The 113,874-nt window shown below is 72.2% G+C and carries 109 protein-coding genes and 1 riboswitch (2 of these 110 running past the window's edge); of the genes, 48 read left to right on the top strand and 61 right to left on the bottom strand.

The genetic code is table 11. From position 1 onward, the window contains the following. Window positions 1-1,498, bottom strand: the 5' portion of a protein-coding gene (gene ligD, locus N912_RS66725) for a non-homologous end-joining DNA ligase (protein ID WP_156993102.1). The gene continues 497 nt to the left of window position 1, outside the view; 1,498 of the gene's 1,995 nt are visible here — the first part of the coding sequence; it begins with the start codon at window positions 1,496-1,498; its stop codon lies off the left edge, out of view. 122 nt (window positions 1,499-1,620) lie between these two features. Between ligD and N912_RS0101960 the strand changes: the two genes are divergently transcribed. Continuing rightward, entirely contained in the window at window positions 1,621-1,812 is a 192-nt protein-coding gene (locus N912_RS0101960; protein WP_245645152.1) for a (2Fe-2S)-binding protein, read from the top strand. Window positions 1,813-1,942: 130 nt separating this feature from the next. Next, window positions 1,943-2,428 (top strand): bacterioferritin, encoded by a 486-nt coding sequence (gene bfr, locus N912_RS0101955; protein WP_028921097.1) that lies wholly within the window; start codon window positions 1,943-1,945, stop codon window positions 2,426-2,428. Between the two features lie 31 nt (window positions 2,429-2,459). Here bfr and N912_RS0101950 read toward each other — a convergent pair whose 3' ends face one another. The 6 genes from N912_RS0101950 to N912_RS48895 form a co-directional block, all read right to left on the bottom strand. Beyond that, window positions 2,460-3,446: an ABC transporter permease gene (locus tag N912_RS0101950; RefSeq protein ID WP_245645217.1), complete on the bottom strand. Its 987-nt coding sequence runs from the start codon at window positions 3,444-3,446 to the stop codon at window positions 2,460-2,462. A 5-nt stretch (window positions 3,447-3,451) separates the two neighbouring features. Continuing rightward, a complete protein-coding gene (locus tag N912_RS0101945; RefSeq protein ID WP_028921095.1) occupies window positions 3,452-4,435 on the bottom strand; it encodes an ABC transporter permease in 984 nt (327 codons plus the stop codon). Beyond that, complete coding sequence (locus N912_RS0101940; RefSeq protein WP_037062650.1) at window positions 4,428-5,990, bottom strand: sugar ABC transporter ATP-binding protein; 1,563 nt, start codon at window positions 5,988-5,990, stop codon at window positions 4,428-4,430. Before N912_RS0101940 ends, N912_RS0101945 begins: the two co-directional genes overlap by 8 nt. After that, window positions 5,990-7,033 (bottom strand): ABC transporter substrate-binding protein, encoded by a 1,044-nt coding sequence (locus N912_RS0101935; protein WP_425415261.1) that lies wholly within the window; start codon window positions 7,031-7,033, stop codon window positions 5,990-5,992. The genes N912_RS0101940 and N912_RS0101935 overlap by 1 nt, the downstream gene beginning before the upstream one ends. A gap of 216 nt (window positions 7,034-7,249) precedes the next feature. Beyond that, window positions 7,250-8,077, bottom strand: a complete 828-nt coding sequence (locus tag N912_RS48900) for a DeoR/GlpR family DNA-binding transcription regulator (protein ID WP_051579455.1) — start codon at window positions 8,075-8,077, stop codon at window positions 7,250-7,252. Between the two features lie 912 nt (window positions 8,078-8,989). Further along, window positions 8,990-9,466 (bottom strand): MarR family transcriptional regulator, encoded by a 477-nt coding sequence (locus N912_RS48895; protein ID WP_051579454.1) that lies wholly within the window; start codon window positions 9,464-9,466, stop codon window positions 8,990-8,992. A gap of 111 nt (window positions 9,467-9,577) precedes the next feature. Here N912_RS48895 and N912_RS0101920 point away from each other — a divergent pair, with 111 nt between their 5' ends. Beyond that, window positions 9,578-10,753, top strand: a complete 1,176-nt coding sequence (locus N912_RS0101920) for an MFS transporter (protein ID WP_028921092.1) — start codon at window positions 9,578-9,580, stop codon at window positions 10,751-10,753. 7 nt (window positions 10,754-10,760) lie between these two features. Next, a complete protein-coding gene (locus N912_RS48890) occupies window positions 10,761-11,156 on the top strand; it encodes a DnaJ family domain-containing protein (RefSeq protein WP_037063261.1) in 396 nt (131 codons plus the stop codon). On the opposite strand, the gene N912_RS0101910 is transcribed toward N912_RS48890, so the two are convergent. Continuing rightward, complete coding sequence (locus N912_RS0101910) at window positions 11,153-11,740, bottom strand: ClpP family protease (protein WP_028921091.1); 588 nt, start codon at window positions 11,738-11,740, stop codon at window positions 11,153-11,155. The genes N912_RS48890 and N912_RS0101910 overlap by 4 nt on opposite strands. Window positions 11,741-12,101: 361 nt before the next feature. Between N912_RS0101910 and N912_RS0101905 the strand changes: the two genes are divergently transcribed. The 5 genes from N912_RS0101905 to N912_RS0101885 all read left to right on the top strand — a co-directional run bounded on the left by N912_RS0101905 (window position 12,102) and on the right by N912_RS0101885 (window position 15,087). Beyond that, complete coding sequence (locus N912_RS0101905; protein WP_028921090.1) at window positions 12,102-12,452, top strand: PadR family transcriptional regulator; 351 nt, start codon at window positions 12,102-12,104, stop codon at window positions 12,450-12,452. Window positions 12,453-12,638: 186 nt separating this feature from the next. Then, the gene (locus N912_RS0101900) at window positions 12,639-12,935 is read left to right on the top strand and encodes a hypothetical protein (protein WP_028921089.1); all 297 of its coding nucleotides are present in this window, start codon (window positions 12,639-12,641) and stop codon (window positions 12,933-12,935) included. 100 nt (window positions 12,936-13,035) lie between these two features. Next, window positions 13,036-13,827, top strand: a complete 792-nt coding sequence (locus N912_RS0101895; RefSeq protein WP_028921088.1) for a DUF427 domain-containing protein — start codon at window positions 13,036-13,038, stop codon at window positions 13,825-13,827. Window positions 13,828-13,862: 35 nt separating this feature from the next. After that, the gene (locus N912_RS0101890; RefSeq protein WP_028921087.1) at window positions 13,863-14,615 is read left to right on the top strand and encodes an SDR family NAD(P)-dependent oxidoreductase; all 753 of its coding nucleotides are present in this window, start codon (window positions 13,863-13,865) and stop codon (window positions 14,613-14,615) included. 106 nt (window positions 14,616-14,721) lie between these two features. Beyond that, a complete protein-coding gene (locus tag N912_RS0101885; RefSeq protein WP_028921086.1) occupies window positions 14,722-15,087 on the top strand; it encodes a MerR family transcriptional regulator in 366 nt (121 codons plus the stop codon). A gap of 3 nt (window positions 15,088-15,090) precedes the next feature. On the opposite strand, the gene coaA is transcribed toward N912_RS0101885, so the two are convergent. The 3 genes from coaA to N912_RS48885 form a co-directional block, all read right to left on the bottom strand. Then, window positions 15,091-16,083 carry a type I pantothenate kinase gene (gene coaA / locus N912_RS0101880; RefSeq protein ID WP_028921085.1) on the bottom strand — a complete coding sequence of 331 codons (993 nt, stop codon included), beginning with the start codon at window positions 16,081-16,083 and terminating at the stop codon, window positions 15,091-15,093. Further along, window positions 16,080-16,811, bottom strand: a complete 732-nt coding sequence (locus tag N912_RS0101875) for an SDR family oxidoreductase (RefSeq protein WP_028921084.1) — start codon at window positions 16,809-16,811, stop codon at window positions 16,080-16,082. The genes coaA and N912_RS0101875 overlap by 4 nt, the downstream gene beginning before the upstream one ends. 65 nt (window positions 16,812-16,876) lie before the next feature. Continuing rightward, window positions 16,877-18,106 carry an MFS transporter gene (locus N912_RS48885; RefSeq protein WP_051579452.1) on the bottom strand — a complete coding sequence of 410 codons (1,230 nt, stop codon included), beginning with the start codon at window positions 18,104-18,106 and terminating at the stop codon, window positions 16,877-16,879. A gap of 65 nt (window positions 18,107-18,171) precedes the next feature. Here N912_RS48885 and N912_RS0101865 point away from each other — a divergent pair, with 65 nt between their 5' ends. Next, the gene (locus tag N912_RS0101865; RefSeq protein ID WP_028921083.1) at window positions 18,172-18,924 is read left to right on the top strand and encodes an ArsR/SmtB family transcription factor; all 753 of its coding nucleotides are present in this window, start codon (window positions 18,172-18,174) and stop codon (window positions 18,922-18,924) included. On the opposite strand, the gene N912_RS0101860 is transcribed toward N912_RS0101865, so the two are convergent. From N912_RS0101860 to N912_RS0101850, 3 genes are all read right to left on the bottom strand, one after another. After that, the gene (locus tag N912_RS0101860) at window positions 18,921-19,301 is read right to left on the bottom strand and encodes a hypothetical protein (RefSeq protein WP_028921082.1); all 381 of its coding nucleotides are present in this window, start codon (window positions 19,299-19,301) and stop codon (window positions 18,921-18,923) included. The two genes, N912_RS0101865 and N912_RS0101860, sit on opposite strands and share 4 nt — an antisense overlap. Continuing rightward, a complete protein-coding gene (locus N912_RS0101855; RefSeq protein WP_028921081.1) occupies window positions 19,298-19,543 on the bottom strand; it encodes a ribbon-helix-helix domain-containing protein in 246 nt (81 codons plus the stop codon). Before N912_RS0101855 ends, N912_RS0101860 begins: the two co-directional genes overlap by 4 nt. Before the next feature lie 82 nt (window positions 19,544-19,625). Then, on the bottom strand, window positions 19,626-20,192 hold the full coding sequence (locus N912_RS0101850; RefSeq protein WP_028921080.1) for a hypothetical protein: 567 nt from the start codon (window positions 20,190-20,192) through the stop codon (window positions 19,626-19,628). Window positions 20,193-20,335: 143 nt separating this feature from the next. Here N912_RS0101850 and N912_RS0101845 point away from each other — a divergent pair, with 143 nt between their 5' ends. Together N912_RS0101845 and N912_RS0101840 are read left to right on the top strand one after the other, a co-directional pair. Next, window positions 20,336-21,541 (top strand): sensor histidine kinase, encoded by a 1,206-nt coding sequence (locus tag N912_RS0101845; RefSeq protein WP_064745131.1) that lies wholly within the window; start codon window positions 20,336-20,338, stop codon window positions 21,539-21,541. Then, entirely contained in the window at window positions 21,538-22,197 is a 660-nt protein-coding gene (locus N912_RS0101840; RefSeq protein ID WP_028921078.1) for a response regulator, read from the top strand. The genes N912_RS0101845 and N912_RS0101840 overlap by 4 nt, the downstream gene beginning before the upstream one ends. Window positions 22,198-22,336: 139 nt before the next feature. Here N912_RS0101840 and N912_RS0101835 read toward each other — a convergent pair whose 3' ends face one another. Then, window positions 22,337-23,323 (bottom strand): helix-turn-helix transcriptional regulator, encoded by a 987-nt coding sequence (locus N912_RS0101835; protein WP_028921077.1) that lies wholly within the window; start codon window positions 23,321-23,323, stop codon window positions 22,337-22,339. Window positions 23,324-23,383: 60 nt separating this feature from the next. Between N912_RS0101835 and N912_RS48880 the strand changes: the two genes are divergently transcribed. The 6 genes from N912_RS48880 to N912_RS0101805 all read left to right on the top strand — a co-directional run bounded on the left by N912_RS48880 (window position 23,384) and on the right by N912_RS0101805 (window position 28,950). Further along, window positions 23,384-23,974, top strand: coding sequence for a DinB family protein (locus tag N912_RS48880; RefSeq protein ID WP_051579451.1), 591 nt, complete (start codon window positions 23,384-23,386; stop codon window positions 23,972-23,974). Between the two features lie 148 nt (window positions 23,975-24,122). Continuing rightward, the gene (locus N912_RS0101825; RefSeq protein ID WP_211261109.1) at window positions 24,123-25,466 is read left to right on the top strand and encodes a hemolysin family protein; all 1,344 of its coding nucleotides are present in this window, start codon (window positions 24,123-24,125) and stop codon (window positions 25,464-25,466) included. Then, window positions 25,463-26,509 (top strand): hemolysin family protein, encoded by a 1,047-nt coding sequence (locus tag N912_RS0101820; protein WP_028921075.1) that lies wholly within the window; start codon window positions 25,463-25,465, stop codon window positions 26,507-26,509. Before N912_RS0101825 ends, N912_RS0101820 begins: the two co-directional genes overlap by 4 nt. 10 nt (window positions 26,510-26,519) lie before the next feature. After that, complete coding sequence (locus N912_RS0101815; RefSeq protein WP_028921074.1) at window positions 26,520-27,395, top strand: hypothetical protein; 876 nt, start codon at window positions 26,520-26,522, stop codon at window positions 27,393-27,395. 129 nt (window positions 27,396-27,524) lie between these two features. After that, window positions 27,525-28,430, top strand: a complete 906-nt coding sequence (locus N912_RS0101810; RefSeq protein WP_051579450.1) for a helix-turn-helix domain-containing protein — start codon at window positions 27,525-27,527, stop codon at window positions 28,428-28,430. A gap of 289 nt (window positions 28,431-28,719) precedes the next feature. Continuing rightward, a complete protein-coding gene (locus N912_RS0101805) occupies window positions 28,720-28,950 on the top strand; it encodes a DUF397 domain-containing protein (protein WP_037062646.1) in 231 nt (76 codons plus the stop codon). 78 nt (window positions 28,951-29,028) lie between these two features. Here the strand turns inward: N912_RS0101805 and trpS are convergent, their stop codons facing one another. From trpS to clsA, 10 genes are all read right to left on the bottom strand, one after another. Next, entirely contained in the window at window positions 29,029-30,015 is a 987-nt protein-coding gene (gene trpS / locus N912_RS0101800; RefSeq protein WP_028921071.1) for a tryptophan--tRNA ligase, read from the bottom strand. 696 nt (window positions 30,016-30,711) lie between these two features. Beyond that, window positions 30,712-31,380 (bottom strand): RibD family protein, encoded by a 669-nt coding sequence (locus N912_RS0101790; protein WP_028921070.1) that lies wholly within the window; start codon window positions 31,378-31,380, stop codon window positions 30,712-30,714. Between the two features lie 10 nt (window positions 31,381-31,390). Continuing rightward, the gene (gene gcvP, locus N912_RS0101785) at window positions 31,391-34,258 is read right to left on the bottom strand and encodes an aminomethyl-transferring glycine dehydrogenase (protein WP_028921069.1); all 2,868 of its coding nucleotides are present in this window, start codon (window positions 34,256-34,258) and stop codon (window positions 31,391-31,393) included. 33 nt (window positions 34,259-34,291) lie between these two features. Next, a riboswitch (glycine riboswitch) is annotated at window positions 34,292-34,410 on the bottom strand. Between the two features lie 114 nt (window positions 34,411-34,524). Continuing rightward, window positions 34,525-35,244 carry an MBL fold metallo-hydrolase gene (locus N912_RS0101780; RefSeq protein ID WP_028921068.1) on the bottom strand — a complete coding sequence of 240 codons (720 nt, stop codon included), beginning with the start codon at window positions 35,242-35,244 and terminating at the stop codon, window positions 34,525-34,527. A 65-nt stretch (window positions 35,245-35,309) separates the two neighbouring features. Then, window positions 35,310-35,894 carry a MerR family transcriptional regulator gene (locus N912_RS0101775; protein WP_028921067.1) on the bottom strand — a complete coding sequence of 195 codons (585 nt, stop codon included), beginning with the start codon at window positions 35,892-35,894 and terminating at the stop codon, window positions 35,310-35,312. A 65-nt stretch (window positions 35,895-35,959) separates the two neighbouring features. Further along, window positions 35,960-36,433 carry a bifunctional nuclease family protein gene (locus N912_RS0101770; RefSeq protein WP_028921066.1) on the bottom strand — a complete coding sequence of 158 codons (474 nt, stop codon included), beginning with the start codon at window positions 36,431-36,433 and terminating at the stop codon, window positions 35,960-35,962. Window positions 36,434-36,593: 160 nt separating this feature from the next. Beyond that, window positions 36,594-37,316: a transcriptional regulator FtsR gene (gene ftsR, locus N912_RS0101765; RefSeq protein ID WP_037062643.1), complete on the bottom strand. Its 723-nt coding sequence runs from the start codon at window positions 37,314-37,316 to the stop codon at window positions 36,594-36,596. Continuing rightward, a complete protein-coding gene (gene garA / locus N912_RS0101760) occupies window positions 37,313-37,780 on the bottom strand; it encodes a glycogen accumulation regulator GarA (RefSeq protein WP_028921064.1) in 468 nt (155 codons plus the stop codon). Before garA ends, ftsR begins: the two co-directional genes overlap by 4 nt. A 91-nt stretch (window positions 37,781-37,871) precedes the next feature. Then, the gene (gene gcvH / locus N912_RS0101755) at window positions 37,872-38,255 is read right to left on the bottom strand and encodes a glycine cleavage system protein GcvH (protein WP_028921063.1); all 384 of its coding nucleotides are present in this window, start codon (window positions 38,253-38,255) and stop codon (window positions 37,872-37,874) included. 9 nt (window positions 38,256-38,264) lie between these two features. Beyond that, window positions 38,265-38,942, bottom strand: coding sequence for a cardiolipin synthase ClsA (clsA, locus tag N912_RS48875; protein WP_084210519.1), 678 nt, complete (start codon window positions 38,940-38,942; stop codon window positions 38,265-38,267). Between clsA and N912_RS0101745 the strand changes: the two genes are divergently transcribed. Genes N912_RS0101745 through N912_RS0101735 form a run of 3 tightly spaced genes read left to right on the top strand, consistent with a single transcriptional unit; the run spans window position 38,941 to window position 42,509 of the window. After that, complete coding sequence (locus N912_RS0101745; protein ID WP_028921062.1) at window positions 38,941-39,468, top strand: OsmC family protein; 528 nt, start codon at window positions 38,941-38,943, stop codon at window positions 39,466-39,468. The genes clsA and N912_RS0101745 overlap by 2 nt on opposite strands. Window positions 39,469-39,500: 32 nt before the next feature. Beyond that, window positions 39,501-40,877: an FAD-binding oxidoreductase gene (locus N912_RS0101740; protein ID WP_028921061.1), complete on the top strand. Its 1,377-nt coding sequence runs from the start codon at window positions 39,501-39,503 to the stop codon at window positions 40,875-40,877. A 60-nt stretch (window positions 40,878-40,937) separates the two neighbouring features. Then, window positions 40,938-42,509, top strand: a complete 1,572-nt coding sequence (locus tag N912_RS0101735; protein ID WP_028921060.1) for an acetolactate synthase large subunit — start codon at window positions 40,938-40,940, stop codon at window positions 42,507-42,509. A 6-nt stretch (window positions 42,510-42,515) separates the two neighbouring features. Here the strand turns inward: N912_RS0101735 and N912_RS48870 are convergent, their stop codons facing one another. Then, complete coding sequence (locus N912_RS48870) at window positions 42,516-44,867, bottom strand: glycoside hydrolase family 65 protein (protein WP_051579449.1); 2,352 nt, start codon at window positions 44,865-44,867, stop codon at window positions 42,516-42,518. A 175-nt stretch (window positions 44,868-45,042) separates the two neighbouring features. Between N912_RS48870 and N912_RS0101720 the strand changes: the two genes are divergently transcribed. From N912_RS0101720 to N912_RS0101675, 10 genes are all read left to right on the top strand, one after another. Continuing rightward, window positions 45,043-46,509 carry an NAD-dependent succinate-semialdehyde dehydrogenase gene (locus tag N912_RS0101720; protein WP_028921059.1) on the top strand — a complete coding sequence of 489 codons (1,467 nt, stop codon included), beginning with the start codon at window positions 45,043-45,045 and terminating at the stop codon, window positions 46,507-46,509. A gap of 285 nt (window positions 46,510-46,794) precedes the next feature. Next, window positions 46,795-47,673 carry an MEDS domain-containing protein gene (locus N912_RS48865; protein ID WP_051579448.1) on the top strand — a complete coding sequence of 293 codons (879 nt, stop codon included), beginning with the start codon at window positions 46,795-46,797 and terminating at the stop codon, window positions 47,671-47,673. A 7-nt stretch (window positions 47,674-47,680) separates the two neighbouring features. Next, window positions 47,681-48,640, top strand: a complete 960-nt coding sequence (locus N912_RS59890; protein WP_051579447.1) for an anti-sigma factor RsbA family regulatory protein — start codon at window positions 47,681-47,683, stop codon at window positions 48,638-48,640. 253 nt (window positions 48,641-48,893) lie between these two features. Then, entirely contained in the window at window positions 48,894-49,733 is an 840-nt protein-coding gene (locus N912_RS59885) for an AfsR/SARP family transcriptional regulator (protein ID WP_169747794.1), read from the top strand. Window positions 49,734-49,851: 118 nt separating this feature from the next. Further along, window positions 49,852-50,070, top strand: coding sequence for a hypothetical protein (locus N912_RS0101700; RefSeq protein WP_028921058.1), 219 nt, complete (start codon window positions 49,852-49,854; stop codon window positions 50,068-50,070). A gap of 68 nt (window positions 50,071-50,138) precedes the next feature. Beyond that, entirely contained in the window at window positions 50,139-51,689 is a 1,551-nt protein-coding gene (locus tag N912_RS48850) for an adenylate/guanylate cyclase domain-containing protein (RefSeq protein WP_051579445.1), read from the top strand. A 121-nt stretch (window positions 51,690-51,810) separates the two neighbouring features. Further along, a complete protein-coding gene (locus N912_RS0101690; RefSeq protein ID WP_028921057.1) occupies window positions 51,811-54,312 on the top strand; it encodes a DEAD/DEAH box helicase in 2,502 nt (833 codons plus the stop codon). 11 nt (window positions 54,313-54,323) lie between these two features. Then, window positions 54,324-55,274 (top strand): glycoside hydrolase family 113 protein, encoded by a 951-nt coding sequence (locus tag N912_RS0101685; RefSeq protein WP_028921056.1) that lies wholly within the window; start codon window positions 54,324-54,326, stop codon window positions 55,272-55,274. 80 nt (window positions 55,275-55,354) lie between these two features. Further along, entirely contained in the window at window positions 55,355-56,239 is an 885-nt protein-coding gene (locus tag N912_RS0101680; RefSeq protein WP_342670823.1) for an MBL fold metallo-hydrolase, read from the top strand. A 10-nt stretch (window positions 56,240-56,249) separates the two neighbouring features. Continuing rightward, window positions 56,250-57,281, top strand: a complete 1,032-nt coding sequence (locus tag N912_RS0101675; protein ID WP_028921054.1) for a zinc-binding dehydrogenase — start codon at window positions 56,250-56,252, stop codon at window positions 57,279-57,281. Window positions 57,282-57,326: 45 nt separating this feature from the next. On the opposite strand, the gene N912_RS0101670 is transcribed toward N912_RS0101675, so the two are convergent. The 4 genes from N912_RS0101670 to N912_RS0101655 form a co-directional block, all read right to left on the bottom strand. Next, window positions 57,327-59,711, bottom strand: coding sequence for a xanthine dehydrogenase family protein molybdopterin-binding subunit (locus N912_RS0101670; RefSeq protein WP_028921053.1), 2,385 nt, complete (start codon window positions 59,709-59,711; stop codon window positions 57,327-57,329). A gap of 53 nt (window positions 59,712-59,764) precedes the next feature. Then, entirely contained in the window at window positions 59,765-60,379 is a 615-nt protein-coding gene (locus N912_RS59880) for a hypothetical protein (RefSeq protein WP_051579444.1), read from the bottom strand. Window positions 60,380-60,389: 10 nt separating this feature from the next. Then, complete coding sequence (locus N912_RS59875; protein WP_051579443.1) at window positions 60,390-61,190, bottom strand: hypothetical protein; 801 nt, start codon at window positions 61,188-61,190, stop codon at window positions 60,390-60,392. Between the two features lie 180 nt (window positions 61,191-61,370). Continuing rightward, window positions 61,371-62,222, bottom strand: coding sequence for a hypothetical protein (locus N912_RS0101655; RefSeq protein WP_028921052.1), 852 nt, complete (start codon window positions 62,220-62,222; stop codon window positions 61,371-61,373). 80 nt (window positions 62,223-62,302) lie between these two features. Here N912_RS0101655 and N912_RS0101650 point away from each other — a divergent pair, with 80 nt between their 5' ends. After that, entirely contained in the window at window positions 62,303-63,805 is a 1,503-nt protein-coding gene (locus N912_RS0101650; protein ID WP_028921051.1) for an acyl-CoA synthetase, read from the top strand. A 43-nt stretch (window positions 63,806-63,848) separates the two neighbouring features. Here the strand turns inward: N912_RS0101650 and N912_RS0101645 are convergent, their stop codons facing one another. Genes N912_RS0101645 through N912_RS0101630 form a run of 4 tightly spaced genes read right to left on the bottom strand, consistent with a single transcriptional unit; the run spans window position 63,849 to window position 68,251 of the window. Beyond that, window positions 63,849-64,565 (bottom strand): SDR family oxidoreductase, encoded by a 717-nt coding sequence (locus N912_RS0101645; RefSeq protein ID WP_037062640.1) that lies wholly within the window; start codon window positions 64,563-64,565, stop codon window positions 63,849-63,851. Between the two features lie 10 nt (window positions 64,566-64,575). Then, window positions 64,576-65,625: a dipeptidase gene (locus N912_RS48835; protein WP_064745130.1), complete on the bottom strand. Its 1,050-nt coding sequence runs from the start codon at window positions 65,623-65,625 to the stop codon at window positions 64,576-64,578. After that, complete coding sequence (locus tag N912_RS0101635; protein ID WP_028921049.1) at window positions 65,622-67,175, bottom strand: hydantoinase/oxoprolinase N-terminal domain-containing protein; 1,554 nt, start codon at window positions 67,173-67,175, stop codon at window positions 65,622-65,624. Before N912_RS0101635 ends, N912_RS48835 begins: the two co-directional genes overlap by 4 nt. Then, a complete protein-coding gene (locus tag N912_RS0101630; protein WP_028921048.1) occupies window positions 67,175-68,251 on the bottom strand; it encodes an S-methyl thiohydantoin desulfurase family protein in 1,077 nt (358 codons plus the stop codon). Before N912_RS0101630 ends, N912_RS0101635 begins: the two co-directional genes overlap by 1 nt. A 182-nt stretch (window positions 68,252-68,433) precedes the next feature. Between N912_RS0101630 and N912_RS0101625 the strand changes: the two genes are divergently transcribed. The 8 genes from N912_RS0101625 to N912_RS0101590 all read left to right on the top strand — a co-directional run bounded on the left by N912_RS0101625 (window position 68,434) and on the right by N912_RS0101590 (window position 77,996). Beyond that, the gene (locus N912_RS0101625) at window positions 68,434-69,765 is read left to right on the top strand and encodes an MFS transporter (protein WP_211261108.1); all 1,332 of its coding nucleotides are present in this window, start codon (window positions 68,434-68,436) and stop codon (window positions 69,763-69,765) included. Then, window positions 69,762-71,087: a hydantoinase/oxoprolinase N-terminal domain-containing protein gene (locus N912_RS0101620; protein WP_028921046.1), complete on the top strand. Its 1,326-nt coding sequence runs from the start codon at window positions 69,762-69,764 to the stop codon at window positions 71,085-71,087. Before N912_RS0101625 ends, N912_RS0101620 begins: the two co-directional genes overlap by 4 nt. Then, window positions 71,084-72,136 carry an S-methyl thiohydantoin desulfurase family protein gene (locus N912_RS48830; RefSeq protein WP_051579442.1) on the top strand — a complete coding sequence of 351 codons (1,053 nt, stop codon included), beginning with the start codon at window positions 71,084-71,086 and terminating at the stop codon, window positions 72,134-72,136. The genes N912_RS0101620 and N912_RS48830 overlap by 4 nt, the downstream gene beginning before the upstream one ends. Next, window positions 72,133-73,623, top strand: coding sequence for a helix-turn-helix domain-containing protein (locus N912_RS0101610; protein WP_028921045.1), 1,491 nt, complete (start codon window positions 72,133-72,135; stop codon window positions 73,621-73,623). Before N912_RS48830 ends, N912_RS0101610 begins: the two co-directional genes overlap by 4 nt. Window positions 73,624-73,650: 27 nt before the next feature. Next, on the top strand, window positions 73,651-74,523 hold the full coding sequence (locus N912_RS0101605; protein ID WP_028921044.1) for an RNA polymerase sigma-70 factor: 873 nt from the start codon (window positions 73,651-73,653) through the stop codon (window positions 74,521-74,523). An 87-nt stretch (window positions 74,524-74,610) separates the two neighbouring features. Next, a complete protein-coding gene (locus N912_RS0101600) occupies window positions 74,611-76,203 on the top strand; it encodes an acetate--CoA ligase (protein ID WP_211261107.1) in 1,593 nt (530 codons plus the stop codon). Between the two features lie 108 nt (window positions 76,204-76,311). Further along, a complete protein-coding gene (locus N912_RS0101595; protein WP_342670822.1) occupies window positions 76,312-77,160 on the top strand; it encodes an alpha/beta fold hydrolase in 849 nt (282 codons plus the stop codon). Between the two features lie 2 nt (window positions 77,161-77,162). Further along, window positions 77,163-77,996, top strand: a complete 834-nt coding sequence (locus N912_RS0101590; RefSeq protein ID WP_028921041.1) for a GNAT family N-acetyltransferase — start codon at window positions 77,163-77,165, stop codon at window positions 77,994-77,996. Between the two features lie 11 nt (window positions 77,997-78,007). Here N912_RS0101590 and N912_RS0101585 read toward each other — a convergent pair whose 3' ends face one another. Continuing rightward, window positions 78,008-79,351: an aminotransferase-like domain-containing protein gene (locus tag N912_RS0101585; RefSeq protein WP_028921040.1), complete on the bottom strand. Its 1,344-nt coding sequence runs from the start codon at window positions 79,349-79,351 to the stop codon at window positions 78,008-78,010. 96 nt (window positions 79,352-79,447) lie between these two features. Here N912_RS0101585 and N912_RS0101580 point away from each other — a divergent pair, with 96 nt between their 5' ends. Together N912_RS0101580 and N912_RS0101565 are read left to right on the top strand one after the other, a co-directional pair. After that, complete coding sequence (locus N912_RS0101580) at window positions 79,448-80,284, top strand: alpha/beta fold hydrolase (RefSeq protein WP_028921039.1); 837 nt, start codon at window positions 79,448-79,450, stop codon at window positions 80,282-80,284. Window positions 80,285-80,832: 548 nt separating this feature from the next. Continuing rightward, window positions 80,833-81,099 (top strand): hypothetical protein, encoded by a 267-nt coding sequence (locus N912_RS0101565; protein WP_028921038.1) that lies wholly within the window; start codon window positions 80,833-80,835, stop codon window positions 81,097-81,099. Here N912_RS0101565 and N912_RS48825 read toward each other — a convergent pair. The 3 genes from N912_RS48825 to N912_RS0101550 all read right to left on the bottom strand — a co-directional run bounded on the left by N912_RS48825 (window position 81,088) and on the right by N912_RS0101550 (window position 85,092). Then, window positions 81,088-82,914 (bottom strand): bifunctional homocysteine S-methyltransferase/methylenetetrahydrofolate reductase, encoded by a 1,827-nt coding sequence (locus tag N912_RS48825; protein WP_037062636.1) that lies wholly within the window; start codon window positions 82,912-82,914, stop codon window positions 81,088-81,090. The genes N912_RS0101565 and N912_RS48825 overlap by 12 nt on opposite strands. Then, complete coding sequence (locus tag N912_RS0101555) at window positions 82,911-84,314, bottom strand: PucR family transcriptional regulator (protein ID WP_028921037.1); 1,404 nt, start codon at window positions 84,312-84,314, stop codon at window positions 82,911-82,913. Before N912_RS0101555 ends, N912_RS48825 begins: the two co-directional genes overlap by 4 nt. Window positions 84,315-84,888: 574 nt before the next feature. Next, window positions 84,889-85,092, bottom strand: coding sequence for a cold-shock protein (locus N912_RS0101550; protein WP_028921036.1), 204 nt, complete (start codon window positions 85,090-85,092; stop codon window positions 84,889-84,891). 310 nt (window positions 85,093-85,402) lie between these two features. On the opposite strand from N912_RS0101550, the gene N912_RS0101545 reads away from it, so the two are divergent. Continuing rightward, window positions 85,403-86,212 carry an MBL fold metallo-hydrolase gene (locus N912_RS0101545; RefSeq protein ID WP_028921035.1) on the top strand — a complete coding sequence of 270 codons (810 nt, stop codon included), beginning with the start codon at window positions 85,403-85,405 and terminating at the stop codon, window positions 86,210-86,212. A gap of 21 nt (window positions 86,213-86,233) precedes the next feature. Here the strand turns inward: N912_RS0101545 and N912_RS0101540 are convergent, their stop codons facing one another. Together N912_RS0101540 and N912_RS0101535 are read right to left on the bottom strand one after the other, a co-directional pair. Then, the gene (locus N912_RS0101540; protein WP_028921034.1) at window positions 86,234-86,587 is read right to left on the bottom strand and encodes a VOC family protein; all 354 of its coding nucleotides are present in this window, start codon (window positions 86,585-86,587) and stop codon (window positions 86,234-86,236) included. Window positions 86,588-86,645: 58 nt separating this feature from the next. Beyond that, window positions 86,646-87,398: an IclR family transcriptional regulator gene (locus N912_RS0101535; protein WP_028921033.1), complete on the bottom strand. Its 753-nt coding sequence runs from the start codon at window positions 87,396-87,398 to the stop codon at window positions 86,646-86,648. Between the two features lie 98 nt (window positions 87,399-87,496). Here N912_RS0101535 and N912_RS48820 point away from each other — a divergent pair, with 98 nt between their 5' ends. The 3 genes from N912_RS48820 (at window position 87,497) to N912_RS0101520 (ending at window position 91,062) form a co-directional block, all read left to right on the top strand. Then, window positions 87,497-88,828, top strand: a complete 1,332-nt coding sequence (locus tag N912_RS48820) for an MFS transporter (RefSeq protein WP_051579441.1) — start codon at window positions 87,497-87,499, stop codon at window positions 88,826-88,828. Continuing rightward, window positions 88,825-90,075 (top strand): flavin-dependent oxidoreductase, encoded by a 1,251-nt coding sequence (locus N912_RS0101525; RefSeq protein ID WP_028921032.1) that lies wholly within the window; start codon window positions 88,825-88,827, stop codon window positions 90,073-90,075. The genes N912_RS48820 and N912_RS0101525 overlap by 4 nt, the downstream gene beginning before the upstream one ends. Before the next feature lie 87 nt (window positions 90,076-90,162). Then, entirely contained in the window at window positions 90,163-91,062 is a 900-nt protein-coding gene (locus N912_RS0101520) for a hypothetical protein (protein ID WP_037062633.1), read from the top strand. A 47-nt stretch (window positions 91,063-91,109) separates the two neighbouring features. On the opposite strand, the gene N912_RS0101515 is transcribed toward N912_RS0101520, so the two are convergent. The 6 genes from N912_RS0101515 to N912_RS48810 form a co-directional block, all read right to left on the bottom strand. After that, window positions 91,110-91,493, bottom strand: coding sequence for a RidA family protein (locus N912_RS0101515; RefSeq protein ID WP_211261106.1), 384 nt, complete (start codon window positions 91,491-91,493; stop codon window positions 91,110-91,112). A gap of 9 nt (window positions 91,494-91,502) precedes the next feature. After that, the gene (locus N912_RS0101510) at window positions 91,503-92,948 is read right to left on the bottom strand and encodes an aldehyde dehydrogenase family protein (protein ID WP_028921029.1); all 1,446 of its coding nucleotides are present in this window, start codon (window positions 92,946-92,948) and stop codon (window positions 91,503-91,505) included. Between the two features lie 2 nt (window positions 92,949-92,950). Beyond that, window positions 92,951-94,417, bottom strand: coding sequence for an APC family permease (locus N912_RS0101505; RefSeq protein WP_028921028.1), 1,467 nt, complete (start codon window positions 94,415-94,417; stop codon window positions 92,951-92,953). Between the two features lie 160 nt (window positions 94,418-94,577). Next, window positions 94,578-95,393, bottom strand: coding sequence for a maleylpyruvate isomerase N-terminal domain-containing protein (locus N912_RS48815; protein ID WP_037062631.1), 816 nt, complete (start codon window positions 95,391-95,393; stop codon window positions 94,578-94,580). Next, window positions 95,390-95,734 (bottom strand): TfoX/Sxy family protein, encoded by a 345-nt coding sequence (locus N912_RS0101490; RefSeq protein ID WP_028921027.1) that lies wholly within the window; start codon window positions 95,732-95,734, stop codon window positions 95,390-95,392. Before N912_RS0101490 ends, N912_RS48815 begins: the two co-directional genes overlap by 4 nt. Next, entirely contained in the window at window positions 95,734-96,648 is a 915-nt protein-coding gene (locus N912_RS48810) for an alpha/beta fold hydrolase (protein WP_037062629.1), read from the bottom strand. Before N912_RS48810 ends, N912_RS0101490 begins: the two co-directional genes overlap by 1 nt. Before the next feature lie 66 nt (window positions 96,649-96,714). Between N912_RS48810 and N912_RS0101480 the strand changes: the two genes are divergently transcribed. Beyond that, window positions 96,715-97,350 (top strand): winged helix-turn-helix transcriptional regulator, encoded by a 636-nt coding sequence (locus tag N912_RS0101480; protein WP_028921026.1) that lies wholly within the window; start codon window positions 96,715-96,717, stop codon window positions 97,348-97,350. Window position 97,351: 1 nt separating this feature from the next. Here N912_RS0101480 and N912_RS0101475 read toward each other — a convergent pair whose 3' ends face one another. The 5 genes from N912_RS0101475 to N912_RS0101450 all read right to left on the bottom strand — a co-directional run bounded on the left by N912_RS0101475 (window position 97,352) and on the right by N912_RS0101450 (window position 103,109). Beyond that, on the bottom strand, window positions 97,352-97,759 hold the full coding sequence (locus N912_RS0101475) for a cupin domain-containing protein (RefSeq protein ID WP_028921025.1): 408 nt from the start codon (window positions 97,757-97,759) through the stop codon (window positions 97,352-97,354). Window positions 97,760-97,876: 117 nt separating this feature from the next. Then, entirely contained in the window at window positions 97,877-100,102 is a 2,226-nt protein-coding gene (katG, locus tag N912_RS0101470; RefSeq protein ID WP_028921024.1) for a catalase/peroxidase HPI, read from the bottom strand. A gap of 19 nt (window positions 100,103-100,121) precedes the next feature. Continuing rightward, window positions 100,122-100,556: a Fur family transcriptional regulator gene (locus N912_RS0101465; protein WP_028921023.1), complete on the bottom strand. Its 435-nt coding sequence runs from the start codon at window positions 100,554-100,556 to the stop codon at window positions 100,122-100,124. A gap of 28 nt (window positions 100,557-100,584) precedes the next feature. Next, window positions 100,585-101,892, bottom strand: coding sequence for an MFS transporter (locus N912_RS48805; protein WP_051579439.1), 1,308 nt, complete (start codon window positions 101,890-101,892; stop codon window positions 100,585-100,587). A gap of 551 nt (window positions 101,893-102,443) precedes the next feature. Continuing rightward, entirely contained in the window at window positions 102,444-103,109 is a 666-nt protein-coding gene (locus N912_RS0101450; RefSeq protein ID WP_028921022.1) for a winged helix-turn-helix transcriptional regulator, read from the bottom strand. 138 nt (window positions 103,110-103,247) lie between these two features. Between N912_RS0101450 and N912_RS0101445 the strand changes: the two genes are divergently transcribed. After that, the gene (locus N912_RS0101445) at window positions 103,248-103,655 is read left to right on the top strand and encodes a tautomerase family protein (protein WP_028921021.1); all 408 of its coding nucleotides are present in this window, start codon (window positions 103,248-103,250) and stop codon (window positions 103,653-103,655) included. 68 nt (window positions 103,656-103,723) lie between these two features. Here N912_RS0101445 and N912_RS48800 read toward each other — a convergent pair whose 3' ends face one another. From N912_RS48800 to N912_RS0101390, 10 genes are all read right to left on the bottom strand, one after another. Beyond that, entirely contained in the window at window positions 103,724-104,506 is a 783-nt protein-coding gene (locus tag N912_RS48800; RefSeq protein WP_051579438.1) for an IclR family transcriptional regulator, read from the bottom strand. Window positions 104,507-104,618: 112 nt separating this feature from the next. Continuing rightward, entirely contained in the window at window positions 104,619-105,569 is a 951-nt protein-coding gene (locus tag N912_RS0101435) for a quinone oxidoreductase family protein (RefSeq protein WP_028921020.1), read from the bottom strand. Beyond that, the gene (locus N912_RS0101430; RefSeq protein WP_028921019.1) at window positions 105,569-106,438 is read right to left on the bottom strand and encodes an alpha/beta fold hydrolase; all 870 of its coding nucleotides are present in this window, start codon (window positions 106,436-106,438) and stop codon (window positions 105,569-105,571) included. Before N912_RS0101430 ends, N912_RS0101435 begins: the two co-directional genes overlap by 1 nt. A 109-nt stretch (window positions 106,439-106,547) precedes the next feature. Then, the gene (locus tag N912_RS0101420; protein WP_028921018.1) at window positions 106,548-107,411 is read right to left on the bottom strand and encodes an alpha/beta fold hydrolase; all 864 of its coding nucleotides are present in this window, start codon (window positions 107,409-107,411) and stop codon (window positions 106,548-106,550) included. A 14-nt stretch (window positions 107,412-107,425) separates the two neighbouring features. Then, entirely contained in the window at window positions 107,426-108,697 is a 1,272-nt protein-coding gene (locus N912_RS48795) for a M20 family metallopeptidase (protein ID WP_037062625.1), read from the bottom strand. Further along, window positions 108,694-109,638 carry a DODA-type extradiol aromatic ring-opening family dioxygenase gene (locus tag N912_RS0101410; RefSeq protein WP_028921017.1) on the bottom strand — a complete coding sequence of 315 codons (945 nt, stop codon included), beginning with the start codon at window positions 109,636-109,638 and terminating at the stop codon, window positions 108,694-108,696. The genes N912_RS48795 and N912_RS0101410 overlap by 4 nt, the downstream gene beginning before the upstream one ends. After that, window positions 109,635-110,870 (bottom strand): aromatic ring-hydroxylating dioxygenase subunit alpha, encoded by a 1,236-nt coding sequence (locus N912_RS48790; protein ID WP_051579437.1) that lies wholly within the window; start codon window positions 110,868-110,870, stop codon window positions 109,635-109,637. The genes N912_RS0101410 and N912_RS48790 overlap by 4 nt, the downstream gene beginning before the upstream one ends. A gap of 41 nt (window positions 110,871-110,911) precedes the next feature. After that, window positions 110,912-112,117: a cysteine desulfurase family protein gene (locus tag N912_RS0101400; protein WP_028921016.1), complete on the bottom strand. Its 1,206-nt coding sequence runs from the start codon at window positions 112,115-112,117 to the stop codon at window positions 110,912-110,914. After that, window positions 112,114-113,265, bottom strand: a complete 1,152-nt coding sequence (locus N912_RS0101395) for a serpin family protein (protein WP_245645150.1) — start codon at window positions 113,263-113,265, stop codon at window positions 112,114-112,116. Before N912_RS0101395 ends, N912_RS0101400 begins: the two co-directional genes overlap by 4 nt. Beyond that, window positions 113,262-113,874, bottom strand: the 3' portion of a protein-coding gene (locus N912_RS0101390) for an enoyl-CoA hydratase/isomerase family protein (protein ID WP_064745128.1). Its footprint extends 161 nt past the window's final position; the window shows 613 of its 774 coding nt (coding positions 162-774); its start codon lies off the right edge, out of view; the stop codon is at window positions 113,262-113,264. The genes N912_RS0101395 and N912_RS0101390 overlap by 4 nt, the downstream gene beginning before the upstream one ends.

Genomic DNA, 113,874 nt, shown 5'->3' with positions numbered 1-113,874 from the left:
CGAACACCAGCAGGTCGGGGGCGTGCCGGGCGCCCCGCGCGCCGACCGTCCACTGCGGCACGTGCAGCTCCAGGGCCGCCAGGTTGGCAGCCCAGGCGAGCCCGGCCGCGTCGTCGATCAACGGGTAGTCCAGCGCGTCGGCGCCGGTCGAGCTGCCCGGGCTGGCCAGCCGGACGGTGCGCACCCAGTTCGGCACGTGCCGCGACACGTTCTTCTCGAAGAAGGACGGCGAGTCCACCCCGTCCGGCCAGCGGCGCATGGTGACCGCACGGTTGGCCAGGTGCGGCAGCATCACCTCGGCGACCGCCAGGTAGTAGTCCATCACGTCGCGCTTGCGGAACCCGACCAGCGGGTAGATCACCTTGTCCGGGTTGGCCAGCCGGACCCGGCGCCCGGCCACCTCGACGCTGGAGACCGTGCGCGACTCCGCCCGCCGCGACGGCGCGGGCGGCTGTCGCGACGGCGCCGGCTCGGGCGGGCTCGCCCCGGTGGCGATCTCGATCCAGTCCGGCCCCCGCTGTCCCGGCCGGTACGGCGAGTCGGCGCGCTTGGCCACCACCGACGGCAGCCCCTGCTCGGCGGCCGCCGCGAGCACGGCGGCCCCGCCCCCGGGGTAGGAGGGCACCAGCCGCCAGTGCGGGCCGGTCAGCGGCAGCGACTCGGCCAGCGCGCGCCGCTCCCGGTACGGCAGCTCCAGGCGGTCCCGGCCGTCCAGGTGCAGCAGGTCGGTGATCCACAGGCCCGGGGGAGTGCCGCCGATCTCGCCGTCCAGCAGCACCGAGGTGGCGCCCAGGACGCCGCCCAGCCCGGCCAGCTCGGGATGCCGGTCGGGCAGCGGCGCGCCGTCCGGTTCGAGCAGCTCGACGCGCCCGCCCTCGATCCTGGCCAGCACCCGGGTGCCGCCGAACCGCACCTCGAAGCACCAGCCGTCGTCGTCGGCCGGCAACGTGCCCGGTGTGGCGAGCATGGGGGAGAGCTCGCGGGGGAGCGGCTGCCAGTCGGCGTCCGAGGGCGGATCACCCCGGCGCAGCAGCCACTCGTTGGGTCCGCGCCCCCGGCGCAGCAGGATGTAGCGCCCGCGCGCCCGCTGGCCGTGCAGCACGAACTGCACCTCGGCGTCGTTCCACTTGAGCGTGTCGTAGTGGCCCCGGTCCCAGATCGTCATCCGGCCGGCGCCGTACTCACCGGCCGGGATCTCGCCGGAGAACTCGGCGTACTCCATCGGATGGTCCTCGGTGCGCACCGCCAGCCGGATGGTGCCCGGGTCGGGCGGCAGCCCCTTCGGCACCGCCCACGACGCCAGCACGCCGTCGCGCTCCAGCCGCAGGTCCCAGTGCAGGCTCCTGGCATGGTGTTCCTGGATCACGAACACGGTCCCGGCGGCGCCGCTCGCGGCCTCGGGATCCTCGGCCGGCACGGGCTCGGGGGTGCGCCGCGGGTCGCGCTTGCGCCGGTACTCGTCCAGCGGCACGCCTCTCCCCTTCCCGTCGGTTTTCACGTCGGCACGGTGTGTTCAGTCTGCCCAATCCGCCGGGGCTCTTGCGGGTGGCGGGTTACGCATGCTTTCCTTAGGCTTGCCTCACCAAACATCAACAAGGGGTCGAGCGGTTGTTCGTCTGCATGTGCACGGCGGTCACGGAGCGGGAGGTCCGTGCGTGCGTTCGCGCCGGTGCCCGGACCGTCGACGAGGTCGGGGAACGGTCACTGGCCGGCACCGGGTGCGGCGGATGCCACGAGCACATTGAAATGATCTTGATGGATGCGGAAGCCTTGGACGCGCCCGGGTTGCACGCCCTCCCACAGTCCGCCTGAACCGGTTATCGTTCGCTTCCCTTACGTTCCCACAAGCTTTCCTAACTCCCCGTGATCGTGTCCTAATACGCAGAGTCACGTGTATGGTCGCCCCGTTGTTCAGAAAGATCGACAAGGGGGAGAGCCAGCCATGCGTGGCGATGACGAGGTCATTGCGCTGCTCAACGAACAGCTGACCAGCGAGCTGACCGCGATCAACCAGTACTTCCTGCACTCCAAGATGCAGGCCAACTGGGGTTTCACCGAGCTCGCCGAGCACACCCGCCGCGAGTCCATCGAGGAGATGCAACACGCGGAGAAGATCACCGACCGCATCCTGTTCCTGGAGGGACTGCCGAACTACCAGCGGCTGTTCTCGCTGCGGGTCGGGCAGACGATCCGCGAGCAGTTCACCTCGGACCTCGCGATCGAGCTGGAGGTGGTGGAACGGCTGAAGCCCGGCATCGCGATGTGCCGGGAGAAGGGCGACATCACCAGCGCCAACCTGTTCGAGAAGATCCTGGCCGACGAGGAGGAGCACATCGACTACCTCGAGACCAACCTGGAGCTGATGGACAAGCTCGGCGAGCAGCTGTTCCTGGCCCAGCTGGTCGAGCGGCCGCCCACGAACGGCTGAAGTTCGAAGAAGGCTGTCGCGCCGCGGCCGCTTACCGGCGGCGGCGTGACAGCAACGCCTGCGTCACGATCACGACCACCAGGAACCCGCCGGAGACCACCGTCTGGATGGACGAGTTCTCCAGCCCGGGAATGTGGTTGATCAGGTTCTGGATCACCGCGAGCAGCGCGACGCCGGCCGCCGTGCCCAGCACCGAGCCCGACCCGCCGGCCAGCAGGGTGCCGCCGATGACCACGGCGGCGATCGCGTCCAGCTCGGCGCCGACCCCGACGATGGTCACCCCGGACGCGGCCTGGGCGGCGGCCAGCGTGCCCGCGAGCGAGGCGAGCACGCCGGAGAGCACGTAGACGGCGACCTTGGTGCGCGCCACCGGCAGGCCCATCAGGGTGGCCGCCGACTCCGAGCCGCCGATCGCGAACAGCCGCTGGCCGAACCCGGTCCGCCCGAGCATCAGCCCGCCCGCCGCGAACAGCACGACAGCGATCCAGGTCGGCACCGCGAGCCCGAGCAGCCGCCCCTGGCCCCACCAGAGGAACGCCGAGCCGGGCGGCACCAGGTAGGTGTCCGCGCCCTCGTCGGTGAGGAACAGCAGCAGGCCGCGGGCGAACAGCAGGCCGGCCAGGGTGGCGATGAACGGCGCCAGCCGGAACCGGGTGATCAGCACGCCGTGCACCGCGCCGATCACCGCGCCCACCGCGAGCGGCACCGCGAACGCCGGCAGCAGGCCCCAGCGCGACGCGTACGCGGCCAGCACGCCGCCGAGCGCGAACACCGAGCCCACCGACAGGTCGATGCCGCCGGTGATGATCACGAACGTCATGCCGAGGGCGACCAGCGCCGGGAACGCCGCCTGCAGCGCAAGGTAGCCGAGGTTCTCCCTGGTCAGGAAGGTGTCGAAGGTCAGCCCGCCGACGGCGAGCACGGCGGCCAGCACCACCAGCGCGCCCCGGCGCTGTAAGAAGGTGCTGATCCGGTCGCCCCGCCGGGCCTCGTCGGGGGCCACCGCATGGTCGATCAGGGTGCTCACCTGGTCACCGCCTGCGCGCGCTGCACCGCGACCGCCGCGACGATGATCGCCGCCTGGGACATCTGGGCCACCGAGGACGGCACGTTGTTCCTGATCAGCGTGGCGATGATCAGCTGCATCAGGATCGCGCCGGCCACCGTGCCGACGACCCTGATCCGGCCGCCGGTCAGCGGGGTGCCGCCGACCACCACCGCCGTGATCGCGGACAGCTCGATGAGCAGCCCGATGTTGGACGGGTCGGACGCGGTGAGCTGCCCGGTGGCGAGCACGCCGGCGAACGCGGCGAGCAGCCCGGAAAGGAGGTAGACCACCAGCAGCACCCGGGTGACCGGCAGCCCGGCGAACTCGGCGGCCGTCCGGTTGCCGCCGATGGCCACCAGCCGGCGCCCGAACGTGGTCCGGCCGACCAGCAGGGCGACGACCACGACCAGCGCGAACGCGGCGAGCACGACGTTCGGCACGGACAGCGTGGAGCCGCCGCCGAGCTCGAGCAGCCCGGGCTCGGTGATCGGAGTGGAGCGGCCCTGCGCGATGACCAGCGCCAGCCCCCGGCCGCCGACCAGCAGCGCCAGCGTGGCCACGATCGGCTGCACCCCGACGAAGGCCACCAGGCCGCCGTTGAGCAGCCCGGCCGCCGCGCCGATCACCAGCGCCGCGACCAGGCCGCCACCCACCCCGTAGCCCAGGTACAGCGGGAGGACGGCGGCGGCCAGCGCCATCACCGACCCGACGGACAGGTCGATGCCCTCGGTGCCGATGACCAGCGCCATGCCCAGCGCGATGATCAACACGGGGGAGACCTGGACGAGCTGGGTGCGCAGGTTTTCCAGGGTGGCGAAGTGCGGGGTGAACGCCAGGTTGAACAGCACCAGCGCGGCCAGCGCGACGTACACGCCGTAGTCGCGGGCCAGCCCGAGTGCCCTGGCGCGGTCCATGCCGGCCAGCCGCGCCGGCGGGGTCGCGTTCAGCGAGCTATCCACCGGTCGCCTCGTGCGCGATCGCCGCCATCACGCCCGACACGCTCACCTCGGCGCCGGACAGCTCCGCGACCGAGGCGCCGTCGCGCAGCACCACCACCCGCTGCGCGCCCTCGACCAGCTCCTCCAGGTCGGAGGACACCAGCACGATGCCCAGCCCGTCGCGGGCCAGCTCGTCGATCAACATCTGCACCTCGGCCTTCGCCCCGACGTCGATGCCCCGGGTGGGCTCGTCGAGCAGCAGCACGCGCGGGCTCATCGCCAGCCAGCGGGCCAGCATGACCTTCTGCTGGTTCCCGCCGGACAGCTCGGAGACCGGCTGGTCCGGGCCGGCGGCCTTGATCCGCAGCCGGTCCATGAACGTGCGCACCACCCGGTCCTGGCGGGCGGGGGAGACGATGCCGAACCTGGACAGCCGGGGGAGCGCGGCGAGCAGGATGTTCTCCCGCACCGAGAGGTTGGGGACGATCCCCTCCGCCTTGCGGTCCTCGGGCACGAGCACCAGCCCGGCCCGGATCGCGGCGGCCGCGCCGGAGCGCAGCGGGCGGCCGTCGACGGTGACGGCGCCGCCGTCGTGCGGGGCCACTCCGGCCAGCGCGGTCATCGTCTCGCTGCGCCCGGAGCCGAGCAGCCCGGCCAGGCCCACCACCTCGCCGGCGTGCACGTCGACGTCCACCCCGGCGAGCACCCCGCGCCGGCGCAGGCCCCGGGCGCGCAGCACCGGCTCCTCGGCACCGTCCTCGGCACCGTGGTCGGTGGTGAACGCGGTGGTGCCGCCCTCACGAACGCTCGCCGGATCGCGGCCGAGCATGGCCGAGACCAGCTCCAGCCTGCTCAGCCCGGCCAGCGGCCCACTGTGTACCACGGCCCCGTCGCGCAACACGGTGACCGTCTCGCACAGCTCGTACAGCTCGGCCAGCCGGTGGCTCACGAACACGATCGCGATGCCGCGTTCGCGCAGGCCGCGGACGGTGTCGAACAGGGTGGCCACCTCGCGCGGCTCCAGCGAGGAGGTCGGCTCGTCCATGATGACCACGCGGGCGTCCGAGGACACAGCCCTGGCCAGCGCCACCATCTGCTGGGTTCCCAGGCCCAGCGAGCCGAGCCGGCGGCGGGGGTCGACCCGGATGCCCAGGCCGCCCAGCAGCTCCCGCGCCCGCCGGTGCATCGAGCGCCGGTCCACCAGCCCGGCCCGGCGCGGCTCGCGGCCGAGGAACAGGTTGGCCGCCACGCTCATGCTGCCGACCAGGTTGACCTCCTGGTAGATGGTGGCGATGCCGGCCCGCTGGGCGTCGATCGGCGCCGCGAACCGCACCGGGCGCCCGGCGTAGCGGATCTCGCCGGTGTCCGGCCGGTACACCCCGGTGAGCAGCTTGATCAGGGTGGACTTGCCGGCGCCGTTCTCACCGACCAGCGCGTGCACCTCACCGGCCCGCACGCCGAAGTCGACACCGCGCAGCGCGACCACGCCACCGAAGGACTTGCCGAGGCCGCCGGCCGCGAGCACGGACTCGCCGGCCGTGAGCACGGGCTCGGCCGCTGGGCTGGGCTCGGGCATCAGTAGGCGGTCTGCAGACCCTGCTGGGCGTTGCTCGAGTCGTAGGCGTGGTCCGAGATGATGATCTTCTGGGGGACCGGGTTGTCGGTGTAGAAGCGCTGCAGGGCGTCGAACACGATCGGGCCGAAGCGCGGGTTGCTCTCGATGACGCCGGCGATCTCGCCGTTCGCCACGCCCTGCACCGCCTCCCGGGTGCCGTCCACGGTCACGATCTTGACGTCCTGGCCGGGCTTCTTGCCGGCCGCCTTGAGCGCGACCACCGCACCCAGCGCCATCTCGTCGTTCTCCGCGTAGATCGCGTTGATGCCGGGGTTGGCCTGGATGAGCTGCTCGGTGACGGTCTTGCCCTTCTCCCGCTGGAACTCGCCGGTCTGCTCGGCGACGACCTTGAGGCCGGGGGAGTTGGAGGTGATGTAGTCCTTGAAACCCTGCGTACGCTCGGTAGTCACGTTGTTACCCGAGGTGCCCAGCAGGATCGCCACGTTCGCGTTGCCGCCGGTCGCCTTGGCCATCGCCTCGCCGGCGCGCTTTCCCTGGTCGACGAAATCCGACACGATCGTCGTCAAATAGTCCTTGCAGACCGCCGCGGTGGCCAGCGCGCGGTCGATGGCGATCACCGGCACGCCCTTGGCGCGCGCGGCGGCCAGCGCGGGTTCGAGCCCGGTGGAGTTCAGCGGCGCGACGACCAGCGCCTGCACGCCCTGGCTGAGCAGGGACTGTATATCGGCGATCTGCTTGGGCAACTGCGACTGGGCGTTGGTGGTCTCCAGGGTGATGCCGCGCTTGGCCGCCTCGTCCTTGAGCGACTGGGTCTCGGTGATGCGGAACGGGTTGGCTTCCTTCTCCGACTGGGAGAAACCAATCTTCAGCTTGGTCAGCTCGCCGGGCGCGACGCCGTAGGCCTGCCGGGTACAGCCGGGGCCGGCCGACTCGGTGCCCTTGATCTGCTGCTGGCCGGCGCCGGAGGAGGGCGCCCCGCCGGTGCCCCCGCCCTGCGGGTTGGCACAGCCGGCGAGGACCAGCGGGACCAGGGCGGACAACACAGCTGTCCGACAAAACACTGCCCGACGAACCGCTGCCCGACGAACCGCGACAGTGCGGACCATGGGAGGACCTCCTCGAAGAATTTCGACCCCCTACGCGGACGGCCGCGCGCCACACTGTGACCGACCCGGACCGATGTCGTCAATCACGGATCGGAAAGTGAACAGAATCGATCGGTGATTCGAGCGTATCGGTCACAACGTTGCAGGCCTCGGTCAAACGGCCTGGTCCGCCTCGCTCATCGACTGATCGGGCGTTCGGTCGCCCAGCGGCGGCGCCACATGCACGTGCACGCCGAGCTCGGTCAGCCGGGCCAGCTCGTCGGCGTCCGCGCCGTCGTCGGTGTAGAGATGGTCGATGCGCTCGGCCGGCACCGTCTGGACCACGGCCTCGACGCCTATCTTGGTGCGGTCGGCCAGCACCGCGACCCTGGCCGCCGTGGACACCAGCGCGCGGTCCATGCTGGCCACCGAGATGTTGGGAGTGGACAGACCACGCGCGGCGGTCAGGCCGTTGCCCGAAATGAACGCGGTGGTCACTCTCATGCCGGCGAGCATCTGCTCGGCGGCCGGCCCGATCGTGGCCAGTATCGACCCGCGCAGCGCGCCACCGGCGAGCACCACCTCGATGTGCCGCGACCTGGCCAGCGCCTGCGCCACCAGCAGCGAGTTGGTGACGACTGTCAGCTCGGCGAACGAGGCCAGCCGCCGGGCCAGTGCCTGGGTGGTGGTGCCGGCACCGAGCACCACCGCGTCGCCGTCCGAGACCAGCTCCACGGCCGCCGCCGCGATCGCCGCCTTCTCCTCGGCGGCCTGCCGGGTCTTCTCGGTGTAGGTGGGCTCGTGGGACGCGCCGGCCGGCCCGGTCGCGGCCACCGCACCGCCGTGGCGGCGGCTCAGCAGGCCGGCCGACTCCAGGTAGCGCAGGTCGCGGCGCACGGTGACGTCGCTGGCGCGTACGGCGGCGGCGAGCTCGCGCAGCGACACGGCACCTTGGTTGCGGACCAGTTCGAGGACGAGCTGACGCCGTTCAGCAGCGAACATGACCGCACACCCTAGACCGCTCGAACTCGATCGGTACAGGCACGACCGATCAAGAACGATCGCTCGGCCGGGGGACGAGGGGGAGAGGTGTATACACGGCCGGTCCTCGTCCCGTTTCGACCCGGTGATAGAAACCGGCATCCCGAGCGGTATCCACGGTATGGCATGCCTAAGTAGGTTAAGAGAGTTTGAAACACGGACGGGTGGCGTGATGGTAAACGCGATTGACCTAATCCGGTTCGGGAGGGGTGTCGGTCATATACAAACCGTCCACAGGGCTTGTGGACAACATTGCACACCCCTGTTTCGCTCCACGGAACGGCAAACCGAACGAGCGCTCGGTCTATTCACGATTGCATATTTCAAGCGGATATTACTTCCACCGGTGTTGTCTTACTTTCTTTAAAACGATCTTGCAGGGGTAGTTTTAGTCAACAATCCGGATAAATGAAGGTATTGATGACGTACGCCCATGGCGGGCGCTGAGGCTCGGGCCGCACACAACGGCCAACCATGCGCACGGCCGACGCGCATGCGACGACGCGATGCATCCACAGGCGGGCTCGCGCCGGGCACGGTCGTACTACCCGGGCATGCCGACGCTCCTGGCGGGCTCCTCACTACCCCGCCCCGCTCTCGAGCGATTTCAGCGGGTCTCCCCAGGCCGGTCTGGTTCGAGCCGATAATCTACATTATGTCAAGTAAGCTGGAGACGGTCGCCGCCCCAACCCCGATCGAGGCTCCCCTCTCCCCCTACCGACGGCCCCGACCGGCCCTGACCTCGATCGTTACGCCGTGCGGGCCGAACCGTTCGCACCGGTGGCCGGCCGGTCGGCCCGCCGTGCACCGCCACCATGCACGCGCGGCCCCCGCACCCCGCCGGCCACCGTTTCGCCTCGACCGCCGTCCGCCTCATCGCTGTTCCTTGCCGTCGCCCGGGCACGGCCGCAGCCCCGAGGCGTTCTCGGTCAGGCGCGTCAGGAAGTCGGCGATCAGTTCGAGCTGGTCATCGGAGTACCTCGCGACGACGTCGGCCGTGCGCGTCCGCTCGGCCGCGCCGTGGATCGGGTACGGCTCCACGCAGAGCGACACGATGACCGCGCGTCGGTCCCTGGCCGCGCGGTCGCGCCGCACCTGGCCGGCCCGTTCCAGCCGGTCGAGCACGCCGGTCACGGTGCCCGAGCTCACCCCCGCCAGCTGCCCCAGCCGCCCGGGCGCGAGCGGCCCGTGCAGCTCCAGCAGGTGCAGGAACACCCCCTCGCAGGTGTTCAGCGTCAGCTCCGCGCAGTCCCTGGCGTGCTGGTAGCGCGACAGCGCACCCACCGCGACCTGCCGCCGCAGCGCGGAGTCGATCACCTTCAGCAGCCGTGCCCTGCCATCGCTTGCCATCGGACCACGCCATCCCTACTATCTCGTCCAGACGAGATACATGTGCAGCCAAGATACTCGCCCGCACAACATACTTGTCGCGGCTAGTTTACAAGCGTCAGGAGGACGCCAGTGCCATTCGTCGTACTTTCCCTGATGTTGTGCGTCTTCGGCGTCACCACGGGCGAGTTCGTCATCGCCGGCATTCTCCCGGAAGTCGCCCAGGACCTGGCCGTCTCCATACCCACCGCCGGCTTGCTGGTCTCCGCCTACGCCATGGGAATGATCGTCGGCGGCCCGGTGTTGACCGCGCTCACGGCTCGGTTCGCGCGCAAACAACTGATCGTCGTGCTCCTCACGGTCGTGGTGGTCGGCAACCTGGCGTCCGCGCTCGCCCCGACCTACGCCGTTCTCTTCGCGGCACGAATCGTCACCTCGCTGGTGACATCCACCTTCTTCGCCTACGCGATCGTCATCGCCACCGCAACGGCCGAACCGGGCAAACAGGCATCGACGGTGTCCAAGCTCGCGTTCGGGATGAACCTGTCGATGATTCTCGGCGCGCCGATCGGCACCTTCATCGGCACCAGCTTCGGGTGGCGTTACACCTTTGTCGCCATTGCCGCGTGCTGCGCGCTCGGGCTGGCCATGGTTCTCCGGTCGGTGCCCGGCGGCCCGCGCGCCGAGCCCGGCACGTCGGCGCTCGCCGAGCTGCGGGTGTTCCAGCGCCGCGATGTTCGGCTGGCGATAGCGGTGACCGCGATCGGCAACATCGGGCTGTTGACGGTGTTCACCTACTTCGCGCCGCTGCTCACCTCGGTCAGCGGGTTCGCTCCCGACGCGGTGGCCGTGCTGCTGCTGGTCTACGGCTGCGGGGCCACCGTCGGCAACTTCGTGGGCGGCTGGTTGTCCGACCGGGCGCCGATGCGGTCGCAGGTCGGCCTGCTCGCCGTCCTAGCGGCGGCGTTCGTGTTGTTCTGGCTGGTCAGCGCGGGCACTGTGTCCACGGTGGCGCTGGTCTTCGCCGTCGGCGCGCTGGGGTTCGCGGTCATCCCCGGCATGCAGGCGCGAATCCTGACCACCGCCGCCTCGGCCCCCACCTTAGCCATCGCGGTGAACGCGTCCGCGTACCAGCTCGCGGCGGCCCTTGCCGCATGGCTCGGTGGCCGCGTGATCGACGCCGGTTTCGGAACCGCATCCATCTATCTGGTCAGCGCCGCCGTCACCGTCGCTGGAATCGGTGTCAGCTGTTATGCGTGGACGCGGGACGGTCGAGTCGTCGAGGCGGCCCGCGGGCCCCTGTCATGATGGAGGCATGAACGGGTGGTCACGATATGAGTCGGTCGTCGACCAGCAGATCCGGTTGGCACAGGAACGCGGCGATTTCGACGATCTTCCGGGAAAAGGGAAACCGCTGCCGGGGCTGGACGGTCCCGATGACGAGCTCTGGTGGGTGCGCGGCTACCTGCGTCGTGAGGGCCTGTCCGGCGATGCGCTGCTGCCGCCCTCGCTGCAACTGCGCAAGGAGGTCGAACGGCTGCCGGAGACCGTCCGGGAGCTCCGGTCCGAGCGGGCGGTCCGAGACGTCGTGAGCGAGCTCAACCGCCGGATCGCCGACTGGCTGCGCACGCCGTCGGGACCCGCCGTGCCGCTGCGCCCGGTGGACGCCGACGAGGTGGTGGCCCGTTGGCGCGCGGGTGACGAGCGCTAACGCGAGCCGTTCGGGCGCCGGACCGCCCGGGTGATCACCTCGTCGACGAAGCCGTACTCGAGCGCCTCCTGGGCGGTGAACCAGCGGTCCCTGTCGAAGTCGGCGGTGATCCGCTCGACCGGTTGGCCGGTGTGCTCGGCGATCAGCTCGGCCAGCTCCCGCTTGTGCTTGCGGAACTGTTCGGCCTGGATGGCGATGTCCGACTCGGTGCCGCCGACCCCCGCGGACGGCTGGTGCATCAGGATCTGGCAGTGCGGCAGCGCGTACCGCTTGCCCGGCGTCCCCGCGGACAGCAGGAACTGTCCCATCGAGGCGGCCAGGCCCATCCCGTGCGTCGCCACGTCGCACTCGATGAACCGCATCGTGTCGAAGATGACCATGCCGGCGGGCACGGACCCGCCCGGGGAGTTGATGTACAGCGAGATGTCGGCGGTCGGGTCCTCGGCGGAGAGCAACAGCATCTGCCCGGCGATCCGGTTGGCGATGGCGTCATCCACCTGCTCCCCCAACACGATGATCCGCTGCCGCAGCAACCGCTCGTACACCGAGTCGGCCAATGTCGCCGATACCGCGTCGGCCCGCATCTCCGGAGACTCCGATACCGCGCTCAGCTCGTGCCACATCATCTCTCGCCGCCCCACTTCTCGAAATCCGGACAGCGATCGACACTAGCGCCCCAAGGTTCTTTGTCCACGGCCGAAGAGGCTTTTTCGCTTGCGGCGAAAAAACGTCCGCCGCTTTCGAACATTTGCTAAGAATAAGTTGGCGCGGTCTGCCCGAATACCAGAAGGTTGGTCCACGACGGCATCCAGGCATGACCCAGGTCGGTGACGCACATACTCACCCTTTCGAGTGACCATGGGCCTTGACTGTATCGATCCTCCGTTCACAATTCTCCCAAGGGCGTCACCGCGCGTACATCGATCGGCCTAGAGGAAGGGCGACATGCGGGCCGAAGCACTGAAGGGGCACCTGGATGCGCTCCTGCTCGCCGCGCTGGAGCCCGGGCCGGCCCATGGGTTCGGTGTGATGGCCGAGCTGCGGCGGCGCACCGGCGGGTCGGTGGACCTGGAGGGCGGCACGCTCTACCCCGCGCTGCGCCGGCTCGAGGAGGCCGGCCTGATCAGCGGCGCCTGGACCACCGCCAGCGGCCGGCGGCGGCGCGAGTACCGGCTGACCGAGCCCGGCCGCCACGCCCTCGCCGAGGAGCGCGGCAGGTGGCGCCACTTCGTGGCCACCCTCACGGCGGCCCTTGATCCGGCCCGGGCCGGCGGCGGCTGCCGGACCCCGGTGTGACGGTGTCCACTGTGGTCACAACGGGTGTGAAACACGCGGTACCTGGGTAAACCCACTGCACGACCTGGACTCGGGCAGGAGCCGAGTGTGGCGGTCGCGGTCGCCCGCTCGGCATGGAGTTGAATGGTCGGCGGTCCGGCCCGCCGCTCCCCCGGTCGGCAGCGGCCGAGGTGAGCGGAGGTTTTCGTGTCGTACGACGTGATGAGCGTGTACACCCTGACCATGGGTGACGAGGAGGGAGCCACCACGGTCAGCGTGCACACCTCGGCCGACGACGCCTGGCGCGCGCTGGACCGCGAGGTCCGCGCCCGGTGCGGGCTGCGCCCCCGGCCCCGGCGGGTGGTGGACCCGGAGGCCGCGACCAGGCTCGCGGACGCCTGGCGCGCGGGGGACGTCGAGACCCGGTTCTGGCAGATCTGCCCGCACCAGCTCCCGCTGATGGTGCCGGCGACCGCCGGGCCGGTGGTCCCGGTACGGCACTGACGAGGTTTCCTCCCCGAACAAGGGAATAGCCGCGCCGGCGGCGTCGTCGGGAATGGCTGGGGCCGTCACGGGGAACCGCAGCCGACGACAGGAGCACGCCATGGCGCTGACCTGGGCACCCGGCCCACTGGCCGGGACCGGATCGGACAGGACGAACTACCAGATCGACGGGCCCAAGCATCGTTTGTTGATGCACCCGTTCCCGCGCCGGGTCCGCGCGGAGTTCGGCGGGCAGACCGTGCTGGACACCCGCGCCGGAGTACTGCTGCACGAGACCGGCCTGCTGCCCCAGCTGTACGTGCCCGAGGCCGACCTGCGCGCCGACCTGCTCGAACCCACCGACCACCACACCCACTGCCCGTTCAAGGGCGACGCCTCCTACCGCTCGCTGCGGGTCGGCGACCGGGTCGCGGAGAACGCCGTGTGGGCCTATCCGGACCCGAAGCCCGAGGCCTCCTGGCTGGAGGGGTACGCCGCGCTGTACTGGTCCTCGGTGGACCGCTGGCTCGACGAGGACGACGAGACGGTCGGGCACCTGCCCGACCCGTTCCACCGCGTCGACATCCGCGCCACCGGCCAGCGGGTCCGGGTCCGCGCCGGTGACCTGGTGATCGCCGAGTCCGCCCGGGCGCTGGTGTTGTCCGAGACCAGCCTGCCCAACCGCTACTACCTGCCGGCCGAGGACGTCCGGGAGGACCTGCTGATCCCGAGCGACACCCGCACGGTGTGCCCGTACAAGGGGTGGGCGAGCTACTGGTCGCTGCGCGCGGACGGTCACGAGATCGACGATGTGGCCTGGGGCTACCAGGATCCGCTGCCGGAGTCGCTGCGGATCGCCGGGTACCGCAGCTTCCTGCACGACCAGCTCACCGTGGACGTCTCCGACGCTTGACCTTGACGCCCGCGTCAAGGTTTAGCGTCGCGCCCATGAGCAATGAGCTGAGGGGCAGGGCGGTCATCGTCACCGGCGCCGGGAGCGGCATCGGGCGGGTGACCGCCCACCGGTTCGCCGACGAGGGCGCGGACGTGCTGGTGGTCGGCCGCTCGGAGGATCGTCTGAAGGAAACGGCCGACGGGCGGGCGAACATCCACGTCTGCGCCGCCGACGTCGCCGCGCCGGACGGGCCGGCGGACATCGTCGAGGCGGCGGCGAGGACGTTCGGCCGGATCGACGTGCTGGTGAACAACGCGGCGATCATCCGGCCGGCCCCGCTGGGCGAGATCGACAGGGCGGGTGCCGAGGAGCAGCTCAACACGAACCTGGTCGGGCCGCTGTTCCTGGCCCAGCGGGCGCTGCCGCTGCTGGTCGAGGCGCGCGGCACGGTGATCAACGTGACGTCCATGGAGGCATACCGGGGGTGGCCGAACAACTCGGTGTACGGAGCCACCAAGGTCGCCCTGGACTTCCTCACCCGCACCTGGGCGGTGGAGCTCGGCTCGGCCGGCGTCCGGGTGGTGTCGGTGGCCCCCGGCGTGACCAAGACGCCGGTCCTGATCCACGCCGGGCTCACCGCCGAACAGATCGAGGCGAGCAAGGATGCGTTCCTGGCCCGGATCCCGCTCGGGCGGCTGGCCGAACCGGAGGAGATCGCGTGGTGGATCGTGCAGATGGCGCGCCCCGAGGCCGGCTACGTCAGCGGCGCGGTGCTCCGGGTGGACGGCGGGGTCAACGTCGCATGAGCCCACGACGCGACGTACCCACAGGCCGAATGCGAATGCGGCGCACGCCGAGCGCAGCGAGGCTGGGTGACACGGCATGAGCGTGAGTGCGCCTAGTCTCGAACGCATGCGGATCGGTGAGCTGGCGCGAGCGGCCGGCACCACGCCCCGGGCCATCCGGTACTACGAGCAGCAGGGCCTGCTGGCCGCCGACCGGGCCGCCAACGGCTACCGCACCTACTCCCCCGTCGCCGTGGCGCAGGTGCGCAACATCCGCCGGCTGCTCTCCCTCGGGTTCACCACCGACGAGGTGCACACGTTCCTGCCCTGCCTGGACCGGGACCTCGACGGTGGAGTGTTCTGCGAGGCCAGCACGGACGCGCTGCTGAACAAGATCGCGTTGCTGGACGGCGAGATCTCCGCGCTGACCGCCATGCGCGAGAAGCTCACGGCCGCGCTGCACGGCGTGACCGACAAAGCCGCCGCGAGCTGACGCTCAGAGTTTGCGCAGCCGGATCCGGGTCACCGCGTGGTCGCGGCCCTTGGTCAGCACCAGGGTGGCCCTGCCCCGGGTGGGCGCGATGTTGTGCCGCAGGTTCGGGCCGTTGATCTCGTCCCAGAGCTGCTCCGCGCGCCGGATGGCGGCCGGGGTGTCCAGGTCGGCGTAGCGGCGGAAGTACGAGGCGGGGTCGCGGAACGCCGTCTCGCGCAGCCGCAGGAACCTATCGATGTACCAGCTCCGCACGTCCTCGGCCAGCGCGTCGACGTACACCGAGAAGTCGATGAAGTCGCTCACCGCCAGGCTGCTGCCCCGGCCCTCCCGGCTGGGCGGCGCCGGCTGCAGCACGTTCAGCCCCTCCAGCAGCAGGATGTCCGGCCGGCGCACCGCCGCCGTCCGGTCCGGGACGATGTCGTAGGTCAGGTGCGAGTACACCGGCGCGCGGACCTCGTCCTTGCCGCCCTTCACCTCGGTGACGAAACGCAGCAGCGCGCGCCTGTCGTACGACTCGGGAAAACCCTTGCGGGTCATCAGCCCGCGCCGCTCCAGCTCGGCGTTCGGGTGCAGGAAGCCGTCGGTGGTGATCAGCTCGACGCGGGGGTGGTGCGGCCAGCGGGCCAGCAGGGTGCGCAGCAGCCGCGCGGTGGTGGACTTGCCCACCGAGACCGACCCGGCGATGCCGATCACGAACGGGGTGCGGGCCGGCTGGTGGCCGAGGAAGGTCCGGTAGGCCCGGTACAGCCGCCCGCCCTCCTGGACGTGCAGGTTGAGCAGCCGGGACAGCGGCAGGTACACCTCGCGGACCTCGGCCAGGTCGACCTCGTCGCCGAGGCTGCGGATCTGTTCCAGCTCGTCGGCGGTCAGCGGCAGCGCGATCGACTCCCCCAGCCGCGACCAGGACGCGCGGTCGAAGTCCACGTACGGCGACGGCGAGGAGCGCACGCCGTTGGACGGGGCGGCGGCGACCCGGTCCGAGGTGAGCCGGCTCATTGCTTGATCGACATGACGGCGTACTCCACCACGTTCACCCCGGCCGGGGTGCCCAGCACGTGCACCACGGCGTCCGCTATCGCTTCCGGCGGCAGGCCGTCGGCGCCCTGGCGGGCTCGGAACGCGTCGGTCTCGGGGTCGTCCGAGCCGGCGGCCAGGTCGGTGTCGACCAGGCCGGGGGCCACGGTGGTGACCCGGATGCCGTCGGACGCGAGCTGCAGGCGCAGCGCCTCGCCGAGCGCGTGCACCGCGAACTTCGTGGCCGCGTAGACGCCGGTGCTCGCCCTCGGCACCCGGCGCCCGGACATCGAGGAGATGTTCACCACCGCCGGCGCCGACCCGGCCCGCAGGTGCGGCACCGCCGCCTTGGTGACGGCCAGCAGGCCCAGCACGTTGACCTCGAACATGGCGCGCCAGGACGCCGGGTCGGTGTCGGCCACCGGGCCGGCCGCGAAAAGCCCGGCGGAGTTGACCACGGCGTCCAGGCCGCCGAGCCGCCGCGCGGCCTCGTCCACCGCGCCCGGCACCGCCGCCTCGTCGGTGATGTCGCAGGCCACCGCCACGGCGCCGGCACCGAGCCGATCCGTGAGGGCGGCCAGTCGATCGAGCCGGCGCGCCAGCAGCGCCACCCGGCCACCGGCGGCGACCACCGCGCCGGCCACCGCCTCACCGATCCCCGACGACGCCCCGGTCACCAGCACCCGCCGGCCGCCCACTGCGCCCTCCATGGCGGAAACCTACCTCCGCGCCAGCGGCTCGGCAGCGCACCGAGGCGGTACTCACACGGTCGCGCTCAGTCCTCGACCGCGGCGACCGCCGAGGGAGCCTCGGTCACCCTCGCGGAGAGGGCGAGCGCGACCAGCCACAGCGCCGCGCCGACCACCGCGAGGTATCCCAGCCGGCGGCCGAACTGGACAGCGGCGGCCGGCGCACCGGCGACCGCGCCGAACACCGCCACCCCGAGCGCGGTGCCGCACTGCCGGGCGGTGTTGTTGACCCCGGCGGCCAGCCCGGACCAGGCCGGCGGCAGCGCGCGCACCGCCGAGGCCACCACCGGCGCGGTGAACAGCCCACCGCCGACGCCCAGCCCGAGCATGGCGGGCAGCACCGCCAGGTGGCTCGCGGACGGCCCGAGCAGCGCCAGCCCCGCCGCGCCGGCCGCGGCCACCGAGGCGCCGGCGACCAGCACCGGCCTCGGCCCGAACCGCCCGGCCAGCCGCCCGGCGACCGGCGCCAGCACGGCGATCGGGACGAACAGCGGCAGCAACGCCAGCCCGGCGGCGAGCGGGCTCAGGTGCCGGACCCCCTGCAGGTAGAGGGTCAGCACGAACAGTGCGCCGTTGATCACGAAGTTCATCAGCAGCGCGGCGAGGTTCGGGCCGACGAACGTTCCCCTGGTGACCAGCGCGAGCGGCGGCAGGGCCGGGCCCCGCCCCGAACGCCGGCCGGCCTTGGCCACCAGCAGCGGCACCGCGACCAGCGCCCCGGCCACCACCGGGATGTTGATGTCGAACACCAGCCGCCAGCCGCCCGCGGTGACCAGCAGGCCGCCCAGCAGCGGCCCGGCGGGCAGCGCCAGCGACGACACGCCCGCCCAGATCCCCAGCGCGCGAGCCTGCGCGGCCCGGTCCGGGTAGGCGTGGGTGATCACCGCCAGGCTGCCGGGCAGCAGCAGCGCCGCCCCCGCGCCCTGGCCCGCCCTGGCCACGACCAGCGCATCCAGGCTCGGGGCCAGCCCGCACGCGGCCGAGGCCACCCCGAACAACGCCAGCCCGATCATCACCACCCGCCGGTGGCCGATCCGGTCACCGAGGGTGCCGCCGGCCAGCAACAGCCCGGCGATCGCGAACGCGTACCCGTCCACCACCCAGGGCAGCCCCGCCGCGCCGGTGCCGAACCCGGCGCCGATGGACGGCAACGCCACGTTCACCACCGTGACGTCGAGCAGCACCAGGAACATGCCCACGCACATCACCGTGAGCACCGCCGCCGGCCGGGCGGTCAACCCCTCTTCGCGTCCCATGCCCCCCAGGGTGGCCCGCGAACACTTCCACGGCGGTCGAAGCGTCGTGGGCGCAGAATGGTGAGGTGACCGGAGGAGAACCCGCGCTGTCCGCCCTGGCCGCGCTGCTCGCCGAGCCGGCCAGGGCGAAGATGCTGCTCGCGCTGACCGACGGGCGCGCGCTGGCCGCGTCCGTGCTCGCCGACGAGGCAGGCGTGTCCGCCCCGACCGCCAGCGCGCACCTGGCCAAGCTGCGCGACGGCGGCCTGATCCGGGTCGAGCGCTCCGGGCGGCACCGCTACCACCGGCTGGCCAGCCCGCAGGTGGCGACCGCGCTCGAAGGGCTGGCCGCGCTCGCCCCCGCCGAGCCGATCAGGTCGCTGCGCCAGCACACCCGCGCGGCGGCGCTGCGGGGCGCCCGCAGCTGCTACGACCACCTGGCCGGACGGCTCGGCGTGGCCGTCACCTCGGCGCTGCTCGACCGGGGTGCCCTGGTCGCCACCGACGGCGTCCAGGACACCGGGCGGCGCCCCGGCGACCCGCTGTCCGCGCAGCTGCCGACCCACCCGTACCGGCTCGGCGAGCACGCCGCCGAGGTCGTCGGGCTGCTCGGGGTGGACAAGGACGTGCTGTCCGACAACGGCGCCCGCCGGCCGCTGCTGCGGTTCTGCCTGGACTGGAGCGAACAGCGCCACCACCTGAGCGGGCGCCTCGGCGCGGCCGTGCTCACCGCGATGCTCGACCAGGACTGGCTGGCCCGCACCCGGCGGCGGCGCGCGCTCGAACTCACCGAGGTCGGCGCGCGGGAGCTACGAGACCGGCTCGACCTGGACCTCTAGGGGATCTCCTCGGCGGGCACCTCGACGTTGAACTCCTTGTACCGCCCGGCGTCGGTGGTCACCAGCGGCCAGCCGCGGCGCTGCGCGCAGGCCACGGCGTGCGCGGCCTCCAGGTCGCCCGGCTCCAGCTGGCCCATCGCGCGGGCGCGGTCGGCGTCCAGGTCGTCGATCACCGTGTTCGGCAGCCGGAGCAGCACCTCCAGCACCGGGTGGTACTTGTCGTCGAGCTGCGACCAGGCGGCGGCCACCGCGGCGGACGGCAGCACCAGCACCATGTGCTCCTCGACCACCGTCCACACCAGCGCGGCGGCATAGACCGACCGCTGTGAGGCGAAGGCCATCACGGCGGATGCGTCGAGGACGCGCCCGCCGATCACGCGACTTGCTGGTCCGCCGGGGGAAGGCCCAGATCGCGCCGCACCGCGTCCAGTGCTTCTTGCGGCGGTCTTCCCCCGAGGACACGCTCTAGCTCGACCAACGCCTGGTTGCGCTCCAGCTGGCCACGGAGCGCGTCGGCGACGAAGGCGGACAGGCTCGCGGCGGCGCCACTGCGCACCGCAATTCGAGCATTGGCCACCAGCTCTGGTGGCAGGGTGACCGTTATACGCTCGGATCCCATAGCGCGGAGGCTACCGGAGATCGGAACGCCCGCTTCAGTCGGTACTCGCGTGAGTGATGAGACTTCCGCGGCCGGTTCTCAGCTAGCGCGCCGGCCGGGCTCTCTCCCGCACGGTGACCCACACCGGCCAGCCGACCAGCCAGATCACCAGCACCACCGTCATCCGGCTCATCGCGGTCCAGAGCGCCTCGGTGCGTGCCGCGTCGCCGACCACCGCCACCAGCACGAGCGTGATCACGCCCGCGATCACCCAGGCCACCGCGAACCGGCCCCACTCCCGCCACTCGTAGCGCACCCGCGCCGGGCCGGAGCGCGGCGGCCGCCACGGCGGCGGGCCGTCGGCGAAGCGGTGCGCCACCCGCTGGTCGGCCCAGCGCACCATGCTGTGCCCGAACATGACGGTGACGCCGAGGTACGCGGCGGCCAGCCCGTGACCGAGCCCGGCCGTCGCGCCGGCGCGCAGGTTGAGCACGGTGGCCACCAGGATCACCACGTCGATCAACGGCAGGCTCAGCAGCAGGACGGTGGACAGCGGCCGGTTGCGCAGTGCGTAGCGGACTACCAGCGCGACGGCGAGCACCACCCAGAACCCGACCTCGCCGGCGACGATCACGGCGAGCACCGGGTTCTGCGACATCAGCGTGAACACCCCGACAGGGTCACCGCCGCGCCCGGTTTCCGGCGTCGGCGGACGGCACCATATTCGGGTCATCATTTCGGAGGACCCGCCGACCCTGTTGGTCCGGCCGCCGGAGGACGAGGACCGTCCGCCCGCTGTGCTGTGATGGAGCGGTGTCCCGGTCGGAGTGGCTCACCCGGCGGCTGAGAGAACCGTCGTGGCAGGACCCGCTGTTCGCGGCCGGGCTGTTCGGCGTCGGCGCGCTGCTCTACCTGAGCAAGCTGTACACGCTGTACTCCCCGTCCGGAGACGTGCCGGCCTGGCGGCTGGGCCTGCTGGCGGCGGCGTGCGCCCCGCTGCTGCTGCGCCGGCGCCGGCCGGTGCTCGCGCTCGCCCTCGCGGCCGGGCCGATCACCGCGGACGTGGTGTTCGGGTTCAACCTGGCCACCGCCTTCGTCCTTGGCGACCTGCTGTTCTGCGTCACGCTGTACGGCTCGAAGCGGGTCAGCCGGGTGATGGTGGTGCTCGCGGTGGCCACCCCGGCGGTCACGCTGCTGGTCGCGCTGGCGGTGGCGGCGGAGTGGCGGCTGGCCGTGCTGCTCACCCTGCAGGTGGTCGCGCTGCTGCTGATCCCGGTGGGCTGGGGCCGCGACGTGCGCCAGCACCGCGAGATCGCCACCGCCGAGCGGACCAGGGCCGCCCAGCTGGCCCGGATCGGCGAGCTGGACCGGGCGGCCGCGATCGCCGAGGAGCGCTCCCGGATGGCCCGCGACCTGCACGACGTGGTCGCCGGGCACCTGTCCGCGATCGCGCTGCAGTCCGAGGCGGTGCTGTCCATGGCCGACCGCGACCCGGCCACCGTGCGCACGGTGCTCGGCTCGGTGCGGGAGAACAGCGTGGCCGCCCTGGTCGAGATGCGCGCGATGATCGACCTGCTGCGCGCCGGCCGGGACGAGGCTGACCCGCCGGTCGCGCCGGCCCGGCTGGTCGACCTGGACCGGCTGCTGGAGTCGGCGCGCGCGGGCGGGCTGCGGGTCGAACCGACCGGCCCGCTCCCACCCGAGCCGCTGCCCTCGGTGATCGACCTGACCGCGTACCGGATCGTGCAGGAGGCGCTGACCAACGCCGTCAAGCACGCCGAGGGGGCGCGGGCGTGGGTGAGCGTGCGCCGGGACGGGCCGTCCCTGCTGGTCGAGGTGATCAACGAGCTGCCCGGCCCCGCGGTGGCCGGCACCGGCATCGGGCTGGCCAGCATGACCGAACGGGCCGAGGCGGTGGGTGGTTCGCTGTCCGCCGGCCCCGGGGCGCCGGGCTGGCGGGTGCGGGCGGAGCTGCCGGCGGACGGCCTCGGCGGCCCTGGACAGGGGGTACGAACGTGACGATCAAGGTGCTGGTGGCCGACGACCACGGCGCGGTCCGGGCCGGGCTGGTGCTCATCCTGAGCGGTGCCGAGGACATCGAGGTGGTCGGCGAGGCGGCGGACGGCGCCACGGCCGTGCGGATGGCCCGCGCGCTGCGCCCGGACGTGGTGCTGATGGACGTGCGGATGCCCGGCACCGACGGCATCGAGGCCACCCGCCAGCTGGTCGGCGACGGCGTGTGCGAGGTGCTGGTGCTCACCACGTTCGACCTGGACGACTACGTGTACGCCGCGATGCGCGCCGGCGCGGGTGGCTTCCTGCTCAAGTCGGTGGAGGCGCCGAGGCTGGTGGAGGCGATCCGGCAGGTGGCCGCCGGGGACGGGGTGCTGGAGCCCAGGGTCACCCGCCGGATGATGGCCGCGTTCGCGGCCGCCGCCACGCCGGCCCCGCCGCCCCCGCCGGCCGGCCTCGACGAGCTGACCGAGCGGGAGCACGAGGTCCTGGCCTGCCTCGGCGAGGGCCTGTCCAACGCGCAGATCGCCCGCCGCCTCTACATCGGCGAGACCACCGTCAAGACCCACGTGTCCCGGGTCCTCACCAAGCTCGACCTGCGCTCACGCGTCCAGGCCGCAATCCTCGCCCAAGAACACGGCCTCCTCCCCGACCACCGCTGAAAAACCCTCCGCGAGTCGGGCGTCCTGGCACACCGAGTCGGGCGTTCTGGCACACCGGCCGTTGCGACGACGCGCGGCCACGGATGTGCTCAAACGCGCGACTCAGTGTGCTGAGACGCCCGACTCGCGGGTGGGTGGGTCAGTCGGGCGCGTAGCGGGCGGCCAGGGCTCGTGCGGTGGCCGCCATGCGGGCACGTAGGTCCGGCGGGGTGAGCACCTCGATCTCGGCGCCGAGCCGCAGGAACGCCGACTCGGCGTGCCGGTGCGACTCGATGGGCAGCGTCGCGGTGACCCAGCCGTGCTCGTCCGGCTCGGTGGCGGACTCGTGCATCGCGCGCGCCTCCACCGAGCCGACCAGCAGCGGCAGCAGCTCGCGACCCCGGGGCGAGAGGCGGACGGTGGCGGTGCCCCGCCAGAGCGCGGCGCGCAGCTCCTCGGAACGGCCCCGCCAGAACGCCGCCAGGTCGAAGCCGTCCGGGCGCCGCGCCGGCCGGGCCACGTCGCGCAGCGCCAGCACCCGGGCCACCCGGTAGGTCCGAGGTTCGCTCTCGCCGTCCGACACACGGGTCGCGACCAGGTACCAGACCCCCGCCTTGAGCACCAGCCCGAGCGGGTTCAGCTCCCGGTCGACCTCGTCGCGCCCCCACCGGCGGTACCGCACCGCGATCCGCCGCTCCCGCCACACCGCCGCCGCGATCTCGGACAGGAACGGCGTGTCCTCCGCGTCCCGGAACCAGCCCGGGGCGTCCAGGTGAAACCGCCGCGCCACCGTCGACGCCCGCTCGCGCAGCTCCGGTGGGAGCGCGGCGGACAGCTTGAGCTGCGCGGCGGCCAGCGCCCCGCCCAGGCCCAGCTCGGCGGCCGGGCCGGGCACGCCGGCCAGGAACAGGCTCTCCGCCTCGTCCGAGGTGAGCCCGGTCAGGCGGGTGCGGTAGCCGTCCAGCAGCCGGTAGCCGCCGTCGGGCCCGCGGTCGGCGTAGATCGGGACGCCGGCCGCGCCGAGCGACTCCACGTCCCGGTACACGGTGCGCACCGAGACCTCCAGCTCGGCGGCCAGCGCCGGCGCGGTCATCCGGCCCCGGTTCTGCAGCAACAGCAGCAGGGACAACAGCCGGCTGGCGCGCACCCGGCCATTCTGCCGGATACCTGACAGAAGATGTCAGCTCCCGCGTCGAAGCTGACCGCCATGAGCATCCCCGAACAGCTGTTCTTCGCCCTGGCCGTGCAGGCCCTCAGCGCGGTCACCGACCGGATCGACGACAACCAGTGGGACCTGCCCGCCGACACCGGCATGTCCCGGGGCACCGTGCGCGAGCTGGTGGTGGCGCACGCGCGGGACGCCCAGTGGGTCGGCCACGTGCTGGCCGGGCGCACCATCGAGGACGGCAACAAGATCTTCCCCGACCAGCCGCTCGGCGACGACCTCAAGTCCGGCTGGCGGGACATCGCGGACCGCGCCGTGGCCGACGCCCAGGCGCTCGACGACCCCGACAAGATCGTGCACCTGTCGTTCAGCGGCGGCGAGTACGGCGAGTTCACCGCGCGCGACTACCTCCAGCAGGGCATCGCCTACCACGGCCTGCAGGCCTGGGACCTGGCCCGGGTGCTCAAGGTGGACGACACGCTGCCCGCCGACCTGGTGGCCGGCATGACCGAGGTCCTCGCGCCGGTCGCCGACCAGTGGCGCGAGCTGGGCGTCTTCGGCCCGGCGGTGTCGGTCCCGGACGACGCCTCCGACCAGGACAAGCTCCTCGCCCTCACCGGCCGCCAACCCTGACCGGATCGCCCGGAAGGTGGACCGGCCCGCGCACGTAGAATGGCTTGCACTCCAAGGAGGTTTGCGTTCTCGTGCCCACGGCAGGTCCCGGCGAACCGGGATGCAGTAGTCGGCCGGGCGGTTGGCCCGGCTTCCCATGTGACGGTGCGTGGTGAGCACCCTCTGGTCGATACTCGGTGTGCTCGCCGTGCTGGCGCTGACCTTCGGCGCCGCCGTGTTCGTCGCCGCCGAGTTCTCCCTCACCACGCTCGAGCGCAGCCAGATCGACGCGCACGTGAACGCGGTCGGCGACCGGCGCGCGCGCCAGGTCCAGGCCGCGCACCGGACGCTGTCGTTCCAGCTCTCCGGCGCGCAGCTCGGCATCACGCTGACCACCCTGGCCACCGGCTACATCGCCGAGCCGGCGCTGGCCGAGCTGATCCGCCCGCCGCTGCAAACCGCCGGGCTGCCCGCGTCGCTGGCCCCGGCCGTCGCGCTGACCATCGCGATGGCACTCGCCACCGCGCTGTCGGTGATCTTCGGTGAGCTGGTGCCGAAGAACCTGGCGATCGCGAAGCCGCTGCCCACCGCGCGGGCCGTGGCCGGCGTGCAGACCGGGTTCAGCCAGGTCTTCCGGTGGTTGATCAACTGGCTGAACTCGTCGGCCAACTGGATAGTGCAGCACCTCGGCGTGCAGCCGGCCGAGGAGCTGCGCTCGGCCCGCTCCCCCGACGAGCTGCGCTCGCTGGTCTCCAGCAGCGCCGAGCACGGCACCCTCGACCGGGGCACCGCCACGCTGCTGAGCAGGGCGATCAGGTTCACCGACCGGGTCGCCGAGGACCTGATGACGCCGAGGGTGCAGGTCAGCGCGCTGCCCACGACCGCGACCGTCCCGGAGCTGGTGACCACCTCGGTGCGCACCGGGTTCTCCCGGTTCCCGGTCTACGGCCGCGACCTGGACGAGGTGCACGGCGTGGTGCACGTCAAGCAGGCGTTCGCGGTGCCGGTGGCCGACCGCGCCGGCACCACGATGGCCGAGCTGGTCCGGCCGGTGCTGACGGTGCCGGAGTCGCTGGACGGCGACGCGCTGCTGGGCCGGCTGCGCGAGTCGGACTCGCAGCTGGGCGTCGTGGTGGACGAGTACGGCGGCACCGCCGGGATCGTCACGCTGGAGGACCTGATCGAGGAGATCGTCGGGGACGTGCGCGACGAGCACGACCCGGAAGGCCCCGCGCCGATCCGGCCGCTCGGCCAGGACAGCTGGTTGGTCTCCGGGCTGCTGCGCGCGGACGAGCTGACCGAGGCGACCGGTTTCGTCCCGCCCGAGGGCGACTACGAGACGCTGGCCGGGCTGGTGCTGGAGCGCCTCGGGCGGATCCCGGACGTGGGTGACGACCTGGACGTGGACGGCTGGCGGCTGACGGTGATGGCCCGCGAGCGCAACCGGATCGCCGAGCTGCGGCTCTCGCGCTCCGGGGTCGACGCCGGAGTCGGTACGGAGGACGGCCGGTGAGCGAGCTCGTCGGGTTGCTCGTCTCGGTGCTGCTGCTGGCCGGCAACGCGTTCTTCGTCGGCGCCGAGTTCGCGATCATCACCGCCCGCAAGGACCGGCTCACCGCGCTGGCCGACGCCGGCAGCGCCAGCGCGCGCGCCACGCTGCGGGCCGGCGAGCAGCTGCCGCTGCTGATCGCGGGCGCCCAGCTGGGCATCACGCTGTGCTCGCTGGGGCTGGGCCGGCTCGCCGAGCCCGCCGTGGCCGGCCTGCTGGAGCGGCCGTTCGAGCTGCTCTCGGTACCACCGCAGGTGTTGCACCCGATCGCGTTCACCATCGGCCTCGGCCTGGTGGCGATGCTGCACACGGTGGTCGGCGAGATGGTCCCGAAGAACCTGGCCATCGCCGGGCCGGAGCGGGTGGCGCTCATCCTGGTGCCCGCGCACCACGCGTTCTGCCGGGCGGCGCGCCCGGTGCTCACCCTGTTCACCGCGACCGCGACCGCCGTGCTCAAGCTCGTCCACGTCACCCCCCGCAACGAGTTCGACAGCGCGTACACCCGCGACGAGCTGGCCGAGATGATCTCCGACTCGCGCCGGGAGGGCCTGCTCGACGAGCAGGAGAGCAGCCGGATCACCTCGACCCTCGGCTCGGCGGGGCGGACCGTGGCCGACGTCGTGGTGCCGCTGGAGCGGGTGGTCACGCTGCCGGTGGGGCCGACCGTCGGGGACATCGCGGACTCGGTGGCCCGGTTCGGGGTGTCCCGGTTCCCGCTGCGCGACGACACCGGCCGGCTGGTCGGCTACCTGCACGTGAAGGACGTGCTGGACCTGGCCGACGACCCGGCCGCCGTGGTGCCGGCCGCCCGGGTGCGCGGCCTGCCGGAGATCCCGTGCGACGCCCGGCTGGACGACGCGCTGGCCGCGCTGCGCCGCTCGCAGTCCCACCTGGCCCGGGTGGTGGCCAACCGGGGCGGCGAGACCGTCGGCGTGGTGTCCATGGACGACCTGGTGCAGTACTACGTGGGCGCGGTCCGCCCGACCGCGAGCTCGGCGGCCGACTAGCGTCGCGCGCGTGCGGGTGTGGGAGGAGTCGACGTGGCGGGCCCGGCAGCGGGCGCACCGCGAGCGGGTCGCGCGCTGGACCGGGCCGCACCGGGAGCGCCGGCGGCTGGGCCAGGACCACCCGGTGCTGGACTTCCTGTTCACCTACTACAGCCACCGCCCCGCCCGCCTGGAGCGCTGGCATCCCGGGCCGGGCGTCGCGCTGGCCGGTGACGCCGAGGAGTTCCTGCGCTGGCCGGGCTACCGGCGGACGCCCGAGGGCGTGCTGTTCGACCCCGCCGGGCTGCCCGCCGCCCGGCGGGAGAGCGCGCGGTTCGTGCTGCGGCTGCTGCGCGCCACCGCCGCCCGCGCGCCCCGGCTGGGCTGCTTCGGGTTGCACGAATGGGCGATGGTCTACCGCGATGTTCCGCGCCACCGGCGGCTGCCGTTGCGGCTCGGCGCGGCGGGCACCGACGAGGTGGTGGAGGCACTGCCGCTGCGCTGCACCCACCACGACGCGTTCCGCTTCTTCACCCCGCCCGCCCGGCCGCGCAACGAGACGGCCCCGACCAGGCACGGCCAGGTCGACGCCGAACAGCCCGGCTGCCTGCACGCCACCATGGACCTCTACAAATGGTGTTACAAGCTGGCGCCGGCCACGCCCTCGGAGCTCGTCGCGGACTGCTTCGAGCTGGCCGTCGAGGTCCGCGAGCTGGACATGCGCGCCAGCCCGTACGACCTATCGGCGCTGGGCTACGCGGCTGTCCCGATCGAGACCCCCGCCGGGCGCGCCGAGTATGCCCGGGCGCAGGCCGCATTCGCCGCGCGCGCCGAGCCGTTGCGCGATCGACTCATTGAGGTCGCGGCGCAAGTGGTCTACGGTGCTGTCAACATCACACCGGATTGACGGCCGTCGACGGCGCCGCACCGATCGGCGAGCGGTCGTTTCGGTAGGGCGTTGTGATGGACGTCGCCTGTTACAGTGCGATGTCAGCGGTTTTTTCGATGCTCGGAGTCCCGGCGCGGGAGTGGGTTTATGGGCGCGGTTCAGCGAGACGAGAACCTGTTGGGGTCTGCCGTCCAGGCGCCGCCAACCGGCGGGCCGACGGTCCTGCGGATCGTGCTGGGCACCCAGCTGCGCAGGCTCCGTGAGGCCAAGGGCATCTCGCGCCAGACCGCCGGCTACACCATCCGCGCCTCCGACGCCAAGATCAGCCGCCTCGAGCTGGGCCGGGTCGGCTACAAGCAGCGCGACGTTGCGGACCTGCTGACCCTGTACGGCGTCGTGGACGAGCAGGAGCGCGAGGCCTTCTTCACCCTGGCCCGCCAGGCCAGCTCGCCGGGCTGGTGGCACAAGTACAGCGACGTGATGCCCAGCTGGTTCGAGCTGTACCTCGGGCTCGAGCAGGCCGCGTCGGTGATCCGGACCTACCAGGTGCAGTTCGTGCCCGGCCTGTTCCAGACCCCCGAGTACGTCCGCGCCGTCGCCATGCTCGGCCACCCGGGCGCCGCCGCCAACGACATCGACCTGCGCGTCGAGCTGCGCATGGCCCGCCAGGAGATCCTGACCAGGTCCGAGCCGCCCCGCGTCTGGGCGGTGGTCGACGAGGCCGCGTTGCGGCGGCCGGTCGGCGGCTCGCAGGTGATGCGCGGCCAGCTGGAGCGGTTGATCGAGATGACCGAGCTGCCAAACATCACCCTGCAGGCCATCACCTTCCAGGCCGGTGGGCACGCGGCGGCCGGCGGGCCGTTCAGCATCGTCCGGTTCTCCGACCCTGACATCCACGACATCGCCTACCTGGAGCAGCTCACCAGCGCGCTGTACCTGGACAAGCGGGTCGACGTCGACAACTACCTGATGGTCATGGACCGGCTGTGCGCCGAGGCCGCCTCGCCGTCCGAGACCCGCCAGCTCCTGGAGTCGATCCTCAAGGAGACCTGAGCCAGCTCCCGCCCCTGAGGGCACGGCGCGCACGCGCCGTGCCCTTTCGTCTATTCACCGGCCCTGTCGACTAGGTCGCCGCTGGCCGGGCACCTGAACAGGTGCGCCTCGGTGCCGTTTATCGGCCGTTCCTCTCCCCTCTGAACCCTGCCCAACCGGGTTCCCACCGTCCGACGAACCGGTCCCGCCGTTCACAGACAGTGCACCTGCACCGTCAGATGCACTTGCAGGTTTACGTGCAGGACGACATATGGTGTTCCGGTATTTCCATTTGGAGAGGTGTTGAGAGATGTCCCAGGCCCATGGCGACCAGTTGGCGGTACGGTCGGCAGGCTGGCGCAAGAGCAGCCACAGCAACCCCAGCGGCGACTGTGTCGAGGTCGCGGCCCTGCCGGACGGTCGGGTAGGAATGCGCAACTCGCGCCATCGCTCAGGGGCCGTGCTGATCTTCACGGGCGCCGAGATGGCCGCGCTCGTACGGGGCATCAAGGATGACGAGTTCGGCAGCCTGAGCTCGTAGTGCGCGGCAACCCGGGCGGTGGCCGGCCGTGCGCGGTCGGCCACCGCCCGGCGTCGGGGGCAGTGTCAGACATGAGGGTCAGGCGGGCAGCAGGCCGATCGCCGACCTCGCCCGGCACACCTTGTCGGCGGCCCGCTCCCTGGCTCGTTTCGCTCCGGCCCGCAGCACCGCCCGGACGTGATCCGGGTCCGAGGCGAGGCGGAGGTAACGCGTCCGGATCGGCGAGAGGGTGTCCACCACGGCATCGGCGACCGCCCGTTTCAGCTCGCCGTAGCCGTCGAACCGGGCGGCCAGGTCGGCCGGCCGGGCTCCGGTGCAGCCGGCCAGGATGTCGAGCAGGTTGGCCACACCGGGCGATCGGTCCGGGTCGTAGGCCACCGCGCTGCCGGCGTCCGTGACCGCGCGCATGATCTTGCGCCGCAGCGCGTCGGGCTGGTCGAGCAGGCGTAGCGCGCCGGCCGCCGACGAGGCCGACTTGCTCATCTTCCGGGCCGGAGAGGACAGGTCCATCACGCGCGCGGCGACCGCCGGGTGCACCGCGCGGGGCACGGTGAAGGTGGCGCCGTAGTGCGTGTTGAACCGGACGGCGACGTCACGGGCCAGCTCCACGTGCTGGCGCTGGTCCTCGCCGACGGGCACCTCGTCGGTGTCGTAGAGCAGGATGTCGGCCGCCATCAGGATCGGGTAGGTCAGCAGCGACGTCCGCACCTGCCGCTGGCGGCCTGACTTCTCCTTGAACTGGATCATGCGCTGCGCCTCGCCGTAGCCGGTCAGGCATTCCAGCAGGTAGTGCAGCTCGGTGTGCTCGGGGACGTGTGACTGCACCATGAACAGGCCGGCGTCCGGGTCGAGGCCGGCGGCCAGCAGCAGGGTGGCGAACTCCAGCGTGCGTCGTCGTACCTCGGCCGGGTCGTGGTGCAGGGTCAGGGCGTGCAGGTCGGACACGAACACCACGGTGTCGGTGTCGTCGCTGGCCTGGTCGGCGAGGACGGGTCGGATCGCGCCCAGGTAGTTGCCCAGGTGCAGGTCTCCCGAGGGGGTGAACCCGGTGAGTCGTCGTGACATCGGTTGGCTCCGGCGAGATAGGGGCCGCCGCGCCGGGCGGCCGAGGCGCCATAGCACACAAAAACGGCCGCCCGGTTGGGCGGCCGCGTGAAGTGGGAATGCGCGGATGAACAGTGCCGCCCGTCAGGGGCGCCACCAGCCGAGAAGGCCGAGAACCATCCGCATGCCATCGACGATATCAGCCCCGGGGGGCGCGGGCGGCTAGCCGACCTGGTCGACCTCGCGGCGGCGCTCCGCGATGACCACCCGCGCCGTGTACCGGTTCCGCCGGGAGCGGCGCATCCGGCGCCGAGTGGGCCAGGAGTGCAACCATGTCGCCATGTATCGCACGTAGGCGCTCGTGAGGTCGTCGCCGAGGGGTCGCCGTCTCATCGCACACCTGCCGATCGCGAGGTTCGGACCTGTTTCCGTTGCTCAGCCGGAAGGCCGTGCGAGATCATGTAGGAACCGCCCGAGGAAGTCGTTGCCCTGCTCATGGCCAGCTATCCGGTCGCGCCTGGGGAGCTGATGAGCACGATGACCATGGATGCCATGCTTGCCGATGTTGGCGACGGATGCAAGTGCATCTGCAAGGGCCTGCGAAATATAACGGCTGGTTCGGCCAGGGGCGGGGCCTCGCTTCCGGCGGACGGACCAGCGGGTGACATCCCGGTGACGTACAGGTGAACTAAAGATGTCTCAGGATCGCGCGGCGGGTCAGCGGGCCAGGTAGCGCAGCACCGCGATGTCGCCCAGCGCGCGGGCCTCGGCCAGCCGCAGGCGCCGGTCCGGGAACGCCGCCGGGCTGACCCAGCGCGGCGCGGCGGCGTCGCCGACGAAGAACGGCGCCACCGCGAGGCGCACCTCGTCCACCGCGTCCTCGGTGAGGAACAGGGTGTGCACCAGGCCGCCGCCCTCGACCAGCAGCCGGCCGCAGCCGCGCGCGTGAAGGTCGGCGAGCACGGATGCGAGCGCGAGCGGTTCGCCGGCGCCGATCACGGTGGCCACCGCGCCCACCCGCGCCTTGGTGGCGGCCACCGCCGCGTCGGGCACGTACACCAGCCGCTCGACGTCCCCGGCGGTGAAGAAGGCGGCGTCCGGGTCCAGCTCGCCGGTGGTGCTGAGCGTGACCTTCGCCGGGCTGGCCGGCAGCCCACGCCGCTCCCGCTCGCGCCGCCTCGACTCCGAGCGGACCAGCAGCCGGGGGTTGTCCGCGCGGACGGTGCCGGCGCCGACCAGGATCGCGTCCACCCCGGCGCGGATCTGGTCGATCTCGTCGAAGTCCGCCGGGGAGGACAGCACCAGCGGCGTCGGCCCGGTGTCGTCCAGGAAGCCGTCCATCGACACGGCGGCGGACAGCAGCACGTACGGCCGGGGCTGGCTCACCCCGGTGAGGCTAGCCGTACGCCTCCACCGGCGGGCAGGAGCAGACCAGGTGGCGGTCGCCGTGCGCGCCGTCGATGCGGCGCACGGGCGGCCAGACCTTCCCCTCGGTGGCGCCGGTCGGGTAGGCCGCGAGCTCGCGCGGGTACGGGTGGTCCCACTTGTCGGCGATGCACGCGGCGGTGTGCGGGGCGCCGCGCAGCGGGTTGTCCTCCACCGGCCACTCCCCCGCGGCCACCCGGTCGATCTCGGACCGGATGGAGATCATCGCGTCGCAGAACCTGTCCAGCTCGGCGAGGTTCTCGCTCTCCGTGGGCTCCACCATGAGCGTGCCGGCCACCGGGAAGGACATGGTCGGCGCGTGCAGCCCGTAGTCGGCCAGCCGCTTCGCCACGTCGTCGACCGTGACGCCGGTTGCCGCGGTGAGCGGGCGCAGGTCGAGGATGCACTCGTGGGCCACGAACCCGCCCGGCCCGGTGTAGAGCACCGGGTAGTGCGCGGACAGCCGGCGCGCCACGTAGTTGGCGGCCGCGACCGCGACCAGGGTGGCCCGGCGCAGCCCGTCGGCGCCCATCATCCGCAGGTACGCCCAGGAGATGGGCAGCACGCCCGGGCTGCCGTACTCCGCGCCGGACACCGCGCCCGCGCCCCGGTCGGGCAGGTACGGCGCCAGGTGCTCGCGGACCGCGACCGGCCCGACCCCGGGCCCGCCGCCGCCGTGCGGGATGCAGAACGTCTTGTGCAGGTTCAGGTGGCTCACGTCGCCGCCGAACTCACCCGGCTTGGCCAGCCCGAGCAGCGCGTTGAGGTTCGCGCCGTCCAGGTAGACCTGGCCACCGGCCTCGTGCACGGCCGAGCACACCTCGCGCACGCCCGCCTCGTACACCCCGTGCGTGGACGGGTAGGTGATCATCAGCGCACCCAGCGAGACGCCGTGCTCGTCGATCTTCGCGCGCAGGTCGGCCAGGTCGACGTCGCCGTTGTCGTCGCAGGCCACCACGACCACGCGCATGCCGGCCATGACCGCCGAGGCGGCGTTGGTGCCGTGCGCGCTGGCCGGGATCAGGCACACGTCGCGGTGGCCCTCGCCCCGGTCGCGGTGATAGGCGCGGATGGCCAGCAGACCGGCGAGCTCGCCCTGGCTGCCGGCGTTGGGCTGCAGCGACACCGCGGCGTAGCCGGTGAGCTCGGCCAGCCAGCGCTCCAGGTCGGCGATCAGCGTCAGCGTCCCGTCGGCGTCGGCGGCCGGGGCGTGCGGGTGCAGGTCGGCGAACCCGGGCCAGGTGATCGGCTCCATCTCGGCGGCCGCGTTGAGCTTCATGGTGCACGAGCCGAGCGGGATCATGCCCCGGTCCAGCGCCATGTCCGCGTCGGCCAGCCGGCGCAGGTAGCGCAGCAGCGCGGTCTCCGAGCGGTACCGGTGGAACACCGGGTGGGTCAGGTAGTCAGACTCGCGGCGCAGCGCGGCGGGCAGCGCGTCGGGGGTGGCCGCGTCGAGCTCGTCCAGCTCGGCCGGTGTCACCGTGACACCGAATGCGGCGGCCACGTCGACGAGGTGTGCCCGGGTGGTCAGCTCCGAGCAGGACACCCCGACGCGGTCGTCGTCCACCCGGCGCAGCGCGATGCCTCGGGCGTGTGCGGCGGCGAGCACGGCGTCGGCCTGGCCGGCGGCGACCCGGGCGACCAGGGTGTCGAAGAACGCCCCATCCAGTACCTCGACGCCGCCGGCCCGCAGCGCGGCGGCCAGCACGGCGGCCATCCGGTGTGCCCTGGTGGCGATCGCACGCAGCCCGTCCGGGCCGTGGTACACCGCGTACATGGAGGCGATCACGGCCAGCAGCACCTGGGCGGTGCAGATGTTGCTGGTCGCCTTCTCGCGGCGAATGTGCTGCTCGCGGGTCTGCAACGCCAGCCGCAGCGCCGGGTTGCCGTCCGCGTCCACCGACAGCCCGACCAGCCGGCCCGGGAGCTGGCGGCGCAGCTCGTCGCGCACCGCGAGGTAGCCGGCGTGCGGCCCGCCGAAGCCGAGCGGCACCCCGAACCGCTGGGTGCTGCCCACCGCGACGTCGGCGCCGATCTCCCCCGGCGCGCGCAGCAGGGTCAGCGCCAGCGGGTCGGCGGCGACCACCACCTTGGCCCCCCGCGCGTGCGCCTGTTCGACCAGCGACGCGTGGTCGGCCACCGACCCGGAGGCACCCGGGTAGCTGAGCAGCACGCCGAAGAACTCGCCGTCCGGCAGCTCGCCGCCGGTCAGGTCGGCCTCGACGATCTCGATGCCGAGCGGCTCGGCGCGGGTGTGCAGTACCGCGAGGGTGCGCGGCAGGGTGTCGGCGTCCACCAGGAACCGGGGGCTGGCGGCGCGGCCGGCGCGGCGCACCAGGGTCATCGCCTCGGCCGCCGCCGTGGCCTCGTCGAGCATGGACGCGCCGGCCACCGGCAGGCCGGTCAGGTCGGACACCACGGTCTGGAAGTTCAGCAGCGCCTCCAGCCGGCCCTGGCTGATCTCCGGCTGGTACGGGGTGTAGGCCGTGTACCAGGCCGGGTTCTCCAGCACCGACCGGCGGATCACCGGCGGGGTCACCGTGCCGTGGTAGCCGAGGCCGATCATGGGCACGGTGGGGTTGTTGCGGGCGGCCAGGGCGCGCAGCTCGGCCAGCGCCTCGGACTCGGTGGCGGCCGGGGGCAGCGTCCCTGGGCCGGCATCGGTGGCGGTGCGGATGCCGGGCGGCACGGCGCGGTCGGCCAGCTCGTCCAGCGAGCCGACGCCGATCACCTCGGCCATCGTGGCCAGCTCGGAGTCGTCCGGACCGAGGTGGCGGGCCACGAACGGGATACCGTTCTCCAGGTCGGCCAGGGTACGGGTGGGGTCTGACGGGGTCATCGCGCCTCCGAGTCGGGAGCAGCCTTCGGCCTGCCCTCCCCCTCTGTCCATGCCCTGCGCGGGCGCCTGAGAGATTCGCCCGGGTGTACCGGGCTTTCCCCTTCGGCGGACGGCTGGATCAGCTCGAGCCGTCACTTTCCAGAGGCGTCTCGCCCACGCGGTCCGGGGTGCCTGAGAGGTTCCGGGGAGGATTTGCTCCTTCGGCGCCCGTACCGCTGGCGGCGGCCGGGACTCTCCTGCGTGGGATCGGCGACTACCCCGTCAGCCTAGCGCGCGGCGGCGAGCCTGGTGTCATAGCCGTCGGCGAGCCGCCGCAGCGCGGAGCCGGCGTCCCCGACGAACGACGATCCGTGCATCACCGCCAGCGTGCCGGGCTCCAGCTCGGCGAGCCGGCGCACCGTCGGGCCGGTCTCCGGGGTCAGGCAGGTCGCGTGCATCGCGTCCTCGACCTGCTCCGCGGGTGCGACCAGGTCGTCCTCGGTGACCGGCGGGCCGTCGCCGAGGTGGGTGAACAGGTCCCCGCAGAGCAGCGTGTTCGTCGTCTCCTCGTAGAGCACGCCGGCGTCCCAGCCGTGCGGGACGTGCGGGGTCTCCAGGCGGCGCACCCGCTTGCCGCCCAGGTCGAGCACCTCGCCGTCGGCCAGCGCGCGCGGCGGCCGGTCGGCCATCTCGTTGACCGAGAGCATGCAGCCCAGCGCGCCGTGCGCCACCTCGGCGTGCGGCGCGGCGGCCAGGAACTGGTTCATCGAGCCGCACTCGTCGGACTCCAGGTGCCCGAAGGTGATCCAGCGCAGCCGCTCGACCGGCACGACCCGGCCGACCTGCTCGACCACCGCGTCGAACATGGACCGGTGGCCGGTGTGGAACAGCAGCGGCTGCTCGGCATCGATCAAGAACTGGTTGAAGCTCATCCCGGTCGGCCCGATGCCGGGCACGTGGGTAGAAACCCGGTAGATACCGGGGGCGATCTCGTCGATGCGCGTCATCGCGGCCTCCTGACCTGGCGGAAACGAACCACCCGGACGGTAGCGCCAGCGGCCGACAGGATCCTTCAGCTGATCCGCTTGGCGGCGCGGCGGCGGCTCAGCTCGTCCTCGGGCCCGTCCGGGGCGATGACGCCGTCGGCCCGTTCCGCCGGAAACTCCCTGATGGTGCCGGTGATCTCCCGCATGGCCCCGCCGATCGCGATGCCGAACACGCCCTGGCCGCCCTGCAGCAGGTCGACGACCTCCTCGGGAGACGCGCACTCGTAGACCGTGGTGCCGTCCGAAAGCAGCGTGATGCCCGCCAGGTCGCGGATGCCCCTGGCCCGCAGGTGGTCCACGGCGAGCCTGATGTTCTGCAGCGACACCCCGGCGTCCAGCAGCCGCTTGACCACCTTGAGGACCAGGACGTCCTTGAACGAGTACAGCCGCTGGCTGCCCGACCCGGTCGCGCTTCGGATGGACGGCACCACCAGCCCGGTGCGCGCCCAGTAGTCGAGCTGGCGGTAGGTGATGCCGACCACCTGGCAGGCGGTCGGGCCGCGATACCCGCTGAGCTGGTCGGGCAGGCCATCCGCGAGCGCCGAGTCCGGAAAGAGCTCGCCCTGACCAGCCGGCGTGGCGTGCTCATCGTCGGGCGGCTCGGATTCCATTGGGAAACCGTATGCCGAGGTCACCGGCGGGTCAACGCGACGCGCGGCAACCTTCGACGGTGACTTCAGGGTTGTGCACCCCGGAAGTCCTCCGGCGACACCGAGTCGAGGAACTCGCGGAACTTCTCCACCTCGTCCTCCTGCTCGTCCGGGATGATCAACCCGGCCTCGGAGAGGACGTTCTCCTCGGCGTGGATCGGCACCCCGACGCGCAGCGCCAGCGCCACCGAGTCGCTGGGCCGGGCGGACACCCTGGTGCCGCCGTCGAAGACCAACTCGGCGAAGAAGGTGCCTTCCTGCAGGTCGGTGATCCGTACCTGCTCCAACCGCCGGCCCAACGACTTGATCACGTCTTTGAGCAGGTCGTGCGTCAACGGCCGCGCCGGCTTGACGCCCTGCTGCTCCAACGCGATAGCGGTGGCCTCGACCGAGCCGATCCAGATCGGCAGGTAACGATCGCCGTTGGTCTCCCGCAGCAAGAGAATCGGTTGGTTCGCGGGCAGCTCGACTCGCACACCCACCACGCGCATCTCACTCACGCGTCTCGCCTCCCTCCCCGACGGGGACTCGCACCACCTGATCGCCCCTGAGTTGGTCCAGTTGTCGGGTCGGATCCGGTGGACCCTGATGCTTAGACGCTACACGGGCGAACCCTTATTTGCGCGCCGCCCAGCGATGGGTCCTGTGTCCGAGCGAGATTCACCGGGGTAGACCTTCCCGCAGCCCCACACGGATCAACAGCGCATGCAGCCGCACGGACAGCCCCGCCATCTCGCGCAGCAGGTCCTCGGCGCGGGCGGCCGCGTCCGGGTCGCGCTGCTTGGCCACCGGGCCGACGATCTGCTGCAACAGGCCCGTCTCGCGGTCGGCGGCGGCCCGGAACGCCCGCAGGTGCCGAGGCTCGATGCCGAACTCGGTGAGCGCGCTCGCGGTGCGGGCCAGCTCGACGGCGTCGGTGTCGTAGAACCCGGCGGCGCCCGAACGGACTATCCCGTACTGCTCCAACGCGGCCAGCGTGGTGACGTCGATCTCCGCCTCGGCGAGCAGGTCCTCGCGGGTCAGGCGCACCCGGTTGGGCACGGACGGCGCCTCCGGCTCTCCACTGGGCACGACCACGAGCGGACGGCCCTCCCCGCTGCTCTGCCGGTCCCGCTCGTCCAGCTGCTGTTTGATGACCTTCAGCGGGAGGTAATGGTCGCGCTGCGCGGCGAGCACGAAGCGCAGCCGTTCCAGGTCCTCGCTGGAGAACTGCCGGTACCCGGAGGCGCTGCGGGCCGGGGACACCAGGCCCTCGGACTCCAGGAACCGAATCTTGGAGATGGTCACATCGGGGAACTCACCTCGGAGCCGGTCCAGCACGGCTCCGATGCTCCAGCGGCCCTCCTCGGCGCCGCGTCCCCGAGACCACTGCGGGGCGGTCACCCGTTCCCCTGGGCGGCCCCCTGACCGGCATCTCGTGGACCGGTCAGGAAGACCAGCCGGAACTTGCCGATCTGCACCTCGTCCCCGTTGGCGAGCACGGCGGTGTCGACCGGCTCGCGGTTGACGTAGGTGCCGTTGAGGCTGCCGACGTCCACGACGACGAACTCGCCGACGTCGCGGCGGAACTCGGCGTGCCGGCGGGAAACCGTGACGTCGTCGAGGAAGATGTCGCTGTCCGGGTGCCGGCCGGCGCTGGTCGTGGCCTGGTCCAGCAGGAACCGGGAGCCGGCGTTCGGACCACGCTTCACGACGAGCAGGGCCGACCCGGGAGGCAGTGCGTCGACCCCGGAGACGGGCTGCTCGGCCGCCGGGGCGTCGGGCTCGCTGAGGAAGTCGGCCCGGAAGACAGAGGTCGTCTCCGGAGAACGTTCTGGCGGTACGCCGGGCCCGTCGTTGGTGGTCACCTCGGGGTCTCCTCCTGCGCGGTGTCGGGTGAGCCGCGAACGGCGATGCTGGGTGTGGCGCCCAACGTACCGCGCGGCGAGGGGTTCAGGACTAGCTGGTCAGCGAGCGGTACGCGGATGCGTCCAACAACCCGCCGAGGCTCTCGTCGATGGGCTGGTCGGGACGGATCTCGAACATCCAGCCGGCGCCGTAGGGTTCGGAGTTCACCAGCTCGGGCGTCTCGGTGAGCGCCTCGTTGACGGCCACGACCTCGCCGGTCACCGGCGCGAAGAGGTCGGATACCGACTTGGTGGACTCGACCTCGCCGAGCGCCGTGCCGGCTTCGGCTCGCTGACCGACCTCGGGGAGCTGCACGAACACCACGTCGCCGAGCTGTTTCTGGGCATAGTCCGTCACGCCCACCCGCACCGTGTCCTCGCCGGCCGTGCCGACCCATTCGTGTTCTTCGGTGTAGCGCAGCTCCTCTGGGATCACCCGGAAAGCCTATCGACCTCCCCGATCGAGGTTGGCACCGGTCGTGACCGGCCGCAGCGCGCGGGCGAACTGGATCAGATAGACCACCCCGGACCACAGGTAGAGCGCGCTGCCCCAGACCGTGAACGCGTAGCCGAACGCGAGCGCGACGTCGGCCACCCCGGGGCCGGCGGCGCGCGCGAGCAACAGCAGCGGGAAGGCGTAGAGCAGGTTGAAGGTGGCCGCCTTGCCGAGGTAGGTCACCGGGAACGGCCGGTAACCGCGCCGGCGCAGCACCGCCACGCAGACCGCGAGCACCAGGTCGCGGCCGACCAGCAGGGCGACCACCCACCACGGCACGATGTCCCTGATCAGGAAGGTGGCCAGGGTGGCAAGGATGTAGAGCCGGTCCACGGCGGGGTCGAGCAGCTCGCCGAGCCGGCTGGACTGGTCCAGCCAGCGGGCCAGCTTGCCGTCCAGCCAGTCGGTGATGCCGCTCAGGGCGAGCACCAGCACCGCGTAGCCGTCCGCGTGCGGCCCGAGCAGCAGCCAGACGAACAGCGGCACCCCGGCCAGCCGGAGCAGGCTGAGCAGGTTGGGCACGGTGGCCACCCGCCCGGCCGCCTCGCGCTGTGCATCGGGTCGAACCACCTCAGAAGCGTCCCACGCCGCTGCGGGACCGGCGATGGTTGGGCAGACTCGGGGCATGGACGCGAGCACGCTCAAAGACCTGCAGGGCCCGCTCAAAGCCCGCTACCGGGAGGACCCGGACGCCGCCGTGGTCACGCTCAAGGCGGACGGCGAGCTGGACGGCACCGGCGTGGCCTGCCGGGTGCGCACCGCCACCGCGCTGGCCGAGGCCGGGCTGCACCCGGCCACCGGCGGGGACGGCACCCAGCTGTGCTCCGGCGACATGCTGCTGGAGGCGCTGGTGGCCTGCGCCGGGGTCACCCTGCGGGCGGTGGCCACCTCGCTGGGGCTGGACGTCTCCGGCCGGGTGTACGCCGAGGGCGACCTGGACTTCCGGGGCACCCTGGGGGTAGCCAAGGACGCGCCCGTCGGGTTCCGGGACATCCGGTTGACGTTCGACCTGGACAGCGCGGCGTCCGAGGACGAGCTGGCCACCCTGCTCAAGCTGACCGAGCGCTACTGCGTGGTGCTGCAGACCATCCGCTCGGCGCCGCACACCGACGTACAGATGCGCACCGGTGTGTCCGGCGCTACCACGGGGTAGGTTCGTCCGCGTTGATCCAGGGAGGGACGACGATGAGCGACATCGTGACGGCCCTCGCCGACGTGGTCGGCGCGGACCAGGTGCTGACCGGCGAGCGGGTCAGCGCGGACTACGGGCACGACGAGGCGCTGTCCACGACGGCGCACCGGCCCTCGGCGGTGGTCCGGCCGGCCTCGGCCGCCGAGGTGTCCGGGGTGCTGCGGGTGGCGTCCGCGCACCGGGTCCCGGTCACCGCGCGGGGCAGCGGCTCCGGGCTGTCCGGGGCGGCGGTCCCCGAGCCGGACGGGCTGGTGATCTCGTTCGAGCGGATGAACCGGATACTCGAGATCGACACCGACAACCACGTGGCGGTGGTCCAGCCCGGCGTCACGCTGGCCGAGCTGGACGAGGCCACCGCCGCGCACCGGCTGACCTACCCGGTGTACCCGGGCGAGCTGAGCGCCAGCCTGGGCGGCAACGTGGCCACCAACGCCGGCGGCATGCGCGCGGTGCGCTACGGCGTGACCCGCACCCAGGTGCTCGGCCTGGAGGCGGCGCTGCCCACCGGGGAGGTCATCCGCACCGGCGGCAAGCTGGTCAAGGCCAGCTCGGGCTACGACCTCACGCAGCTGATCATCGGCTCGGAGGGCACCCTGGCCGTGGTCACCGAGGCCACCCTGCGGCTCTACCCCCGCCCGCCGCACCAGGCCACCGTGCTCGCCCCGTTCCGGACCGTGGACGAGGTCGCGCACTCGGTGCCGAAGGTGGTGGCCAGCGGGCTCGCGCCGCTGATCCTGGAGTACATCGACGGGCTGACCATGGGCGCCATCACGCACGCCCAGGGCATCGACCTGGGGCTGCCCGACGAGGTCAAGGAGACCGCCCAGGCGTACCTGCTGGTCATGCTGGAGAGCGGGCACGCCGACCGGCTGGACGTGGACACCGAGCGGCTGGGCACCCTGCTCACCGAGCTGGGCGCCATCGACCTCTACGTGCTGCCGGGGACCTCGGCGCGGCGGCTGGTGGAGGCGCGCGAGCAGGCGTTCTGGACGTCCAAGGCGGCCGGCGCGAACGACATCATCGACGTGGTGGTGCCCAGGGCGGCCATCGCCGAGTACCTGCGGATCTCCGCCGAGATCGCCCAGCGGCACGGCTCGTACGTGCTGGGCTGCGGGCACGCCGGCGACGGCAACGTGCACCTTGCGGTGTTCCAGGCCGACGACGAGGTGCGCTCGGCGCTGCTGCGCGAGCTGTTCGAGGCCAGCATGAAGCTGGGCGGCCTGATCTCCGGCGAGCACGGCATCGGCCGCTCCAAGAAGCGCTACTTCCTGGAGCTGACCGACCCGACCACCGTCGCCCTGATGCGCCGGATCAAGTCCGCCTTCGACCCCGAGGGCATCCTCAACCCAAGCGTGCTGCTCAACCCGTGAGTGGCTAGGGGTGCTATGGCACCCCTAGCCACTCACGGGTCCTGACCAGGGAGGACTCGTATGAACGGCGCGCAGGCGCTGATCAACACGCTGGTGGACGGCGGGGTGGACGTGTGCTTCGCCAACCCGGGCACCTCGGAGATGCACTTCGTGGCGGCGCTGGACACGGTGCCGAGGATGCGCGGGGTGTTGACGCTGTTCGAGGGGGTGGCCACCGGGGCGGCGGACGGGTACGGGCGGATCGCGGGGCGGCCCGCCGGGGTGTTGCTGCACCTGGGGCCGGGGCTGGGGAACGGGCTGGCGAACCTGCACAACGCGCGGCGGGCGCGGAGCCCGATCGTCAACATCGTCGGCGACCATGCGACGTACCACAAGCGGTTCGACGCGCCGCTGGAGTCGGACATCGACGCGGTGGCCGGCACGGTGTCGGGGTGGGTGCGGCGGACCGGGCGGACGGCGGACGTGGGCGCCGACGCGGCGGCGGCTGTCGCGGCGGCGAGCGGACCGCCCGGACAGGTGGCGACGCTGATGCTGCCGGCGGACGTGTCCTGGGGCGAGGGCGCCACGCCGGCGAGACCGCACCCCGCTCCCCCGGCCGGGCGCCCTTCCGAGGAGGCCGTCGCGGAGGCCGCCAAAGCGCTCCGGTCCGGCGAGCACACCGTGCTGTTGATCGGCGGCGATGCCACTCGCGAGCCGGGGTTGTCAGCGGCGGCCAGGATCGCGGCGGCCACCGGGGCGAAGCTGCTGTGCGAGACGTTCCCGACCCGGCTGGAGCGCGGCGCGGGGGTGCCCGTGGTGGGCCGGCTCGGCTACCTGGCCGAGATGGCCACCTACCAGATGGAGGGGGCCAAGCACCTGGTGCTGGCCGGGGCCCGCTCCCCCGTCAGCTTCTTCGCCTACCCGGGCAAGCCCAGCGACCTGGTGCCGGACGGTTGCCAGGTGCACGTGCTCGCCGAGCCCACCGGGGTGCCGGCACAGGCCCTCGTCGCGCTGGCCGACGAGGTCGCGCCCGGCACCGAGGCCCCGGTTGCGGCGGCGAACCGGCCGGCGGCGCCCACCGGCCCGCTGACCGTGGAGACCACGGCGGCCGCCATCGGCGCCTGGCTGCCCGAGGGCGCGATCGTGGTCGACGAGGCCAACACCTCCGGGATCGGGCTGCCGGCGGCCACCGAGGGCGCGCCCCGGCACGACTGGCTGACCCTGACCGGCGGGGCCATCGGGTACGGACTGCCGGCGGCCACCGGGGCGGCGGTCGCGGCGCCGGACCGTCCGGTGCTCTGCCTAGAGGCGGACGGATCGGCGATGTACACGCTGTCCGCGCTGTGGACCCACGCCAGGGAGAACCTGGACGTCACCACCGTGATCTACAACAACGGCGCGTACGCCATCCTGCGCATGGAGCTGCAGCGGGTCGGCGCGGAGTCCGGGTCGGAAGGCGGCGCGCCCGGACCGAAGGCGAGCGAGCTTCTGGACCTGGGCAACCCCAGCCTGGACTTCGTGTCCCTGGCCACCGGCATGGGGGTGCCGGCGAGCAGGGCCACCACCGCCGAGGAGCTGACCGAGGCCCTGGCCCGCGCACAGGCCGAGCCCGGTCCGCACCTCATCGACGCGGTGGTGCCCCCACTCGTCTGACCCGGCTCAGCCGAACCAGGGGCGCCCGTGCGAGGTGTCCCCGGTCAGCGGCGGCCGGCCCGGCGGCTGGTGCACCGGCGCCGGCGTGAGCAGCTGCGGGATCGGCTTGGTCACCGCCTTCCCGGTCCGCGCGGTGATCTTCTGGCCGTGGTGGCGCAGGTCCAGCGGCTCGCCGCCGTCGAGCAGCTTGTACCCGGCCTCGTCCTTGCGGACGTCCACCCGCAGCTGCCGTCCCTTCCAGATCATCCCGAACCGCAGCCTGGTCCACCCCGGCGGCAGCCGAGGCGCGAAGGTCAGCTCGCCGTCGTGGTCGCGCATGCCGCCGAAGCCGGCCACCAGCACCAGCCACACCCCGGCCAGGTTGGCCATGTGCAGGCCGCTGCCGGTGTTCTGGTGCAGGTCGTCCAGGTCGGTCAGGGCCACCTCGTGCAGGTAGTCCTGGGCCAGCCGCAGGTGCCCGATCTCGGCGGCGATGACGGCCTGCGTGCACGCGGACAGCGAGGAGTCCCGCACCGTCAGCGGCTCGTAGTAGGCGAAGTCGCGCGCCTTCTGCTCCGCCGTGAACGCGTCCCCCCGCAGGTGCAGCGCCAGCACCAGGTCCGCCTGCTTGATCACCTGGCTGCGGTAGATGTCGCCGTACGGGTAGTGCAGCAGCAGCGGGTACTTCTCCGCCGGGGTGTTGGCGAAGTCCCACCGCTCGTGGTCGGTGAACCCGGTGGCCTGCGGGTGCACCCCCAGCCGCTCGTCGTAGGGCACGTACATCGAGTCGGCGGCGCGGCGCCACTGCCCCGCCTCGGAGTCCGCCACCGCCAGCTCGCCGGCCTTCTCCGGGTGCAGGACCACCACGTCGGCGGCGCCGCGCAGGTTCCGCTGCGCCATCAGGTTGGTGTAGACGTTGTTGTCGGCCAGCGCGCTGTACTCGTCCGGCCCGGTCACCCCGTCGATCCGGAACCGCCCGGCCGCGTCGAAGTGCCCCAGCGACATCCACATCCGGGCCGTCTCGACCAGGATCTCCAGCCCGTAGTCGCGCTGGAACTCCACGTCCTCGGTGGCGTGCACGTAGCGCAGCACGGCATCGGAGATGTCGGCGTTGATGTGGTACGCCGCCGTGCCCGCCGGCCAGTAGCCCGAGCACTCCTGGCCCCGGATGGTGCGCCACGGGAACGTCGCCCCGGAGTGGCCGAGCTGGTGAGCCCGCTCCCTGGCCAGGTCCAGGATGCTGTGCCGCCAGCGCAGCGCGTCGCGGGCCGCCCTCGGTGAGGTGTAGGTGAGCACCGGCAGCAGGAACGTCTCGGTGTCCCAGAACGTGTGCCCGTCGTAGCCGGAGCCGGTCAGCCCCTTGGCCGGGATGGCCCGCTGCTCGGCGCGCGCGCCCGCCTGCAGCACGTGGAACAGCGCGAACCGGGTCGCCTGCTGCAGCCGCTCGTCGCCGTCCAGCCGGACGTCCGCGTTGGCCCAGAACTCGTCGAGGTACTGGCGCTGCTCGGTGCACAGCCCCTGCCACCCGGTGTGCTTGGCGGCGGTCACCGCGGCCATCACCTGGCTGCGCACCCCCGGCCGGGAGCGCTGGCTGGACCAGCCGTAACCGACCAGCTTGACCAGCCGGAACCGCTGCCCGGGCTCCAGCGCCGTGCTCAGCGTGACGCTGCCGGCGTCCGGATGCGCGTCCACGGTGACCAGGACGTCGTCGTCGCCGTCCCAGATGTGGTCCATCATCGCGGCCATCCGCAGCTCGCTGCGCTTGGTCCGGTGCACCAGCAGCACGCCGGTGCCGTTGGGGTCCACCTCCTCGGACTCCAGCGGAGCCTCCAGCACGGCGGACACCCTCGGGTCGTTGCCCGGCGGCGGGAGCTGCTCGTTCGCGATCAGCTCGGACTGCAGCACGATCCGCGCCGGCTGGTCCAGCGGGGTCACCTCGTACTGGATGGCCACGATCGAGCGCTGCACGAACGACACCAGCCGGGTGGACTTCACCAGCACCCGCTGCCCCGCCGGGCTGGACCACTCCACCTCGCGGCGCAGCACGCCGTCGCGGAAGTCCAGGGTGCGCTCGTGGCGGTGCAGCTCGCCGTAGCGGACGTCGAACGGCTCGTCGTCCACCAGCAGCCGGATCAGCTTGCCGTTGGTCACGTTGATGACGCTCTGGCCGGACTCCGGGTAGCCGTACCCCGCCTCCGCGTAGGGCAGCGGGCGCAGCTCGTAGACCGAGTTCAGGTAGCTGCCCGGAAGCGAGTGCGGCTCCCCCTCGTCGAGGTTGCCGCGCAGCCCGATGTGGCCGTTGGACAGCGCGAATAACGATTCGGTCTGTGCCAACCGGTCAAGATCAAGCTCGGGTTCGACCAGCCGCCAAGAATCCATCAGCGAACGATCGCACGCTCACTCCCCGCCGCGGAAGCGGCCCCCGATGAACGGTCCGCGGCCCTCGACCGGGTAGGCCGGCCCGATGATGTTGACCTTGGGTGCCGGCGATGTCACTCGTCCGGCTGAGCACTGGCCCTGGTTCACGGCGGGGTGGCTGGGGTAGACCGACCCTATGACCCGAGACGACTGGAACAAGGCGCTGCAGGCCGCCCCGACGGGGCTGTACATCGACGGCGAGTGGCGGGAGGCATCCGGTGGCGGCACGATCGCCGTGCACGACCCCGGCACCGGTGAACCGCTGCGCGAGGTCGCCGACGCCACCCCGGCCGACGCGCTGGCCGCGCTGGACGCCGCCGAGGCGGCCGGGCCGGGCTGGGCCGCGACCCCGCCCCGGGAGCGCGGCGAGGTGCTGCGCCGCGCGTACCAGGCCATCCACGACCACATCGACGAGCTGGCGCTGCTGTGCACGCTGGAGATGGGCAAGAGCCTGGCCGAGTCGAAGACCGAGGTGGCCTACGCCGCCGAGTTCTACAGGTGGTTCGCCGAGGAGGCGGTCCGCATCGAGGGCACCTTCGCGCGCAGCCCCTCCAACAACGACCGGCTGCTCACCATGCGCCAGCCGGTCGGCCCGTGCCTGCTGATCACGCCGTGGAACTTCCCGCTGGCGATGGGCAGCCGCAAGATCGGCCCCGCCGTGGCGGCCGGCTGCACCATGGTGCTCAAGCCGGCCAAGCTCACCCCGCTGTCCATGCTCCGGCTGACCGAGATCATGGCCGACGCCGGCCTGCCCAAGGGCGTGCTCAACGTGGTCACCAGCCGGTCCGCGTCGGCGGTGACCAAGCCGCTGATGGACGACCCCCGGCTGCGCAAGGTGTCGTTCACCGGGTCCACCCCGGTCGGGCGCACGCTGATGGAGCAGGGCTCGCGCAACCTGCTGCGGCTGTCCATGGAGCTGGGCGGCAACGCGCCGTTCCTGGTCTTCGACGACGCCGACCTGGACGCCGCCGTGGCCGGCGCGGTCGTGGCCAAGATGCGCAACAACGGCGAGTCCTGCGTGGCCGCCAACCGGTTCCACGTCCAGGAGGGCGTCGCCGAGGAGTTCACCCGGCGGCTGGCCGAGAAGCTCAGCGCGCTGAAGGTCGGCCACGGCGCCGAGGAGGGCACCCAGGTCGGGCCGCTGGTGGACGCCGACCAGCGGGACAAGGTGGTCGAGCTGGTCACCGACGCCACCGACAAGGGCGCGAAGGTGGTCACCGGGGGCGACGCCCCGGACGGGCCGGGGTTCTTCTACCGGCCCACCGTGCTCAGCGGGCTGTCCGAGGACGCCCGGATCCTGCGCGAGGAGGTGTTCGGCCCGGTCGCGCCGATCACCACCTTCGGCACCGAGGCCGAGGCCCTGGAGCTGGCCAACGGCACCGAGTTCGGCCTGGTCGCCTACGTCTACACCCGGGAGCTGAACCGGTCGCTGCGGGTGTCCGAGGCGCTGGACACCGGCATGGTCGGGCTGAACACCGGCCTGGTGTCCAACCCGGCGGCGCCCTTCGGCGGCATCAAGGCCTCCGGGTTCGGCCGTGAGGGCGGGCGCGACGGCATCGCGGAGTACCTCAACACCAAGTACGTCGCGGTCTCCACCGGCTGAAGCTGGCTGAGGTCGCGCCCGGTGCCGCTCCCGTTCGGGCCAATGGATGGCTGGTCCGGATGGGGGTCGGCATCGGGACAGCGCCGGGTGCGACAATTGTTCAACCTGCTACCCGTGTGAGTGCGGCCCAGCGGCAACTGGTTGCGGTCAACGGTGGGTAGGTTGTCCGCTTGGCGCGCGATTCCGGCCGTCCGGCCCGGACGGACGCGATAAGTTGACGCCGATCACATACAGTTCATCGATGGCCGGCACACAGTAATGAACTCGGGTGGGTGAACGTTGTCCGTGTCCAAGACACTTGACGAGATCGCGCTCGGCGATCACGCCTGCGTCGTGATGGACAGCGACGAACAACACTGGGAGGTCGCCGCCGGCTTCGTGCGCGGAGGGTTCGCGCGCGACGAGAAGGTCTTCTACTACGACGGTGCTCGCAGCGCCGCGCCGCTGCTCCGCCGGTTGCGCGAGGACAATGTCGACGTCGCCAAGCACATGCGCACCGGCCAGCTGACGATGGTCCCCCCGGAGGTCACCGACCAGCTCTGGAAGATGTCACTCGACGAGATGACGGCGCTGGTCGGGCGGACCATCGCGGAGTCGTTCGACGAGGGCTACTCCCGGATCAGGATCACCGACGAGCCGGTGGGCGCCGTGCACCGCCCGAGCGGGCTCGCGCTGGCCGACTACGACCGAGCGGTGCACGACGCACTGCAGGGCCACCCCGTGACCCTGCTCTGCCAGTACGAACGGATCCATTGGTCCATCCCCGAACTAGACGAACTGTGCGAGATGCATCCGATTGACGTGATTACTCCAGCGATCTACGACGACGGGCTGCTGCGGATCACCCGGCAGGCCCCATTCAGCACCCGAGTGGCCGGCGAGATTGACTTCAGCAATAGGCACCTGGTACGCAGCGTCATCGACAAAGAGCTGGACAGGGCACTGCGCACGGCGGACCAGACCAACGAGATCCAGGTGCACCTGGAGTCGCTGCGCTTCGCCGACGTCACCACCATCGTCCAGTTCGTCCAGGCGGCGGAGGGATTCCCGCAGAGCCACAAGCTGGTGCTCTACGGGGTGAAGCCGGGGCTGCGGCGAGTACTGGACCGGTGCGGTGCCGGGTTCGCCGAACAGCTGACCCTGCGCGAGGCCAGCACCGCATGAGGAAGCCGTGAGGTTCGAGAACACCAGGACGGCGCTGCCGCGCCTGTTCACCCACCGCGCCGCGTACTACACGGACGCGGAGAACCTCCTTGCCGTCGCGGTGCCGCTGGTGGAACAGGCGCTGCGCCAGGAGATGCCCGTCGCGCTGATCGTCTCCCCGCAGACCGAGCGCCGGCTGCGCGAGGCGCTGGGCAGCACCGGAGGGCTGATCCACATGCCGCCGCCGGAGCCGTGGCTGCGCGGGTCCGGGCAGGCGGTCGTCACCCAGCGGGCCCGCGAGCTGCGCGAGCTCACCGACTGGGCCGGCCCGGTCACCGTGGTCGCCGAGCACCACCCGCACCGCCCCGGGGTCGAGCCGGCCGCCTGGATCGAGGCGGACGCCGCGCTGAACGTCGCGCTGGCCAGCCTGCCGATCACGATGACCTGCCTCTACCCCACCGGGCTGGAGACCAAGACGGTGACCGCCGCCGTCCAGTGGAACCACCCGCACCTGATCGACCCGGACGGGACCGTGCGCGACAACCCGGACGTGCGCCAGCCGTCCGACGTGCTGGTCATGTACCCGGTGAACGCGCCGGCCCGGCTGGGCGCCCCGGACCGCGAGCTGAGCTTCACCCCGTGGCAGCTGATCGAGCTGCGCTCGGCGGTGGGCGAGGCGACCGAGGCCGTCGGGCTGCGGGCGGACCAGGCGGAGGACTTCGTGCTGGCGGTCAACGAGGTCGCCAGCAACGCCGTCGAGCACGGCTACGGCGTCGGCCAGCTCCAGATGTGGCAGCAGTCCGACCGGCTGGTCTGCGAGGTGCACGACGGCGGCACGCTGGACGAACCGTTGCCCGGGCTACGCCCGCCGCATCCCAGCGCGCCGCGCGGGCGAGGCATCTGGATCGCCCGCCAACTCTGCGACCTGCTGCACGTCTGGTCCGACGCGCAGGGCACCCACGTCCGGCTGCAGGCCGCCCGGAACTGACCTCCCGGGGGCCGGAAGGCCGGCAAAACCGACCCCGGCGACGGGCCGGCGGCACGAATGGGCGAAGATGATTCCCGGAACGGACCTAGGCATCGCCACGCACACCGGGAAGACTACGGGGGCTGACCCGCGCCCGAAGGCGTCCACACGCGTCGGCACAGATCATCAGTCGGTGGGACAGACGCAGTCACATTCGTCCCATCGGCCGAATGTGGGGACACAAGAAATGTCACAAAGTCAGCCATGTTCAGACGTGCCGGTACTCCGGCCTCGGCTGCGCGTGCTCGGCTCCTTCGAGCTGCGGATCCCCCTCGCGACCGGCACCGGTGCCACCACCACCGCCACCTCTCCCCTGGAGAACGACGAGCGCCGCGTGCTCGCGCTGCTCGCGCTCATCGCGGCTCCGACCGCCGCCCGCGACCTGGCCCGGGTGCTCTGGCCCCGGCTGACCGGCGACGTCGCGCTGGGCACGCTGGCCGGGGTGTGCGACTCGCTCGGTGACCTGGTCGTCGCCCAGGACGGCACGCTGCGGCTGTCCGGCGAGGTCAGCGTCGACCTGGCGCGCGCTCTCGAGCTGCTGCGGGCGTGGGAGCAGGCGCCGTCCGCCGTGGAGTCGCACGCGCCCGACGAGCTGGTCGAGCTGCTCTCCGGTGACCTGCTGCCCGGCTGGGCCGAGGACTGGGTGCGTCCGGAGCGGGAGCGGTTCCGCCGGGTCCGGCTGCACGCCCTGGAGTCGCTGTGCCGCCGGCTCACCGCGGCCGGCCGGCACGAGCTGGCGATCCGGGCCGGGCTGCTGGTGGTCGGGGCCGAGCCGCTGCGCGAGGGCGCCCGCCGCGCCCTGATCGAGGCCCACCTGGCCGCCGGCAACGTGTCCGAGGCGGTGCACCAGTACGAGTTGTTCGTCCAGACCTGCGCCAAGCTCGGGCTCGCGCCCTGCGCCGAGTTCAGCGCGTTCTTCCCGCCCTCGCCGGCGTGGCCGGTGCTGCGGGTGCGCCGCCCGATCCACCCCGGCGGCGCGGTGGGCAGGGGGCTGCGGCTGGACGCCCCGTCGCGGCGCACCCAGGTCAGCGCGGGTACCGGCGTCTGGGGCTAGACCGCTCGTCGATCGAAGTGATGACCCGCGCTGGTACCGACGGTGGACTCCGCCCCGGCCGTGCGCGGGATAGTTTTCTCAGCGAATTCGTGTGTCATATTCGCTGAGAGGAATCACCGTGAAAGCTACGCTCCAGGTCGTCGGCTGGGTGCTGTTGATATCCCAGGGCATTATTCCGTTGGCTCAGAAATTCTCCGGGAATGAGCTCGGCTCATTTCAGCTGGCCCGGATGCTGCCCGTTGGAATGCAGGTGCCGGCGAGCATCGGCGCGATCGTGGTCGCCGTCCTGGTGCTGGTCGCGGCCCGTGCGGCAGCCGGTTCCGCCGCCCGGAAGTGAGGTAGAAACCGCTCGGCGGACCACGGCGGGGTGGAGCTGATCGTTCACCGCGTAGAATTCGGCGCGTTATGGCCAAGCGAGCGCGTTCGGACCAACTCCGGCCGGTCATCGACTGGCCGGCCCGGCTGTTGCTCGCCGTTGTCATGATCACCGCGAACGTGGCGGGCACGATCGGGACGGTGGTATTCGCGGTCTGGGCGCTGCCCAAGGGTCCGCTGCCCGACCCCGATCGGGTGCTGCTGCTCAACCTGGTGCTGGTGGCCAGCTACCTGGTGGTCGTCGTCCCGCTGGCGCTGCTCTGGATAGCGCTGCGGTTCCGCGCCCGGGTCGACGACGCGCCGCAGGAACGCCAGCTGGTGTTGCACGGGCCGCTGCGGGTGTCCCAGGTCCTGATGGTCACCTGGGGGCTGGCGACTGTGCTGTTCGGCGCGGTGAACTCGACGTTCTCGGTGCGGCTGGGGCTGGCCATCGCGGAGACCTGGCTGGTCGGCGGCATCACCACCTGCGCGCTGTGCTACCTGCTCGCCGAGCGGATCCTGCGCCGGGCGGCGTCGCGGGTGCTGGCCGGCAACCCGCCCCGGCCGCGGTTCAAGGCCAGCGTGCTGCTGCGGCCGGTGCTGTTCTGGATGCTGGGCACCGCCGTCCCGGTCAGCGGCCTGCTGGTGTCCGGCGGCAGCGCGCTGGTGTACGGCGACGTGCCGGCCGAGCAGCTGGCGATCCTGATGCTCGCCGGCGGCGGGGTGGCGCTGCTGATGGGGTTCCTGACCACCGTCGGCGCCGCCCGCGCGGTGGCCGACCCGGTGCGGACGGTGCGGCTGGCGCTGCAGCAGGTCGAGCGCGGTGACCTGGACGTCTCGGTGCCGGTGTACGACGCCACCGAGCTGGGCCAGCTGCAGGCCGGGTTCAACACCATGGCCGGTGGGTTGCGCGAGCGCGAGCGGATCAGCGACCTGTTCGGAAGGCACGTGGGCCGGGACGTGGCGCGGGCGGCCACCGCGACCGACGAGGTGCAGCTCGGCGGCGAGGTACGGACGGTGGCCATCCTGTTCGTCGATTTGGTCGGGTCCACGCCGCTGGCCGCCGAGCGCTCGCCCACCGAGGTGGTGGCGCTGTTGAACAGGTTCTTCGGCGTGGTCGTCGAGGTGGTGGAGGCCTGCGGCGGGTGGATCAACAAGTTCGAGGGCGACGCGGCGCTGGCGGTGTTCGGCGCGCCGGAGGACATCGACGATCCCGCCGGCCGGGCGCTGGCGGCCGCTCGCGAGATGGCGGTGCGGCTCGCTAACGAGGTGCCCGAGGCGTTCGCCGGGATCGGGGTGTCGGCCGGTGACGCGGTCGCCGGGTACGTGGGCGGGGTTCGCCGCTACGAGTACACCGTGATCGGCGACCCGGTGAACGAGGCGGCCAGGCTCACCGAGCTGGCCAAGACCGTGCCCGGTCTGGTGCTCGCGGCCCGCAACGCCGTGACCCTGGCCGCCAACGCCGAGGCCCGGCACTGGGTGATCGGTGACGCGGTCACCCTGCGCGGCCGCAACACCCCAACCCGGCTGGCCTCCCCCCTGCCCTGGAACGGCCGGCGGGACGCGCCCGGCTCGGTCCCGGAGGGCGCGAGCGCGTCGTGACCTGTGCGACGCATACCTACCCGGGGCGCCGCACACCCCGCACCATGCGCGACACCCCGACGAGCTGTGCGACGCCCGATGACGGTGGCCGCGGCGGCGAGCTGGCACGATCGACGGTGACATGACGCTCACCGACCTGATTCCCGACACCGTCGACTCGGACGCGATCTACGACGCCTTCACCCGGTGGACGACCGGGCAGGGCATCTCCCTCTACCCGGCGCAGGAGGAGGCGCTGATCGAGCTGGTCTCCGGGTCGAACGTCATCCTGGCCACCCCGACCGGGTCCGGGAAGAGCCTGGTCGCCACGGGGGCGCACTTCGCCGCGTTGACCCAGGGCGTGCGCAGCTTCTACACCGCGCCGATCAAGGCGCTGGTGTCGGAGAAGTTCTTCGCGCTGTGCGACGTGTTCGGCGCCGAGCAGGTCGGCATGATGACCGGCGACTCCAGCATCAACGCCGGCGCGCCGATCGTGTGCTGCACCGCCGAGGTGCTGGCCAACATCGCGCTGCGCGAGGGCGCCGGCTCGGACGTCGGCCAGGTCGTGATGGACGAGTTCCACTTCTACGCCGACCCGGACCGGGGCTGGGCCTGGCAGGTGCCGCTGCTGGAGCTGCCGCACACGCAGTTCCTGCTGATGTCGGCGACGCTGGGCGACGTCACCAGGTTCCAGGAGGACCTCACCCGGCGCACCGGGCAGCCGACCGCGGTGGTCAGCTCCGCCGAGCGGCCGGTGCCGCTGATGTTCTCCTACGCGACCACGCCGTTGCACGAGACGGTCGAGGAGCTGCTGTCCACCAAGCAGGCCCCGGTCTACGTCGTGCACTTCACCCAGGCCTCCGCCGCCGAGCACGCCCAGGCGCTGACCAGCATCAACGTCTGCACCCGCGAGGAGAAGGACCAGATCGCGGAGCTGATCGGGGGGTTCCGGTTCGCGGCCGGGTTCGGGCGGACGCTGTCGCGGCTGTTGCGCCACGGCATCGGCGTGCACCACGCGGGCATGCTGCCCAAGTACCGGCGGCTGGTCGAGCGGCTGACCCAGGCCGGGCTGCTCAAGGTGGTCTGTGGCACGGACACCCTCGGGGTCGGGATCAACGTGCCGATCAGGACCGTGGTGTTCACCGGGCTGGCCAAGTACGACGGCACCCGCAGCCGGCACCTGAACGCGCGGGAGTTCCACCAGATCGCCGGGCGGGCCGGGCGCGCCGGGTACGACACCATCGGGACGGTCGTCGTGCAGGCCCCCGAGCACGAGGCGCAGAACGCGAAGGCGCTGGCCAAGGCCGGTGACGACCCGAAGAAGCGGCGCAAGGTGGTGCGCAAGAAGCCCCGGGAGGGCGAGATCTCCTGGAGCGGGTCGACCTACGAGCGGCTGGTCGCGGCCCAGCCCGCCCCGCTGACCTCCAGCTTCACCGTCAGCCACGCGATGCTGCTCAACGTCATCAACCGCCCGGGCGACACGCTCGCGCACATGCGCCACCTGCTGGAGGACAACCACGAGGACCGCCCGGCGCAGCGGCGGCACATCCGCCGGGCCATCGCCATCTACCGGGCGCTGCTGGCCGGCGGCGTGGTCGAGCAGCTGCCGGAGCCGGACACCGACGGCCGCCGCGTCAAGGTCACCATCGACCTGCAGCTCGACTTCGCGCTCAACCAGCCGCTGTCGCCGTTCGCGCTGGCCGCCGTGGAGCTGCTGGACCGGGAGTCGCCGGACTACCCGCTGGACGTGCTGTCGGTGATCGAGTCCACCCTGGACGACCCCCGGCAGGTGCTGCAGGCGCAGCGGTCCGCCGCCCGGCGCGAGGCGGTGGCCGAGATGAAGGCCGACGGCATCGAGTACGAGGAGCGGATGGTGCTCCTGGAGGACGTCACCTGGCCGAAGCCGCTCGCCGAGGAGCTGGAGGCCGCGTTCGAGACCTACCGGCGCGGGCATCCGTGGGTGGCCGACTTCGAGCTGTCCCCCAAGTCCGTGGCGCGGGACCTGTACGAGCGGTCCATGACGTTCGTGGAGTACGTCGGCCACTACGGGCTGGCCCGCTCCGAGGGGCTGGTGCTGCGCTACCTCACCGACGCGTACAAGGCGCTGCGCCAGACCGTCCCCGAGGAGGCCAGGACGGAGGGGCTGGCCGACCTGATCGAGCTGCTCGGCGAGCTGGTCCGCGAGGTCGACTCCAGCCTGCTCGACGAGTGGGAGAAACTGGCCAACCCGGACTCCGACGCCGGCCCGTCGGTGCGCCGGCCCCGCTCCTCCCCCACGCTGGACCCGAAGGCCCTGCGCGTGCTGGTCCGCAACGCCATGTTCCGCCGGGTCCAGCTCGCGGCCCGGCAGCGCTGGGACGAGCTGGCCGCGCTGGACGACCCGTCCGGCCAGTGGAGCGCCGAGCGCTGGCGGGCCGCGCTGGAGCCGTACTACGCCGAGTTCGACGAGCTCCGCACGGACGCGCACGCGCGCGGGCCCGACCTGTTCCGGGTGACCGAGCACCCGCGCCGCTGGGAGGTCCGCCAGGTGCTGGACGACCCCGAGGGCTACCACGACTGGACGATCGACGCCGAGGTGGACCTGGAGGCGTCCGAGCAGGCCGGCGCCGTAATTCTCACCGTCACCGGCGTGGGGCCGCTGTAGCGTCCGGCCGCATGCTGACCGTTCGCGGCATCTCCTACCTGGTCGGTGGCGCGGACGTGCGACATGACATGAAGACCATCGCCGGGGACCTGCACTGCACCGCGGTCATGCTGATCTGCGACGACGTCGGGCGATTGGTCGACGCCGCCCGCTCGGCCCTCGACGAGGGGCTCGACGTCTACGTCCGTCCGCACGTCCCCGAGCTGCGCCGGACCGAGCGGCTGGAACACCTGGAGGCCACCGCCGAGGCCGCCGAGCGGCTGCGCCGGGACCACCCGGACCGGGTGACGCTCCTGGTCGGGAGCGAGTTCTCGCACACCGCGCCCGGCATCGTCCCCGGGCCTCGGTCGTTCCTCCGCCTGAAGCTCATCCTGACGTTCCACCGCGCGCTCCGCCGTCGGATCGACAGGAGGCTGCACCGCATGCTCGCCGCCGCCTCGGCCACCGCGCGCGAGCACTTCCGAGGGCCGGTCACCTATGCGGCTGCCGGCTGGGAGCGCGTCGACTGGTCGCTGTTCGACCTGGTCTGCGTGAGCCTCTACCGGTCCCGCCGCAACCACGCCACCTATGGTGACCGGCTGCGCGGCCTGGTCGGTGACCACGGCAAGCCCGTCGTCATCTCCGAGTTCGGCTGCGGCGCCTTCGCCGGGGCCGACCAGCGGGGAGCCGGCTCCTTCCAGATCGTCAACTGGTTCGCCGACCCACCGCGCGTCCGTAACGACCACCCCCGCGACGAGGCCGTCCAGGCCCGCTACCTCGGGGAGCTGATCGAGCAGTACGACGCGCTGGGGGTGTACGGCTGCTTCGTGTTCACCTACGCCATGCCGGACTACCCGCGCCACGACGACCCGCGCCTCGATCTCGACAGGGCAGGCTTCGGGGTCGTGGCGGTGGCCGGCGACGGCACCCACACGCCCAAGCAGGCGTTCCACGAGGTCGCACGGCGCTTCCTCGACCGGTGATGCCGCCCGGGCATAGGGAGCGGCCGTCATCGGAATTTCCGCGGCGCCCGCCCCGGCGCAAGGCTGACGCTATGGACACCATGACCCTCGGTAGCGTCGAGATCACCCGCGTGATGGAGCTGCCGGTGCTGCGCCTGCCGCGCGAGTTCGTCTTCCCCGACGTGCCGGTCGAGCCCTGGCACCGGCATCGGGGCTGGCTGGCCCCCGAGCACCTCGACCCGGCCGCCGACGAGATCCACATGATGATGCAGACCTGGGTGCTGCGCAGCGACGGCCAGACGATCCTGATCGACACCGGCGTCGGCAACGGCCGCGAGCGGCCCTACATGCCGATGTTCGCCCACCTGGACACCGACTACCTCGGTCAGCTCGCCGCCGCCGGCGTCCACCCCGACGACGTCGACACGGTGATCTGCACGCACCTGCACGGCGACCACATCGGCTGGAACACCCACCTGGCCGACGGCGAATGGCGCCCGACCTTCCGCAACGCCGAGTACCTGATCGCCCGCGCCGACTTCGACTACTGGAACCCGGACAACGAGCACGACACCCGCGCCGGACGCCAGTGGGAGAACGCCTTCGAGGACAGCGTCGCGCCGGTGCAGCACGCCGGCCAGGCCGTGCTGTGGGACGGCGACCACTACGACGTGGACGCCAACCTGCGCATCGAGCCCGCCCCCGGCCACACCCCCGGGTCCGCCGTGGTGCTGCTGCGCTCGGGCACCGATCGCGCCGTGTTCGCCGGCGACCTGCTGCACAACCCGCTCCAGATCGCCGAACCGGACAGCTCCTGCTTCGATGAGGACGAGGACCGCGCCCGGGTCACCAGGCGCCGGATCCTGGAGTGGACCGCCGACCACAACGCCCTGCTGATCCCCGCCCACTTCGCCGGCGCCGGCGCGGCCGAGGTACGCCGCAACGGCGGCACGTTCGCGGTGAAGCAGTGGGCCAGCTGGCAATGAAGGGATAGCCATGCGCGCTGTTGTGTACGACCGGTTCGGCGTGGAACCGGACGTCAGGACCGTCGACGATCCGGTGCCCACGCCGCACGGCGCGGTGATCCGGGTGGCGGCCACCGGGCTGTGCCGCAGCGACTGGCACGGGTGGCAGGGCCGCGACGCCGTACCCATCCCGCTGCCCCACGTGCCCGGCCACGAGCTCGCCGGAACCGTGGCGGCGGTTGGCGCCGAGGTGACAGGCTGGCGGGCGGGCTCGCGGGTGACGGTTCCCTTCGTCTGTGCCTGCGGGCGGTGCGCCACCTGTGCCCTCGGCGAGCAGCAGATCTGCGAGCGGCAGACCCAGCCCGGGTTCAGTCACTGGGGGTCCTTCGCCGAGTACGTGCTGATCGAGAACGCGGACCTGAACCTGGTCGGTATCCCCGCCGAGCTGTCGATGCATGCCGCGGCTGCCCTGGGCTGCCGGTTCGCGACGTCGTTTCGAGCGGTGGTCACGCAGGCGCGAGTGGCGCCCGGCGAGTGGCTGGCCGTGCACGGATGCGGCGGCATCGGCCTGTCCGCAGTCATGATCGCGGCTGCGGCCGGGGCGCAGGTCGTCGCGGTGGACGTCGCCCGCCCGGCGCTGGAGTTGGCCCGGAAGTTCGGCGCGGCGGCGACCGTGGACGCGTCGGCCGCCGACGACGTCGCCGAGGCGGTCATCGCCGCGACCGGCGGCGGGGCGCACGTGTCGATCGACGCGCTGGGCAGCGAGGCGACCTGCGTGGGCTCGATCAACTGCCTGCGCCGGCAGGGGCGCCACGTCCAGCTCGGCGTGATGCCCGACCCACCGCCGGTGCCGATGCACCGGGTGATGGGGTACGAACTGGCCATCCTGGGCAGCCACGGCATGGCCGCGCGCGCCTACCCGCCGATGCTCGACCTGATCACCGCCGGCCGGCTCCGGCCGGACTTGATGATCACCAAGACGATCGGTCTGGACGATGCACCGGCCGCGCTGGTCGCCCTGGGATCGGGGTCGCCGACCGGGGTCACCGTCATCGAGCCGTGAGTGGCTGGGGCCGCTAGAACGGCCCCAGCCACTCACGGCTACGGATCAGGCGCCGACCGGTTCGCCGGCGTTCGGGTCGACCGGGGCGCGCTCGGGCAGGGTGGCGAACACGGCCGGGGGCTCGCGCCACGGGTCGGCGGGGGTGCCGGCCTTGGCGTCGTGCACGGCCCGCCACACCGCGTGCGGCGTGCAGGGCAGCTCGATGTGCCGGACCCCGAGGTGGCTGACCGCGTCCACTATCGCGTTGTGCACCGCCGGGGTGGAGCCGACGGTGGCCGACTCGCCGATGCCCTTGGCCCCGAGCGGGTTGTACGGGGTCGGGGTCTCGGTGTTCGACACGTCGAACCACGGCAGGTCGGCGGCGGACGGAATGGTGTAGTCGGTCAGGGTCGCGGTGGTCGGGTTGCCGTCCTCGTCGTAGACGAAGTGCTCGTACAGCACCTGCGCCATGCCCTGGGCCAGGCCGCCGTGCTGCTGGCCGGCCACCAGCATCGGGTTCAGGATCCGCCCGCAGTCGTCCACCGCGTAGTGCTTGAGCGGCGTGGCCTTGCCGGTGTCGGTGTCCACCTCGACGACGCTGACGTGGGCGCCGAACGGGAACGTGGAGCCGCCGGACTGCTCCCAGTCCAGCGCCACGGACAGCGGCTTGCCGCGCTCGGCGGCGGCCTGGGAGAGCTTGTCCCACCCGATGCTGCGGTCCGGGACGCCGGCCACGCCGAGGTCGCCGTCGTCGGTGACCTCGATGTCGGCCGCGTCGGCCTCCAGCAGGTCGGCGGCCAGCTCGCGGGCGGACTCCAGCACCACCTCGGCGGCCCGGTTCACCGCGTTGCCGCCGATCTGCAGCGACCGCGAGCCCATCGTGCCGCCGCCGCGCGGGACCTCGGCGGTGTCCGACTGCAAGAACTTGATCTTCTCGATCGGGATGCCGAGGCGGTCTGAGACGATCATGCTGAACGCGGTGGCGTGCCCCTGGCCGTGCGCCGAGGTGCCCACCTTGATCGTCGCGCCGCCGTCCGGGTGCACCTCCACCGAGGAGTACTCGGTGAAGTTCCCGCCGCCGGTGACCTCCACGTAGGTGCTGACCCCGATGCCCAGCTGCTTGGCGTCGCCGCGCTCGCGCCGGCGGGCCTGCTCGGCGCGCAGGCCGTCATAGTCGGCCAGTTCGAGGGCCTTGCGCAGCGGCATGTCGTAGTCGCCGGTGTCGTACTTGGCGCCGACGACCGTGGTGTGCGGGAACTCCCCCGGCTGGATGAAGTTGCGCCTGCGCAGCTCGGCCGGGTCGATCTTCAGCTCGCCGGCCGCCAGGTCCATGATGCGTTCCAGCAGCGCGGTGGCCTCCGGGCGGCCGGCGCCGCGGAACGCGCCCATCGGGGTGGTGTTGGTCAGCGCGGCCGCGACCGTGTAGCTGATCCTGGGGATGCGGTAGACGCCGGCCGCCATGAGCCGGGTGAACACGATGCCGAGGAAGCCGTTGAAGCCGGCGTACGCGCCGCAGTCGGCGATCACGTGCAGCCGCAGGCCGACGATCGTGCCGTCCTTGCGCAGGCCCAGCTCGGCCCATTCCTGCTGGCCCCGGCCCTGCGGCATGGTGAGCGCGTTCTCCGAGCGGGTCTCGATCCACTTCACCGGGCGCTCGAGCTTGCGGGCGGCGGCGAGCACCACCATGTGCTCGGTCTGCGCGCCGATCTTGGCGCCGAACCCGCCGCCGACGTGCGGCGAGATCACTCGGAGCCGGTCCGGGGCCATCCCGGCGCCGGCGGCCACGCCCATCTGGAACATGTGCGCGGCCTGGGTGGAGACGTAGACGGTCGCGTCGTGGTCGGCCCCGTCGACGCCGCCGGGCACCGCGACCATCGCGTTGGGCTCCATCGGCATCGCGGCCAGCCGCTGGTTGCGCATGGTCAGCCGGACCACCGCGTCGGCGCCTGCGAGGGGGTCCTCGCCGTCGGGCTCCCGCTCGGCCGCCGCGATGTTGGAGCCGAGCTCCTCGAACTGTTGCGGGCTGGCCGGGTCGAGCGCGGCCTCCATGTCGACCACCGGATCCAGCGGGTCGTAGTCCACGACCACCAGCTCGGCGGCGTCCTCCGCCTGGGACTTCGTGTCGGCCACCACCAGAGCGACAGCGTCACCGACGAAGCGGACCTTGCCCTGCGCGAGCGGCGGGCGGGCGCAGGTGGGGTTGACGGGAATCGGCGGGAGCTGCGGGCTCAGCCCCAGCGACTCGGCCGTGTAGACGGCGCGCACCCCGGGGGCCTTCTCGGCCTCGGCGGTGTCGACGCCGGTGATGCGGGCGTGTGCCAGCGGCGAGCGCACGAACGTCGCGTGCAGCGCACCGGGGATGTCCAGGTTGTCCACGTACGTGCCTTGACCACGGATCAGCTCCGGATCTTCGACGCGACGCACCTCGGTTCCGAGAATTGATCCGCGCATAGACCGGACTGTAGCCGGACGGCCGTACCGGCGGCACGTCGAGCCCGAAGGGACTACGCCGGTTGAAGGTCCGTGATGAGCCAGGCGCCGTCCACCTTGGTCAGGGTGACCTTGAGCGGGGTGCCGGTGACGCGGGGCTGGGGCTGGCCGATGACGGTTGTGGCCTGGTTCACAAAGACCAGTGCCTGGAAGCGGTCCGGGCGGGCGGTGGGGTCGGTCCCGTTGTCGATGAGCGCCGCCCGCAGGACGGTGGCCTTGGCCGACAGTTCCTGCTGGCGGGCGGCCGGGACGATGACGGCGTTGGTCAGCTCGTTGAACTTGGCCGCGAAGTCGCCGGAGACCGACGCGCGGGCCTTGGCCAGGTCGGCGTCGAGCGTCTTGGAGTCGTAGCTCAGCACGGCGGCGGTGCTGGTGCGCGCGGCTTCGAGCGCCGCGTCCCGGTCGCCCTGGGCGCTGGCCTGGGTGAACGCCTGCCAGCCGAGCACGGCGACGGCTACGGCGGCGGCCAGCGCGAGTACGGCGAGGACCACGACGGCGCGACGGATCGCGGGGCGGCGGGGCGGCGTCGGGGTGGCGTCGTCGGGCCGCTCGGGCGCGGTGGTCGGCTCCGGGCGGGTGTCGCGGGTGTCGTCGTCCGGTGTGACGGTCGGCTCGGTCTCGACGCTCATGGGAGCCTCCTCATTGCACGAAGTTCACGTCGGAGGCCAACCACCTGTCGCCCTCGCGCTGGAGCTGTACGACCATGCGGTAGGTGAGGGGTTGGGCGGTCGGCGCCCTGGTGTTGGAGACGGTGGCGCTCACCGCGAGCAGGACCGAGGCGCTGGTGTCGTCGATCTTCTCGATGCCCGCCTCGCTCACCGTGCCCCTGGAGCCCGCCTGGGTCTGGCGCAGGATCGCCTCGAGCACGGCGGCGTAGGTGCTGAGCTGGGCGCGGAAGCCGCCGGTGGTCCCCTGGGTCAGGCTTTCGATGCGCTGTTGGGCGTTGTCCGCGCTCATCGAGGTGAGGTCGGTGGCCACTTTGCGTGCGGAGTCCAGCGCCGCCGCGCGCTGCCCGGCCAGTTCGTCGGCGGCGCTGTTGCGCAGGAACAGCATGGTGCCGGCCGCGGCGAGCCCGACCAGGAGCACGGCCAGGCCGGCGGCGAGCACGGCCACGCGGGACGGCCGGCGGATGCGCGCGAGCACCGTCGTCGGGGGCTCGCTCGCGTCGGCGTCCGGCTCGGGCTCGGCGGCCGGCTCGGACACCGCGGTAGCTTCGGCCTCCGAGTCGGCCTCGGGTTTCGGGTCGTCGGGTTTCGGGTCGTCGGGGTCCGGTTTCGCGTCCGGTTTCGGGTCGGGGTCCGCCGTGGCATCGGCATCCGGCTCGGCGTCGGGGTCCGGCTCGGCGGTCACGTCCGTGGCCGCCGGCTCGGCGGTTGCGGTGGTGTCGTCCGCCTCGGTGTCGTCCGGCGACTCTCCCGGTTTCAGGTTGACCTCGGCCATCGGCTGTCGACCTCGCTCACTGCGCGGCAATGGCGGCGCTGAGCCGTGAAGAGCCCGGGACAGGCGGCCGCCGAGTGCACTTGTCACCGAGGGGAGCCAGCGGCTCCGTGCGCGTCTGGGGAGCGCCCCGGTCCGGTGATGGTAGGCGCAGGTCACCGTCGGGTGACCGGCGGGGGCGGGTCAGCGGGCGATCTCGTCGGCCAGGGTCGCGGTGAACACCTCGCCGCGCTCGTGGAACCGCAGCTCGGCATAGCTGACCACGGCGACGCCCACGCTGACCATGCCCATCGGGATGCCGAGCGCGGCCTGCAGCGCCGCCGCGCTCAGCGACCGGGGCTCGCTCAAGGCGCTGACCAGGTACGGAGAGACGACGAGCGAGTAGAACGCGCCCACCGCCGCGGCCGGCACGATGCGCCCGGCGGTCGGCCAGAACCGCCGGTGCACCAGCTCGAGGCACCGGGAGATGCCGGCCCGCTCGACGGTCAGCACGCCGGCGAGCGCGGCGCCGAACACGATGGCCAGGTAGATGCCGGGCACGATCAGCAGGAAGCCGAGCCCGGTCAGCAACGCGGCCGCCAGCCCCCACCCGATCAGCCCGGACGCCCGCCCGGCCGCGAACCGCAGCCCCTCGGTGGCCGTGGCCTGATGCCCCGCCGCGTCCCGGATGACCACGTAGACCGACGCGCCCTGGACGAGCATCCCGGCGGCGAACGCGACGAGCATCCCGAGCATGACCGCGAACCCGCCGAACCCGCCGGGCCTGGTCGGGTCGGGCAGCGCCACGTCGGCCAGGTAGGTCAGCACCGCGCCGAGCGCCGCCACCCCCACCTGCAGGGTCAGCAGCGGCACCAGGCTGCGCCGCACCACCTCGATCACCCGGTCCAGCCAGCCGCGCAGGTCGGGCGGCACCAGCGGGTCGCTCAGCGGGGTGGCGGCGCCGTGGACGCGCGGCGGGCGGCCGGGCTCGGGCAGTGGCTCGGGGTTCGAGCCCGCCCCCGACCGGTCCGGGTCGGGCGGCGGAGAGGACGACATGCCATGACGGTATCGCCGACGCGGCCGCCGTGCTCCAGGGTCTGCCACGATGACGCTCGCCGCCGCCCGGGAGGACGCCCATGACCGCCATCCGCTCCAGCACCGTCGCCGACGTGCCGAGGCGCTCCGCGATGCGCACGCCCGACCGGGTGGCGCTGCGCTTCGCCGGCCGGACCTGGACGTACCGCGAGCTGGACGACGCGGTGAGCCGCGCGGCGGCGGCCCTGCTCGGGCTGGGGCTGTCCAAGGGCGACCGGGTGGCCGCGTACGGGCGCAACTCCGACGCGTACGTGATCGGCTTCCTGGCCTGCGCGCGGGCCGGGCTGGTGCACGTGCCGATCAACTACAACCTCGCCGGTGACGAGCTGGCCTACCTGCTCGACCAGTCCGGCAGCCGGGCGGTGCTGGTGGACCCGGCGCTGGCCGGCCGGGTGCACGAGCTGCCGCGCTCCCCCGCGTGCGTGCTCGCGCTGCGCGACGCCGACGACTCCCTGCTCGCCCGCGCCTCCACCGGGCCGGTGCCGACGATCGACGTCGAGGTCACCGAGTCCGACCTCGCGCAGCTGCTCTACACCTCGGGCACCACCAGCCGCCCCAAGGGCGCGATGATGACTCACCGCGCGCTGGTGCACGAGTACGTCTCCTGCATCGTGGCCATGGGTTGCGCCCAGGACGACGAGCCGCTGCACCCGATGCCGCTCTACCACTCGGCCGGCATGCACGTGCTGATGCTTCCCTACCTGGCGGTGGGCGCCACCAACCACGTCATGGAGGCGCCGGACGTGCCGGAGATCCTGCGTCGGATCGAGGCGGACCGGATCGGCGCGCTGTTCCTGGCGCCGACGGTGTGGGTGCCGCTGTCCCAGCATCCCGACTTCGCGTCGCGCGACCTCACCTCGCTGCGCAAGGCCTACTACGGCGCCTCGATCATGCCCCAGCCGGTGCTGCAACGGCTTCAGGCCGCGCTGCCCGGGTTGGAGTTCTACAACCTGTTCGGCCAGTCCGAGATCGGGCCGCTGGCCACCGTGCTCGGCCCGGACGAGCACGCCGACCGGCCGGAGTCGTGCGGGCGCGCGGTGCTGTTCGTCGAGCTGAGGGTGGTCGACGAGCGGGGCGACGACGTGGCGCCCGGTGAGCTGGGCGAGGTGGTCTACCGGTCGCCGCAGCTCTGCGAGGGGTACTGGGACAAGCCGGAGGAGACCGAGGCGGCGTTCGCCGGCGGCTGGTTCCACTCCGGCGACCTGGTCCGGGCCGACGAGCAGGGCTACATCACGGTGGTGGACCGGATCAAGGACGTGATCAACACCGGCGGGGTGCTGGTGGCCTCCCGCGAGGTGGAGGACGCGCTGTACACCCACCCCGCCGTCGCCGAGGCCGCCGTGGTCGGCACCCCGGACGAACGCTGGATCGAGGCCATCACCGCGTTCGTGGTGGCCAGGTCCGAGGTGACCCCCGACGAGCTGATCGCGCACGTCAAGGCCCGGCTGGCCGGCTTCAAGGTGCCCAAGCGCGTGCATCTGGTCGACGACCTGCCCCGCAACGCCTCCGGCAAGCTGCTCAAGCGGGTGCTGCGGGACCCGTGAGTGGCTAGGGGTGCCATAGCACCCCTAGCCACTCACGGGTGCGTCAGCGCAGGGCGAAGCCGCCGTCGGGGTAGAGCACGGAGCCGGTGGTGTAGCCGTTGGTCATCAGGTAGAGCACGGACTGGGCGATCTCGGCGGTGGTGCCGGCGCGGGCGAGCAGGGCGTCGGCGGTGTACGCGGCGAAGTTGTGCGCCTTGACCTCGGGCGTGACCTTCGTCCACAGGTCGCTGTCCACCAGGCCGGGGGCGACCACGTTGACCCGGATCGGGCGCAGTTCGAGGGCCAGCGCGCGGCCGAGCCCCTCCAGCGCGGCGTTGCAGGCGGCGTACGCGGCGCCGCCGTCGGCCGGCGGGCGGGCGCTGTAGGCGCCGCCCATGAGCACGACCGAACCGGTGGGCGCGAGCTTGGGCAGCGCGTACCTGGCCGCGTAGTACTGGCCCCAGAACTTGCTCCGGAACGGGCTCTCGGCCAGCTCGTCGCTGATCTCGGCGAACGGGCCGCGCCCGTAGCTGGAGCCGGGGCTGAACAGGTGGTCGAGGCCGTCGATGCGGTCGAAGAACGTGGCCAGCGAGGCCTTGTCGGAGCTGTCCACCACCGCGCCGTCCGCGCCGTCGCCGAGCTTGGCCACCGCCGCGTCGAGCCGCGCGCCGTCCCGCCCGCCCACCACGACCTTCCCACCGGCGGCGAGGACCTGCCTGGCCACCTCCAGCCCGATCCCCGAGGTACCGCCGATGATCACTACCGTCTGTCCGTTCAGCATGCCGACCAGCCTATGAATCCGAAGGTCCGGCAACGCTGTGCATCACGCCACCCGGTGAGCCTTGATTGGGCACCGTGCACGGCAGTGCCCGCCGCAGGAGGCCGAGCAGGGACTCCGAGGCCACCAGCCGCGCGGCGTCCGGGCCGAGCCGCTCGGCCAGCAAGGCGGGCAGTGCCGCGAGGTCTTCCGGGCCGGACAGCCCGGGCACTCCGATCCGTTGGCCGGGCGCGGTGAGCAGGCCGGTCGCGATCGGGTTGGTGTCCTCGAAGATGTCCTGGAAGAAGTCCGGCCCCAGCGCGACCCGGTCGGCTCCGAGCAGTTCGACGGCGTGCGCGGCGTGGTCCAGGTAGTCGTGCACGGACGGCGAGTCGGCCAGGAACGGCCCGAACGCGTTGATGCCCACCAGCCCGCCGCGCCCGGCCAGCGCGGTGAGCTGCGCGTCGGTGAGGTTCCTCGGGTGGTCGCGCAGCGCGCGGCAGGACGAGTGCGACGCCAGGTACGGCCGGGTGGCGATCTCGTGCAGGTGCCAGAAGCCGGGCTCGGACAGGTGGCTGACGTCCACGATCATGCCCAGCCGTTCCATCTCGGCGACCGCCTCCACCCCGAGCCGGGTAAGCCGGCCGCCGGCGTCCTGCTCCCCCACCCCGTCGGCCAGCATGGTGCGCCGGTTCCAGGTCAGCGAGGCCATCCGTATCCCCGCCCGGAACAGCGCGTCGAGCACCGCGAGGTCGTTGCCTACCGGTTCGGTGCCCTCCAGGGCGAGCAGCAGCGCGATCCGGCCGCCGGCCAGCGCGGCGTCCAACTCCCCGGCGGTGTGTACCACGGCGACGTCGGCGGGGTGCAGCTGCGCGCACCGGTACGCCTGCTCGACGAGCAGCAGGCAGCGGCGCAGCGCGGCCTCGCCGACGAACTGCTCCTGGGTGCACACCGGCAGCACCTGGCAGACCACGCCGCCGGCCTTCAGCCGGGGCAGCCAGACGTCCCCGAACGGGTCGTAGCGTCCGCGTTCGTGCTGGTAGAGGACGTGCAGCAGCAGGTCGTTGTGACAGTCCGCGATCACCGGGCGCCCGCCAGCGGACCCGCGGCCTTGACCACGACCCGCGACGCCCTGCCCGGCACGTAGGTCAGCGGCACCTCCACCAGCGAGGTGATCCGCACCCGGTCCGGGTCGGCCCCGGAGCGGACCGCCGCGTCGGCGGCGAGCTGGCGGGCCTCGTCCAGGCAGGCCTCCCGGTCCCGCCCGTCGAACCGGTAGATGCGGTCCACCGAGCCGGATGCCTCGGCGGTGACCGCGCCGTAGGCGTTGGCCACCGCGAAGTGCTCGGGGCGGATCACCCGCGCGGCGGCCGGCACCGAGTCGGGCACCAGGTGGCTGCCGCCGCCGACGGCCACCAGCGGCAGGTCGTGGCGGGTCGCCTTCATCCGGTCGGTCATCGAGTTGATCCGTTCGTCCACCCAGGCCAGCGCGAGCTTCACCACCCTCGGGTCCAGGTGCTCGACCAGCGCGGCGGTGCCGAACCCGCGCAGCCGCCCGGCCGCCACGCTGACGTCGGAGAGGGTGAGCACGTCCCCGCCGCGCACCAGCGCCTCGGTGCCGACCCGGTAGCCCACCGAGTCCGGACCCACGGCGACCGAGTCGCCCCCGGGCCGCACCACGGTGCCGCCGCCGAGCCCGATCGAGATCAGGTCCGGCATCCGGAAGTTGGTCCGCACCCCGCCGACCTCCACCGCCGCGGTCGACTCCCGGGGGAAGCCGTCCACGAGGATGCCCGCATCGGCCGAGGTGCCGCCCACGTCGATGACCACCGCGTCGGACAGCCCGGCCAGCGCGCACGCCCCGCGCATCGAATTCGTCGGCCCGGAGCCCAGCGTGAGCACCGGCAGCCGCACGGCCTGCTCGGCGCTCATCAGGGTGCCGTCGTTCTGCGTCAGGTAGGCGGCCACCCGCGGCGAGTGCTCGGCCAGCGCCGAGGAGAACCCGTCCACCACGGCGCGGGCCACGCCGTGCAGCGCGGCGTTCAGGATCGTGGCGTTCTCCCGTTCCAGCAGGCCGATGGAGCCCACCAGGTGGCTGCGCGACACCGGCAGCGCGTCGCCCAGCTCCTCGGTGAGGATCTCGCACGCGCGGCGCTCCTGCTCGTCGGAGGCGGGGGCGAACACGCCGGTCACCGCGATGCCGGCCACGCCTTCCGCCGCGCAGGCGCCGGCGAACCGGCGGATCGCGTCCTCGTCCAGCGCCGCGATCGGGCGGCCGTCGTACTCGAACCCGCCGCCCACGATCGCCGTCGGCCCGAGCACGGCGGCGGACAGGTCTGCCGGCCAGGCGGCGCCGGGGCGGACCGCGAACGAGGCCGGCGCGGCGAGGCGCAGCACGCCGACCCTGCCCAGGTCACGGCGCTGGATGATGGCGTTCGCCGGGTGGGTGGTGCCCAGCATGGCCTGGGTGACCTCGCTCCGGTCCACGTGCGAGAGCAGCTCGCCGAGCACGGTGCGGATGCCGTCCAGGGGCTCCGGGGTGGTCGGCGTCTTGCGCGCCACCAGCACGGCGCCGCCGGTGTCGACCACCACGCCGTCGGTGTTCGTGCCGCCCACGTCGATCCCGATGCGCATCAGTTCCGCCCCCCGAACGGCACGTAGTCGATGTCGTAGCCGAACGCCGCCGGCCCGACCAGCTCCAGGAACCCGTCGCGGCGCCACCGCGGGGCGGCGGGCAGTGCGACGACCTCCACCCGCTGCCCGTAGGCCAGGGTCTCGGTGGTGATGGGCTGGGCGTTCTCCTGGTCGAGCACGCAGATCAGGTCCGGCGGGGTGACCACCGGCCTGCCGTCGTCCAGCGCCACCAGCAGCTCGTTCTGGATCAGGAGACGCAGCGTGCGGGTGGGGTCGTCGAAGTGCTCGATGTCGCAGTGGCCCCGGGTGAAGCCGTCGGTGGCGCGGCGGTCCACGTCGACGACCTTGCCGGCGAACACCCGGCGCCCGCCGGCGAAGTCGAGCAGCTCGTCCAGGGCGGTCGCGGCTCCGCCGTCGCGCGCCGAGGCCAGGAAGCCGCCGAGGCGCAGGCAGTAGCTCAGCGAGCCGGTGATCGCCGACTCGGCGCACTGCCGGGCGGTCATCGGGTACTGGGTGACCGCGTTGGCCATGCCGAGCTGGACCACGGCGGTACGACCCAGCACCTCGGCGGTCTTGTTGTCCACCGTCTCGAAGATGCCCAGGTTGCCCTTCTCGTCGGCCACCGTGATCGGTGTGGCGGCCAGCCCGGCCAGGGTGAACACCGTCATCTCGATCTCCGGGAAGGCCCGGCCCATGCCGTCGGCGTTGATCAGCGGCAGGTTCAGCTCGGCCGCGCTGGCCACCGGGATCAGCGTGTTCATCCCGCCCACCTCGATGGGCATGATCGCGACCAGCTCGCGGCCCAGGTAGCGGGACAGCGCGCGCAGCGACTCGGCGAACTCCCGGCCGGCCGGGACCCGCTCGATGATCACGGTCGGGGCGCCGACGATGGCGACCGCGGCGACCAGGCCGTCGGGTGGGAGCGCGGCGGCGTCCACCACCCGGACCGGGCCGTGCTCCTCGATGGCCTGGCGGGCCATCAGTGCGCCGATGTACGGGTCGCCGCCGCCTCCGGTGCCGAGCAGGGTGGCGCCGAGCGTGAGGTGGTCGATGTCGTCGAGGGTGATCTGCCGCATCCGGATGCGTCCTCCAAGGTAGGTGGCCGGATGGACGGTAGGTCGAGGCTCGCGCCGGACTACTGTGCACGGCGCCCGAATAGAACGATCTATCAAGGCGGTAGGCACAGCCCGCGGCGTCCGCCCGGTCTCTACGTTTCGGGGCCTTCGTGTCCGCGCTCACACCCGCCAGGGAGGCCCCCGTGAGTTCCACCGCCGCGACTCCACCCCCGTCCCACCGGGACAGCTGGCCGGTCGGCGCCGCCTTCGAGGACATGCCGCTCAACTCCCGGCACGTCCTCGCCGGCGGCACGCTGTTCGTCGCGTTCGTGCTCGAGGCCTGGGAGATGCTCGCCCTGGTGTACATCGGCGCGGACGTGCGCCGTTCGCTCGGCATCGACGCGGCCAGCCTGGGCACGCTGGTGTCCGCGCTGTTCCTGGGCATGATCCCCGGCTCGCTGCTGGCCGGCACGGTGGCGGACCGGTACGGCCGCCGGCGCACCTGCGTCTGGAGCCTCGCGCTGTACGGCGTGTGCACCGTGGCCGCCGCGTTCGCGCCCGGCTACGGCTGGCTGCTGGCGGCCCGGTTCCTGGCCGGGTTCGCGGTGTCCGGGCTGCACGTGATGGCGTTCCCGTACTTCGAGGAGCTGCTGCCGGTGCGGGTGCGCGGCAAGGCCACGGTGTACCTGTCGTCGGGCTGGGCGCTGGGGCTGCTGCTCGCGGTCGGTTCCACCTCGGTGCTGGGCGGCTTCGGCTGGCGGACCGTGATGCTGGCCAACGCGCTGGTGGCGCTGTGGGCGCTGGCGATCAGGGCGCTGGTGCCGGAGTCGCCGTACTGGCTGGCCGCCCGGGCCCGGCAGGAGCAGGCCCGCGCGGTGCTGCGCCGGCTGGGCGCTCGCGTGCCCGAGGACGTCGCGCTGGCCGTGCCGGAGCAGAAGGCCGGCTCGGTGGCGGCCATCTTCACCGGCTCGCTGCGGCGGATCACGCTGGTGCAGGTGGCGCTCAACTTCGTGTTCGCCTGGGGCTACTGGGGGCTGCAGACCGGGCTGCCCGAGCTGCTCGCCCGCCGGGGCATGTCGCTGCCGGACACCCTGGCGTTCACCGCGGTCAGCGCCGTCTGCATGATCCCGGGCTACCTGAGCGCGTCCTGGCTGACCCACCGGTTCGGCCGGCGGCCGGTGTTCGTCGGCTACATCTGCGCGGCGGCCGCGGGCGGCGTGGTGTTCGCGACGGCGTCGGGGGCGGTCGCGCTGTACGCCGGCAACCTGCTGCTGGCGTTCTTCAGCCTGGGCGCGTTCGGGGTGTGGAACACCTGGCTGGCCGAGCTGTACCCGACGGCGGTGCGCGGGGTCGGCTACGGCTGGGGCATCTTCGCCCAGCGGGTGGCGAACACGGTGGCCCCGTCGGTGATCGGCGTGATGGCGGCCGGGGCTGTCGGGTTCGGCGCCACGGTGGCGTTCATCGACGTGTTTCTCGTGGTCACGGCGTTGCTGGCGGTGCGGCTGCCGGAGACCGAGGGTGCCGCGCTGCGGTGAGCATTACGCTGGCGCCGGACATGACCGGCGACCGAGCGAGCGTGCGAGCCGGGCTCGACCTGGCCACCGGCTCGGTCGGCGCGGCGGTGCTGCGCGGCGGCGAGCTGGTGGCGCGGCGGCACCTGGAGCACGACGGCGGAGACGAGGCCGCGGCGGTCGAGCGGGCGCTGGCCGGGCTCTGCGACGGCATCGACGACGGGATCGGCGACGGCATCGACGTGGTCACGGTGGCCACCGGTGCGCTGCGTGAGGCCCTGTACGAGCCGGCCGAGCTGGCGAAGGTCGCGGTGATCCGGCTGGCCCAGGCCGGCGGCACCATCCTGCCGCCGCTGTCGGGCTGGCCGGACCCGGTGAAAACGGCGGCGCACGCCGCGAGCGCCACCCTGCCCGGCGGGCACGACCTGTCCGGGCGCGAGCTGGCCCCGCTCGACCCTGACGCCATCCGCCGGTTCGTCGAGCGGGCCGGGGTGACCGACGTCGCGGTGTGCGCGGTCGGCTCGTGCGCGTTCCCCGACCACGAGCTGACCGTGGCCGAGCTGCTGCGCCGGGAGTTCCCCGAGCTGCACCTGACCCTGTCCCACGAGCTGGGCGGCCTCGGCACCCGCGACCGGGAGAACACCGCCGTGCTCAACGCCGCGGTCCGCCCGCGCGCACAGCGGCTCATCGACGCCGTGGAGGCCGCCGGCTCCCGGTTGGGCGTGGCCACCACGTTCGTCGGCAGCGACGGCGCCATGGTGTCCGCCGAGTACCTGCGCCGGCTGCCCGCGGTGGCGCTGGCCGGTGACTGGGCGGCGGTGTGCGTCGGGGCCGCCGCGCTCACCGGGCTGGACCGGGCCACGGTGGTGGAGCTGCGCTCCGGCCGGGCCAGGGTCGGGCTGATGGTCGACCGCCGCCCGGCCCGGCCGACCGCGCCGCGGTCGGTGTGCGCGATCCGGGTCGGCACGGCGATACCCGAGTTCGCCGAGGTGGCCGGCCCGCTGCCCGGGGACGCACCCACCATCGTGGTCGGCGAGCACCCGGAGCAGGGCTGGCGGCCGCCGTCGGAGAACGTGCGCCACCCGCCCGGGCACGACCTGGCGGCCGCGATCGGCGCGGCGGCCAGCCAGCCGGGCACCTCGGTGGAGCGGCTGGTCACCGCGGACGGCGCCGGGGAGCTGGAGCGGGCCGTGGCGGCGCTGCGGGACGAGGCACTGGCCAGGGTGGTCGGCGCCGGGGCGGACGCGGCCACCGCCCGGATCGACGACGAGCGGGTCACCCCGCTGTCCTACCTGCCGCGCGGCGTGCACCACATCGTGATCAGGGCGGCCGGGACCCTGCCGTGACGATCGGCCCGGACGACCTCGACGACCTGATGCTCGGCGGCACGCTCTACGCCTCCGGCGGCGGCCGGCGCACCTCGGCCACCGTGACGGAGTGGACCCACCAGGTGCTCACCGAGCGCGGCCCGGTGCCGCTGCTGGACGCCACCGAGCTGGCCCCTGGCACGCTGTGCGCCGCCGTCGGGATGGCCGGGTCGGCCGCGCTGTTCGAGGAGCTGCTGCCCAGCGGCGACGAGTTCGTCCGCGCGGTCCGCGCGCTGGAGCACCACCTGCGGGCGTCGGTGGGCGCGATCGTCCCGTTGAACACCGGCGGCAGCAACGCGGTGCTGCCGGTGTCCACCGCGCGGCTGCTGGGCGTGCCGCTGGTCGACGCGGACGGCATCGGGCGCACGTTCTCGCTGCTGGAGGGCACCACGTACCGGCTGGGCGGGGTCTCGCCCACCCCGATGGCGCTGGCCGGCACCGGCGGCGAGACGGCGGTGATCGAGACCCCGGTCGCCAGGCTGGAGGCGGTCACCCGGCCGTTCGTGCTGGCCTGCGGCGGGTGGGCGGCGGCGGCGATGTACCCGATGACGGCGGCGCGCCTGGCCGAGACCGGCATCCGGCACAGCGTGAGCCGCACGCTGCGGGCCGGCCGCACGCTGCGCGAGGCCGGCGCGCTGTCCGCCGACGCCATCGCCCACCGCCTCGGCGCGACCCGGCTGGTCACCGGCCGGGTGCTCACCGTGACCCCGCACGAGCCCCTCACCGAGTCGGCGCAGCCGGCCCGGCCGGTGAGCATCGTGGTGCGGGAGCGGGCCGGGCTGCGCCGGGTGGTGCGCCTGGAGGCCCGCAACGAGATAGCCGTGGCGTGGACCGACGGCGCCGTCGCCGCCTCGGCCCCGGACTGCTTTTGCCTGCTCGGCCTGCCCGGGCACCATCTGCTGGACATCGAGCGGGTGGAGGCCGGGATGGACCTGGAGGTGCTGGTGCTGCCGGCGGCCGAGCGCTGGCACAGCCCGGAGGGCCTGGCCGTGGCCGGGCCGCGCGCGTTCGGGTTCGACGTCCCGTGACCGCCGGGTCCTCCCCCACGGTGGCCGAGTTGCTGTTCGGCGGCCCGCTCTCCGGCGCGCGGGTGCACACCGAGGAGGGCCTGGACCGGGCGGTGCGCGAGGTCCGGATCGTCGACGACCTCGCCCGGCTGGCCCACCTCGCGCCCGGCGCGGCGGTGGTGCTCACGGCCGGCGCGGTGCGCGGCGAATGGAGCGTGGAGACGGCCGTGCGGCGGGCCTGGGAGCACGCGGCGGCCTGCGTCGTCGCCCCGGCCTCGGCGGTGCGGACGGGAGCGCCCGCGCTGATCGCCGGCCGGCTCAGGATGCCGTTGGTCACCGTCGCCGACGACCCGTACCAGGTGGCGCTCGCGCTGGCCCGCTCGGTCGGCGACCCGTCCGCCGCGCGGGCGGACGTCCTCGCGCGGTTCGCCACGCGGCTGGTCGAGCTGGCCGATCCAACGCCGAGGGCGGTGCTCGACGCGTTGGAGCGGACGGTGCCGAAGGTGCGGTTCGCGCTGCTGTCCCGGCGCGACGGGCTGGTCGCCGGGCACGCCGAGGTAGCGCGCGCCGCCGACGACGAGCCCGACCCCGACCGGCTGTTGCGCCGCCCGCTGCCCGGTGACCGGCGGCTGGAGCTGGCCGCGCTGGTGTCCGCCGGGGCTTCCGGGCTGGCCGAGACCGTGCGGGTGGCGCTGGGCATCGCCGCCCCGATGCTGGCCACCGCGCTGCTGTCCGAGCGGCTGGCGGCCGAGCGGGACGCCTCGGTGGCCAGCGCGGTGCTGCGGTGGCTGCTGGCGGGCGTCTCGGAAGGCGGCGGCGCCGCCGAGCCGGAGCTGGCCGAGCGGGCGGTGGCGTACGGCTGGCCGCTGAGCGGTCCGCTGGTCCCGGTGGCCGTCACGACCGCCGCCGCTTCTGATGACGCCGCCGAGCTGGCCACCGAGGTCCCGGCCGGCTGGCGCTCCGAGGGCGGCGAGCTGCTCGCCCGCCACCACGACTGCTGGGTGTGCTGGCTGCCGGCCGACGCGGGTCTGGACGCCGTCGCGCTGGTCGGTGACCGGCTGGCCGCCCTGCGCGCTGTCGCGCCGCTGGTCGGCGGGGTCGGGCCGGTGTGCGACTCGCTCGCCGAGCTGGCCGGTGGGCTGGCCTCGGCGTGCGGGGCCGCCGCGTTCGCCCGCCACCGCGGGCCCGGTCACGTCGAGCTGGCCGGCACCGTCGAGCCCGCCGGCCTGCTCGCCGCGCTGCCGGCGGACGCCCTCACCGGCGCCGCCCGCCAGGCCATGGCGCGGCTGCTGGCGCAGGACCGGGACGGCACGCTGCTGCGCACCCTCGCCGCCCTGCTCGACTCCGGCGGCGCGATCAACGAGGTGGCCGACGCGCTGGGCGTGCACCGCAACACGGTGGCCGGGCGGGCGCGCCGGCTGCGCGAGCTGGGCCTGGACCCGTTCGAGCTGCCCGACCGGCTGGCCGTGCACCTGGCCTGCCACCTGCTGCTGCGCGCCTCCATCTGACCCCGGAGCGGCTGGCATACTGCCGGTATGGTCGCCGACCCGTTCCAGGCCGCCCGCCCCCGGCTGTTCGGGCTGGCCTACCGGCTGCTGGGCGAGGCGGCCGAGGCCGAGGACGCCGTGCAGGACGCCTACCTGCGCTGGGCCGGCCGCGACGACGAGGTTCGGGTGCCGGAGGCCTGGCTGGTCAAGGCCGTCACCAACCTCTGCCTGAACCGGCTGACCTCGGCCCGCGCCCGCCGGGAGCGCTACGTCGGCCCGTGGCTGCCCGAGCCGGTGCTCACCGAGTCCGGCGCCCTCGGCCCGCTGGAGACCGTCGAGCAGCGCGAGTCGGTGTCGCTGGGGCTGCTGGTGCTGCTGGAGCGGCTCACCCCGCCGGAGCGGGCGGTGTTCGTCCTGCGCACCGCCTTCGAGTACACGCACGGCCAGATCGCCGAGATCCTGGACATCGAGGACGCACACTCCCGCCAGCTCTTCCGCCGCGCCCGCCAGCACCTGGACGAGCACCGCGCCCGCTTCGAGGTGGACGACGGGCGCCAGCGCGAGCTGGTGCGACGGTTCCTCACCGCCGCGCTGGACGGCGACCTCGCCGGCCTGGAGCGGATGCTCGCCGAGGACGTCGTCGCCTGGGCCGACGGCGGCGGCGTGGTCGGGGCCGCCCGCAACCCGGTGACCGGCCGCGCCAAGGTGGCCCGCTACCTGGCCGGACTGGCCGGCCACCCGCGGGCGGCCGGGATCGACGTCACCGTCGCCGAGGTGAACGCCGCCCCCGCGCTGGTGATCCACAACGACGGCCAGCTGCTCGACATCATCGCCCCACAGCTCGTCGACGGCCAAGTGACCGCCGTGCGCAGCATGGTCCACCCCGGCAAGCTGGCCTACGCCGTGGCCCAGCTGGCCTGACGGTCCGTCCGCGAGCGCGTCGCGGCCGGCGGTGTTTCACTGGTGGGCAGAACACCGGTCCCCACCGACGTGGATCGAGGTGCCGCCATGCACGCCCCGATGCTCCGCCCGGCGTCCAGCTACCAGGAGCTGTGGAGCCAGGTCGACTTCGCCACCCTGGACGTCCCCGAGGAGTTCAACCTCGGCGTGGCCTGCGCGGACCGGCACGATCCCGGCACCAGGGCGCTGACCGTGGTGGCCCAGGACCGCTCCAGCCGCGACTACACCTTCGGCGAGCTCACCGAGCAGTCCAACCGGCTGGCCAACGCGCTCGCCACGCTCGGCATCGGGCGGGGCGACATCGTCGGCGTGGTGAACCCGGCCTCGTTCGAGACCGGCGTCTGCTACACCGCGCTGTTCCGGATGGGCGCCGTGGCGCTGCCGCTGTCCTCGCTGTTCGGCCCGGACGCGCTGAGCTTCCGGCTGCGCGACGCGGGCGCCAAGGTCGTGATCGTCTCGGCGGCGAACGCGCCACGGGTGCGGGAGGCGCTGGCCGGCGCCGAGGTGCCGCTGCTTGTCATCGGCGAGACGTTCGAGCGCGCGCTGGCCGCCGCGTCGCCCGAGTTCAGCCCGGTGCGCACGCGCGCGGAGGACCCGGCGTTCCTGATCTACACCTCCGGCACCACCGGCGACCCCAAGGGCGCGCTGCACGCGCACCGGATCGTGTTCGGCCACCTGCCCGCGTTCGAGGCCGTCTACGAGTTCTACCCGCAACCGGACGACGTGCTGTGGTCGCCGGCGGACTGGGCCTGGATCGCCGGGATCATGGACATCCTGGTGCCGGCCTGGTTCTACGGCCTGCCGGTGGTGGTCGACCTGGACCCGACGTTCACCGCCGAGCGGTCGGTGTGGCTGATGCGGGAGTTCCAGGTCACGCTCACGCTGCTGCCGGCCACCGCGCTGCGCATGATCCGCGCGGCCGGCCTGCCCGGCGGGAACTTCTCCTACCGGGCCATCTGCTCGGGCGGCGAGGCCCTCGGCGCCGAGCTGCTGAAGTGGAGCGAGGATTTCTTCGACTGCACGGTGAACGAGGGCTACGGCCAGACCGAGCTGAACGCGGTGATCGGCAACTGCGCGTCGGTGTTCCCGATCAGGCCCGGCTCGCTCGGGCGGGCGCTGCCCGGCACCGTGATCGCCGTCCTCGACGACGCCGGCAACCCGGTGACCGGCCAGGTCGGCGAGATCGCCATCGACCGCAACCACCCCAGCACCATGCTGGAGTACTGGCGCAACCCGGCCGCGACCGCCGAGAAGTTCCACAACGACTGGCTGCTCACCGGCGACCTGGGCATCCAGGACGAGGACGGCTACGTCTGGTTCCAGGCGCGCAAGGACGACGTGATCAACTCCGCCGGCTACCGCATCGGCCCCGGCGAGATCGAGAGCAGCCTCGGCGCCCACCAGGCGGTGGCCATGGCCGCGGTGATCGGCGTCCCGGACGCCCGCCGAGGCCAGGTGCCCAAGGCGTTCGTGGTGCCGCGCCCCGGGGTTCGGGGTGACCAGGCGCTTGCCGACGAGCTCCGCGCGCACGTCCGTGCCCGGCTGGCAGCCCACGAGGTGCCCAGGGAGATCGAGTTCGTGGACGACCTGCCCAGAACCACCACCGGCAAGATCATGCGCCGCGCTCTTCGCGGTTCCTGAGTACCGAGTTTCGAAAGTCGCGCACTCGGCAAAGCAATGTCGAGAGCGCATGCGGCAATGCCGAGACGGACATGGTGTTCGCCCGCTTTCCGTAGTTGGCTGTGATCCGTGACCGAGGCGCGCACCGTCGTCATCGACGGCGTCCGTCAGATATACCGGGTGGCGGGTCGGGGTCCCGTATGTCTTGTACATCCCGGTGGGCCCGGCGTGCGCCCGGACTACCTGCGGATGCCCGGTCTGGAAGAGCACCTGACCCTGATCTACCTCGATCCGGTCGGGTCCGGGGACAGCGACCTGCTGCCGGGCGGCGACTACTCAATGTCCCGCTATGTTCAATTCGCAAATGGCGTACTCGACGATTTCGGCGCTTCGACCGCATACTTTCTCGGCCATTCGCACGGAGGTTTCGTCGCGCTGCAGTACGGCCTGGACAGCCCGCAACGCCTCGACGGGCTGATCCTGTACGACACGGCGCCGATGTGGAACGACGAGCTGAACGAGGCGGCCACCAAGGAGATGGCTGTGTTCGTGCGCCGTTGGCCGCGCCGGCCGGAAGCGGTGCTGGCGGCCCGGACCTGGGACGCGGCCGCCGCCGGGACCGACAACGAGTCGTACTGCCGGTTCCTTGCCGCGATCCTGCCCGCCTACTTCTACGACTACCGCGCGACGACGCGGCGGTTGGGCCGGGAGATCCGGCTCGGGGTGCGACACGACCCGAACCGGTTGCCGGTCGAATGGGACGTGCGGGACCGGCTCGGCGAGATCGACGTGCCGACGCTGGTGATCGGCGGCAGCTACGACTTCCGCTGCCCGATCGACTTCGCGTACCAGCTGAGCGCGCGGATGCCGAACGCCCGGCTGGTCGAGCTGGGCGACAGCGGCCACTTCGGACACATCGAGCAGCCCGCCGACTTCACCGAGGCCATCGTGGCATTCGTGATCAGCAGGGGGAGATGACGGTGACGAACGTGTTGTCGCTCGGCCTGGCCGAGCAGACCGAGATCGACGCGTACACGGCCTTCGCCACGGCGGCGCCGCCGGCGGTACGGGACACGCTCGGCGTGGGCTCGCTGCGGCTCGGGCCGGCGCGGGCGCTGGCGATTCGCGAGGACCCGAGCCGGTTCTTCAACCGGGCGGGCGGGTTCGACGGCAACGAACCGATCACCGCGGACCTGATCGCGCGGGTGTGCCGGTTCTTCGCCGAACAGAGCGTGCCGACGGGCTCGATCATGATCGCGCCGGATCTGCTGCCCTCGGACTGGCCGGCGATCGCGGCACAACTCAATCTCGAAGAAGGACCGACGTTCGTCAAGCTCGCGTACGACCTGGATGCCGCGGTGGTCGATGTGGCGCTGGATTCCGGGCTACGGGTAGGTCGGCTCGAACCGCACCAGGCTCGCGAATGGGCGACGGTCATGATGGAAACGTTCGAGTTGGCCACTCCGAACGAAATGATCGACCTGGCCGAGGGTTTCGTGGGCGCGCCGGACTGGCAACAGTTCGCGGTGTGGGAAAGCGAGCGGATCGTCGCGGTCGGCAGCCTTTATGTGCACGGGGAGACCGCCGGCACGTTCGGCGGCGCAACGCGGCCCGACGCGCGCGGTCGCGGCGCCCAGTCGGCGCTGCTGGCCACCCGGTTGCGGGCCGCGCGGGACGCCGGCTGCCGCTGGGTGGTCGCCGACACCGGCGCGGAGACATCCGGCCAGCACAACCCCTCGCTGCACAACATGCTGCGGCTCGGCTTCACCCGACGGTACGAACGGACCAGTTGGGTCTGGAGCGAGCACCGCTGAACGGCGGCCGCCTACTCGACTCCCAGTTCGTCGGGATTTCGCCTGGCCAGGGAGGCGAGGGTGTCCAGGGCGGTGGTGAGGACGTCGAGTGGTGGGGCGGCGAGGGCTAGGCGGACCGCGTTGGGGGCTTGGCCGGGGGTGACGGCGAACGCGGCGCCGGGGGTGACGGCGATGCCCCGGCGGGCGGCCGCCGCGACGAAGGTGTCCGCCCGCCACGGGTCGGGCAGCTCCCACCAGCCGTGGTAGGCGCGCGGGTCGGCGCGGAAGTCGAACTCGGCCAGGCGCTCGGACGCGACCTGCTGGCGGGCCAGCGCGTCCGCCCGCTTGGCCGCCGCGATCGTGGCCACCGAGCCGTCCGCCATCCAGCGCGCCGCCGTGGCCAGCACGAACCCGGCGGCGGTCCAGGTGCCGGAGCGCAGCGCGGCGGTGACGGCGTCGACCATTTCCGGCGGTGGGACGAGGAAGCCCAGCGTGAGGCCGGGGGCGAGGCGTTTGGACAGGCTGTCGATCAGGATCGTGCGCTCCGGGGCGTGGGCGGACAGCGGGGCGAGGTCCGGACCGAGGAAGCCGTACACGGTGTCCTCGATCGCGTACAGGCCGCGCCGGCGCAGCACGTCGGCCAGCTCGATCCTGCGCTGGTCGGGGATGGTGGCCCCGAGCGGGTTGTGCAGGGCCGGTTGCAGGTAGACGGCGCGCACCGGGGCGTCGGCGAGGGACGACGGCACCAGGCCGTGCTCGTCCATGGTGAGGGGCACGAGCGTGACGCCCAGCCGGGCCGCTATGCCCTTGACCACAGGGTAGGTCATCGGCTCCACGCCCAGGCGCCCGCCGGCCGGTAGCAAGGTGGCGATCGCGGCGGCGATCGCCTGGCGGCCGTTGCCGGCGAACAGCAGCCGTGACGGGTCCGGTGTCCAGGCGCTTCGGGTCAGGAGCGCGGCGGCCGCTTCCCTGGCGGCGGGGATGCCGTCCGGACCCACCGGTCGCAGGCCGTCGGCCAGCGCGGACGGGTCGAGCATCGGGCCGAGGCCGTCGGCTAGCAGTTGGGCCTGCTCGGGCAGCACCGGGAAGCTCAGCTCCAGGTCGACGACCGCCCTGCCGTCGGGCCGCCTGGCGGGGGCGGTCGCGGCACCGCCGCTCGCGGTGGCGGTGGAGGCGCGGACGAACGTGCCCCGGCCGACCTCCCCCACGGCCAGCCCGCGCCGGACCAGCTCGCCGTACACGCGGGCGGCGGTCGAGTTCGCGATGCCCCGGCCTCGGGCGAACCTGCGCTGCGGCGGCAACCGCTGGCCCGGACGCAGCCGGCCCTCGGCGATGTCGGCGGCGAGCGCATCCGCGATCTCGTGGTAGTCGCTCATAGTTACACCATATTGTATCGAGAGCAATGTTTCTATTGCACCGGTATTGCCTCATGCTTAGCCTCGAATGTACCAGTCGAGCGAGGGAGGGCGGCCATGAGCTGGGTCGTCATCGAGGGAACCGTCATCGAGTACGACGACACTTGCACTGACGTCGGCGCGGGCGATCCGCTCGTGCTCATCCACGGCCACCCGTTCAACCGCTCCATGTGGCGCCCGCAGGTCGAGCACTTCGCCCGCGCCGGCCGCCGGGTGGTCACGCCGGACCTGCGCGGGTACGGGCGCAGCGCGGTGGTGCCCGCCGTGACCGGGCTGGAGACGTTCGCCAGGGACATCGCCGGGCTGCTCGACCACCTCGGCCTGCGGCGCGTGATGCTGGGCGGGCTGTCCATGGGCGGTCAGGTCGTGCTGGAGTTCTACCGGCTGTTCCCCGACCGGGTGCGCGCGCTGGTGCTGGCGGACACCAGCGCACCGGCGGAGTCACCGAGCGGGCGCCGCGAGCGCTCCGAGATGGCCGCCAGATTGCTCCGAGAAGGCCTGCGCGGATACGCCGACGAGGTGCTGCCCAAGATGGTGGCCCCGAGCACCCTCCGGACCAGGCCCGAGGTGGCCGACCACGTGCTGGACATGATGCGCGGCACCTCACCGCTGGGCGCGGCCGCCGCGCTGCGCGGCCGGTCGGCACGGCCCAGCTACGTCGAGCTGCTACCCCACATCCGCGTTCCCACCCTGGTCGTCGTCGGCGGCGAGGACGAGTTCACCCCGATCAGCGACGCCGAACTGATCGCCGACCGGGTGCCCGACGCCACCCTGGAGATCGTCCACGGGGCCGGCCACCTGCCGAACCTGGAACGCCCGGCCGAGTTCAACGCCGCGCTCGAACACTTCCTCCGCTCCCTGCCCTCGGACCAAGATGGGTTCCATGCCGCGTAGCACCGACCGCATCCGGGTGAGCGCCGTGGTGGCCATGCAGAAGCGCGCGGGTATCGACATCGTCAGCGACGGGGAGGCCGGCAAGCCCGGGTTCTGAAACTACGTCCGCAACCGCCTGGACGGCCTCGGCGGCCAGGCCGGCGCCCGCCGGTTCCACGACCTGGCCGAGATGGGACAGGCCGGGCTGACCGACGCGCAGCGGGAGGCCGCCGCGCACATCAACATGCCGGCCTGCGAGGGACCGTTGCGCTACCGCGACGCCGAGAAGCGATAGAGAGCACTACTCGGAGCATTCCATCGGAGCAATTAAGGCTCCACCTGTGCTGGGGCAGCTACCCCGCATCGCACCGCTACGACGTCCCGCTCTCCGACGTCCCGCTCTCCGACGTGCTCGAACCGGTGCTGCGCAGCCTCAGCGAAGGCGCGGCGATCACCCCGTTGTGGCGATCACCAACCGAACCCCGGTCGGTCTTGGCTCGCCGCCCATATCACCGGGCGTTCACCCCGCATTACCGTCGGTCGCGCCCTGCGGTGCTGTGGGAGGTGTGATGACATCGGCCGTTCGTGACGGGTCCACCCCGCTGGCCCCGGTGCTCCGCGAGCTGACCCGGATCGCCGACGCCGTCGAGGCCGAGCGCTCGGCCCGCGACCAGGCGTTGATCGACGCGCTGCGCAAGGAGGTGGCCGAGCTGCGTGCCGCCGTCGCCCACCTGCGGGCATCGGCCGCCCCGCTACCGGCCGCGCTGCGCCCTGTGGTGGCCCGTTCGCTGGTCGACGCTGGTCACGAGGCGTCCGACCCCGGCTCAGCCGCCTGATCCCTGGTCGTCGAAGCCGAGGGCCGCGACCGCCCGCAGCGTCTCGACCGGGTCCTCCGACGGCGCCAGCACGATGCCGTTGACCAGCCCCCTGATCTGCCCGACCAGCTCCGCCGCGAGCTCGATGCCGACCTCGCGCGCCCGCTCCCCCGCCGCGTCCAACGCCGCCAGCGTGCCGCGTGGAATGCGCACGTCGGGCACCTCGTGAGCGAGGAACTCCGCCTCCGGGAAGCCGGTCAGCGGCTGCACGGCGGCCAGGATCGGCACCCGGTGCTCGCCCAGCAGCTCCAGCAGCCGCTCCAGGTGCGCCCGCGCGTACACCGGCCGGGTGATCAGAAAGTGCGCCCCGGCCGAGACCTTCCGGAGCGCCTCGGCGGCCTCCCGCTCGGGTTCCCGGCTGCCCGGGTTGATCCGCGCGCCGATCTCGAACTCCGTCTTCGCCGGCAGTTGCAGCCCGTAGTAGTCGGTGCCGTCGTTGAGCCCGGCGAGCAGCTCGATCAGGCCGAGGGAGTCGACGTCCCAGATACCGTCGACGTGCGGGTAGTCGCCGAGCAGCGGCGGGGTGCCGGTCTCGCAGACGATGCGCCGCACCCCCAGCGCGTGCGCGCCGAGCAGGTCGGCCTGCAGCGCCATGATCGTGCGGTCCCAGGTGGTCACGCTGGCCACGGTGTCCACCCCGAGGCGCTGGTGCAGGTGCAGGGCCAGGTCGACGGGGTTCACCCTGGCGGCGGTGCTGCGCGAGGCGGCCACCGAGATGAGCCTGGTCCCGGCGTCGCACAGCCGCCGCGCGACCGCGAGCGAGTCGTCCACTCCCCCGGTCGGCGGCGGCGTCAGCTCCACGACCAACCTGTCCAGCTCGGCGAACGAGGACGCGGAGGCGGTCGCGGTGGGCGGGCCGGCGGGCCGCGTCCGGGTCGGCGGGCGTGCGGCGGCGGGGCGGTCCCGATACTCCTCGGTGGCCGCCACGATCGCCGCCAGCTGGGTGGGCGTGGTGCCGCAGCAGCCGCCGACCACGCCCGCGCCCGCGTCGAGCAGCTGGCGGACGTAGCGCACGAAGTACTCGGAGTCGATGTCGTACTCGAACCGGGCCGGCGCGACCCGCCTGGGCAGGCCCGCGTTGGGCTGCACGGTGAGCGGCAGGTCGGTGTGCGCGCGCAGCTCGCGCAGCACGGCCAGCGAGCGCTGCGGGCCGAGCGTGCAGTTCGTGCCCAGCGCCACGATCGGCGCCCCGGCCAGCGCGGAGACCACCTCGCGCGGGGTGTGCCCGCTGAGCGTGTGGGTGTCGGTGGCGAAGGTGGCCTGCGCGATCACCGGCACGTCGGAGGCGGCGGTGGCGATCTCGACGGCCTCCACCAGCTCGTCGAGGTACCCGAACGTCTCCAGCAGCACCAGGTCGACGCCCGCGTCGGCGAGCACCTCGACCTGCTCGCGCACCGCGTCGGCCCGCCGCGCGCCACGCACCCGCCTGCGCTGGTGCACGCTCACCGCCGGCGCGACCGACCCGGCCACCAGCACCGACCGTCCCGCCTCGGCGGCCTGCCTGGCCAGCCGCACGCCGGCCCGGTTGATCTCCTCGACCCGGTCGCCGAAGCCGTACTCGGACAGCCTCGGCCGGCTGGCGCCGAACGTGTTGGTCTGGATGATGTTGACCCCGGCGTCGACGTAGCTGTCGTGCACGGTGCGCACCAGCGCCGCGTTCGTGAGGTTGAGCGCGGGCAGCGCCTGGTCCAGCGAGTTGCCGGCGGCGTGCAGCATGGTGCCCATCGCGCCGTCGCAGACCAGCGCACCGCGCTCCAGCATCGCGCGCAGGTTCATCGCGGCCCTCCCCCCGGCCCGGCCAGGATCTCCGCCGCGACCTCGGCCATCAGCCGGTCGCGGTGCACGTCGAAGGACAGTCCGGTGATCTCCTCGATGCGCCGGATCCGGTAGTTGACGGTGTTCGGGTGCACGTGCAGCCGCTGGGCGGTGCGGCGCGGGCTGCTGTTCTCGTTGAAGTACACCGACAGCGTGGCCAGGTACTCCATGCCGCTGGTCCGTTCCTCCGCCAGCAGCGCGCCCAGCACCTCCTCGGCGAACGCCCGCACGTCGGCGACGTCCGGCACCCGCAGCAGCAGCCGGTGGATGCCCAGGTCGGCGAACGCCGTGACGCCGCCGCCCGCGCCCATCCGCCGGGTGGCCGCGAGCGCGCGGCGGGCCTCGGCGTAGGAGCGGGCGATGTCCGCGGCGGTGTGGCAGGGGTTGCCGATGCCGACCGCCGCCGCCCCGAGCCGGCGGGTCGCGGCGGTGTCCACGCAGGCCTGGGCCAGCGCACGGGCCTGCGCCTGTGTCGCCGCCTGTGTCGCCGCCTGGGTCGACCCCGTGCCGACCCGCACCGGCACCGGGGCGATCGCCACCACCTCGTCGGCGCGGGCCGCCACGATGGCCCCGGAGGCGCGCTGGGTGAGCACCGACTCGAGCGTGGCCAGCCCGGCCCCGCGCCGGTTCTGGTCCCGCTCCTCGACGAACGCGACGGCCAGTACCTGGTACGGGCGGTCGGCGTCGAAGCCGAGGTGCCGCGCCCACCTGTCGACCTCGGTGTCGTCCCGGTCGCGGTGCTGCAGGAGCGCCTCGAACAGCTCCTGGCGGGCGCGCCCGGCGGCGGCCGCCACCACCAGGTCCCTGCCGATGACCACGCCGCAGACCATCGCCGCGTGCTCGGTGACCAGCAGCCGCATGTCCTCGGTCAGCTCGTCGGCCGGGTCCTCGGTCAGGCCGCCGCCGCGCGCGCCGCCCGCGAGCAGGTAGCCGGCCACGTCGGTGCCGACCGAGACCGGGGCGACGATCACCGAGGCGGCGTCGCCGGTCAGCACCGGCACGGTCAGCGCCCGGCGGTTGCGCGCGGCGGCGGCCAGCACGGTGTGCAGGCCGCTGGCGCCCGAGTGCTCGCGCACGACGCCGAGGATGTCGCCCGGGTCGGACGCCCCGGCGCAGGCGAGCACCTCCAGCCCCCGGTCCAACAGAACCACGCCGGCGCCCACCCGCTCGGAGAGGAAGCGCGCCACCGACTCCAGGTCGACTTCCTGCGACGCCAGCGCGGAGAGGTGCCCGCAGATCGCGACCACCCTGCGCAGCAGCGCGGCCTCGTCGCGGGCGTCGACCTTCGGCCCGCCGTGATCGGCGAATGCCGGCAGGCGGGGTACGGCACGCGCGCCCGCCGTCGGCCCGACCCCGGTCATATTCGGACCCTACTGTCGCGCGCCGTCCCCATCAATGGCGTCCGCCCATTTATGTCGTAACACAACCGCTCCGCCAAATACCGCCGCGACGGGCACGCCCACGTCCGTACGCCATGCAGACAACCTGACGCCCGTGCCACCCGCACACCGCGAACCAGTGGCGTCCTCACAGGCACCGACGTGCCTAGCGGAGGCCGCGCGGCCTGCGAGAACATGAACGCCTACCGGTCGAGAGCCGGCGGCGCGCTCGCCGTTGATAGATCGTTCTACCGAACGACCGCCGCACCACCATGGCCTCGGGACTGTGCGAAACCACAATCCGTCGACGAGAATCTTGGTTTCCGCACCGAAGACATCGCCGGCCGCTCGTTATTCGCCCCCGGCAATGAAGAAAGAAAACCAGCCCACGTCCGTAGTTGGGCTCGGCCGGCACACCCAGTTCGTACGTGGCACATGCGCCGCGGCGCATGTGCGAGTTACGAACCGGGTGTGCGGGCGGATGGGTGGTCACGGACAGCAAACGGCCCCAGGCGGTGTCACCAACCTGGGGCCGTCGTCAGCGCGTCGAACGAAGTCAGATGACCTGCACGTTGTCTGCCTGCGGGCCCTTCTGGCCCTGGCTCACGTCGAAGGAGACCCGCTGGTTCTCCTCGAGGCTGCGGAAGCCGGAGCCCTGGATGGACGAGTAGTGCACGAAGACGTCCGGGCCGTTGTCGTCAGTGGAGATGAACCCGAAGCCCTTCTCCGCGTTGAACCACTTCACCGTGCCCTGAGCCATGTTTCTCCTGATGATGTGCGGTACCGGCCGACACCTCGCCAACCGGTGGTTGCGGCGGGCCCCGCCGTCCAGAGAGTCCCCAGATCCACGAAGCCCGGTGTCACGCTCCACGGACGCTTCGCAACGATCGAGGAAAACACGACTGCAACATCGGAGAAGTTACCACAGCCGCTGTTGCCTCCGGTGCGGGAGCAACACACGGGGCCAGCAGCACGCAAGTGTCCGGAGAGATTTTCGGCCCACGAACGTTGGCACACGCTTGTAGGCTCGCCGGGTTGGTGGCAGGCTCGGGCCCGGGAGGAACGCCACCATGTTGATCTGTCAGACCTGCGCCGTCGAGCATGCCGAGGCCGTCGCGGTGTGCGCGATCTGCGCGGATGAGCGCCAGTGGGTGCCGGCCACCGGGCAGGCCTGGACCACGCTCAACGAGCTCGCCGCCGCCGGGCATCGGGTGGGCGTGCGCGAGCTCGAGCCGGACCTCTACGGCATCACCGCCGAACCGAAGGTCGGGATCGGCCAGCAGGCGCACCTGGTGCGGACCCCGGCCGGGAACCTGCTCTGGGACCCGGTCGGCTACCTCGACGAGGACGCCGTGCGCGAGGTCGGCCGGCTGGGCACGGTGGCCGCGATCGTGGCGAGCCATCCGCACATGTTCGGCGTGCAGGTGGAGTGGAGCCGCGCGCTCGGCGACCCACCGATCTTCGTCTCCGAGGCGGACCTGTCCTGGGTGGCGCGCCCGGACCCGGCGATCCGGCCGTGGGCCGGCAAGCTCGACGTCCTGCCCGGCCTGACGCTGGTCCAGCTGGGCGGGCACTTCCCCGGCAGCGCCGTCGCGCACTGGGCGGCCGGCGCCGGCGGCAACGGCGTGTTGTTCGGCGGCGACACCATCCAGTCGAACCCGGACCGCGCCACCGTGACCTTCATGCGCAGCTACCCGAACCGCATCCCGCTGTCGGCCGCGGTCGTGGACCGGCTCACCCGTGGCGTGGAGGGGCTCGCGTTCGACCGCCTGTACGACAACTTCGGCCGCACCATCGACACCGACGCCCGCGCGGCCGTCCGCCGCTCCGCCGACCGCTACATCGGCTGGGTGCGCGGCGACTTCGACCACCTCACCTGAGCCCGGCGAGCGGCCGGTCACTCAGTCCCGGTGTGAGACGACGTTGATGACGTGGCCGTGCGGGTCGCGCACGAAGAACCGACGAACCCCCCACGGCTCGTCGGTCAGCGGGTGCACGATCTCGACGCCCATCCGCCGGGCTCGGGCGTAGGCCTCGTCCACCTCGGAGGTGCCCACCGACACCGCGGAGTCCTCGGGTGCCGTCGCGTCCCTGCTGATCAGGCTCAGCTGGGCGGTGTGGTTGTCCGGGGACCAGAAGCCCGTGATCCAGTCCATTCCGAAGCTCTTCTCCAGCCCGAGGACGCGTTCGTAGAACTCGTGTCCGGCGGCGACGTCGGCCACCTTGAGGTTGGGCACAATCCGATGAACGACCATGGCGGAGACGGTAGGGGCGCCGCGTGGCCGGGTCTTGGAGAAACGGGAGGGCGCGCCGCTACAGGTCGGCGGTGGCGGCTTCGGCCACCTTGATCACCACGGCGGCCAGCTCGGGCAGCCGGGACTGGGGGCATCGGGCGCTGGGGGCGGCCACCGCGAGGCCGGCGACCGCGCGGCCCGCCGCGTCCCGGACGCAGGCGCCGACGGCGAGGATGCCGCGTTCGCTCTCCTCCAGGTTGGTGGCGTACCCGCGACGCCGAACCGCAGCGAGCTGGCGGCGCAGTGCCGTCCGAGCAATCGGAGCGCCGCCCGGTGACGCCGGCAGGTCTCTGGGGTACAAAGACGTCAATTGCTCCGAGGAGAGCTCCGCGAGCAGTGCCTTGCCGCCCGACGTGACGTGCGCGGGCAGCAGCATGCCCACCCGGGAGCCGATCCGCAGCACGTGCGCGCACTCGACGCAGTCGACGAACCGGGCGCCGTTACCCTCCAGCACCATCAGGTGGCAGGTCTCGCCCAGCTCGGCGTGCAGCCGCTCCAGGTGCCGGTGCAGCACCACGCGCAGGTCCTGGGTGGACGGCCCGGGCAGCATCAGCCGTTCGAAGGCAGGGCCGGGGCGGTACGCCTTGTGGGCGTCCTGCACCGCGAAGTCCCGGTAGCTCAGCGCTCGGAGCAATCGGTGCGCTGTGGAGCGCGCCACGCCCAGGTGCTCGGCGGCGTCCACCACCCGGAGCCGGCGGCGCTCGGACAGCAGCAGCAACAGCCGGAGCACGTTGTCGGCCGACTCGATCGGATACCACGGCGTGTTACGCACAGAAGAATTGTAAGAGGCACAGATTCCGCCAGCTCGACGATTACGCATAGTTTCGGCTGGCCGAGCCCGGCCCGAGATGCTGTCCAGGGAGGCCTGCCGTGTCACAGCCGAGCCTTGACGTCCGCACCGAGCTCGACGAGGCCCCGCTGCGGCCCTTCCACTGGCTGCTCGTGGGCATGGTCGCGCTGGCCACCATGGCGGACGGCTACGACACGTTCATCCCGCCCTACATGATCCATTTCGTGGCCGAGCCGTGGGGCCTCTCGCACGCCGCCACCGGGTTCCTGGTCTCCTCCGGGCTGATCGGCTTCGGCATCGGCTCGCTCACCCACGGCGTGGTCGCCGACCGCATCGGGCGCCGCCCGACCCTCATCGCGGGCCTGCTGGTGACCGGCGTGTTCAGCGTGCTGACCGGCGCGCTGGCCACCTCGTTCTCCTCGTTCGTGGTGCTGCGGATGCTGACCGGGCTGGGCCTGGGCGTGCTGCTGCCGCTGGGCACCGCGTACGTCAACGAGTACCTGCCGCGCCGGGTGAACAACCGGCTGGCCGCGCTCGGCGGGACCGGGTTCGCGGTCGGCGGGGTGCTCGCCGCGGTGATGGGCGTCGCGCTGACCGACGAGGGCAACTGGCGGGCGCTGTACTACGTCGGCGGCGCCGCGGCCGTGCTCGGGCTGGTCTACCTGGTGGTCTTCCCGGAGTCGGCGGAGTTCCTGGTCGCCAAGGGTCGCCCGGAGCAGGCCGCCCGGCTGCTCGCCCGGATCCGCCCGGAGCGCGCCGAGCTGTACCGGTCGGCGGGGCTGACCATCGCCGCTCCCCCGCCGGCCCGCGACCTGCGGCTGGTGCTCGGCCCGACCTACCGGGTGCGCACGATCGCGCTCTGGGCGTCGTCGTTCCTGCTGCTGTTCACCGTGTACGGGCTGACCGGGTGGACGCCGCAGCTGATGATCCAGCGCGGCCACGGCTTCGTGATCGGCTACTCCTTCGGCGCGATCCTGCAGGTCATGTCGATCGTCGGCGCCGTCGTCGGCGGCCTCGTCGCGGACCGGTACCTGGGCGCGCGGCGGGCGCTCATGGTGTGGTGCGGGCTGGGCGTGGTCTCGGCGCTGGTGATGGCCTTCACCGGCGGCCTGGCCAGCAACGTGATCGCGATCGGCGCGGCCGGGCTGTTCCTGCTCGGCGGCCAGTTCCTGCTCAACAACGTGTGCGCGGTGACCTACCCGGTGCAGGCCAGGGGCACCGGCGAGGGCCTGATGCTCGGGGTCGGCCGCGCCGGCGGGATCCTCGGCCCGTACCTGGGCGGCGGGCTGCTCGGCGCGTTCGGCGGCACCTCGGTGCTGTTCGTCGCGGTCGCCGTGGCCGCGGCGCTGGCGGTGGTCAGCGTCTCGTTCGTGACCGCCCGTACCCCGGCCGCGCAGGGTGTCACCGCATGACGCAGGTGGCGATCATCGGCGGCGGCATCGGCGGGCTCACCCTCGCGCTGGAATTGCACGTCGCCGGCATCGACTGCAAGGTGTTCGAGGCGGTGGAGCGGCTCGGCACCGTCGGCGTGGGCATCAACGTGCTGCCGCACGCCACCCGCACCCTGTCCAGGCTGGGCCTGCGCGACGAGCTGGCCTCGGTGGCGGTCACCACCCGCGAGCACGTCTTCTACAACCGCTTCGGCCAGCACATCTACTCCGAGCCGGCCGGCCGCTACGCCGGGTACGAGTGGCCGCAGTTCTCCGTGCACCGGGGCGACCTGCAGGAAGTGCTGCGCCGCGCGGTCCGCGCAAGGCTCGGCGAGCACGCGGTGGTGACCGGTCACCGCTGCGTGTCGTTCGAGGAGTCCAACGGCGCCGTGACCGTCAGGTTCGCGCTGCCCGACGGCGGCCGTACCAGCCACCGGGCCGATGGCGTGGTCGGCTGCGACGGCGTGCACTCCGCGGTCCGCCGGCAACTGCACCCCGACGAGGGCGACCCGGTGTACTCGGGGGTGAACATGTGGCGCGGCGTCACCGTCTGGCCGCCGCTCCTGACCGGCGCGAGCATGGTCCGCGCCGGCTGGCTGACCACCGGCAAGCTGGTCGCCTACCCGATCCGGGACCGGGTCGACGACCGGGGCCGGCAACTGCTCAACTGGGTGTTCGAGATCGAGACCCCGCGCCACGCCGACCGCGACTGGAACCGGGCCGGGCGCATCGAGGACTTCCTGCCCGCGATCGCCGACTGGCGCTTCGACTGGCTGGACGCCCCCGAAATGATCACGGCGGCGGACCTGGTCCTGGAGTACCCGATGGTCGACCAGGACCCGCTGCCGTGGTGGGGCGCCGGCCGGGTCACCCTGCTCGGCGACGCCGCACACCCCATGGTCCCCCGAGGCTCCAACGGCGCCGGCCAGGCCATCCTGGACGCGACGGCCCTGGCCACCGCGCTGCGCACGCACACCGACGTGGCCACCGCGTTCGCGGTGTACGAGCGCGAGCGCCGCCCCGCGACCGCCGCCGTGGTCCACGCCAACCGCGCCAACCCCCCGGACGCGATCCTGCGCGAGGTCTACGAACGCACCCGCGACCGCCCGTTCCGCCGCATCGAAGACGTGATCACCGTCGCCGAACTGGAAGACATCACCAACGGCTACAAACGCACCGCCGGCTACTCCCTCGATGCGCTGCGGAATTCGGCGACAGAGAAGGACTGACTCACACTATTTGCCCGCCCCGACAGGGTAGGTTCGGCGCCTGGCGCGCGCCGAGATATGCGTGCGACGAAATGGGGAGTCGGAACCATGTCGACGACGGACGCATACGCCGCAAGCCCTCTCCCCTGGTCCGGTGAGCTGCCTCTATCGGTGGCGCGGGCGATCCGTTGGTGGTACGTCTGGATCGTTCCGGCGGCGATTCTGGTTGCGCTGGCTCTGGCAACGCCCATGGCCAGGGACAAAGCGACCCGTGAGCTGGACACTACGACACTCGTCATCGGCGTGCTGTTCTTCGGGGCGCTCTCGTGGGCGGTCCTGTCCTACGTGGTGCGCCGGTTCCAGCGGGGGCGGGGCTGGGCGGTGTTGACGCTCGCGGGGCTCTGGGGCGCGGCGATGATTCCCACGCTGGACGTGGTCGGCAGCCTGGTCGAGGACGTCTGGCAGCTGGTCACCGCGGGTACGGTCGGGCGCCTTATGATCATCTGTGCGATCGCGCAGATGGTCGCCGGCCTCGGCGCCACCTGCCTGTCGCTCACGACCGAGGCGCGCGGGTACCTCGCCGAATGTCGGACCGCCCGGCTGGCCATGCGCCCCACTCCCGGTCCGGCACCGACTCCGTTGCGGCTGGCCTACACGGCGTGGTATCTCGCTGCGGCGAGTCACGGAGTTGCCTGGCTGGTGGCCGTTCTCGCCTTCGGCTTTCTGGCGCGAGCCGTAGCTGATCCCGTCGGTTGGGTGTTGGGGCCGGGCCTGGCGCTCGGCATTGCGTTCGGCGCCCGATATCTCTCGTTCGGCTCGAAGGTGGCGCGGCGCTGGCTTGTCGCGCTGGGCGCGCTCGTCGTGTTTCTCTCCTCGAGACGATTCGACGGCGTCCCCGCCCACGTCTCCGTCATGGCCGGTCTCATCATCGCGGCCGTCGTCGCCGGAGCCGTGCTGAGCTATCTCCCCGCGAGCCGCACCTACCTCCACTCGGCTCAACCGCGCTAACCCGTGAGTGGTTAGCGTTGCTATGACAACGCTAACCACTCACGGGTTCAGCGGGCGGCGGTCACCTGGATCTCGACCAGGAAGTCGGGGTGTGCCAACCGCGCTTCGACGCAGACGCGCACCGGCGGGTTGTCCGGGTCGACCCATTCGTTCCAGATCTCGTTGTGCTCGGCGAACGTGTCCATGTCCGCCAGCCACACCTGCGCCGAGAGGATCTTCGACTTGTCGGTTCCCTCGCTGGCGAGCAGCTCGTCGATCCGCTGCAGGACCTTTCTCGTCTGGGTACGGACGTCGTCGTCCGGGTTGGGCGGCAGCGTGACGATGCCGGCCAGGTAGACGGTGTCGTTGTGGGTGACGACCTGGCTGATGACCGGCCCCGGAGCAGCGGCTTTGATGTCTCCGACCATGAAGTGCTGACGCGTGATCGCCATGCCTGAAATCTAGTACCCGTAGTGCATCCAGACGGACTTGGTCTCGGTGTAGGCGTCGATCGCCCACGGGCCCATCTCGCGGCCCCAGCCGGACGCCTTGTACCCGCCCCACGGCGCGGCCATGTCCGGGATCGGGGGCATGTTCACGAAGACGGCGCCGGCCTTGATCCCGGCGGACAGCCGGTGCGCGGTCTTGATGTCGCGGGTCCACACGGTGGCGGCCAGGCCGTACTCGGTGTCGTTCGCGCGGGCGATCAGGGCGGCCAGCTCGTCGTCGTCGGAGTAGCTGGTCACCGCGAGCACCGGGCCGAAGATCTCCTCGTGCATGATCGTCATGTTGTCGTCGACCCCGGTGAACAGCGTCGGCGAGTAGAAGTAGCCGGCGCCGTCGGCCCGGTGGCCGCCGGTGACGACCTCGGCGCCCTGCTCGCGGCCGACGCTGACCAGCCGGTCCACGTGCCCGAGGTGCTTCTCCGAGACCAACGGCCCGAGCTGGGTGGACTCGTCGAGCCCGGGTCCGATGCGCAGCCCGTCGAGGCCGGCGGCCATCTTGTCCACGAACTCCTGCTCGCGGCGCTTGTCGACGTAGAACCGGGTGTACGCGGCGCACACCTGGCCGGTGTTGAGCGTCGAGCCGGCGAGGTTGCCGCCGACGGCGGTGTCGATGTCCGCGTCGGCGGCGATCACGCTGGGCGCCTTGCCGCCGAGCTCCAGCGTCAGCCGCTTCAGGTTGGACTCGGCGCTGGCCTTGGTGATCAGCTTTCCGGTGGCGGTCGAGCCGGTGTAGGAGATGTGGTCGACGTCCGGGTGCGAGCTGAGCATGGCGCCCACCGAGCCGTCCCCGGTGACCAGGTTGACCACGCCCTTCGGCACGCCCGCCTGCTCGACCAGCTCGACCAGCCGGATGCTGGTCAGCGGGGTGACCTCGCTGGGCTTGATCACGACGGTGTTGCCGGTGGCCAGCGCGGGCGCGAGCTTCCACGCGAGGATCATCAGCGGGAAGTTCCACGGGGTGACCAGCGCGTTCACCCCGATCGGCTCGCGGCGGGTGTAGTGCAGGGTGTCCGGGAACGAGATCGGGTTCGTGGTCCCTTGGATCTTGGTGACCCAGCCGGCGTAGTAGCGGAAGTGCTCGGCGGCGCCGGTCGCGCTGACCTGCCGGGAGATGCCGATCGGCTGGCCCTGGTCGCGGGTCTCCAGGGTGGCCAGCTCGTCATGATGCTGGTCGATCAGGTCGGCGATCTTGAACAGCAGCGCGGCGCGCTGGACGGGCAGCATGCCGGCCCACTCAGGGTTGCCGAGGGCCCGGCGCGCGGCCGCGACGGCGGCGTCCACATCGGACCGGGACGCGCTGGTGACCTCCTCGATGACCTCCGCCGTGGCCGGGTCGTGGGTCGCGATGGCGCCGCCACCGCCCTCGGTCCACTCTCCGTCGATGTGCAGGCGCGTGGCCACTGTCAGCTCCCTCCGGGTTGGTCATGGATCGGGTCGCGCTCCAGGTCGGTGCGCAGCGCCTGGTAGGTCGACGGGCGGTTGGCGCGCAGCCAGGACGCGGTGCCGAGGCCGGCGAGCACCACGAGCAGCAACAGCCACGGCAGCTGGGCGATGATCGGGTTGTCGGACCCGGCCAGCGCGGAGAAGTTGGCGATGGCCAGCGACACCACGATCGCCAGCCCCAGCGCGCCGAGCCCCGGGGCGACCAGCGTCTGCCAGTAGCGGGGGTCGGCGACGCGGCGGAAGTACACCACTATCGCGATCGCCGCCAGCAGCTGCAGGGTGAGGATGCCCAGCGTGCCGAACCCGGTCATGCTCGCGGTGAGCGCGGCCACCGGGTCCAGGCCGGCCGCCCGGTAGACCAGCGCGACCACCGTGGCGAACGTGAGCTGCACGATCGCGGCGGTCTGCGGCGAGCCGTTGCTCGAACGGGTCCGGCCCAGCGCCCGGGGCAGCACGCCGGCGCGGCCGAGCGCGTAGAGGTACCGGGTCGCGGAGTTGTGCAACGCCAGCAAAGCCGCGAACAGGCTGACCACCAGCAACAGCCGCATCACCGTGGTCAGCGCGCCCCCGAGGTAGTCCTGGGAGATGGAGAACACCAGGTCACCCGCTGACAGGTGGGCGGCGGAGACGTCCTGCGCCTGCCGCACCCCGACCGCGCTGACGATCGCCCAGGTGGTGAACGCGGCGAACAGCCCGATGAACCCGATCGCGATGTAGGTGGCCCTCGGGATCGTCCGGTCGGGCTGCCTGGCCTCCTCGCTGAACAGCGCCGTCGCCTCGAAGCCGATGAACGCGTTCGCGGCGAACAGCAGCGCCAGCCCGAGCGCGCCGGTGAACACCACCGACGGGTGGAACGCCTCGATTCCGAACCCGTGCCTGACCAGCACGCTGACGTCCATCACCAGCAGGATGGACACCTCCAGCACCAGGCAGACGCCGAGCACCTTGGCGCTGAACCCGATCCCCCGCCGGCTGAGCACGAACGCCAGCACCGCCGACACCACGCTCCAGACGATCCAGTCCAGGTCGATCCCGAAGATGTCCTTGAACGCGGCCGCCGTGAAGAACCCGCTGGTGCCGACGGCGCCCGCGACGAAGCAGTTGTAGCCGAGCATCGCCACGAACCCGGCGACCAGGCCCATCGTGTTGCCCAGCCCCTTGACCACGAACGCGTAGAACCCGCCCGCGTTGGTCAGCACCCGCGACATCTGCGCGTACCCGACCGCGAACAGCAGCAGCACCACCATCGCCGCCACGAACGCCCCGGCCATCCCGCCGCCGTTGCCCAGCGCGATGCCGATCGGCGCGATCACCACCATCCCGGTCAGCGGCGCCACCGCCGCCAGCACCAGGAACACGATGCCCGGCACCCCGAGCACGTTCTTCGCCAGCGAGGTCCGGTGCTCCGCCGGGTCGGGTTGGCTCATCTCGCTCCTCCGCCCGCCGCCGTGCGCGGGATCGTCCCGCGACCGTCCGGGCGAGTATTGCCCCCGCCGGCTCCGCACCGCTTGCACCGGCGCGCACGGCACTATGCCAACGGCGCATCGTCGTCGGCCGAACACCCGACGGCAGGGCACCCAACGGTGTCTACGGAGGGCTTGTGACGGCGAGCATGCGGGTGAGCTTCCACGGCCGAGGACCCCAGGCCGCGAGCTTGCGTTCGAGAAGCGGTTTCCATATTCCTTGTCGGCGGATGAACAGCAGCAGGAAGGCCGAGGGGTCAATGGAGATATAGGCGTCGACGTCACGCGCGCCGGCCGCGTCGAGCGTCAAGGAACCGTCGTTGAAGACCATCAGCGTGCGTCGGCCTCCGCGCAGGCGCAGTTCGATGCGGGCCCGGAAGGACTCGGCCTTCTGCTGGTCCAGAAAGGCGGCGGGCGGCAGGGCCGCGATCAGCGGAAGCGCGAAGCCGTCTATCGCGAGCACGGCGTGGTCACGCCGTATCGGCCACCGGCGGCCGGTGGCTTTGGCGATGTCGTGGCCGTGGACCAGGCATTCCTCCAGCAGGTGACACGCCACCGCCGACGCGGGCAGGCGGGTACCTTGCAGCCAGCTGACGGTGGTTGATTGCGAACGCGACGCGACGTCGTCGAAGTCGCCGGCGAGCGCGGCGATGCGATCCGCGAGTGCCGCCGGGTCCCGTTCGCCGTCCTCGGCCAGCAGCTTCGCGGTGGCCTCGGCTATTCCCGCCTTCGTCACCACCGCATCCGGGACCGGCCTTCCGGCAATGGTGTCGGCATCGGCACGAAAGACATGGGACAGGTGAGCCGCGACATCGCCCACCGTCCACGTACCGACCGAAGCGGAGTTGGAGTCCGGGACGCCGCGCACCAGTTCGACGAGGCCGGGGACGACGTCGCGCAGCGCCGCGCGAGCCTGGGCCATCGTGTCGGTGTCCGTCATCGACGTGACCTCTTGTCGGGAGCGCTTGCCGCACCGGCCGCGCCGATGGCGACCCATTGGGCCAGCTCGCGCTCGGTGCGCAGGTCATCGCCGTCGACGTGCAGCCAGCCCTGGATCGCTCGGCCCTTCATCTCCATCGGCCGCGCGTTGGTGGTCGCGAGGAGATCGTCGACGCGCGCGGGGTCGGCCCGTACCAACAGGCCGCCTTGGCTGCTGGCCGCCACCGCCATCTTGCCGGCGACGAGGAAGGCGAGCCCGCCGAACATCTTCTGCTCGGTCACCGGCGAGCCGTCCATCAGCAGCTCCCGGACACGGTCGGCCAAGTGCACGTCGTAGGCCACTACGACGCTCCCCCGCGAGCCGGGGGCGTGCGTCGCCCGCCGGGGGCGAACCGCCAGTCGCGGATCGCGGCGACGAACTCCTCGGGCGCGTCTGACTCCGTGTAGAGGCCGGCGCCCTCGACGATCACGGTCTTGTGGTCGGGGAAGGTCGTTTCCAGACGTTCGCGCTCCTGGGGGCGGAAGGCGATGTCGGCATCACCCCACATGATCAGTGTCGGCAGGTGGGCAAGGTCGGCAAGGCCGGCCTCAACCTCGGCGAAGAACGCCCGGCTGGCGAGGACCCGGCCGGGGAACACGGCGCAGGCCTGGCGTCGTTCGGGGGTGTCCAGCGCCCGGCGGTAGTGGATCATCTCGGCCGCGGTCAACTTCCGCCGTCGGTGGCCCGCGGGCATGAACCAGTTGACGAGAACGTTGAGCCGCCGGACCAGGAAGCGGAACGGGGGTCCGCCGATGATGCGACCGAACCACTCGAAGTGGAACACCCCGTTGACCGGCCAGGCCCAGGTGTTCGCGAGCACCAGCCGATCGAAGACGCCCGGCCGACGTTGCACGGCGGCCAAGCCGATCATGCCGCCCCAGTCCTGCCCGACCAGCGTGGCCCCCTCGAGGCCGAGCTTGTCGACGAACTCGGTCACCACGTCCGTGTGATCCTCGGGCAGGTAACGGTAGCCGGGCTTAGGCGTCGACAGCCCGAAGCCCGGGTAGTCGAGGGCGATGCAGCGGAAGTCGTCGCGCAGTGCGCGGATCACGTCGCGCCAGAGGAACGACCACGTCGGGTTGCCATGCAGGAACAGCAGTGTGGGGCCCGACCCCTCGTCGACGTAATGCACGGTGTGCCCGTCGATGTCGATGAAGCGGCTCTCGAACGGGAACAGGTCGTCGTCGACCCACGCAGGCCTTCCCGCGGCGGCCATGATCGCACCCCTCTCGTCGGTCCGCTAGATATTGTCAGGGAAGCTTGAGATTGTAAAGTAACTGGAATGAGTCGAAGCTACGGCCAGTACTGCGGTCTCGCCCGGGCGCTCGACGTCGTGGGCGACCGGTGGAACCTGCTGATCGTCCGCCAGCTCCTGATGGCTCCCGCCCGCTATCGCGAGCTGCTCGACGGCCTGCCCGGCGTGGCCACCAACCTGCTCGCGGACCGGCTCCGCGACCTCGAGGCCGCCGGGGTGGTCGAGCGGCGGCTGGCCGAGCAGGGCAACGCCGTCGAGTACGCCCTCACACCGTGGGGCGCCGAACTGCGGGAACCTGTCGAGGGCCTGATCCGCTGGTCCACGCCGCTGATGGTGCGCGGACCGGGCGGCGACCACTTCCGCGCCGAATGGCTCGTGCTACCCCTCTCGGCCCTGCTCACCGGCAAGGCGGCCGCACGCCGGTCCTCGACGGTGGGGATCGGGGTCGACGGCGCGCTGGTCCAGGTGCGGACGACGCGCTCGGGCACCGAGGTGAGCCCGCACGACGGCCGCGATCTCGACGCCGTCGTGCGCGCCGATGCACCCGTCGTCCTCGGGCTGGCGGCGCGTGTGCTCGCCCTCGACGACGTCCGTGGGAGCGTCCACATCGAAGGCGACGAGGCCGCCGTGCGAACCGTCTTCGACTCCCCGCCGCGGTCTTGACTCAGGCGTACGAGGGGGGATGTTCCCGGAACCACTCGACGACGCTCGGCATGTGGGACTCGAACGCTCCGGGCGCGAAGATGTTCAGCACGGCGGCCGGCTCGTCGCTTCGGTTCTCGAAGTCGTGGGTGACGCCGCCGGGCACGAGCACGAACGTCCCGACCGGCGCGTCCGTCCACTCGTCGCCGACGAGCACGGACATGACGCCCTCGGTCACGATGAACACGTCGTCCTCGGGGTGGCTGTGTGCGCCAGGGCCCGCGCAGTGCGGTTCGAGCCGCCACGTCGAGATCGAGTACGCGCCGGCCGTCTCGGCGCCGTCGGCCTTGAAGGTGGCGCGGATCTTCGGCATGTCGTAGCGGCGGCCGCCTTCGGGCGGCAGGACGATCGGCTGGCGTTCGGTGCTCACGGCTGGTGACGGTACGCCCGGCCGAGGCGGGCGGGCTTGGACGAATGGGAACACGAACGATGCCCGGGCCGGCCGCCGCGGTGGGCGACCGACCCGGGCATCGGGGTCAGGCTCGGATCAGCGCAGGTCGTACCGGTCCAGGTCCATGACCTTGGCCCACGCGGCCACGAAGTCGCGCGCGAACTTCTCCTTGGCGTCGTCGCTGGCGTAGACCTCCGCGACGGCGCGCAGCTCGGAGTTCGAGCCGAACACGAGGTCGACGCGGCTGCCCGTCCACTTGACCTCGCCGGTGGCGCGGTCGCGGCCCTCGAAGGCCTCCGCCTCGTCCGAGGTGGGCCTCCACTCGGTGCCCATGTCGGTCAGGTTCACGAAGAAGTCGTTGGTCAGCGACCCCGGCGTCTCGGTGAACACGCCCTGCTTGGAGCCCCCGTGGTTGGCGCCGAGCACCCGCAGGCCGCCGACCAGCACGGTCATCTCGGGCGCGCTCAGGGTGAGCAGGTTGGCCTTGTCGATGAGCAGCGCCTCGGCGGGGAGCGGGTTGCCCTTGCCGAGGTAGTTGCGGAACCCGTCGGCGGGCGGCTCCAGGTAGGAGAACGACTCGACGTCGGTCAGCTCCTGGGTGGCGTCGCCGCGACCCGGGCTGAACGGGACCTCGACGTCGATGCCGGCGGCCTTGGCGGCCTGCTCGACACCCACGTTGCCGGCCAGGACGACCACGTCGGCGAACGAGACCCGCTTGCCGCCGGCGGCGTTGAAGGACTCCTGGACACCCTCCAGGGTGCGGAGTACGGGCGCGAGCTTGTCGGGCTCGTTGACCTCCCACCCGATCTGCGGCTGCAGGCGGATGCGGCCGCCGTTGGCGCCACCGCGCTTGTCGCTGCCCCGGAACGACGAGGCGGCGGCCCACGCGGTGGAGACCAGCTGCGACACCGACAGGCCGGACTCGGCGATCTTCGCCTTGAGGTCCGCGACCTCCGCCGGGCCGACCAGCTCGTGGTCCGGCTTGGGGATCGGGTCCTGCCAGAGCAGCACCTCGGACGGGACCTCGGGGCCGAGGTAGCGGTCGACCGGGCCCATGTCGCGGTGGGTCAGCTTGTACCAGGCGCGGGCGAACGCGTCGGCGAGCTGGTCCGGGTTCTCCAGGAAACGCCGCGAGATCTGCTCGTAGATCGGGTCGAACCGCAGCGACAGGTCCGTGGTGAGCATGGTCGGGAGGTGCTTCTTGGACGGGTCGTAGGCGTCCGGGATGATCGCCTCGGCGTCCTTGGCCACCCACTGGTTCTTCCCGGCCGGGCTCTTGGTGAGCTCCCATTCGTAGGCGAACAGGTTCTCCAGGAAGTTGTTGCTCCACCGGGTCGGCGTCGTGGTCCAGGTGACCTCGAGGCCGCTGGTGATCGCGTCCGGGCCGACGCCGGTGCCGTAGCCGTTGCGCCACCCGAGTCCCTGCTCCTCCAGCGGGGCCGCCTCCGGGTCGGTGCCGAGCTTGTCCTCCGGGTGCGCGCCGTGGGCCTTGCCGAAGGTGTGCCCGCCGATGATCAGCGCGGCGGTCTCCTCGTCGTTCATCGCCATCCGGCCGAAGGTCTCGCGGATGTCGCGGGCCGCGGCGATCGGGTCCGGGACGCCCTCCGGGCCCTCCGGGTTGACGTAGATCAGGCCCATGTGGGTCGCGCCCAGCGGCTTCTCCAGGTCGCGGCGCTCGCCGCCGGTGATGCGCACGTTGCTGCCGAGCCACTCGGTCTCCGAGCCCCAGTAGATGTCGGCCTCGGGCTCCCAGGCGTCCACCCGGCCGCCGGCGAAGCCGAACGTCTTGGCGCCCATCGACTCCAGCGCCACGTTGCCGGTGAGCACCAGCAGGTCGGCCCAGGAGATCTTGCGGCCGTACTTCTTCTTGACCGGCCACAGCAGCCGGCGGGCCTTGTCCAGGCTGACGTTGTCCGGCCAGCTGCTCAGCGGCGCGAACCGCTGCTGGCCTGAGCCGGCGCCGCCGCGACCGTCGCTGACCCGGTAGGTGCCGGCGGAGTGCCAGGCCATCCGGATCATGAGCCCGCCGTAGTGCCCGAAGTCGGCGGGCCACCAGTCCTGCGAGGTGGTGAGGACCTCCGCGATGTCACGCTTCACGGCGGCCAGGTCGAGGGTCTTGAACTCCTCGGCGTAGTCGAAGTCCTCCCCCATGGGGTTCGTGACGGGGGTGTTCTTGGCCAGGATCTTCAGGTTGAGCCGGTTCGGCCACCAGAAGCGGTTGGGGTCGCCCTGGGTCGGGTGCGGGACGCGTCCGGCCGAGACCGGGCAGCCTCCAGCCTCTGCCGTGGTCTCGGTGGCACCGGCGTGAGGACTGTCAGACACGGGAATTCCTTTCAAGTGCTCAGGAACTGGCTGTGGTGGTGGAACAGTCGGGACACAGGCCCCGGTAGACGACCTCGGCCTCGTCGATCACGAAGCCATGATCGTCGGACGCAGTCAAGCAGGGTGCGTCACCCACCGCGCAGTCGACATCGGCGATGGCTCCACACGAGCGGCACACGACGTGGTGGTGGTTGTCCCCCACCCGCGACTCGTAGCGCGCCACCGACCCCGGCGGCTGGATGCGCCGCACCAGGCCGGAGTTGGTCAGCGCGTTCAGCACGTCGTACACGGCCTGGCGGGACACCTCGCCGAGGTCCGTCCGCACCGCGCCGATGATCGAGTCCGTGTCGGCATGCGGATGCTCGTACACGGCCGACAGCACCGCCACCCGAGGACGCGTCACACGAAGGGAGACCTCCCGCAGCATCCGTTCGAGGTCCGAGGTCGTTGGCACGCACGGAAGCATGGACCAGTTTCTGGAATCAATCAAGTTTTCGAGCGGATCCGTTTCCGCCGGCGTTGATCAGCAGCAGCGACACGGCGCTGACCAGGCCGGCCCCGACCAGGTACAGCGAGATCGGCCAGCTCGCGCCGCCGGCCATCGCCAGCAGCGCGGCCGCCAGGAACGGGGACAGCCCGCCGCCGAGCACGGAGCCCAGTTGGTAGCCGAGTGACGCGCCGCTGTACCGGACGTCGATGCCGAACAGCTCGGTGATCAGCGCGGCCAGCGGCCCGAACACGGCTGCCGAGCCGAAGTAGCCGACGGCCATCGCCAGTACGACCAGGGCCGGCTGGCGGGACTCCATCAGCCAGAACAGCGGGAAGGCGTAGACCGCGAGGAACGCCGCCCCGCCCAGCATGACCGGGATCCTCCCGACCCGGTCGGAGAGCCGGGCGAACATCAGGATGCCCGCGATGTGCGCGACCGCGCCGACCAGGCTCCCGGTCAGCACGACGTCGCGCGCCATGCCCAGCGACTGCGTGGCGTAGGACAGCGTGAACGTGGCCAGGATGAAGATGAACGTGTTGAAGCCGAAGTTCACCCCCGCGCTGAGCAGCACGTTGTGCCACGAGGTGCGCAGCAGCGCCACCAGCGGCAGCCCGGGAGCGGTCGTGCCGCGCTCCCGCATCCGCTGGAACTCCCGGCTCTCGTCCAGCCGCAGCCGGATGTACAGCCCGACGCCCACCAGCAGCAGGCTGGCCAGGAAGGGCAGCCGCCAGCCCCAGTCCAGGAACGCCGGCCCGGACACCCAGGTGGCCAGCGAGAACGCCCCGGTGGCCAGGACCAGCCCGATCGGCGACCCCAGGAACGTCCAGCTGCCGTACCAGCCGCGACGGCCCGGTGGCGCATGCTCGACGGCCATCAGCACGGCCCCGCCCTGCTCACCGCCGAGAAAGAACCCCTGCACCACCCGCAGCGCGACCAGCAGCGCCGGCGCCCACACCCCGATCGAGCCGTATCCCGGCAGCACCCCGATCAGCGCCGTGCACACCCCCGTCGCCACCAGGGTGAGCACCAACATCGACCGCCGCCCGACCCGATCGCCGAAGTGGCCGATCACGATCGCCCCCAGCGGCCGGGCGAAGAACCCGGCGCCGAAGCTCGCGAACGCGAGCAGGGTGCCGATGCGCGGATCGCTCTTCGGGAAGAACACCGTGTTCAACGCGACCGCCGACGCCGTACCGTAGATCAGGAAGTCGTACAGCTCCACGGCCGTCCCCACCGAGCTGGCAAAAGCCGCCCTGGTCGGCGACGTACGAACCTCGACGTCCCCCTCATATTGGTCCACCTCGCCACCCTCCGACCCGCCGGCGGCAAGTTTCACACACCATGTCCGCTCAGTGCCATGTGCTGTAGTCCAGGCAGCGACCGACCAAGAAGGGTATCTGGGGATAGCCCTTGGACATCACCACGACGTGATCGATCGCCATCCGTAGATGATTCAGGGGCATGCGTTGCTCGTTGGGACCAGGGCGGTCGTCCTGGGACAACACCCAATAGGCACCCCTACCACAGTGGGTCGGGAACTCGCCGCTCGCGGTCGGCGTGTTGGTTTCTGGCCATTGTGCTACCAACTGTCCACCGAGGGCGAGAGCTAGTCGTTCGAACACAAGAATGGCTTTGTAACCCATGGGGACACGACGATGGAAGTCGTCAGTCTTCTGGTAGTCGCGGAAGTCGCCGGCGGGCCAGGCCCTGCCCCATCTTCGGCATGAGGACATCAGCAACCAAAGCGTCCGGTCAGCGCCGAGCGTGAAGGGATCGAGGCCATCCGCCGGCCAGTCCCAACTTATGTCGGTCGGCGGTAACGCCCTCGCGCTTTCTGACAACGCAACTCACCTAGGCGGGTGCGGGCAGTGGGAACAGTCCGAGCGCGCGCTGTACTACGGTCCGGTTGCCGGTCAGCTCCAGTGCCCCGCTCGCCTCCGCCTCGGCGAGCGACAGGCGACCGGTGACCAGAGCGGAGAGCGTGTTGGGGTCGGTCAGCAGTGCGGCGTCCGTGCCGGCGGGTGCGACGTCGGCCCGCTTTGCGTCGAGTGCTCCGTTGTCAAAGCTGAGCCGGAACCAGCTTTCGTTGAGACGCAGTGCGATGCTCGCGCGAAACCCGCGCGCCTCGGCTGGGTCGAACATCGTCCGCAGCTCCAATACCACGGAGTCGATGCCGATCGGGGCGTCGGCGCGCATGCCGGGCGAGCGACTGCTCCACTTGGCCAGCGCGAGCACCACCGGCTCGACCTCGGCGCCCCACTCGGTCAGTTCGTAGACCCAGGAGGCGGCGGGCGCGGCGAGTCGGCGGCGGCTCACGATGCCGGCTTCGGTCAGCTCGCGCAGCCGCTGGGTGAGCATGTCGGCGCTGACCCCGGGCAGCCCCGCACGCAGGTCGGTGAACCGCTTGGGCCCGAGCAGCAGCTCGCGCACGACCAGCAGCGCCCACCGCTCCCCCACCAGGTCGAGCCCGTGTGCGACCGCGCAGCCGTCGTTGTCGTACTTCCGTCTGCCCACCACATGACCACGCTACCAGCAGAGATCGGATAACCAAGCCTGACTAGTTGGAATTTCCAACTATTATGTTGTAGTGTCCAACTCACTACCTGGCACGCCGGTCGTGGCGGTCAGGGAGAGCCGAAGAGGAGATGACTCGAAATGCCAGTCATGCTGGTCGAGGCCCCCGAAGGGGTAGCCCAGGATGCCAAGCGGAAGCTGATGAAGGACCTCGATGAGGCGCTCGGCGAGGCGTACCCGGTTCCGGACACTCGCATCTGGCTACGCGAGTACCCGGCCGAGAACGTGGCCCAGGACGGGCGGATCGGCGCCGAGCCGATCCGCCCGGTGTGCTTCCTCGAGGCACCGGAGCTGTCCAGCCTGGACGCCAAGCGCAAGCTGGTGGAGAAGATCCACACCGCGGTCGGCGAGGCCTACCAAGGCATCGCGAACACCGACGAGACGCTGATCCTGATGAACCACTACCCGCTGCACGACGCGGGTTGGATCGGACGCCTGCAGTCGGACCGGCCAGAGGTCGTTGCGGCAATCCAGCAGCTCAACAGCTGACCCACCACCGGCCGGGCCGCACCGGACTCGAAGCTCGGTGCGGCCCGGCTGGTCAGCTCGGCCCGTGGTCAGTCGGCGGAGAGGGTGGCGATGGTTTTGGTGATGCGGCGGCTGACCATGCCGAGCAGGCCGGCGTACTTTGCGACGTCGGCACGGAAGACGGGGGCGGTCACGGACAGGGCGGCCATGGTGGTTCCGGTGGTGCTTACCAGCGGGATGGCGACGCTCAGGTAACCGGCGCGGGTCTGTTCACGCTCGACGGCGTAGCCGAGCTCGCGGGCGCGGGCCAGCTCCTGGAGGAGCAGGCCGGGGGCGCCGACGGTCTGGGGGGTGACGCGCTCGAACGGCATGGCGAGCACCTCGTCCAGGAGCTGGCGGGTGCCGAAGGCGAGCAGGACCTTGCCGGTGGCGGTGCAGTAGAGCGGCATTCGGCCGGCCACTCTTGACGGGCGGCTGACCTGGCCGTGGCCGGACACCTTTTCCAGGTAGAGGACTTCGAGGCCGTCCACGACCGCGAGGTGGATCGTCTCGTTCGTGGCGTGGTAGAGGTCCTCCATGTACGGGCGGGCGGCCTCGCGGAGGATGCGCTGGCGGGGAACCCGCTGGCCGATCTCGAACAGGCGCATGCCGAGCCAGTAGTCGGAGCCTCGGCGTTCCAGGACGCCCCAGCGCAGCAGTTCCTGGGCGAGCCGGTGCACGGAGGCCTTCGCGACGCCGGAGCGGCGGGCCAGCTCGGACAGGCTCAGGTGCTCGTCGTCGGGGCCGAACGACTCGAGGATGAGCTGCACCTTGCCCAGCACGCTGTTCTGTTCGGCGTCAGGCCGGTCGGGGCGGGTGGGTGCGGCGGTCATCGAAGCAGACTCGGCGGGCGCGCCGATCCGGTCAACGGATCCGTCTCGTTGACCGGAACGGCGGCCATCGGAAGCCGTGAGTGGCAATAGGCGCTGTAGCACCCATTGCCACTCACGGGGTCAGGACGGCGCGGCCTCGGATCTGGCCGGCGCGCAGGTCGTCGAGGGCTCGCGCGGCGTCGGCGAGGTCGAAGCGTTGCACGTCGAGGTGCAGTTCGCCGGCGGACAGGCGGCGCACCAGGTCGGCGGACACCTCGCGGGCCCGGCGCTCTCGGCGGATCATGTTCAGCGGCAGCAGCGCGACGTCGTCGAGCAGCCAGGACGGCAGGTCGACGGTCAGCCGGGGGCCGGCGACGTAGCCGATCACCACGGCGCGGCCACCCTGGCGGACCCAGCGTGAGCGGTTGACCAGGTCGGCGCCGCCGAGGGTGTCGACCAGCAGCGTCGCCGACCGGCGCTCGGCCAGTTCGGCCACGGCGTCGGGGGACGATCCGTCGACCGGCTCGACGCCTTTCGGGACCCGGGCGAGCTGTTCGGGCCAGCCGACCACGCCGGTGACGGTGGCGCCGGCGGCCAGCGCGAGCTGGGCCACCATGGACCCGACGGCGCCGGCCGCCCCGGCCACGATCACCTCCTCCCCCGCCTGGACCCTGGCCACGTCGTGCAGCGCGACGTAGCCGGTGGTCGCGGGGACGAAGAAGGTGGCGGCCACGTCCGGGGGCAGCGGCGCGGGCAGCCGGGTCACGGCCTTGGCGGGCACGCTGACCCGCTCGGTCCAGCAGCCGTCGCGGAGCAGGCCGAGCCCTCCGCCGCGCAGCATCACCTGGGTGCCTTCCGGCAGGTCGTCGGGGCTACCGTCGAGGACAACGCCGGCACCTTCGACGCCGCCGGTGTACGGCAGGTTCGGGCGCATCGCGAACTCGCCGCCGGCGATCGTGGCGTCCAGGTGCCCGACCGCGCCGGCCCGCACCTCGACCAGCACCTCGCCCTCGGCCCGGACCGGCTCCGGGACGTCCTCGACGACCGGTGCGGCGCCCCACTGGTGGAACCGCGCGGCCCGCATCAGGCTGTGCCGGACTGGCCGGACTTGGCCAGGAAGTCCAGGCTGATCGGGTTGTACCTGTCGGCCTGCTCGTGCTGCGGCCAGTGCCCGCACTTCTCGAACAGCTCCAGCTGGGAGCCGGCGATGGCCTCGTGCATCCGGTTCGCCTCGGGGACCTCGCCGAACGGGTTCTGGCGGCCCCAGATGATCAGCGTCGGCTGGGTGATCCGGGCCAGGTCCTCGGGGCGCAGCAGGTTGCGCTGGCGGGTCTCCATGTCCTGCAGGGACAGCAGGTTGTCCACGTTGGCCACGAAGTCGGGGTGGTGGTAGATCGCGTGGCGGACCTCGACCAGCTCCTCGGTGGCGTCGGCGTCGTCGGCCATCAGCAGGCGCAGGCGCTTGCGGGTCAGCTCGACGTCGTCGCTGGACACCGCCTGCTTGGTGCTGTTTCGGATGCGGTCCATCACCTCGGGGTTGGCCACGGTGCCGCCGGCGCAGAGCAGCTGCAGGCTGATCACCCGCTCGGGGTTGTCGATGGCGAGGCGGGCGCCGACCCAGCCGCCCAGGGACTCGCCCACGATGTGCGCGCGTCGGACGCCGACCGCGTCCAGGTAGTCGATCAGGTGGGCCACGTAGTCGGCGATCTCGTAGCGGCGGTCGGGCTTGCCGGTGTAGCCGTGGCCGAGCATGTCGATCGCGTGGCAGTCGTAGCGCTCGGCGTGCGACACGATGTTGCGGGTGAACGCCTCCAGGTGCCCGCTGGTGCCGTGCAGGAACACCACGGCCTCGCCGGTCGACGGGCCCGCGCGCAGCGTGCGGGTCCGTACCCCGCCGGCGTCGACGTACTCCAGCCGGAACGCGGCGGGGGTCAGTTCGGTCCAGATGGTCAACTCTCGCTCCTCTGGTTGATTCGATGCACCTGGGTGTTGCTGCGGGCGGCGAGCTTGCGCACCACAACGCCGGCGGCAACCGCGAGCACGACGAGCAGCAGCTTCTTCTTCATCGGGCGCGTTCCTCGGCGTCGAGCGAGTTGAGGAACCCGGTGACCACGGCGTGGAAGGCGTGCGGGCGCTCCTCCTGCAGGTGGTGGGAGACGTGGTCCATGACGTGCAGGTTCCCGTTCTGGACCATGCGCGCGAGCATCAGCGGGTAGTCCGGGGTCAGGAAGGCGTCGTGCATGCCCCAGATGAACAGCGCCGGCGCCTGGACACGGCCCAGCTCGTCGGTCAGGTCCTGCCAGTCGCCGCGCGGCGAGTCGGACATCGCGGCCAGCTCACGCTCGCCGGGGTCGAGGCTCTGCTCGTAGCGCAGGTCCAGGGTCTCCTCCGGGAGCTTGGCGCCGTCGTACCACTCCAGCCTGGTGATGAGCTGGCGCATCTTCTCCCTGGTCGGGCCGTCGTCGCCGTAGTAGGCGTCGCGGGCGTTGCGGCCCCGGCGGGCGCCCTCGGGCAGGGGTGCGAGCGGTCCATAGAACACCGGCATGCTGCCGGTCACCACCAGCGAGCGGACCCGGTCCGGGTACTTGGCGGCCAGGTTGAGCGCGATCGTGCCGCCCCAGGAGTTGCACACGAAGTCGGCCCTGGCCACGCCCAGCTCGTCGAGCAGGGCGACGGTCTTGGCGGCGTGGAAGTCCCACATCGGGCCGGTGATACGGCACTTCTCGGACTTGCCGTACTGCAGGATGTCCACCAGCAGGCAGCGGCGGTCGGCGGCGAACAGCGGGGCGACCGGGCCGAAGTCGGTCCATCCGGTGCAGCCGGGGCCGCCGCCGTGCAGGAACACGGTGTCCTGGCCGGTGCCCATCTCGAGGTAGTGGTAGGTGACGCCGTCGGCGGTGGCGTAGCGGCTCTCGGGGGGTTGCATGCTGGCCTTTCTGGTCATTCGGTGATGGCGAGGGTGGTCCGGGCCAGCACCTCGCAGAGCCGGCGCATGTCGCGCACGTCGACGGTGTTCATGCCCCGGGAGAAGTCGACGTCGAACTCGTCGGAGCTCACCTTGGGCATGCCTACGCGGGCGGTCGGGATGCCCCGCGCGCGCAGGATGTTGGCGTCGGTGGCGCCGCTGTTGTCCGGGACGGGGCGGTGTGGCGCGCCGTTCGCCCGCTCCCAGGCGTCGATGGCGGCGCGCACGATCGGGGCGTCCGGCGGGGTGTGCGTGCCGGGGATGGCAAGCACCATCTCGCAGCCGAGATCGACGCCCAGGTCCGCGCCCAGTTCGGCCACGTAGGACGCCAGCTCGCGCTTGGTCTCGATCGGGGTGACGCCCGGAGCGATCCGCATGTCCAGCCGGAGCCGACAGGCCGCCGGGGTCACCGCGAGCATCCGCTCCCAGCCGCCGGCGATCGAGCCGATCACGCCCTGTGGCGCGGCGGTGTCGGTGCGGTGCCGGTCGGGGTAGTCGGCCAGCCAGCGTTCCAGCCGGGTGACCACCTCGGCGGCGGTGACGATCGGGTTGCGGTACGGCAGCCGGTGGCGGCTGCCGACGTAGGTGTGGATGCCGGGCACGGTGATCTCGAACCAGCACAGCCCGACCTCCTCGTGCGCGACGAAGTCGCCGGGCTTGGCGATCACGGCGTGGTCGGTGTGCCAGCCGCGTTCCAGCAGGAACGAGCAGCCCACGCCCTGGCCGGTGTTCGCGCGGGCCGGGTAGCCGTCCGCCTCGACGGCGTTGGTGGGCATGCCGCCGGCGCCGAACGCGACGACCACGTCGCCGGCCAGCTCCGGGCGGACCGCGCCGAGCGCCTCGGCGAGCACCAGGATGCAGGCGGCGTGGCCCTTCGGGTTGCTCGCGCCAAGGCCGGACACGAACGGCCCCTCGTCACGGGCCTCGGGGAGCATGTCCGGGCGCAGGTGGTCGCCGATCCACGGCACGTCCAGCTCGGGCTGGCCGGTGGTGAGGGTGTCGATCGGGGCGTAGAGCATCAGGTCGGGACCCCGGCCGGTGCCGCGCAGCCGGCCCACCGCGTTCGCCTGGTGCTCGTCGAGGTGCTGGGCCTGCGCGTCGAAGCCGGCGGCGGTGAGCCGGTCGGCCAGCCAGTGCGCGAGCGGCGCCTCCCGCCCGGTCGGGCTGGGGATCGACGCCACTTCCCTGGCCGCCGCCCGCAGCCGCGCCTCGGTGACCTGCCCCATCAGCTTGTCTACGGCGGTCATGAGGACAGAGCCGGTTCGATCAGCGCGACCCCCATCCCGGTGAGCCACTCCGGCATCTCCGCGTAGGCCAGCTTCCGGCCGGGGGCGAACCCGAGCGCGGACGCCATGGTCAGCCAGGTGCGCATCTCCTGGCCGCCGTTGCCGGCCAGCCGCTCCAGCTCGGCGGTGTCCAGGTCCAGGTAGCCCGCCAGCTCGCCGGCCTCGAGCGCGGACAGGAACCTCTCGTCGAACTCCGGGAAGATCAACGGCCGGGCGGCGGTGATGATCTCGCGGCGGCGGTCGTTGTAGCGCTGCCAGTCGCCCCGGCCGTTGAGCCACGCCTCGACCAGGAACTCCTCGTCGTCGCCGTGCGGGTCGCGCCAGTCCGACGGCCAGGGCAGCTGGTGGGACATCCCGCCCGAGGCGATCACCGCGACCCGCCGGTCGCCGGGCATCTCGGCGATGGCGGCGGCCAGATTGCGGCCCAGCTCGGCGCACCTGTCCAGCCGGGGCAGCGGCGCGGCGAACACGTTAATCACGACCGGCACGACAGCAACATTCACGTCACGCAGCACGTACTGGATGGCGTGGGTCTGGCCGTGGTCGATCTGCAGCCGGGCGGAGATGGCCACCTCGGTGCCCCGGTCCGTCAGCTCCGACGCCAACGCCTGCGCGAACGCCGGGTCGGCCTTCTGCGGCCCCTCCGGGGTGCCGGCCTCCCCCGCGCCGATCACCTCGCCCACGCCGAGCGTGAACGCCGGGATCAGGTCCAGGTAGAAGCCCCGGAAGTGGTTCGACCCGATGATCACGGCCACGTCCGGCTCGGCCGCCGCGACCGCGTCCCGCGCGGCGTCCAGACCGGCCCGGAACCGCTCGGCCCGCTCGGTGTGCACCACCTTGTCCCAGTGGGTGTTCATCAGCGTGGAGTGCGACGCCCCGACGCCGAGCACGATCCGGCTCATGAGCGCGCCCCGTTCTTGGTCAGCGCCGGGGTCGGCTCGATGCCCTGCTCGCGCAGCCTGGCCGCGCGCTCCTCGGTCAGCTCCTCGACGAGCTTGCGCCACCGCAGCAGCGAGTCGTCCGGCCGGTACAGCCGCTCCGGCGGCGCGTCGGTCAGCTCCACCATCCATTTGTCCTGCGCGGAGAACTGGCCGTGGAACAACCACCGGACGAACCCGAGGTATTTGAAGTAGAACGGCACGGTGTTGAGCCCTTCCTCGAAGTTCGCCATCACCCCGACATACAGGTGATTGTCCGAATCGATGGGCACGTAGAACTCGTAATGGATGAACGTCGGATAGACGATCCGCAGCACGCCGGGCATGGTCACCGAGGCGAACCCGGGAAACTCCTGCGCGGCGATCACCGGGTTCACCTCGCGGTGGCTGCCCACGTTGCCGATGTTGGCGACCTTCTTCGGCGGCTTGAGCTTGTACCAGGCCTGGTTGCTCCACCTGCCGAGGCCGGGGAAGTCGGCGTCCCAGTGCTGGGCGTCCTGCACCCGGTAGATCCACCGGCCGCGGCGCACGATCCGGGTCTCGTTCCACACCGGCATGGCCTTGAACATCCGCCACAGCGAGGTGCGGTGCAGGTACTTCGCGTGGCCCTCGTCGTAGCCGTTCTCGCAGGCGAAGCGCCAGTTGCCCTCGCGCGGCTGGATGCGGGACCCGACCACCGCCGGGTTGCCCACCAGCTCCTCGGGAAGCTGCTCGTCGATGGGCGGGGCGTCCTCGCCGTCGCCGACGAACACCCAGACCATGCCCAGCCGCTCGGCCACCTCGTAGGTCGGCTGCACGACCTTGCCGCAGATCGGCGACTCAGGCCCGTCGGTGATCGCCGCGCGCAGCTCGCCGGACTCCAGATCGAACGTCCAGCCGTGGTACGGGCAGGAGATCGTGCCGGGGAACTGCTGGTTGCCCTCGCTGAGCGGCACACCCCGGTGCGGGCACCTGTCCTTCAGCGCGTACGCGGTGCCCCGGTCCCTGATCAGGACGATTCGCTCACCGACCAGCGTGATGGCCTTCGGCTTTCCGGTGAGCTGTGAGGAATAGCAGACCGGATACCAGTAACCGCGAAATCCGGTGGCGGCCGCCTGGTAGTTCGGCCACGTCGACCAATCCTGCCGGCCGGGCAGTTTCCCGAGCCGGGACGGGCGACGACGCGGGGTGGTGCGTTCCCCGCTCGATACGCTCATGACCGCTCCCATTCCGATCGCCGCTGACGAACCCGAGTTCATCACCGCGCGGCGGCCGGACCCAAGATCGATGGTCCGCTGGCCGAACCGTGGTCCGCCGATCGGACCGACGCCGCTACCAGGTCAGCCGCGCGGTCCACGTCGGCGTCCGTGGTCCAGCGGCCGAGCGAGAGCCGCAGCGCGCCCATGGCGTGCTCCGCGCTCAGCCCCATCGCGGTGAGCACCGGCGAGGGCCGGTCCTCCCCCTCGTGGCAGGCGGAGCCGGTCGACGCGGCGATCCCGGGCGTGGCGGCCAGCAGCTCGGCGCCCCGCACCCGGGTGATCGAGACGTTCAGGGTGCCGGGCAGCCGCGCGCCGGGGTCGCCGTTGAGCCGGACCCGTCCGGGGAGCAGCTCGACCAGCCGCCGGTGCAGGCGGTCCCGCAGCTCGGCCAGGCGCTCGGCCTCGTCGGGAAGCTCGTGCCGGGCGATCTCGGCGGCGGCGCCGAGGGCGACGATGAGCGCGACGTTCTCGGTGCCCGCGCGCAGCCCGCCCTCCTGGCCTCCGCCCCGGACCAGCGGTTCGAGCCGGGTGCCCGCGCGCAGGTACAGCGCGCCGACGCCCTTGGGCGCGTACATCTTGTGGCCGACCACCGTGAGCAGGTCGACGCCCAGCTCCTCGACGTCCACGGCGATCTTGCCGACGGCCTGGGCGGCGTCGGTGTGGAACAGCGCGCCGTGCTCGCGGGCCAGCGCGGCCAGCTCGGCCACGGGCTGCAGGGTGCCGGTCTCGGCGTTCGCGGCCATGATCGACACCAGCGCGGTGTCGTGGCCGGCCAGCGCGCGGCGCAGGTCGGCAGGGTCGACCCACCCGTACCGGTCGACCGGCAGGTACGTCACCCGGAACCCCTCGACCTCCAGCCCGGCGCAGGTCTCCAGCACCGCCGGGTGCTCGGTGACCTGGGTGACGACGTGGCTGCCCCGGTCGCGGTGGGCGCGGGCGGCGCCCCGGATCGCCATGGCGTCGGCCTCCGAGCCGCCGCCGGTGAACACGACCTCCTCCGGACGCGCCCCGATCAGCGCGCCGACCCGCTCCCGGGCGCTGTGGAGTGCATGGCGTGGCGCGCGGGCGTAGGCGTGCGCGCTGGACGGGTTGCCGAAGTGCTCGCTCAGGTACGGCAGCGCCGCCTCGACCACCCGCGGGTCCACCGGCGTGGTGGCGTTGTGGTCGAGGTAGATCGGCCGGCCTTCGAGTCCCGGATGGCTCATCGGCGCGTCCCGGGGTCGGTGACGCGCGCGAGGAAGTAGACGACGCCGGTCTCGACGTGGCGCACCAGCAGCAGGAACGGGCGGTCCACTCGTACCGTCACGGGCCGGCCCGGGGACGCGGACATCAGCCGGATCATCACCGCCGTCGCGGCCGCGCCCTCCAGCCCCTGCTCGTCCACCTTCAGCACAGTCTCGTGCAGGACGGCCTGCACGGCGAGCGGGTCCGGGCTGATCCCGGACAGGTCGGCGTCGCGGCTGAACACGGTGCGCACGCCCAACGCGCCCAGTACCGGGGTCAGCTCGGCGCGCAGGGTCAGCTTCAGCCTCGGCAGCGACAAGCGGACCGGGCGCGGCTCGGGGGCGGCCACCAGCTCGGCGAGCGTGTCGGCGTCCAGCGAGCGCTCCCGCTCGGCCAGCTCGCCGTCCGGCAGCAGCACCGTCGCCTCCACCCCGCCCACCGCGGGCAGGCGCACCACTTCCCACCCGGACACCGCCGCGTACCCGATCCGCTCGGCCAGCCGCATGGTCGGCACGCTCAGGGTGTGCCCGGGCGCGTGGAACGGCTCCGGGCGGGTGCCCTTCGACTCGAACCGGTGCCTCCACGCGACCTTGAGGTACAGCGCGTTCACCACCGCCGCGACAGTGTCCGGACCGATCACGCCGGCCGGCAGCAGCTCGGGGATCAGGTCGCGGGTGGTTCGCGCGACATCGGAGTTGATCAGTTTCCGGGCGCTGTCCGGGGCATTGCGGAACGGGGCATTGCGGACCGCGCCGCTGGGCATCCGGGCGAGCTGTTCGGCGAACGAGTCCCGCACGGTGATCGACTCGTCGGCCCACAGCGTGTCGGCGACCGCGAGTATCGGCCGGTCCTCGCGTTCGGTGCCGGCGTCCAGCCGCCCGGCGGCGGCGAGCTGCGCGAACAGCCATTCCGGGTCGGCGGTCGGGTCGCCGAGCAGCAGCGTCGCCAGCTCTTCACGGGTCGTGCCGCGCGCGCCCGCGGCGACCAGGCCGAGCGCGCTGGCCACGGAGAACGGCGACCAGCAGGCCGTGCGCGCCGGGTCGGGTGCCAGCGCGCGATGCAGGTCAAGGGCAAAGGACAGATGCGCTCGGTCGGTCAGAGTCCACAGTTCTGGACTGTACGCCGTCACCGGCCACGGAAGGTGGGCTTGCGCTTGTCCAGGAAGGCCTGCAAGCCCTCGGCGGCGTCCTCGGTGCCGGTGAGCGCGGCGACGGCCTCGGCCTCGCGGTCCAGGGCCTGCTCGATCGGCAGCCCGTAGCCCTCGTCGACGACCCGTTTGAGCAGGCCGATCGCGGCGGTCGGGCGGGTCGCGAGGTCGCGGGCGCGGGCGGTCACCTCGGCGTCGAAGTCGGCGGCGTTGACGACCTCGTCGACCAGGCCCAGCTCCAGCGCCCGCTCGGCCGGCAGCCGCTCGCCGTCGATCATCAGCCGCCGCGCCAGGTGCGGGCCGACGAGGCGGGGCAACCGTTGGCTGCCGCCCGCGCCCGGGAACAGCCCGAGCGCCATCTCGGGGAAGCCGAAGGTGGCCGTCGAGGACAACAATCGCAGGTCACAGGCCAGCGACAGTTCGGCGCCGCCGCCCAGGGCGTGGCCGTTCATGGCCGCGAGGACCGGCTTGGCGGCCAGTTCGAGGATGCGCTGCACGTCGATCCAGCGCCGCATCTGGGCCTGGTTCGCGGCGGACAGGTCGCGCATCACCGCGATGTCCGCGCCGGCCACGAAGAACCGCCCGGTGCCG

The organism is Actinospineispora acaciae DSM 45401 (assembly GCF_000620785.1).
GTDB classification, from domain to species: Bacteria; Actinomycetota; Actinomycetes; order Mycobacteriales; family Pseudonocardiaceae; genus Pseudonocardia; species Pseudonocardia acaciae.
The sequence above is the reverse complement of the archived record's forward strand: the minus strand, read 5'-3'. Positions and strand labels throughout refer to the sequence as shown.

Bases quoted from the DNA above. Each gene is read 5' to 3' on its own strand.
- N912_RS48900 (WP_051579455.1), bottom strand. From the start codon at position 8,077: ATGTTCGCTGCTGAACGGCGTCAGCTCGTCCTCGAACTGGTCCGCAAC.
- N912_RS0101685 (WP_028921056.1), top strand. From the start codon at position 54,324: ATGCTGACCGTTCGCGGCATCTCCTACCTGGTCGGTGGCGCGGACGTG.
- N912_RS0101780 (WP_028921068.1), bottom strand. From the start codon at position 35,244: ATGACGCGCATCGACGAGATCGCCCCCGGTATCTACCGGGTTTCTACC.
- N912_RS0101435 (WP_028921020.1), bottom strand. From the start codon at position 105,569: ATGCGGGCCGCGCGGTTCCACCAGTGGGGCGCCGCACCGGTCGTCGAG.
- N912_RS0101420 (WP_028921018.1), bottom strand. From the start codon at position 107,411: ATGCAACCCCCCGAGAGCCGCTACGCCACCGCCGACGGCGTCACCTAC.
- N912_RS0101545 (WP_028921035.1), top strand. From the start codon at position 85,403: ATGTTGATCTGTCAGACCTGCGCCGTCGAGCATGCCGAGGCCGTCGCG.
- N912_RS0101565 (WP_028921038.1), top strand. From the start codon at position 80,833: ATGACATCGGCCGTTCGTGACGGGTCCACCCCGCTGGCCCCGGTGCTC.
- N912_RS0101895 (WP_028921088.1), top strand. From the start codon at position 13,036: ATGGCGCTGACCTGGGCACCCGGCCCACTGGCCGGGACCGGATCGGAC.
- N912_RS0101805 (WP_037062646.1), top strand. From the start codon at position 28,720: ATGTCCCAGGCCCATGGCGACCAGTTGGCGGTACGGTCGGCAGGCTGG.
- N912_RS0101635 (WP_028921049.1), bottom strand. From the start codon at position 67,175: ATGCGCATCGGGATCGACGTGGGCGGCACGAACACCGACGGCGTGGTG.
- N912_RS0101855 (WP_028921081.1), bottom strand. From the start codon at position 19,543: ATGGGATCCGAGCGTATAACGGTCACCCTGCCACCAGAGCTGGTGGCC.
- N912_RS0101875 (WP_028921084.1), bottom strand. From the start codon at position 16,811: ATGGAGGGCGCAGTGGGCGGCCGGCGGGTGCTGGTGACCGGGGCGTCG.
- N912_RS0101905 (WP_028921090.1), top strand. From the start codon at position 12,102: ATGCGGGCCGAAGCACTGAAGGGGCACCTGGATGCGCTCCTGCTCGCC.
- N912_RS0101775 (WP_028921067.1), bottom strand. From the start codon at position 35,894: ATGGAATCCGAGCCGCCCGACGATGAGCACGCCACGCCGGCTGGTCAG.
- clsA (WP_084210519.1), bottom strand. From the start codon at position 38,942: ATGCCCCGAGTCTGCCCAACCATCGCCGGTCCCGCAGCGGCGTGGGAC.
- N912_RS0101885 (WP_028921086.1), top strand. From the start codon at position 14,722: ATGCGGATCGGTGAGCTGGCGCGAGCGGCCGGCACCACGCCCCGGGCC.
- N912_RS0101910 (WP_028921091.1), bottom strand. From the start codon at position 11,740: ATGCGGGCCGACGCGGTATCGGCGACATTGGCCGACTCGGTGTACGAG.
- N912_RS0101670 (WP_028921053.1), bottom strand. From the start codon at position 59,711: ATGCGCGGATCAATTCTCGGAACCGAGGTGCGTCGCGTCGAAGATCCG.
- N912_RS48880 (WP_051579451.1), top strand. From the start codon at position 23,384: ATGAGCATCCCCGAACAGCTGTTCTTCGCCCTGGCCGTGCAGGCCCTC.
- N912_RS0101690 (WP_028921057.1), top strand. From the start codon at position 51,811: ATGACGCTCACCGACCTGATTCCCGACACCGTCGACTCGGACGCGATC.
- N912_RS0101810 (WP_051579450.1), top strand. From the start codon at position 27,525: ATGGGCGCGGTTCAGCGAGACGAGAACCTGTTGGGGTCTGCCGTCCAG.
- N912_RS0101960 (WP_245645152.1), top strand. From the start codon at position 1,621: ATGTGCACGGCGGTCACGGAGCGGGAGGTCCGTGCGTGCGTTCGCGCC.
- N912_RS0101585 (WP_028921040.1), bottom strand. From the start codon at position 79,351: ATGAGCGACTACCACGAGATCGCGGATGCGCTCGCCGCCGACATCGCC.
- bfr (WP_028921097.1), top strand. From the start codon at position 1,943: ATGCGTGGCGATGACGAGGTCATTGCGCTGCTCAACGAACAGCTGACC.
- N912_RS0101480 (WP_028921026.1), top strand. From the start codon at position 96,715: ATGAGTCGAAGCTACGGCCAGTACTGCGGTCTCGCCCGGGCGCTCGAC.
- N912_RS0101890 (WP_028921087.1), top strand. From the start codon at position 13,863: ATGAGCAATGAGCTGAGGGGCAGGGCGGTCATCGTCACCGGCGCCGGG.
- N912_RS48810 (WP_037062629.1), bottom strand. From the start codon at position 96,648: ATGGCCGCCGCGGGAAGGCCTGCGTGGGTCGACGACGACCTGTTCCCG.
- N912_RS0101445 (WP_028921021.1), top strand. From the start codon at position 103,248: ATGCCAGTCATGCTGGTCGAGGCCCCCGAAGGGGTAGCCCAGGATGCC.
- N912_RS48795 (WP_037062625.1), bottom strand. From the start codon at position 108,697: ATGACCGCCGTAGACAAGCTGATGGGGCAGGTCACCGAGGCGCGGCTG.
- N912_RS0101520 (WP_037062633.1), top strand. From the start codon at position 90,163: ATGTCGACGACGGACGCATACGCCGCAAGCCCTCTCCCCTGGTCCGGT.
- N912_RS48890 (WP_037063261.1), top strand. From the start codon at position 10,761: ATGAACGGGTGGTCACGATATGAGTCGGTCGTCGACCAGCAGATCCGG.
- N912_RS0101505 (WP_028921028.1), bottom strand. From the start codon at position 94,417: ATGAGCCAACCCGACCCGGCGGAGCACCGGACCTCGCTGGCGAAGAAC.
- N912_RS48825 (WP_037062636.1), bottom strand. From the start codon at position 82,914: ATGAACCTGCGCGCGATGCTGGAGCGCGGTGCGCTGGTCTGCGACGGC.
- trpS (WP_028921071.1), bottom strand. From the start codon at position 30,015: ATGTCACGACGACTCACCGGGTTCACCCCCTCGGGAGACCTGCACCTG.
- N912_RS0101740 (WP_028921061.1), top strand. From the start codon at position 39,501: ATGAGCGACATCGTGACGGCCCTCGCCGACGTGGTCGGCGCGGACCAG.
- N912_RS48895 (WP_051579454.1), bottom strand. From the start codon at position 9,466: ATGGCAAGCGATGGCAGGGCACGGCTGCTGAAGGTGATCGACTCCGCG.
- N912_RS0101940 (WP_037062650.1), bottom strand. From the start codon at position 5,990: ATGCCCGAGCCCAGCCCAGCGGCCGAGCCCGTGCTCACGGCCGGCGAG.
- N912_RS0101645 (WP_037062640.1), bottom strand. From the start codon at position 64,565: ATGCTGAACGGACAGACGGTAGTGATCATCGGCGGTACCTCGGGGATC.
- N912_RS0101555 (WP_028921037.1), bottom strand. From the start codon at position 84,314: ATGACCGGGGTCGGGCCGACGGCGGGCGCGCGTGCCGTACCCCGCCTG.
- N912_RS0101600 (WP_211261107.1), top strand. From the start codon at position 74,611: ATGCACGCCCCGATGCTCCGCCCGGCGTCCAGCTACCAGGAGCTGTGG.
- N912_RS0101650 (WP_028921051.1), top strand. From the start codon at position 62,303: ATGACCGCCATCCGCTCCAGCACCGTCGCCGACGTGCCGAGGCGCTCC.
- N912_RS48800 (WP_051579438.1), bottom strand. From the start codon at position 104,506: ATGACCGCCGCACCCACCCGCCCCGACCGGCCTGACGCCGAACAGAAC.
- N912_RS0101540 (WP_028921034.1), bottom strand. From the start codon at position 86,587: ATGGTCGTTCATCGGATTGTGCCCAACCTCAAGGTGGCCGACGTCGCC.
- N912_RS0101680 (WP_342670823.1), top strand. From the start codon at position 55,355: ATGACCCTCGGTAGCGTCGAGATCACCCGCGTGATGGAGCTGCCGGTG.
- N912_RS0101400 (WP_028921016.1), bottom strand. From the start codon at position 112,117: ATGAGCCATCCGGGACTCGAAGGCCGGCCGATCTACCTCGACCACAAC.
- N912_RS48790 (WP_051579437.1), bottom strand. From the start codon at position 110,870: ATGAGCGTATCGAGCGGGGAACGCACCACCCCGCGTCGTCGCCCGTCC.
- N912_RS0101550 (WP_028921036.1), bottom strand. From the start codon at position 85,092: ATGGCTCAGGGCACGGTGAAGTGGTTCAACGCGGAGAAGGGCTTCGGG.
- N912_RS0101745 (WP_028921062.1), top strand. From the start codon at position 38,941: ATGGACGCGAGCACGCTCAAAGACCTGCAGGGCCCGCTCAAAGCCCGC.
- N912_RS48885 (WP_051579452.1), bottom strand. From the start codon at position 18,106: ATGGGACGCGAAGAGGGGTTGACCGCCCGGCCGGCGGCGGTGCTCACG.
- N912_RS0101675 (WP_028921054.1), top strand. From the start codon at position 56,250: ATGCGCGCTGTTGTGTACGACCGGTTCGGCGTGGAACCGGACGTCAGG.
- N912_RS0101735 (WP_028921060.1), top strand. From the start codon at position 40,938: ATGAACGGCGCGCAGGCGCTGATCAACACGCTGGTGGACGGCGGGGTG.
- N912_RS0101410 (WP_028921017.1), bottom strand. From the start codon at position 109,638: ATGAGCCGGATCGTGCTCGGCGTCGGGGCGTCGCACTCCACGCTGATG.
- N912_RS0101720 (WP_028921059.1), top strand. From the start codon at position 45,043: ATGACCCGAGACGACTGGAACAAGGCGCTGCAGGCCGCCCCGACGGGG.
- N912_RS0101655 (WP_028921052.1), bottom strand. From the start codon at position 62,222: ATGTCGTCCTCTCCGCCGCCCGACCCGGACCGGTCGGGGGCGGGCTCG.
- gcvP (WP_028921069.1), bottom strand. From the start codon at position 34,258: ATGACCCCGTCAGACCCCACCCGTACCCTGGCCGACCTGGAGAACGGT.
- N912_RS0101605 (WP_028921044.1), top strand. From the start codon at position 73,651: ATGGTCGCCGACCCGTTCCAGGCCGCCCGCCCCCGGCTGTTCGGGCTG.
- N912_RS0101525 (WP_028921032.1), top strand. From the start codon at position 88,825: ATGACGCAGGTGGCGATCATCGGCGGCGGCATCGGCGGGCTCACCCTC.
- N912_RS48815 (WP_037062631.1), bottom strand. From the start codon at position 95,393: ATGACGGACACCGACACGATGGCCCAGGCTCGCGCGGCGCTGCGCGAC.
- N912_RS0101630 (WP_028921048.1), bottom strand. From the start codon at position 68,251: ATGCGGCAGATCACCCTCGACGACATCGACCACCTCACGCTCGGCGCC.
- N912_RS59875 (WP_051579443.1), bottom strand. From the start codon at position 61,190: ATGGCCGAGGTCAACCTGAAACCGGGAGAGTCGCCGGACGACACCGAG.
- N912_RS48850 (WP_051579445.1), top strand. From the start codon at position 50,139: ATGGCCAAGCGAGCGCGTTCGGACCAACTCCGGCCGGTCATCGACTGG.
- N912_RS0101515 (WP_211261106.1), bottom strand. From the start codon at position 91,493: ATGGCGATCACGCGTCAGCACTTCATGGTCGGAGACATCAAAGCCGCT.
- N912_RS0101580 (WP_028921039.1), top strand. From the start codon at position 79,448: ATGAGCTGGGTCGTCATCGAGGGAACCGTCATCGAGTACGACGACACT.
- N912_RS59880 (WP_051579444.1), bottom strand. From the start codon at position 60,379: ATGAGCGTCGAGACCGAGCCGACCGTCACACCGGACGACGACACCCGC.
- coaA (WP_028921085.1), bottom strand. From the start codon at position 16,083: ATGAGCCGGCTCACCTCGGACCGGGTCGCCGCCGCCCCGTCCAACGGC.
- N912_RS48870 (WP_051579449.1), bottom strand. From the start codon at position 44,867: ATGGATTCTTGGCGGCTGGTCGAACCCGAGCTTGATCTTGACCGGTTG.